The sequence below is a fragment of the Streptomyces sp. NPDC006476 genome (genome assembly GCF_040612015.1).
Classification (GTDB): Bacteria; Actinomycetota; Actinomycetes; order Streptomycetales; family Streptomycetaceae; genus Streptomyces; species Streptomyces griseorubiginosus_B.
Genome location: NZ_JBEXPK010000039.1, coordinates 1 through 89,944 on the forward strand (window position 1 = coordinate 1; position 89,944 = coordinate 89,944).

The 89,944-nt window shown below is 72.1% G+C and carries 92 protein-coding genes, 2 pseudogenes and 1 riboswitch; of the genes and pseudogenes, 40 read left to right on the top strand and 54 right to left on the bottom strand.

The window, feature by feature from the left end:
• Positions 1-88 precede the first annotated feature (88 nt).
• Positions 89-496: a CoA-binding protein gene (locus ABZZ74_RS34315; RefSeq protein ID WP_356771711.1), complete on the bottom strand. Its 408-nt coding sequence runs from the start codon at positions 494-496 to the stop codon at positions 89-91.
• A 142-nt stretch (positions 497-638) separates the two neighbouring features.
• On the opposite strand from ABZZ74_RS34315, the gene ABZZ74_RS34320 reads away from it, so the two are divergent.
• From ABZZ74_RS34320 to ABZZ74_RS34345, 6 genes are all read left to right on the top strand, one after another.
• Positions 639-1,403 (top strand): hypothetical protein, encoded by a 765-nt coding sequence (locus tag ABZZ74_RS34320; protein ID WP_356771712.1) that lies wholly within the window; start codon positions 639-641, stop codon positions 1,401-1,403.
• Positions 1,400-1,942, top strand: coding sequence for a histidine phosphatase family protein (locus tag ABZZ74_RS34325; RefSeq protein ID WP_356771714.1), 543 nt, complete (start codon positions 1,400-1,402; stop codon positions 1,940-1,942). The genes ABZZ74_RS34320 and ABZZ74_RS34325 overlap by 4 nt, the downstream gene beginning before the upstream one ends.
• An 89-nt stretch (positions 1,943-2,031) precedes the next feature.
• Complete coding sequence (locus tag ABZZ74_RS34330) at positions 2,032-2,262, top strand: hypothetical protein (protein ID WP_356771716.1); 231 nt, start codon at positions 2,032-2,034, stop codon at positions 2,260-2,262.
• Positions 2,263-2,287: 25 nt separating this feature from the next.
• Complete coding sequence (locus ABZZ74_RS34335; RefSeq protein WP_356771718.1) at positions 2,288-2,914, top strand: YigZ family protein; 627 nt, start codon at positions 2,288-2,290, stop codon at positions 2,912-2,914.
• A gap of 107 nt (positions 2,915-3,021) precedes the next feature.
• Positions 3,022-4,185 carry an exonuclease SbcCD subunit D gene (locus ABZZ74_RS34340; protein ID WP_356771720.1) on the top strand — a complete coding sequence of 388 codons (1,164 nt, stop codon included), beginning with the start codon at positions 3,022-3,024 and terminating at the stop codon, positions 4,183-4,185.
• The gene (locus ABZZ74_RS34345; RefSeq protein WP_356771722.1) at positions 4,182-7,190 is read left to right on the top strand and encodes an SMC family ATPase; all 3,009 of its coding nucleotides are present in this window, start codon (positions 4,182-4,184) and stop codon (positions 7,188-7,190) included. The genes ABZZ74_RS34340 and ABZZ74_RS34345 overlap by 4 nt, the downstream gene beginning before the upstream one ends.
• Here the strand turns inward: ABZZ74_RS34345 and ABZZ74_RS34350 are convergent.
• Positions 7,184-7,630 carry an Lrp/AsnC family transcriptional regulator gene (locus ABZZ74_RS34350; protein WP_356771724.1) on the bottom strand — a complete coding sequence of 149 codons (447 nt, stop codon included), beginning with the start codon at positions 7,628-7,630 and terminating at the stop codon, positions 7,184-7,186. The two genes, ABZZ74_RS34345 and ABZZ74_RS34350, sit on opposite strands and share 7 nt — an antisense overlap.
• Before the next feature lie 93 nt (positions 7,631-7,723).
• On the opposite strand from ABZZ74_RS34350, the gene ABZZ74_RS34355 reads away from it, so the two are divergent.
• The 3 genes from ABZZ74_RS34355 to ABZZ74_RS34365 all read left to right on the top strand — a co-directional run bounded on the left by ABZZ74_RS34355 (position 7,724) and on the right by ABZZ74_RS34365 (position 10,080).
• Positions 7,724-8,260 carry a rhodanese-like domain-containing protein gene (locus tag ABZZ74_RS34355; RefSeq protein WP_356771726.1) on the top strand — a complete coding sequence of 179 codons (537 nt, stop codon included), beginning with the start codon at positions 7,724-7,726 and terminating at the stop codon, positions 8,258-8,260.
• Between the two features lie 397 nt (positions 8,261-8,657).
• Positions 8,658-9,176, top strand: coding sequence for an immunity 21 family protein (locus ABZZ74_RS34360; RefSeq protein ID WP_356771728.1), 519 nt, complete (start codon positions 8,658-8,660; stop codon positions 9,174-9,176).
• A 58-nt stretch (positions 9,177-9,234) separates the two neighbouring features.
• Complete coding sequence (locus ABZZ74_RS34365) at positions 9,235-10,080, top strand: SDR family oxidoreductase (RefSeq protein WP_356771730.1); 846 nt, start codon at positions 9,235-9,237, stop codon at positions 10,078-10,080.
• Here the strand turns inward: ABZZ74_RS34365 and ABZZ74_RS34370 are convergent, their stop codons facing one another.
• Together ABZZ74_RS34370 and ABZZ74_RS34375 are read right to left on the bottom strand one after the other, a co-directional pair.
• Positions 10,081-11,772: a DUF885 domain-containing protein gene (locus ABZZ74_RS34370; protein ID WP_356771732.1), complete on the bottom strand. Its 1,692-nt coding sequence runs from the start codon at positions 11,770-11,772 to the stop codon at positions 10,081-10,083.
• Positions 11,773-11,804: 32 nt separating this feature from the next.
• The gene (locus tag ABZZ74_RS34375; protein WP_356771734.1) at positions 11,805-12,296 is read right to left on the bottom strand and encodes an Lrp/AsnC family transcriptional regulator; all 492 of its coding nucleotides are present in this window, start codon (positions 12,294-12,296) and stop codon (positions 11,805-11,807) included.
• A gap of 60 nt (positions 12,297-12,356) precedes the next feature.
• On the opposite strand from ABZZ74_RS34375, the gene ABZZ74_RS34380 reads away from it, so the two are divergent.
• Entirely contained in the window at positions 12,357-13,598 is a 1,242-nt protein-coding gene (locus tag ABZZ74_RS34380; RefSeq protein ID WP_356771736.1) for a PLP-dependent transferase, read from the top strand.
• Here ABZZ74_RS34380 and ABZZ74_RS34385 read toward each other — a convergent pair.
• The 3 genes from ABZZ74_RS34385 to ABZZ74_RS34395 all read right to left on the bottom strand — a co-directional run bounded on the left by ABZZ74_RS34385 (position 13,576) and on the right by ABZZ74_RS34395 (position 18,113).
• A complete protein-coding gene (locus ABZZ74_RS34385) occupies positions 13,576-14,820 on the bottom strand; it encodes a GNAT family N-acetyltransferase (protein WP_356771738.1) in 1,245 nt (414 codons plus the stop codon). The two genes, ABZZ74_RS34380 and ABZZ74_RS34385, sit on opposite strands and share 23 nt — an antisense overlap.
• A 157-nt stretch (positions 14,821-14,977) precedes the next feature.
• On the bottom strand, positions 14,978-16,561 hold the full coding sequence (locus ABZZ74_RS34390; protein WP_356771740.1) for an alkaline phosphatase D family protein: 1,584 nt from the start codon (positions 16,559-16,561) through the stop codon (positions 14,978-14,980).
• A 115-nt stretch (positions 16,562-16,676) separates the two neighbouring features.
• Positions 16,677-18,113, bottom strand: a complete 1,437-nt coding sequence (locus ABZZ74_RS34395; protein WP_356771742.1) for a PLP-dependent aminotransferase family protein — start codon at positions 18,111-18,113, stop codon at positions 16,677-16,679.
• Between the two features lie 47 nt (positions 18,114-18,160).
• Here ABZZ74_RS34395 and ABZZ74_RS34400 point away from each other — a divergent pair.
• A pseudogene (locus tag ABZZ74_RS34400) lies at positions 18,161-18,997 on the top strand (DMT family transporter); the annotation flags it as partial.
• Positions 18,998-19,042: 45 nt separating this feature from the next.
• On the opposite strand, the gene ABZZ74_RS34405 reads toward ABZZ74_RS34400, so the two are convergent.
• Positions 19,043-19,873 (bottom strand): alpha/beta fold hydrolase, encoded by an 831-nt coding sequence (locus tag ABZZ74_RS34405; protein WP_208779003.1) that lies wholly within the window; start codon positions 19,871-19,873, stop codon positions 19,043-19,045.
• Between the two features lie 122 nt (positions 19,874-19,995).
• Positions 19,996-20,649 (bottom strand): NAD(P)-binding domain-containing protein, encoded by a 654-nt coding sequence (locus tag ABZZ74_RS34410; RefSeq protein WP_356771744.1) that lies wholly within the window; start codon positions 20,647-20,649, stop codon positions 19,996-19,998.
• A 126-nt stretch (positions 20,650-20,775) separates the two neighbouring features.
• Between ABZZ74_RS34410 and ABZZ74_RS34415 the strand changes: the two genes are divergently transcribed.
• Both ABZZ74_RS34415 and ABZZ74_RS34420 read left to right on the top strand, forming a co-directional pair.
• Complete coding sequence (locus tag ABZZ74_RS34415; protein WP_356771746.1) at positions 20,776-21,660, top strand: RNA polymerase sigma-70 factor; 885 nt, start codon at positions 20,776-20,778, stop codon at positions 21,658-21,660.
• Positions 21,661-21,808: 148 nt separating this feature from the next.
• The gene (locus tag ABZZ74_RS34420; RefSeq protein WP_356771748.1) at positions 21,809-22,570 is read left to right on the top strand and encodes a GntR family transcriptional regulator; all 762 of its coding nucleotides are present in this window, start codon (positions 21,809-21,811) and stop codon (positions 22,568-22,570) included.
• A 433-nt stretch (positions 22,571-23,003) separates the two neighbouring features.
• Here the strand turns inward: ABZZ74_RS34420 and ABZZ74_RS34425 are convergent, their stop codons facing one another.
• The 3 genes from ABZZ74_RS34425 to ABZZ74_RS34435 all read right to left on the bottom strand — a co-directional run bounded on the left by ABZZ74_RS34425 (position 23,004) and on the right by ABZZ74_RS34435 (position 26,107).
• Positions 23,004-24,191 carry an ROK family transcriptional regulator gene (locus ABZZ74_RS34425; RefSeq protein WP_356771750.1) on the bottom strand — a complete coding sequence of 396 codons (1,188 nt, stop codon included), beginning with the start codon at positions 24,189-24,191 and terminating at the stop codon, positions 23,004-23,006.
• 87 nt (positions 24,192-24,278) lie between these two features.
• Positions 24,279-24,938, bottom strand: a complete 660-nt coding sequence (locus ABZZ74_RS34430) for a response regulator transcription factor (protein WP_356771752.1) — start codon at positions 24,936-24,938, stop codon at positions 24,279-24,281.
• A gap of 14 nt (positions 24,939-24,952) precedes the next feature.
• Positions 24,953-26,107: a histidine kinase gene (locus ABZZ74_RS34435; RefSeq protein WP_356771754.1), complete on the bottom strand. Its 1,155-nt coding sequence runs from the start codon at positions 26,105-26,107 to the stop codon at positions 24,953-24,955.
• A gap of 108 nt (positions 26,108-26,215) precedes the next feature.
• Here ABZZ74_RS34435 and ABZZ74_RS34440 point away from each other — a divergent pair, with 108 nt between their 5' ends.
• From ABZZ74_RS34440 to ABZZ74_RS34450, 3 genes are read left to right on the top strand one after another with little or no spacing between them, the layout of a single operon-like run.
• Entirely contained in the window at positions 26,216-27,136 is a 921-nt protein-coding gene (locus tag ABZZ74_RS34440) for an ATP-binding cassette domain-containing protein (protein ID WP_356771756.1), read from the top strand.
• A gap of 2 nt (positions 27,137-27,138) precedes the next feature.
• Positions 27,139-27,861 (top strand): ABC transporter permease, encoded by a 723-nt coding sequence (locus tag ABZZ74_RS34445; protein ID WP_356771758.1) that lies wholly within the window; start codon positions 27,139-27,141, stop codon positions 27,859-27,861.
• Between the two features lie 41 nt (positions 27,862-27,902).
• On the top strand, positions 27,903-28,316 hold the full coding sequence (locus ABZZ74_RS34450) for a hypothetical protein (protein WP_356771760.1): 414 nt from the start codon (positions 27,903-27,905) through the stop codon (positions 28,314-28,316).
• Here ABZZ74_RS34450 and mug read toward each other — a convergent pair.
• The 9 genes from mug to ABZZ74_RS34495 all read right to left on the bottom strand — a co-directional run bounded on the left by mug (position 28,294) and on the right by ABZZ74_RS34495 (position 38,000).
• Positions 28,294-28,866 carry a G/U mismatch-specific DNA glycosylase gene (mug, locus tag ABZZ74_RS34455; protein ID WP_356771873.1) on the bottom strand — a complete coding sequence of 191 codons (573 nt, stop codon included), beginning with the start codon at positions 28,864-28,866 and terminating at the stop codon, positions 28,294-28,296. The two genes, ABZZ74_RS34450 and mug, sit on opposite strands and share 23 nt — an antisense overlap.
• A complete protein-coding gene (gene purB, locus ABZZ74_RS34460) occupies positions 28,863-30,305 on the bottom strand; it encodes an adenylosuccinate lyase (protein ID WP_356771762.1) in 1,443 nt (480 codons plus the stop codon). The genes mug and purB overlap by 4 nt, the downstream gene beginning before the upstream one ends.
• A gap of 73 nt (positions 30,306-30,378) precedes the next feature.
• Positions 30,379-30,720: a DUF4326 domain-containing protein gene (locus tag ABZZ74_RS34465; protein ID WP_356771764.1), complete on the bottom strand. Its 342-nt coding sequence runs from the start codon at positions 30,718-30,720 to the stop codon at positions 30,379-30,381.
• A 6-nt stretch (positions 30,721-30,726) separates the two neighbouring features.
• Positions 30,727-31,509, bottom strand: a complete 783-nt coding sequence (locus ABZZ74_RS34470) for an SGNH/GDSL hydrolase family protein (RefSeq protein WP_356771766.1) — start codon at positions 31,507-31,509, stop codon at positions 30,727-30,729.
• A gap of 64 nt (positions 31,510-31,573) precedes the next feature.
• On the bottom strand, positions 31,574-32,587 hold the full coding sequence (locus ABZZ74_RS34475; protein WP_356771768.1) for a hemolysin family protein: 1,014 nt from the start codon (positions 32,585-32,587) through the stop codon (positions 31,574-31,576).
• Positions 32,584-33,927 carry a hemolysin family protein gene (locus ABZZ74_RS34480; RefSeq protein ID WP_356771770.1) on the bottom strand — a complete coding sequence of 448 codons (1,344 nt, stop codon included), beginning with the start codon at positions 33,925-33,927 and terminating at the stop codon, positions 32,584-32,586. Before ABZZ74_RS34480 ends, ABZZ74_RS34475 begins: the two co-directional genes overlap by 4 nt.
• 177 nt (positions 33,928-34,104) lie before the next feature.
• The gene (locus ABZZ74_RS34485; RefSeq protein WP_356771772.1) at positions 34,105-34,530 is read right to left on the bottom strand and encodes a GNAT family N-acetyltransferase; all 426 of its coding nucleotides are present in this window, start codon (positions 34,528-34,530) and stop codon (positions 34,105-34,107) included.
• A 73-nt stretch (positions 34,531-34,603) separates the two neighbouring features.
• The gene (locus ABZZ74_RS34490; protein WP_356771774.1) at positions 34,604-37,171 is read right to left on the bottom strand and encodes an FtsX-like permease family protein; all 2,568 of its coding nucleotides are present in this window, start codon (positions 37,169-37,171) and stop codon (positions 34,604-34,606) included.
• A 4-nt stretch (positions 37,172-37,175) separates the two neighbouring features.
• A complete protein-coding gene (locus ABZZ74_RS34495) occupies positions 37,176-38,000 on the bottom strand; it encodes an ABC transporter ATP-binding protein (RefSeq protein ID WP_356771776.1) in 825 nt (274 codons plus the stop codon).
• A 205-nt stretch (positions 38,001-38,205) separates the two neighbouring features.
• Between ABZZ74_RS34495 and ABZZ74_RS34500 the strand changes: the two genes are divergently transcribed.
• Positions 38,206-38,445: a toxin-antitoxin system HicB family antitoxin gene (locus tag ABZZ74_RS34500; RefSeq protein WP_356771778.1), complete on the top strand. Its 240-nt coding sequence runs from the start codon at positions 38,206-38,208 to the stop codon at positions 38,443-38,445.
• Between the two features lie 4 nt (positions 38,446-38,449).
• Positions 38,450-38,824 carry a fic family toxin-antitoxin system, toxin component gene (locus tag ABZZ74_RS34505; RefSeq protein WP_133047586.1) on the top strand — a complete coding sequence of 125 codons (375 nt, stop codon included), beginning with the start codon at positions 38,450-38,452 and terminating at the stop codon, positions 38,822-38,824.
• On the opposite strand, the gene ABZZ74_RS34510 is transcribed toward ABZZ74_RS34505, so the two are convergent.
• The 4 genes from ABZZ74_RS34510 to bioB form a co-directional block, all read right to left on the bottom strand.
• Complete coding sequence (locus ABZZ74_RS34510) at positions 38,825-39,532, bottom strand: class I SAM-dependent methyltransferase (RefSeq protein WP_356771780.1); 708 nt, start codon at positions 39,530-39,532, stop codon at positions 38,825-38,827. It abuts the gene before it with no gap.
• 103 nt (positions 39,533-39,635) lie between these two features.
• Positions 39,636-40,358 (bottom strand): dethiobiotin synthase, encoded by a 723-nt coding sequence (gene bioD, locus ABZZ74_RS34515; protein ID WP_356771782.1) that lies wholly within the window; start codon positions 40,356-40,358, stop codon positions 39,636-39,638.
• 1 nt (position 40,359) lies between these two features.
• On the bottom strand, positions 40,360-41,640 hold the full coding sequence (locus ABZZ74_RS34520; protein ID WP_356771784.1) for an adenosylmethionine--8-amino-7-oxononanoate transaminase: 1,281 nt from the start codon (positions 41,638-41,640) through the stop codon (positions 40,360-40,362).
• Positions 41,633-42,820 (bottom strand): biotin synthase BioB, encoded by a 1,188-nt coding sequence (gene bioB, locus ABZZ74_RS34525; RefSeq protein ID WP_356771786.1) that lies wholly within the window; start codon positions 42,818-42,820, stop codon positions 41,633-41,635. Before bioB ends, ABZZ74_RS34520 begins: the two co-directional genes overlap by 8 nt.
• A 147-nt stretch (positions 42,821-42,967) precedes the next feature.
• On the opposite strand from bioB, the gene ABZZ74_RS34530 reads away from it, so the two are divergent.
• Entirely contained in the window at positions 42,968-44,095 is a 1,128-nt protein-coding gene (locus tag ABZZ74_RS34530; protein ID WP_356771788.1) for an 8-amino-7-oxononanoate synthase, read from the top strand.
• Positions 44,096-44,158: 63 nt separating this feature from the next.
• Here the strand turns inward: ABZZ74_RS34530 and ABZZ74_RS34535 are convergent, their stop codons facing one another.
• Together ABZZ74_RS34535 and ABZZ74_RS34540 are read right to left on the bottom strand one after the other, a co-directional pair.
• The gene (locus ABZZ74_RS34535; protein ID WP_356771790.1) at positions 44,159-44,386 is read right to left on the bottom strand and encodes a DUF397 domain-containing protein; all 228 of its coding nucleotides are present in this window, start codon (positions 44,384-44,386) and stop codon (positions 44,159-44,161) included.
• A 10-nt stretch (positions 44,387-44,396) separates the two neighbouring features.
• Positions 44,397-45,257 carry a helix-turn-helix transcriptional regulator gene (locus ABZZ74_RS34540; RefSeq protein ID WP_356771792.1) on the bottom strand — a complete coding sequence of 287 codons (861 nt, stop codon included), beginning with the start codon at positions 45,255-45,257 and terminating at the stop codon, positions 44,397-44,399.
• 212 nt (positions 45,258-45,469) lie between these two features.
• On the opposite strand from ABZZ74_RS34540, the gene ABZZ74_RS34545 reads away from it, so the two are divergent.
• On the top strand, positions 45,470-45,925 hold the full coding sequence (locus ABZZ74_RS34545; RefSeq protein WP_356771794.1) for an ATP-binding protein: 456 nt from the start codon (positions 45,470-45,472) through the stop codon (positions 45,923-45,925).
• 49 nt (positions 45,926-45,974) lie between these two features.
• On the opposite strand, the gene ABZZ74_RS34550 is transcribed toward ABZZ74_RS34545, so the two are convergent.
• From ABZZ74_RS34550 to ABZZ74_RS34565, 4 genes are all read right to left on the bottom strand, one after another.
• Positions 45,975-46,523 carry a DUF6328 family protein gene (locus ABZZ74_RS34550; protein ID WP_356771796.1) on the bottom strand — a complete coding sequence of 183 codons (549 nt, stop codon included), beginning with the start codon at positions 46,521-46,523 and terminating at the stop codon, positions 45,975-45,977.
• A gap of 80 nt (positions 46,524-46,603) precedes the next feature.
• A complete protein-coding gene (locus tag ABZZ74_RS34555) occupies positions 46,604-47,077 on the bottom strand; it encodes a C40 family peptidase (protein ID WP_356771798.1) in 474 nt (157 codons plus the stop codon).
• 3 nt (positions 47,078-47,080) lie between these two features.
• A riboswitch (cyclic di-AMP (ydaO/yuaA leader) is annotated at positions 47,081-47,294 on the bottom strand.
• Positions 47,295-47,631: 337 nt separating this feature from the next.
• The gene (locus ABZZ74_RS34560) at positions 47,632-47,940 is read right to left on the bottom strand and encodes a hypothetical protein (RefSeq protein ID WP_240864825.1); all 309 of its coding nucleotides are present in this window, start codon (positions 47,938-47,940) and stop codon (positions 47,632-47,634) included.
• A 7-nt stretch (positions 47,941-47,947) separates the two neighbouring features.
• On the bottom strand, positions 47,948-48,583 hold the full coding sequence (locus tag ABZZ74_RS34565; RefSeq protein WP_356771800.1) for an ATP-dependent Clp protease proteolytic subunit: 636 nt from the start codon (positions 48,581-48,583) through the stop codon (positions 47,948-47,950).
• Positions 48,584-48,671: 88 nt separating this feature from the next.
• Here ABZZ74_RS34565 and ABZZ74_RS34570 point away from each other — a divergent pair, with 88 nt between their 5' ends.
• The gene (locus tag ABZZ74_RS34570) at positions 48,672-48,950 is read left to right on the top strand and encodes a type II toxin-antitoxin system Phd/YefM family antitoxin (protein WP_133047599.1); all 279 of its coding nucleotides are present in this window, start codon (positions 48,672-48,674) and stop codon (positions 48,948-48,950) included.
• Between the two features lie 86 nt (positions 48,951-49,036).
• On the opposite strand, the gene ABZZ74_RS34575 is transcribed toward ABZZ74_RS34570, so the two are convergent.
• Positions 49,037-50,038, bottom strand: coding sequence for an ABC transporter permease (locus ABZZ74_RS34575; protein ID WP_356771803.1), 1,002 nt, complete (start codon positions 50,036-50,038; stop codon positions 49,037-49,039).
• A gap of 113 nt (positions 50,039-50,151) precedes the next feature.
• Here ABZZ74_RS34575 and ABZZ74_RS34580 point away from each other — a divergent pair, with 113 nt between their 5' ends.
• The 8 genes from ABZZ74_RS34580 (at position 50,152) to ABZZ74_RS34615 (ending at position 57,149) form a co-directional block, all read left to right on the top strand.
• On the top strand, positions 50,152-50,802 hold the full coding sequence (locus ABZZ74_RS34580) for a TetR/AcrR family transcriptional regulator (protein ID WP_356771805.1): 651 nt from the start codon (positions 50,152-50,154) through the stop codon (positions 50,800-50,802).
• An 89-nt stretch (positions 50,803-50,891) separates the two neighbouring features.
• Positions 50,892-51,194, top strand: coding sequence for an urease subunit gamma (locus tag ABZZ74_RS34585; protein ID WP_010355509.1), 303 nt, complete (start codon positions 50,892-50,894; stop codon positions 51,192-51,194).
• A gap of 14 nt (positions 51,195-51,208) precedes the next feature.
• Complete coding sequence (locus ABZZ74_RS34590) at positions 51,209-51,520, top strand: urease subunit beta (RefSeq protein ID WP_356771807.1); 312 nt, start codon at positions 51,209-51,211, stop codon at positions 51,518-51,520.
• The gene (locus ABZZ74_RS34595; protein ID WP_356771809.1) at positions 51,513-53,234 is read left to right on the top strand and encodes an urease subunit alpha; all 1,722 of its coding nucleotides are present in this window, start codon (positions 51,513-51,515) and stop codon (positions 53,232-53,234) included. Before ABZZ74_RS34590 ends, ABZZ74_RS34595 begins: the two co-directional genes overlap by 8 nt.
• Positions 53,234-53,908, top strand: a complete 675-nt coding sequence (locus ABZZ74_RS34600) for an urease accessory UreF family protein (protein ID WP_356771811.1) — start codon at positions 53,234-53,236, stop codon at positions 53,906-53,908. The genes ABZZ74_RS34595 and ABZZ74_RS34600 overlap by 1 nt, the downstream gene beginning before the upstream one ends.
• 78 nt (positions 53,909-53,986) lie before the next feature.
• Entirely contained in the window at positions 53,987-54,664 is a 678-nt protein-coding gene (ureG, locus tag ABZZ74_RS34605; protein WP_356771813.1) for an urease accessory protein UreG, read from the top strand.
• Positions 54,661-55,419, top strand: coding sequence for an urease accessory protein UreD (locus ABZZ74_RS34610; protein ID WP_356771815.1), 759 nt, complete (start codon positions 54,661-54,663; stop codon positions 55,417-55,419). Before ureG ends, ABZZ74_RS34610 begins: the two co-directional genes overlap by 4 nt.
• A 131-nt stretch (positions 55,420-55,550) precedes the next feature.
• Complete coding sequence (locus tag ABZZ74_RS34615; protein ID WP_356771817.1) at positions 55,551-57,149, top strand: alpha/beta hydrolase; 1,599 nt, start codon at positions 55,551-55,553, stop codon at positions 57,147-57,149.
• A 66-nt stretch (positions 57,150-57,215) separates the two neighbouring features.
• Here ABZZ74_RS34615 and ABZZ74_RS34620 read toward each other — a convergent pair whose 3' ends face one another.
• The 7 genes from ABZZ74_RS34620 to ABZZ74_RS34650 all read right to left on the bottom strand — a co-directional run bounded on the left by ABZZ74_RS34620 (position 57,216) and on the right by ABZZ74_RS34650 (position 65,650).
• Positions 57,216-57,947, bottom strand: coding sequence for a lysophospholipid acyltransferase family protein (locus tag ABZZ74_RS34620; RefSeq protein ID WP_356771819.1), 732 nt, complete (start codon positions 57,945-57,947; stop codon positions 57,216-57,218).
• Between the two features lie 95 nt (positions 57,948-58,042).
• Positions 58,043-59,035, bottom strand: coding sequence for an alpha/beta fold hydrolase (locus ABZZ74_RS34625; protein WP_356771821.1), 993 nt, complete (start codon positions 59,033-59,035; stop codon positions 58,043-58,045).
• Between the two features lie 84 nt (positions 59,036-59,119).
• Entirely contained in the window at positions 59,120-60,349 is a 1,230-nt protein-coding gene (locus tag ABZZ74_RS34630; protein WP_356771823.1) for a SpoIIE family protein phosphatase, read from the bottom strand.
• Between the two features lie 33 nt (positions 60,350-60,382).
• Complete coding sequence (locus tag ABZZ74_RS34635) at positions 60,383-62,845, bottom strand: SpoIIE family protein phosphatase (protein WP_356771825.1); 2,463 nt, start codon at positions 62,843-62,845, stop codon at positions 60,383-60,385.
• A 111-nt stretch (positions 62,846-62,956) separates the two neighbouring features.
• Complete coding sequence (gene rocD, locus ABZZ74_RS34640) at positions 62,957-64,177, bottom strand: ornithine--oxo-acid transaminase (protein ID WP_356771827.1); 1,221 nt, start codon at positions 64,175-64,177, stop codon at positions 62,957-62,959.
• On the bottom strand, positions 64,174-65,046 hold the full coding sequence (ddaH, locus tag ABZZ74_RS34645) for a dimethylargininase (RefSeq protein WP_356771829.1): 873 nt from the start codon (positions 65,044-65,046) through the stop codon (positions 64,174-64,176). The genes rocD and ddaH overlap by 4 nt, the downstream gene beginning before the upstream one ends.
• 118 nt (positions 65,047-65,164) lie before the next feature.
• Positions 65,165-65,650, bottom strand: a complete 486-nt coding sequence (locus tag ABZZ74_RS34650) for an Lrp/AsnC family transcriptional regulator (protein ID WP_133047614.1) — start codon at positions 65,648-65,650, stop codon at positions 65,165-65,167.
• A gap of 78 nt (positions 65,651-65,728) precedes the next feature.
• Here ABZZ74_RS34650 and ABZZ74_RS34655 point away from each other — a divergent pair, with 78 nt between their 5' ends.
• The 4 genes from ABZZ74_RS34655 to ABZZ74_RS34670 all read left to right on the top strand — a co-directional run bounded on the left by ABZZ74_RS34655 (position 65,729) and on the right by ABZZ74_RS34670 (position 70,096).
• Positions 65,729-66,478 carry a LytTR family DNA-binding domain-containing protein gene (locus ABZZ74_RS34655; protein ID WP_356771831.1) on the top strand — a complete coding sequence of 250 codons (750 nt, stop codon included), beginning with the start codon at positions 65,729-65,731 and terminating at the stop codon, positions 66,476-66,478.
• A gap of 2 nt (positions 66,479-66,480) precedes the next feature.
• Positions 66,481-66,843 (top strand): hypothetical protein, encoded by a 363-nt coding sequence (locus tag ABZZ74_RS34660; protein ID WP_356771833.1) that lies wholly within the window; start codon positions 66,481-66,483, stop codon positions 66,841-66,843.
• Between the two features lie 12 nt (positions 66,844-66,855).
• The gene (locus tag ABZZ74_RS34665; RefSeq protein ID WP_356771835.1) at positions 66,856-68,568 is read left to right on the top strand and encodes a cation acetate symporter; all 1,713 of its coding nucleotides are present in this window, start codon (positions 66,856-66,858) and stop codon (positions 68,566-68,568) included.
• Between the two features lie 286 nt (positions 68,569-68,854).
• Positions 68,855-70,096, top strand: coding sequence for a histidine kinase (locus tag ABZZ74_RS34670; protein ID WP_356771837.1), 1,242 nt, complete (start codon positions 68,855-68,857; stop codon positions 70,094-70,096).
• A gap of 2 nt (positions 70,097-70,098) precedes the next feature.
• Here the strand turns inward: ABZZ74_RS34670 and ABZZ74_RS34675 are convergent, their stop codons facing one another.
• Together ABZZ74_RS34675 and ABZZ74_RS34680 are read right to left on the bottom strand one after the other, a co-directional pair.
• Positions 70,099-70,272, bottom strand: a complete 174-nt coding sequence (locus ABZZ74_RS34675) for a hypothetical protein (protein WP_133047619.1) — start codon at positions 70,270-70,272, stop codon at positions 70,099-70,101.
• Positions 70,273-70,285: 13 nt separating this feature from the next.
• Complete coding sequence (locus ABZZ74_RS34680; RefSeq protein WP_356771839.1) at positions 70,286-72,112, bottom strand: protein kinase; 1,827 nt, start codon at positions 72,110-72,112, stop codon at positions 70,286-70,288.
• A gap of 32 nt (positions 72,113-72,144) precedes the next feature.
• Between ABZZ74_RS34680 and ABZZ74_RS34685 the strand changes: the two genes are divergently transcribed.
• Positions 72,145-72,576, top strand: a complete 432-nt coding sequence (locus ABZZ74_RS34685; RefSeq protein ID WP_356771875.1) for a hypothetical protein — start codon at positions 72,145-72,147, stop codon at positions 72,574-72,576.
• Between the two features lie 101 nt (positions 72,577-72,677).
• Here ABZZ74_RS34685 and ABZZ74_RS34690 read toward each other — a convergent pair.
• The 5 genes and pseudogenes from ABZZ74_RS34690 to ABZZ74_RS34710 form a co-directional block, all read right to left on the bottom strand.
• Positions 72,678-73,616 (bottom strand): annotated as a pseudogene (locus tag ABZZ74_RS34690) (PASTA domain-containing protein); the annotation flags it as partial.
• Between the two features lie 68 nt (positions 73,617-73,684).
• Positions 73,685-74,635: a cytochrome c oxidase assembly protein gene (locus tag ABZZ74_RS34695; protein ID WP_356771841.1), complete on the bottom strand. Its 951-nt coding sequence runs from the start codon at positions 74,633-74,635 to the stop codon at positions 73,685-73,687.
• A 117-nt stretch (positions 74,636-74,752) separates the two neighbouring features.
• On the bottom strand, positions 74,753-75,778 hold the full coding sequence (locus ABZZ74_RS34700; protein ID WP_356771843.1) for a 6-phosphofructokinase: 1,026 nt from the start codon (positions 75,776-75,778) through the stop codon (positions 74,753-74,755).
• 196 nt (positions 75,779-75,974) lie between these two features.
• The gene (locus ABZZ74_RS34705) at positions 75,975-76,703 is read right to left on the bottom strand and encodes a glutamine amidotransferase (protein WP_133047624.1); all 729 of its coding nucleotides are present in this window, start codon (positions 76,701-76,703) and stop codon (positions 75,975-75,977) included.
• Between the two features lie 17 nt (positions 76,704-76,720).
• A complete protein-coding gene (locus ABZZ74_RS34710; protein WP_356771845.1) occupies positions 76,721-77,959 on the bottom strand; it encodes a MurT ligase domain-containing protein in 1,239 nt (412 codons plus the stop codon).
• 122 nt (positions 77,960-78,081) lie between these two features.
• Here ABZZ74_RS34710 and def point away from each other — a divergent pair, with 122 nt between their 5' ends.
• A complete protein-coding gene (gene def / locus ABZZ74_RS34715; protein ID WP_356771847.1) occupies positions 78,082-78,627 on the top strand; it encodes a peptide deformylase in 546 nt (181 codons plus the stop codon).
• Here the strand turns inward: def and ABZZ74_RS34720 are convergent.
• Positions 78,624-79,268, bottom strand: coding sequence for a TetR family transcriptional regulator (locus ABZZ74_RS34720; protein WP_356771849.1), 645 nt, complete (start codon positions 79,266-79,268; stop codon positions 78,624-78,626). The genes def and ABZZ74_RS34720 overlap by 4 nt on opposite strands.
• Positions 79,269-79,440: 172 nt before the next feature.
• Here ABZZ74_RS34720 and ABZZ74_RS34725 point away from each other — a divergent pair, with 172 nt between their 5' ends.
• On the top strand, positions 79,441-80,667 hold the full coding sequence (locus ABZZ74_RS34725) for an acyl-CoA dehydrogenase family protein (protein ID WP_356771851.1): 1,227 nt from the start codon (positions 79,441-79,443) through the stop codon (positions 80,665-80,667).
• A gap of 132 nt (positions 80,668-80,799) precedes the next feature.
• Positions 80,800-81,462 (top strand): transcriptional regulator, encoded by a 663-nt coding sequence (locus tag ABZZ74_RS34730; protein ID WP_356771853.1) that lies wholly within the window; start codon positions 80,800-80,802, stop codon positions 81,460-81,462.
• A 4-nt stretch (positions 81,463-81,466) separates the two neighbouring features.
• Here the strand turns inward: ABZZ74_RS34730 and ABZZ74_RS34735 are convergent, their stop codons facing one another.
• From ABZZ74_RS34735 to ABZZ74_RS34755, 5 genes are all read right to left on the bottom strand, one after another.
• On the bottom strand, positions 81,467-81,703 hold the full coding sequence (locus tag ABZZ74_RS34735; protein WP_133047630.1) for a DUF6213 family protein: 237 nt from the start codon (positions 81,701-81,703) through the stop codon (positions 81,467-81,469).
• Positions 81,704-81,728: 25 nt separating this feature from the next.
• The gene (locus tag ABZZ74_RS34740; protein ID WP_356771855.1) at positions 81,729-83,123 is read right to left on the bottom strand and encodes an NADP-dependent succinic semialdehyde dehydrogenase; all 1,395 of its coding nucleotides are present in this window, start codon (positions 83,121-83,123) and stop codon (positions 81,729-81,731) included.
• Positions 83,124-83,197: 74 nt separating this feature from the next.
• Positions 83,198-83,665: an NUDIX domain-containing protein gene (locus ABZZ74_RS34745; RefSeq protein WP_356771857.1), complete on the bottom strand. Its 468-nt coding sequence runs from the start codon at positions 83,663-83,665 to the stop codon at positions 83,198-83,200.
• Positions 83,662-85,200 carry an ATP-dependent DNA ligase gene (locus ABZZ74_RS34750; RefSeq protein WP_356771859.1) on the bottom strand — a complete coding sequence of 513 codons (1,539 nt, stop codon included), beginning with the start codon at positions 85,198-85,200 and terminating at the stop codon, positions 83,662-83,664. The genes ABZZ74_RS34745 and ABZZ74_RS34750 overlap by 4 nt, the downstream gene beginning before the upstream one ends.
• A gap of 115 nt (positions 85,201-85,315) precedes the next feature.
• A complete protein-coding gene (locus ABZZ74_RS34755; RefSeq protein ID WP_356771861.1) occupies positions 85,316-86,239 on the bottom strand; it encodes an NAD(P)/FAD-dependent oxidoreductase in 924 nt (307 codons plus the stop codon).
• A gap of 79 nt (positions 86,240-86,318) precedes the next feature.
• Between ABZZ74_RS34755 and ABZZ74_RS34760 the strand changes: the two genes are divergently transcribed.
• Entirely contained in the window at positions 86,319-86,909 is a 591-nt protein-coding gene (locus ABZZ74_RS34760) for an XRE family transcriptional regulator (protein WP_356771863.1), read from the top strand.
• 496 nt (positions 86,910-87,405) lie between these two features.
• On the opposite strand, the gene ABZZ74_RS34765 is transcribed toward ABZZ74_RS34760, so the two are convergent.
• Together ABZZ74_RS34765 and ABZZ74_RS34770 are read right to left on the bottom strand one after the other, a co-directional pair.
• A complete protein-coding gene (locus ABZZ74_RS34765) occupies positions 87,406-88,350 on the bottom strand; it encodes an NADP-dependent oxidoreductase (RefSeq protein ID WP_356771865.1) in 945 nt (314 codons plus the stop codon).
• 203 nt (positions 88,351-88,553) lie between these two features.
• On the bottom strand, positions 88,554-89,021 hold the full coding sequence (locus ABZZ74_RS34770; RefSeq protein WP_356771867.1) for a cupin domain-containing protein: 468 nt from the start codon (positions 89,019-89,021) through the stop codon (positions 88,554-88,556).
• Between the two features lie 161 nt (positions 89,022-89,182).
• On the opposite strand from ABZZ74_RS34770, the gene ABZZ74_RS34775 reads away from it, so the two are divergent.
• Entirely contained in the window at positions 89,183-89,689 is a 507-nt protein-coding gene (locus ABZZ74_RS34775; RefSeq protein ID WP_356771869.1) for a MarR family winged helix-turn-helix transcriptional regulator, read from the top strand.
• A 22-nt stretch (positions 89,690-89,711) separates the two neighbouring features.
• On the top strand, positions 89,712-89,944 hold a 233-nt coding region (locus ABZZ74_RS34780; RefSeq protein WP_356771871.1), incomplete at its 3' end, for an ATP-binding protein.

An 89,944-nucleotide genomic window follows, 5' to 3' on the forward strand; every position in this document is an offset into this window, starting at 1 on the left:
TCCACACCGAACGGGAAGGCCCTCACCCGTTCAAGATCCCTCAGCTGAGACCTGGCTCACCCGTCCACAACCTCCCGAGACAGAACAGCTAGCCGAGGCGGGGTATCTCGATCGCGGGGCAGCGGTCCATGACCATGTCCAGTCCGGCGTCGCGAGTGCGCTCGTACGCGGCCTCGTCGATGACGTCGAGCTGGAACCAGACGGCCTTGGCACCCTTGGCGACGGCCTCGTCCGCGACCGCTCCGGCGAGGTCGCTGTTGACGAAGACGTCGACGACGTCCACGTCGAAGGGAATCTCGGCGAGGGAGGCGTAGCCCTGTTCGCCATGGACCGTCTCCGCCTTGGGGTGGACCGGGACGACCCGCTTGCCGAAGCGCTGCAACACCTGGGCGACGCCGTACGCCGCGCGCCGCTGGTTCGACGAGAGGCCCACCACCGCCCAGGTGTCGCCGAGTTCGGTGAGGATCCTGCGAACCGTTGCCTCGTCGCCGTACACCCGGGCCTCCCTGAGCGTCGTGAAGTGCTGTCGGAGGCGACAACCGAAGCCCTCGCGTCGGCATTCCTGAACGCGGCACGCCCTTCCACGGCGGCGGCGAGGAGCCGTTGAATCCCCCGCGCGTGTCCGGAATCCGCGCCGGATGCCTGCGTACGCGCGTGTGCCCGCCTACGCTCACCCCGTGCTGCGCATCACCGACGCCCGAACCCGCCAGTCCGTCGAGGCCGCCCCCGCCCGCAGGGGGCTGACCCGGATCGAGGCCCATGTACCGAGCTTCGACACCGGCGCCCTGCGTGTGCTGCTCGTCGCCGATCTGCTCGTCCGCGCGCTGGAGCTGGGCGGTACCCCGGCGTGGGGGGTGCTGACCGGCGAGCGGGAGCAGTCGGAGCTGCGGGCCGGGTCCGCCGCGCTCGGTGTGCGTCCGTTCGAGGACCGCCGGGACGTTGGTTCCGGGCTCGGAGAGGGGCAGGTCGTCCATGTCGTCGCCGAGGGCGGCGCCTCCCCCGAGGGGCTCAGGGTCGTCGTCGCCCCGGTCGAGCCGGAGGAGCCCGGCGTGACCGAGGGTGCCGATCCGACGGCCCTGCGCCTCGCCCTGATCTCCCGGCGCCACGGCGAGCCCGTGCGGCTCGACCGCGCAGCCCTCGCGGACGCCCACGCCACCCTCGTACGCTGGCGGCACGCGGTCGCCGCCTGGGCGCGGCAGCCGTCACGGCCCGTCCCCGACGAGGCGCGCACCCGCCTCCGTACCGCCTGGGAGGACGATCTGGACATCCCCGCCGTGCTCCAGGCACTGACCTGGGTGGAGACCTCCGCCGACCTGCCGGAGGGCGCCCGCTTCGAGACGTACGCCTACGCCGACCGGCTCCTCGGCCTCGAACTCACCCGCGACCTGGGGTCCCCGTCGTGATCGCGCGCGCCGGAGCCGGTCCGCTGCGCCGCCTGGTGGTGCTGCGGCACGCCAAGTCGGCCTGGCCGGACGGCGTCCCCGACCACGAGCGCCCGCTCGCGCCGCGCGGCAGACGTGACGCGCCCGCGGCCGGCCGCGCACTGGTCGAGGCGGACTGCCTGCCCGACCTCGCCCTGTGCTCCACCGCCGTACGCGCCCGCCAGACCTGGGAGCTGGCCTCGGCCCAGTGGGGCACACCGCCGCCCGTACGGCGTGACCCGCGGCTGTACGCCGCCGATGTCACCGACCTGCTGGGGGTCGTGCACGAGGTGTCGCCCGAGGTGGAGACGCTGCTGCTGATCGGGCACAACCCCGGCCTGGAGGACCTGGTCCTGGAACTCGCCGGGGACAGCCTGGACGACGCGCTGGACGAGGTACGGACGAAGTTCCCCACCTCGGCGATCGCCGTACTGGCCTGGCACGGCACCAGCTGGCAGGCCCTCGCCCCCGGCACCGCGCTGCTGACCGGGGTGATCGTGGCACGCAAGAAGGACCGCTGACCACCGGCGATGACATCGGGGGCAGGGGGGGCCTGCGCGTCGGCGCCGAGGTGGCGTCACTCATCTACCGGAACGGGTGGGGTGGAACCGTGGTCGATGTCGTGCGTGTCATGGAGGCGCTGGCCGAGCAGGGCGTCACGGTGCTGTTCAAGGCGGATGCGGAGCGCATGCGTGACGGAGTGCGGCCGTGGACCTTCGTCGCGAGCGGTGCTCCTTTCCACGAGAACCTGCTCGTGCGTACCGATGCCGCCTCGGTGGAAGCGTGTCTGGAGATCTGCCTGCCGCAGCTGCGCGAGCGCGGACTGGTCGTCCCTGGGTGACGGCCCGGTTGACTAGGCTGACCGGATGCAGGACGAGTACCGCACTGTCGCGCGCGTGGGTGTGCATGAGATCGAGGTCAACCGGTCGCGCTTTCTGTGCGCGCTCGCTCCGGCGGGCAGCGAAAAGGAGGCGCAGGACTTCGTCGCCGCCGTCCGCAAGGAGCACGCGGACGCCACCCACAACTGCTGGGCCTACGTCATCGGTGCCGACGCCTCCGTCCAGAAGGCGAGCGACGACGGCGAACCGGGCGGCACCGCCGGCGTCCCCATGCTGCAGATGCTGCTGCGCCGCGAGATGCGGTACGTCGTCGCCGTCGTCACCCGCTACTACGGCGGCGTCAAACTCGGTGCCGGCGGACTCATCAGGGCGTACGGCGGCGCGGTCGGCGAGGCCCTGGACACCCTCGGCACCCTCACCCGCCGCCGCTTCCGCCTCGCCACGGTGACCGTCGACCACCAGCGCGCCGGCAAGGTCCAGAACGACCTGCGGTCCACGGGACGCGACGTGCGGGACGTGCGCTACGGCGAGGCGGTCACCATCGAGATCGGCCTCCCGGACGCCGACGTGGACGCCTTCCGCGCATGGCTGGCCGACGCCACGGCCGGGACGGCGGGCTTTGAACTCGGCGGAGAGGCCTACGGAGACGCCTGACGTACCGGATGAAACGGTCGTAACGGACGGGCGCAGTACGGCTCATGACGGGCTGATACGGGAGTAACCACCCGTGATGTCGGACCCGGCCGTTAGTCTCGGGGATCATGAGACTGCTGCACACTTCCGACTGGCATCTCGGCCGGGCGTTCCACCGGGTGAACATGCTCGGTGCCCAGGCCGAGTTCATCGGCCACCTCGTCACGGCCGTGCGCGAGCACGCCGTGGACGCCGTGGTCGTGTCGGGAGACGTGTACGACCGCGCGGTGCCGCCGCTCGCCGCGGTCGAGCTGTTCGACCACGCCCTGCACCGCCTCGCCGACCTCGGCGTGCCGACCGTGATGATCTCCGGCAACCACGACTCGGCCCGCCGCCTCGGCGTCGGCGCCGGACTCATCGGACGCGCCGGTATCCATCTGCGCACCGAGCCCGCGGCCGGCGGAACGCCGGTGGTCCTGGCGGACGAGCACGGGGACGTGGCCTTCTACGGACTGCCCTACCTCGAACCCGCCCTGGTGAAGGAGGAGTTCGGCGTCGAAAAGGCGGGGCACGAGGCGGTGCTCGCCGCCGCCATGGAGCGCGTCCGTGCCGACCTCGCCACCCGCGCGCCCGGCACGCGCTCCGTCGTCCTCGCCCACGCCTTCGTCACCGGCGGGGAGGCCAGCGACAGCGAGCGCGACATCACCGTCGGCGGGGTCGCCGCCGTACCCGCCGGTGTCTTCGACGGCGTCGACTACGCGGCACTCGGCCATCTGCATGGCTGCCAGACCATCACCGAGCGCGTCCGCTATTCCGGCTCCCCGCTGGCGTACTCCTTCTCCGAGGCCGACCACCGCAAGACGATGTGGCTCGTCGACCTCGACGCCCAGGGCGCCGTCACCGCCGAGCGCATCGACTGCCCGGTGCCGCGCCCGCTGGCCCGCATGCGCGGCCGGCTGGAGGATCTGCTCGCCGACCCGGACCTCACCCGGCACGAGGACGCCTGGGTCGAGGCCACCCTGACCGACGCGGTCCGCCCCGCCGACCCCATGGCCCGGCTCACCGAGAGCTTCCCGCACACCCTGAGCCTCGTCTTCGAACCCGAGCGGGCGCCGGACGACCCCGACGTCTCCTACGCCCGGCGCCTCGCCGGCCGCAGCGACCAGGAGATCGCCGAGGACTTCGTCGCCCATGTGCGCGGCGCCGGACCCGACGAGCGCGAACAGGCAGTGCTGCGCGACGCCTTCGACGCGGTGCGCGCCGGCGAGGCCGTGCGGGAGGTGGCCCGGTGAGGCTGCACCGGCTGGACATCACGGCCTTCGGACCCTTCGGGGCAGCCCAGTCCGTCGACTTCGACGAACTCTCGGCCGCCGGCCTGTTCCTGCTGCACGGCCCGACCGGGGCCGGCAAGACGTCGGTTCTGGACGCCGTTTGCTACGCCCTCTACGGGACGGTCCCGGGAGCCCGCCAGAGCGGCCAGGGCCTGACCCTGCGCAGTGATCACGCGGCGACGGCCACCCGCACCGAGGTCACCCTCGAACTGACCGTCGCCGGACGCCGGTTGGAGGTCACCCGGCAGCCTCCCTGGGAGCGGCCCAAGAAGCGCGGCTCCGGCACCACGCTGGAGAAGGCGCAGACCTGGCTGCGCGAGTACGACACCACGACGGCCGCCTGGAAGGACCTCAGCCGTTCCCACCAGGAGATCGGTGAGGAGATCACCCAGCTGCTCGGTATGAGCCGCGAGCAGTTCTGCCAGGTCGTGCTGTTGCCCCAGGGCGACTTCGCCCGCTTCCTGCGCGCCGACGCCGAGGCGCGCGGCAAGCTCCTCGGCCGCCTCTTCGACACCCACCGCTTCGCCGAGGTGGAGAAGCGCCTCGCCGAGAGACGGCGTGCCGCGGAGGCCCGGGTGCGCGAGGGCGACGCCGAACTGCTGGCCGACGCGCACCGCATGCAGCAGGCCGCGGGCGGTGCGATGGAACTGCCCGAACTCACGCCGGGGGAGCCGGGGTTGGCGGAAGCCGTCATCGCGGCCGCCGCCGTCGCCCGCAGCACCGCCCGCGAACAGCTCACGATCGCCCACCTCCGCCTCACCTCCGCGGAGTCCGCCCACGCGGCGGCCGAGCGGGTGCTGGACGACGCACGCGAACTGGACCGGCTCCAGCGGCGGTTCACCGAGGCACGCGAGCGTGCCGCGCGGCTGGAGGAGCGCGCCGACGCCCACCGGGAGGCCCAGGCGCGCATGGAACGCTCCCGCAAGGCCGAAGCGGTGGCACCGGCGCTGGACCTCCGGGAGGCCACGGACGCCGAGCACCGCAGGGCGGCGGAGGCGGAGGTACGCGCGCGTGCGCTGCTGCGGAACATCCTGGAGCCGGCGGAAGGACTCACCGACGCCGGTGCCGTCTCTCTCGCCGCCGCCGCTCGCCGTGCCGCCGAGGAGCTGGGTGGCCTGGAGTCCGCGCGACGGGCCGAACAGCGGCTGGCCGAGCTGCTGAAGGAGCGGGAGGGGCTGGAGCGGCAGGAGAGGGCCGACGAGGACGTCCTGCAGGAGGCCGAGGCGTGGCTCGCCGGGTGGGACCAGACACGCACGGCACTCCAGGGCGTTGTCGAGTCCGCGCAGGAAGCCGCCGCCCGGGCCGAACAGCTCGCGGTGCAGCGGGACCCCGCCCGCAGGCGCCTCGCCGCCGCCCGGCAGCGCGACCAGCTCGGCCGGGACGTCGACGACGCCCAGCGCCAGGTCCTGGCGGCCACCGAGTCCGCGCAGAAGGCGCGCGCCGAATGGCTCGACGTGAAGGAACAGCGGCTGAACGGCATCGCCGCCGAGCTGGCCGCCCAGCTCACGGACGGCGAACCCTGCGCGGTCTGCGGCGCCGTCGAACACCCCGCGCCCGCCCGCAAGGACGCCGGGCACGTCGGCCGGGAGACCGAGGAGCGTGCCCTCGCCGCCTACCAGCACGCGGACGAACAGCGCACCGAGGCCGAGCGGCGCCTGGGTGTCGTACAGCGCGCCCTGGCCGCCGCCCAGGGCGAGGCCGGTGACACACCGACCGAGCAACTGGCGCTCCAGGCAGACGAGTTGGAGCAGCAGTACATGGAGGCGCGCGCCGGAGCGTCTGCCCTGTCCGGCGCCCACGAACAGCTGCGGCAGACCGAGCAGGAACGCGACCGGCGTGTCTCCGCCCAGCAGGAGGCCGCCGTACGCGCCGCCTCCCGGGTCGCCCGCCGGGACGCTCTGGACCAGGAACGGGCCGCTCTCGATGCGGAGTTGACGCAGGCCCGCGGTGCCGCCGGGAGCGTCGCCGCCCGCGCCGCCCAGCTCGAACGCCGGGCCGCCCTGCTCACCGACGCCGCCGACACCGCCCGCGCCGCCGAGGACACCGCCCAGCGGCTCAAGGACGCGGACGCCCGGCTCGCCGACGCCGCCTTCCGGGCCGGCTTCGAGACCCCGCAGGCGGCGGCCGCCGCGCTCCTCGACGACCACGCCCACCGCGAGCTGCAACGCCGCCTGGATGCCTGGCAGTCCGAGGAGGCCGCTGTACGCGCCGTCCTCGCCGAGGCCGACACCGCGGCCGCCGCCCAGCAACCGTCGGCCGACCTCGCCTCGGCGGAACGGGCCGCCGCCGAGGCGGGCCGCCGGGTCCGCGAGGCCGCCTCTGCGCGCGACGCGGCGGCCCGCCGCTGCACCGAACTCGACCGACTCTCCGCTCGCTCGGCCGCGGGGCTGCGCCGGCTCGCCCCGCTGCGGGAGGAGTACGACCGGGTGGCCCGTCTCGCCTCCCTCACCGCCGGCACCTCCGCGGAGAACGACCGCAAGATGCGCCTGGAGTCGTATGTGCTGGCGGCCCGCCTGGAGCAGGTCGCCGCCGCGGCGACCGTGCGGCTGCAGCGCATGTCCTCCGGCCGCTACACCCTCGTCCACTCCGACGACCGCACCGGACGCGGCCGCAGCGGTCTCGGTCTGCACGTCGTCGACGCGTGGACCGGCCGGGAGCGGGACACCTCCACGCTGTCCGGCGGCGAGACGTTCTTCGCCTCGCTCGCCCTCGCCCTCGGCCTCGCGGACGTCGTCACGGACGAGGCCGGCGGGGTCCGCCTGGACACCCTCTTCATCGACGAGGGCTTCGGCAGCCTGGACGACCAGACCCTGGACGAGGTGCTGGACGTGCTCGACTCACTGCGCGAACGGGACCGCAGCGTGGGCATCGTCAGCCATGTCGCCGACCTGCGGCGGCGCATCCACGCCCAGTTGGAGGTGGTGAAGGGCAGATCCGGGTCGACGCTGCGGCAGCGCGGTCACTGACCTAGCGCGCGGCGCGGCAGCGGCGAGGAGTACACGACGCTCGTCGTCACCGAGCCCAGCGTGCCGATCTTCCCCGACACCTCCTCCAGGTGGCGCATCGAGCGGGCGGCGACCTTGATGACGAAACAGTCGTCGCCGGTGACATGGTGCGCCTCGAGGATCTCGGGCGTCACGGCGACCAGATCGTGGAACGGTTTGTAGTTGCCGTTGGGGTACCGCAGGCGCACGAACGCCAGGATCGGCAGGCCCAGCCGCTCCGGGTCCACCACGGCCGCGTAGCCCTGGATGACACCCGCCTCCTCCAGCCGCCGCACCCGCTCGGTGACGGCGCTCGGCGACATGGAGACGGCCCGCGCCAGCTCGGCGTAGCTGGCGCGTCCCTCCCGCTGCAGGACGTCCAGGATGCGCCAGTCGGTGGCGTCCGGGGAATACGTAGTCATCCCGGATAGATAGCAGGGGAATCCCCGGCAAATCAAGGGATGTTCCGGGGAACGGCACTTCAGAGAGCGGACGTCCGCTCGTAGATTTCAGGCATGACCACCGACACCGCGAACCCCGTCCTCCGGGTCGCCCCCGCGGCCCCGGCGCAGGCCGCCGCCTACTTCCGCGCGAGCCTCGCCTTCCACGCCGACGTCTCCGACGTGGCCGCCGCGCTGGCGGCCGACGGCGGTCCCGGGTTCGTCCTCGTGGACTCCCGCTCCACCGAGTCCTGGGACCAGGGCCACATCCCCGGCGCACTCCACCTGCCCACCGCGCTCATCCCCGAACGGGCCGAGCAGCTCCTCGACAGGTCCGTGCCGGTCGTCACGTACTGCTGGGGCCCGGGCTGCAACGGCGCCACTCGCGCCGCGCTCGCCCTCGCCGAACTCGGCTACCAGGTCAAGGAGATGCTCGGGGGCTTCGAGTACTGGGCACGGGAGGGCTTCGCGTACGAGACCGGAGGGGGCTCGGAGCGCCGGCCGGCGGACCCGCTGACGGCGCCGGTGCGGGGCGGGGAGCCAGTGCTATGTCACATACCACTGGCACTGTCACTGCCCGCGGCACCGACCCCGACAGACTGCGGCTGCTGATCCCCCGAACCGCCCCGGGCGACCATGACGGTTGGGGGCTCCGTGCGCGACCGCCGCCGGTGACTCCGTGCGCGACCGCCGCCGGTGACTCCGTGCGCGACCGCGGCGGGTGCCCCCGAGCGTGGCCGCTTCGAGTGACCTCAGAGCGCGACCGCTGCCTGTGCCCCCCCTGCGTGCGCGACCGCTGCCTCTGCCCCCTGCGTCCGCGACCGCCGCGGGTGACCCCGTGCGCGACTGCGGCGGGTGTCCCCGAGCATGGCCGTCGGCAGCGACCCCAGAGCGCGACCGCCGCCAGTGACCCTGCGCGCTGCCGCCGCGAGTAGCCGCTGCGGAGGCTTTGCGGACGGCGGGCACCGGCGATCTCCGCTCGCGTCCCGTCCGTGTACGGTTCTGCGCCATGGTGCGATACGCGGATCCCGGAACGCTGGAGTGGGTCGAGTCGGGCGGCGGCCCGCTCATAGCCGTGCCGGAGACGGTGCTGCCGTTCTGGGCGGGCGCCGACGGCGAGGAGGCCTCCTCCGACTACGACCGCGCCTGCGAGGTCGAAGGCGTGGTGGGACTGCTCCCGGTCGGTGACTCGGCCGCCCTCGTCCTAGGCGACGAACCGGCCTCGACCGCCTATCTGCCCGAGCACGCGGCCTTCGTGCGCTGGTGCGCCGCCAACTCCGAGGACGAACTCCTGGCCGGCGTCCCGGCCGCCCTCGCCACCGCGGACTGGAAGGACGAGGTGAGCTGGGACGTGCCGGGCACCGTCGTCCTGTTCGACTCCGCCTGGCCGGGCAGCGAGACGGAGCGGACGGAGAGCCTGAAGGTCGCACTCGAACCGGGCCGCTACGCGGTCCGCGCGGCCAACGTCCAGCCAGGGCCCGAGACCTGGCTGGGCCTCGTACAACTGCGGCGGATCGAGAAGGGCTGACAGCGGGCGCCGTAAATCCACGTGCGATCCGCGGGCAACGTCCGGATCATGGTGGCCCATGCCCCCACTTCCGCACCCCGCCCCCGAAGACCTGCGCCGTGATCCCCTGCCGCTGCGCGGACGCACCGCCCTGGTCACCGGTGCCAGCAGACGCGACGGCATCGGACATGCCGTCGCCCGGCGGCTGGCGGCGTACGGCGCGAGCGTCTATCTGCACCACCATGTGCCGCACGACGCCGCCATGCCCTGGGGCGCCGACCGCCCCGAGGACGTCATCGCCTCCGTGCGCTCCGCGCTCGGCGATCCCGACGCGCAGGTCTTCGCGGGCCCCGGCGACCTCACCGACCCTGCCGCGCCCGCCGAGTTGATCGCGACGGCCGCGTCCGCGCTCGGCGGCGGGGTCGACATCCTCGTCGCCAACCACGCCCTCAGCGGCAGCGACGGCACCCTCGACACGATCGACGCCGCGATGCTGGACGCGCACTGGGCGGTCGACACCCGTTCCGTGCTGCTCCTCGTCCAGGCGTACGCCCGTCTGCGGGCTCAACTCCCGCCGCGCACACCCGGTGGACGCGTCGTGATGATGACCTCCGGGCAGGACCTCGCGGGCGGTATGCCCGGCGAGATCGCCTACGCCCTGCAGAAGGGCGCCCTCGCCTCCATCACCCGCTCCCTGTCGACGACGCTCGCCGAGCACGCGATCACGGTCAACACCGTCAACCCCGGCCCCGTGGACACCGGTTACGCGACCGGAGAGGTGTACGAAGCCGTCGCCGCCCGCTTCCCCGCCGGCCGCTGGGGCATGCCCGACGACCCGGCCCGCCTCATCGCGTGGCTGGCCACGGACGAGGCGGACTGGATCACCGGCGAGGTCGTCAACTCGGAAGGGGGCTGGCGGCGTTGATCACAGACCGGCCAGCTCGTCCACCAGGTCGTCGAGGCCCAGCGAGCCCTGCGAGAGCGCTGCCATGTGCCAGGTCTTGAGGTCGAACGCGTCGCCCTTGCGCTCGCGCGCCTTCTCCCGGCCCAGCAGCCAGGCGCGTTCGCCCAGCTTGTAGCCGATGGCCTGGCCCGGCATGGACAGGTAGCGGGTCAGCTCGCTCTCCACGAAATCCGCGGGACGGCTGCTGTGCGAGCCGAAGAACTCCTGCGCCAGCGCGGGCGTCCAGCGCTCCCCGGGGTGGAAGGGGGAGTCGCCGGGGATCGTCAGCTCCAGGTGCATGCCGATGTCGATGATCACGCGGGCGGCCCGCATCATCTGCGCGTCCAGGTAACCGAGCCGGCGCTCCGGGTCGGTGAGGAAGCCCAGCTCGTCCATCAGCCGCTCCGCGTACAGCGCCCAGCCCTCGGCGTTGGCGCTGACCATGCCCACGCCGGCCTGGTAGCGGGAGAGGTCCGCGGCGACGTGCTTCCACTGCGCCAGCTGGAGGTGGTGACCGGGCACGCCCTCGTGGTACCAGGTGGACACCAGGTCGTAGACGGGGAAGCGGGTCTGGCCCATGGTGGGCAGCCAGGTGCAGCCGGGCCGGGTGAAGTCGTCCGAGGGGGGCGTGTAGTACGGCGCCGCCGCGCTGCCGGGAGGGGCGATCCGGGACTCGACGCGCCGTACGCGTTCGGCCAGGTCGAAGTGGGTGCCGTCGAGCTTCTCGATCGCCTCGTCCATCAGGGACTGCAGCCAGCGCTGGACCTCGTCGACGCCCTCGATGTGCGTGCCGTGCTGGTCCAGGTGGGCGAGGGCCACCCACGGGGTCTCGGCACCGGGCAGGATCTTCTCGGCCTCGGTCCGCATCTCGCCCAGCAGCCGGTGGTACTCGGACCAGCCGTACGCGTACGCCTCGTCGAGGTCGAGGTCGGTGCCGTTGAAGTAGCGGACCCAGCGGGCGTACCGCTCGCGGCCCACCACGTCCGGTGCGCCCTCGACCGCCGGGGCGTACACGTCCCGTACCCAGTCGCGCAGGGCGACGACGGCCTCGCCGGCCGAGCGGGCCGCCGCGTCCAGCTCGGACCGGAGCGCCTCCGGCCCCGAGGCCGCGTACTGCTCGAACCAGCCGTGCCCCGCGCCGTCCGCGTCGGCCCACTGGCCGAGCTGCTGGACGAAGGTGGCGGTGGCCCGGGGTCCGCCGTACAGCTTCTTCTCCAGCCCGAGGGCCAGGGACTCGCGGTAGCCCGCCAGCGCGGCCGGCACCGCGCGCAGCCGCTCGGCGATCGCCGCCCAGTCCTCCTGCGACTGCGCCGGCGTCACGGTGAACACCTGCCGGACCGCGTGCGCGGGGGAGCTGAGGTTGCTGACGGCGCGCAGGCCCTCCTCGGCCTCGTGCACGGCGAGCCCGGCGGTCAGCCGCTCGCGCAGCAGACGCGCGCACCGGCGCTCGATGTCACTGTCCGCGCCGGGCAGCCGCTCCGCCTCGGCGAGCCGGAGCAGGGTCGTGCGCGACAGCTCCGCCTGGGCCTCCTCACCCGCGGGCGACAGGTCGGGCAGCCTGCTCGAACTCTCCTTCACGCCGAGGAAGGTGCCGGTGATCGGATCGAGGGCGACGAGGTCGTCGACGTAGGCGTCGGCGACCTCACGGGGCAGCGGGCTCTTGATCTCAGACATGGGCCCATCCTCGTACGACGGCCCGCCGCACGTCACCCCGATTGAGCCGACGGCGAAGGCGGGAGCAGGGGCCCGCAGTCCCACTGCTGGAAGATCAACCGCGTCTCCACGCGCGCCACTTCACGCCGTGCCGTGAACGCGTCCAGCACCAGTCGCTGCAGATCCGCCATGTCGGCGACGGCGACATGGACCAGATAGTCGTCGGGCCCGGTCAGATGGAAGACGGTACGGGACTCCGGAAGCGCCCTGATCCGCTCCACGAACGGCCCCACCAACTCCCTCCGGTGCGGCCTGACCTGCACCGACAGCAGGGCCTCCAGCCCCCGCCCCAGCTTGGCCGGGTCGAGCCGCAGCTGATGCCCGAGGATCACGCCTGCCCGCCGCAGCCGGGTCACCCGGTCCAGACACGTCGACGGCGCCACCCCGACCTGTGCGGCGAGATCGCGGTACGTGGTCCGGGCGTCGTTCTGCAACAGCCGCAGCAGATGCAGGTCCACCGGATCCAGTACGACGGATTCACCCATCACCCGAACGTAGCACGGGTCTCACCCCGCGTCTGCCGCCCGATGTTCACCCTTCCCTGCATGGACTCCACGAGAGCACTGGCCACCGAGGCCGTCCACGCCGGCCGCGACGACCTCGCGCGGCAGGGCCTGCACGCCCCGCCCATCGACCTGTCGACCACTTACCCGTCGTACGACAGCCGTGGTGAGGCCGCTCGCATCGACGCCTTCGCCACCACCGGCGCCGAACCGGAGGGCCCGCCGGTCTACGGCCGCCTCGGCAACCCCACCGTGGCCCGCTTCGAGACCGCCCTGGCCCGTCTGGAGGGCACCGAGTCCGCGGTCGCCTTCGCCAGCGGCATGGCCGCGCTGAGCGCCGTCCTTCTCGTACGGGCGTCGATGGGCCTGCGTCACGTGGTCGCCGTACGACCCCTGTACGGCTGCAGCGACCATCTGCTGACCGCCGGCCTGCTCGGCACCGAAGTGACCTGGACCGACCCGGCCGGCATCACGGACGCCCTGCGCCCCGACACCGGACTGGTCATGGTCGAGTCGCCGGCCAACCCGACCCTCGCCGAGGTCGACCTGCGGGCCGTGGCACACTCCTGCGGCTCGGTCCCCCTCCTGGTCGACAACACCTTCGCCACCCCGGTCCTGCAGCGCCCTGCCGGACAGGGCGCCCGACTGGTCCTGCACAGCGCCACCAAGTACCTGGGCGGCCACGGCGACGTGCTGGCGGGCGTGGTGGCCTGCGACGAGGAGTTCGCCGGCCGCCTCCGCCAGATCCGCTTCGCCACCGGCGGCATCCTCCACCCCCTCGCGGGCTACCTCCTCCTCCGCGGCCTCGCCACCCTGCCGGTCCGCGTCCACGCGGCCTCCGCCACCGCCGCCGAACTGACCCGCCGCCTCACCGCCGACCCCCGCGTCACCCGCGTCCACTATCCCCGCGTCGGCGGCGCGATGATCGCCTTCGAAACCACGACCGACCCCCACGAGGTGATATCCGCGGTCCGCCTGATCACCCCCGCGGTGAGCCTCGGCAGCGTGGACACCCTGATCCAACACCCGGCTTCCATCAGCCACCGCATAGTCCACGAACAGGACAGACGGCACGCAGGCGTGAGCGACCACCTGCTGCGCATGTCAGTGGGCCTGGAGGATGTAGAGGATCTCTGGGCGGATCTGAATCAGGCGTTGGGCCCGCGCCCCTTCAGGGGCGCGGGGCTGTATCGATATGCGGCTCCGCCGCGGGGCGCGACCAGCCACAACGCACCCGCAGAGGCCACTGAAGCAGAACCCCCTACGGCGCTTCCGCCCTCGTAATCACCCGCGCGTCCACATCCAGCCGAGCCGTGATCACCAGAGTCCCCTCCTCAACCTGATAGTCGAGAGGAACCCCCAACCCCCGCATGGCAGCAACCATCCCGGTATTGGACGCCTGCGTGACGGCATACACACTCTCGCACCCCGCAGCCAACGCCATCCCCACCAGCCTGCGCAGCAACTCCGCTCCGACCCCCCGCCGCTGCCACTTGTCCTCCACCAGCAGCGCGACCTCGGTCTCGTCGCCGTCCCACAACAGGTGCCCGAGCCCGACGATGCGCCCGGACGCGCTCTGCACGGCCAGCGTCCGGCCGAACCGCGGGTTCAGCAGGTGGTTCAGATAGCGGTCCGCGTCCCCGACCGGCCCGTGGTACCGCAGCCCGAGTGTCCGCGCGGAGCACCGCTCGTGCATCTCCCTCGCGGCCTCCAGATCCCGCGTGTCCGCCCGCCGTACGGTGATGTCGTTGCCCTCCGGCAGCGTCAGCACGTCGTGGCTGTGCGGCAGGCGGGGGCCGAGCCGCGCGTCCAGTTCCACCAGCGCCCGCGCCCGCGCGAACTCGGTCGGGGTGAACGGCAGGTACGGCCGCTCCACGGTGATCACTCCGCCCTCCGGCGCCCGCAGCCGCATCACGGTGTCCTCGAGCACGCCCTCCACCGGCACGCCCTCCGCTGCCCGCCCGCCGCCGATCGGCACGGCGGGCGTCTGCCGGATGGTGCACCGACCCACCAACTGCCGGAGCGCCAGCGGCAGTTCGGCCGCGTCCAGGGCGGTGCGTGCGGCCAGGCCCAGCACCCGGGTCGGTGCGTCCACCAGGTCATGGGCGTCGGCCCGCTCGATCCACGTGTCCGCGCCGCCGGCCGCCGCGACCACCCGGGTGAGCTCGGACGCCTCCAACTCGCCGGGGGCCCGCAGCAGGAACTCGTCCACCGTGCCCTCGGCCAGCGGATGTGTCTGCAGGCTCAGGATGTCCACCTGTCGTCCGGCCAGTGCCGTGCACAGCACGGCCAGCGATCCGGGTTCGTCCTTCACGGTCGTGCGCATACGCCACAGCACACCGGCGCGGGGCCCGGCCTGCTGCGCGGGCGGCAGCGACCGGGCGTCGGTATCGCTTGTCGGGGGCGCGTGACCGTGGCGGCGTGACCACCAACTGTGGAACATCGTGGCAAGGCCGACGAGGTTCTTCCGCTTCGCACGCGTCACATCAGATATTTCTTGACTCATACAGCCACTGTGAAGGAAACGTGTTGCGTGATCACGAACGCACTGTGACTGATGGGTAAAGCGTGCTTATGTACCTTTTGGTTGAATCTTTTCCTTCGTCAGGGCCGCGCACCGAGGGATGACGCCGGAACGCGGCCCTGGGACGAGGGTACGGGAGTTACTGGCCGACCCGGCCCGGCTGCAGCGTCCGCGTGAACAGCACCGTGCCGTCGTACTCGCGCAGACGCACCGTCAACTCCCCGCTGTCGCCGTCGATGTCGACCTCGCCGAAGAACTGGTAGCCCTCGGCGGGTGACACGTTCGAGGCGGTCGGCGCCTTGACGAACACCCGGTCGGGGCCGAACGTGCCGTCGAGCGCGTTGGCCGGGAAGGCGCCGGCGTTGAGCGGGCCCGAGACGAACTCCCAGAACGGCTCGAAGTCCTTGAACGCGGCCCGCGAGGGGTCGTAGTGCTGGGCCGAGGTGTGGTGGACGTCCGCCGTCAGCCACACCGTGCCGGTGATCCCCCGGTGCTTGATGTACCGCAGCAGCTCGGCGATCTGCAGCTCGCGGCCGAGCGGCGCTCCCGGGTCGCCCTGTGCGACGGCCTCGAAGTTCGGCTTGCCCTCGACCGGGTCGGGTACGACGAGGCCGAGCGGCATGTCGTTGGCGATGACCTTCCACACCGCGCGGGACTTGGCCAGCTCGCGCTTGAGCCACTCCAGTTGCTCACGGCCGAGGATGCCGACCGGGTCGGTCGTCTGGTTGTCGGGCGAGTTGGCGTTGCGGTAGGTGCGCATGTCGAGCACGAACACGTCCAGCAGCGGACCGTGGCTGACCTTGCGGTAGATCCGGCCGTCCGGGCGGCCGCTGATGGTGGAGATGGGGAAGTACTCGGAGAACGCCTGCCGCGAGCGTACGGCCAGGTCGTCGAGCTTCGTGCCGGCCGGGTAGGGGGTGCCGGTGCCGATGACCTCGCCCGGGTACCAGTTGTTGCGGACCTCGTGGTCGTCCCACTGGATGATGTTGGGCACCTGGGCGTTGAACCGGCGCAGGGCCGCGTCCAGCAGGTTGTAGCGGAAGTTGCCCCGGTAGTCGGCGAGGGTGGTCGCGACGTGCGACTTCTCCTCGGTGGTGACGTTGTGGTAGATGCTGCCGTCGGGCAGCGCCTGCGTGGCGGAGATGACCCCGTCGGCGTAGATGTTGTCGCCGCTGCACAGGAAGAAGTCCGGGTCGACCTTGGCCATGGCGTCGAAGATGCGGTAGCCACCGATGGACTCGTTGATGCCCCAGCCCTGGCCCGCGAGGTCGCCGGACCACACGAACCTGACGCCCTTGCGGCGCTTGACGGGCGCCGTTCGGAAGGTGCCCGTGACGGGTTCGCCGGTGCGGCGCGGGTCGTCGGGGTCGGCGAGCAGCACCCGGTAGTGGATCTGCTCGCCCGCGGGGAGCCCGTGCAGCCGGGTCGTGCCGGTGAAGTCCGAACCCTCGCCCAGCAGCGGACCGTGCCATCGGCGCGGGTTGCGGAACGACTCGGTCGCCGACGTCTCGACGATCATCCGCGCGGGTCGGTCGGAACGCACCCACACCAGCCCGGAGTCGGTGGTCACGTCTCCCGCCTGCACACCCCAGCTCGCCTTCGGCCGCCCCGACAGGGCGAACGCCGGCGCCGCGCTGAGGGCGGTGGGCAGGGTCAGGGCCGCCGACGCGGCGAGCGAGCCGCGCAGCACGCTGCGGCGGGCGGGGAACGGACGGTGCGACATGGATGCGCCTCCAGGGACGGGATCCGGCCAGTGTTGCGGTCCCACACCTACTGGGGCGCCGCAGCGCACACGCAAACCACAAGTGAACAACTGACCGCCGGGGCGCGGGAATCGACTACTCGGCCATCAATCGCACGCCCGCTCGGATTCGAGCGGGGGACAGATGGGCGTATCCCAGGACGAGTCGCACGGCTGTGTCGTCGTCCTGCCCGGCACGCGCGTGCGTGTAGTCCGTCAGCGGCCGTACGGCGACACCGGCTTCGGCCACGCGCGCGAGGAAGCGTTCCTCGGGGCCGTAGCGGGGCGGCAGCGCCGCGATGACGTGCAGTCCGGCGGCGATGCCCGACACCTCCGATCCCGGGAGGTGCTCCGCCAGCGCGGCGACGAGCGCGTCCCGCCGCTCGCGGTAGGCGCGTTGGCAGCGACGCAGCTGGCGGTCGTAGTCGCCGCGCTCCACGAACCGGGCGAACAGCGCCTGGTCCAGGGTGGGATGGCCGAGGTCCATGGTGCGCTTGCGCTCGACGACCTCGTCGGCCAGCGACTCCGGCACGAGCAGCCAGCCGAGCCGCAGCCCCGGGGCGAGCGACTTGCTGACCGACCCCGTGTAGGCCACCCGCTCCGGGTCGAGCCCCTGCAGGGCGCCGACGGGGGCGCGGTCGTAGCGGAAGTCGCCGTCGTAGTCGTCCTCCAGCACGAGTCCGTCCACCGAGCGTGCCCAGTCGAGCAGTTCGGCCCGGCGGCGCGCCGCGTAGGCGATACCGGTGGGGAACTGGTGCGAGGGGGTCGTCACCACGGCCCGTACGTCCGACTCGCGCAGTGCACCGAGGCGGAGCCCTTCGTCGTCCACGGGAACGGGCACGGTGGTGACGCCGGCCGCGGTGTACAGGGCGTCGTGCTGGGGGCTTCCGGGGTTCTCGACGCCCACCGTGCGCAACCCGCGCGCGTGGAGCGCGAATCCGAGCAGCGTCGTCGCCTGCGCCACTCCGGAGACGACCACGATCCGCTCCGGGTCCGCCACCACGCCCCGCCGGCGTGCGAGCAGTTCCGCCAGCGCCGTACGCAGTCGGGGCAGCCCGCGAGGATCGGGATAGCCGAGATCCTGGTGGGGCAGCTCGGCCAGCACACCGCGCTGCGCCGCGGCCCAGGCCGCGCGCGGGAACAGCGACAGATCCGGTGTGCCGGGCACGAAGTCGGCCTCCGTGCCGGGCGACCGGGGCGCGAGGTCACGCGCGCGTGGCCGGGCCGCCCGTACCGCGCCGCTCACCCAGGTGCCGGCCCCCCGGCCGCTGCGCAGGTACCCCTCCGCCGTCAACTGCTCGTACGCCTCGGTGACCAGGCCCCGTGACACCCCGAGGTCGGCGGCGAGGTCCCGGCTCGACGGCAACCGCGTCCCGGGCGCCAGCCGCCCCGACCGCACGGCCTCTCGCAGCGCCGCCTGCAGGGAGCGGCCACGCGCGCGTGCCGGAGCGGAGGCGGTCGGCAGGAGCAGCTCCCAGGCGGGGGAGACGGCGGACTCCGCCGTGCCGTCCGGATTGGTCTCCGATGGCCTCATGGAAGTGGACCTTAAACCAGACCGCCGCGCTCCCTAGCGTCACCGCCATGAAAGCCACCACCGCCCGCGGAGCCCTCCTCGCCGCCGTCGCCTGTGTGCTCGTCGGCGGTTCCTTCACCGCCAACAGCGTCCTCGGCCACTACCCGTACGCGGGCGGGCAGTTCCTGCGCTACGGGGCGGCCTGTCTGCTCCTCGTCCCGCTGGTCGGCGTGGACGCGGCAGGGCGGCTGCGGACGCCGGCCGCCCGCCAGTGGGTGCGGCTCGCGGCACTGGCCGCCATCGGCATGGTCGGCTTCAACCTGGCCGTCATCGCCGCCGAACGCAGCGCGGAACCGGCGGTCCCCGGCGTCTTCGTGGGCTGCGCGCCGGTGATCGTCGCCGTCCTGGTGCCGCTCCTGGCGGGACGGCGGCCCCGGCGCCGGGTGCTGTACGGGGCGTCGCTGGTCGCCCTCGGTGCCTTCACCGTCCAGGGATGGGGCCGTACGGACGCGGCCGGGCTCGCCTTCTCGGGCTGCGCGCTCGCCGGCGAGGTCGGATTCGCGGTCCTGGCCGTGCCCGGGCTGCGGGTGCTGGGACCCCGGCTGCTGTCGGCCACCGTGTGCGGGCTCGCCGCGGTCGAGTCGGCGGTGGTCGGACTCCTGCTGGACGGCACGGCGTGGCTGCGCCGCCCCGACGGCGCCGAGGCCGCCGCGCTGGTGTGGCAGGCGGCGGTCGTCACGGTCGTCGGCTTCGTGTGCTGGTACATGGGCATGCAGCGCATCGGTGTCGAGCGCGCCACGCTGTTCTCCGGCCTGATCCCGGTCGCCGCCGCCTGCACCGCCCCGCTCGTCGGAACGGGTGCCTACGGGCCCGCCCAGGCCGTCGGCAGCGCCCTCGTGGGCGCCGGAGTCGCCCTCGGGTCCGGGGCGTTGACCCGGGGGCGGACGGGGTCAGCGGCTGCCGTCGAGGAGGACGCGGGCGACCAGCGCCGGATCGTCGTTCATCGGGCAGTGCCCGCAGCCGGGCAGCCGCACCAGCCGCGCCTTGGGGATGATCTGCTTGGCGCGCACGCCCTGCCGGCGCACGAGGAGCATGTCCCGCGTGCCCCAGGCCACGGTCACGGGAATCGTGGGGATGTCGTCCCTGAACAGGACAGTGGCACCGGACTTGAGCGTGGCGTCGAACCCGGTGGCGCCGGCCAGCGCGAGCGTCTCGGCGACCACGGCCTCCGGTGAACGGCGGCCGGGGCGGGCGTAGATGGTGCTCGTCAGCATCGTGCGGCCGGCCGCCGACCTCGACAGCCGCTCGACCAGCGGCAGCGGCAGACGTTGCGCGATACGGCGCATCGCGAGCAGGACCCCGAAGGCGTACCGCCGCTCGGCCTCCGACCAGAACCCCGCGGGGGAGAGGGTGGTGACGGACCGTACGAGCTGCTCGCGGCCGAGTTCCAGGGCGAGCAGGCCGCCGAGCGAGTTGCCCGCCACATGGGGCCGGTCCAGCTCCAGCGCCTCGCAGAACGCGCCGAAGACGGCCGTGGTGGTGGGCAGGTCGTAGTCCAGCCCCTCCGGCAGCCCCGGGGAGGCGCCGAAGCCGGGCAGGTCGACGGCGATCACGTCGCGCTCGGTGGCCAGGATGTCCACCACCGGGTCCCAGGCCTGCCGGTGGTGACCGATGCCGTGCAGCAGGAGCAGCGGCGCACCGCGGCCCACGCGCGTGTAGGCGACGGTCACGGGCTGCGGGCCGCGTGGGGAAGGGACCTTGAAGGAGACGGTGGCGGACATGGGTGCTCCTCGACTGGGGCTCGCTCGGTGCTCGCTGACGGACGCGCTGTAGACAGCTTGTCAGCAATTGCTACCGACGGGTAGCCCCCGACGGTCGTCCACCGGACTCGGACGCTCCCGCCTCAATGCCCCCTGCGCACCTCCAGGTTGAAGTCGGCGTGCCCGGTGTGCCGGAACAGGTCGAGCCACAGCGGCAGGAACATCTCCACGCCGCGGGCCGAGCGGATGCCGCCCAGATCGAGCACCCGGTGCGCCGGCCACCCGAACTCGCCGAGCATGCCGGTCACCTGCTCCTTGGCGCCCGCGTCGTCGCCGCACACGAAGATCTGGTGCTCACCGGGCACCAGCGAGGGCTCCACCATCACCTTGCAGTTGACCGTGTTCAGCGACTTCACCACGCGCGCGTGCGGGAACGCCCGCTGGATCTGCTCGGCCACGCTGTCCGACCCCACGGGGTCGAGCCGCACCTGCCCGTCCTCGAACGCCAGCGGGTTCGTCACGTCGACGACGACCTTGCCGTCCAGGTTCTCCGCCCCGGCCGCCTCCAGCGCGGCGAGCGCCACCCGTCCGCCCACGGCGACCACGACCACCTCGGCCGACGAGGCCGCCTCCGCGAACGTGCCGGCCCGCGCGCCCGCACCGGCGCCCCGCGCCCACTCCAGGGCGGCCTGATTGTCCTTCGTACGGGACCCCAGCGTCACCTCGTGGCCGAGCTCCGCCAGCTTGCCGCCGAGCGTCCGGCCCACGTCGCCCGTGCCCAGAACCGCGTACCGCATGGCCACCTCCGTCCGTCCGGGCCGCCGACCGCCTCGGCGGCTCGCGGCCAATTCTGCTCCGGGATCTCCTCCGGGACACGCGTAATTCTCCTGGACATGTCCGCATCCGTCGCATGGGATGGGGCCGTGACGACGGACACCGAGACCGATGTCTTCGAAGAACACCGGCCCGTCCTGCTGGGCGTCGCCTACCGCATGCTCGGCCGGGTGGCCGACGCTGAGGACGTGGTCCAGGAGGCGTGGCTGCGCTGGTCCGGCGCGGACCGCGGCGAGGTGCGCGAGCCGCGCGCGTACCTGGTGCGAATCACCACCCGCCTGGCCATCGACCGGCTCCGCCAGGTCAAGGCGCGGGGCGAGACGTACGTCGGCCCGTGGCTGCCCGAGCCGTACGTGACCGACTTCGCGGCCACCGTCCCGGACACCGCCGAGCGGGCCGTGCTCGCCGACTCCGTCTCCCTGGCCGTCCTGGTCGTCCTGGAGTCCCTGTCCCCGCTGGAGCGCGCCGTCTTCGTCCTCAGGGAGGCCTTCGGCTACCCCTACGCCGACATCGCGGCCATGCTCGACCGCGGTGAACCGGCGGTACGGCAGCTCGCCGGGCGGGCCCGCAAGCACGTGGAGGAACGGCGGCCCCGCTACGAGGTCGATCCGGAGCGGCGCCGGGAGCTCACCGAGCGGTTCCTCGCCGCCGCCGGGGAGGGTGACCTGGACGGGCTCATGGCACTGCTCGCGCCCGACGTACGGCTGGTGGGTGACAGCGGCGGCAAGGCGCGGGCGCCGCTGCGGGTGCTGGAGAGCGCGGACAAGGTGGGCCGCTTCCTCGTCGGCGCCGCGGCGAAGGGCGTACCGGACCCTTCGTTCCGCATCATGGAACTCAACGGCGGTCCCGCGATCGTGGCGCTGTCCGCCGGCAAGCCCGACAGCGTCTTCCAGCTGGACGTCTTCGAGGGCCGTGTCCAAGCGGTGTACATCATGCGCAACCCCGACAAGTTGCGGTCGCTGTCCCTCGGTTAGGTAACCGCTCTCTATCCGGGTCCTATGGGATCGAGGATTGGTCTTGACCAAGGGTTTGGGCCGCCCTATGGTCGCAGAGAAGTGCAACAACCTTTAATAAACAAGGGCGCTAAAACGCCGCCGGACCACGGCGATTGCGGAGGACAGGGTGGGGACCACGCAGCTGGAATCGGTGCCGGAACCGAAATACTGGCATCTCAAGACCGTGCTCAGTGAGGCACTGGACTCCGAGTTCACCGTCGGTGAGATCCTGCCGAACGAGCGCGACCTGGCCGCCCGCTTCGGCGTCGCGCGCGCGACGCTCCGCCAGGCCCTGGAGCAGCTCGAACTGGAGGGCAGGCTGCAGCGCCGCCGCGGGGTCGGTACGACCGTCGCCCCGCCGCGCGTGGGGGTCGCCGTGGGCACGGAGCAGCACGCCTGGCCGGGGGCCGCCGGTGACGTCTGGCAGGCCGTCGACTGCGCCCTGGCCACCGCGCCTGCCGCCGTCGCCGCCGCGCTGGAGACCGGGCCGGAGGAGGCCGTGCACACGGTGCGCCGCTCCCGGGTCTCGCACGGCCAGCCCGTCGCCGCCGAACTGCTCTACGTCCCCGCCTCCTCGGTGCCGGACCTCTCCGCCATAGACGCCCCGTCCGGACCGGCACGCGCGCGTGCGGTGCTGCGTGAGCTGCAGCGGCTGGAGCTGGAGGGGCAGGAGAGCTCGGTCGAGCTGGGCTCCGCGCGCGCGGACGACGCGAAGGAGCTGGACCGGCTGCCGGGGGCGCCCGTCCTGGTCGTCACCACCCGCTATCTCGCGGAGGGCCGCATCGCCGCGTACTCCGTCGCCACGTACCGCGCCGACACCTGCCGGCTGACGTTCGGCGACTCGGGCAACGTGGAGATCCACCAGGATCCAGAGCGTCAGGCGTCCTGACCCCGCCAGCACCGACACACGCCGTGCGCCCCGCGACTACGCCGGGGCGCACGGCGTTTCCCGGCGTGGGGCGTGGGGTTGGGTACCGAGGGCCGAGGCGTGCAGGGTGGGTCGCGCAACTCCGGGCGCGGGGCATCGGCTCGGGTTCGTCGCTCGGGGGCACGCGGGCGTTGCGCTCGCGTTCGGTGCTTGCGGGAATGGTGCTTGTGGCTCGGCGCCGGCAGTGAGCGGCAAAAGGCCGGGGCGTGGCCCCAGTCGGTGTAGGACGCGGCGTGGCCTCCTGAGCCGCATGGCCCTGCGGCTGGGCCCGCCTCCGGGTGTTACTGACGCTGTCGCTGGGATGCCTGCTGCTGGCGGTGCTGGCGGTGTTGTTGCTCTCGCTGCGGTGCCGCGTGCTGGCGGAGGCCAGTGCCTCTGGGCATCCGCAGGTCTGTCACGGGCCCAGGGCCTTGCCCGGGCCGGGGCCGCGGCGGGCTGTTGCTGTGGCCTCCACCGCGAAGAGCTGTTCCTCCACGTGGTCGAGGGCCAGACGGAGGGCTCCTGTCGCCACCGCGGCCTCGCCCAGGAGGGAGAGGGTGACCTTAGGGGGACGGAGGCAGTAGCGGGCCAGTTCGCGGCGCAGGGGATCCAGGACGCCGTCGAGGCCGGCCGCCCAGCCGCCGATGACGACGAGTTCCGGGTCGAGGGCGAGGACCAGGGCGGCGACGTCGTGGACGAGGCGCTGGATGAAGCGTTCGACGGCGGCACGGGCCCGCTGGTCGCCCTCGCGGGCCTGTGCGAAGACCTTGGCGACGGCCTGCTCGTCGAGCGGGTGGAGGGGCTCGTCGGTCGTGGACAGCAGCGTCTCCGGCGTGGCTTCACGGCCCAGCAGATGCAGCGCGCCGATCTCCCCGGCCGCCCCGCCGAACCCCCGGTGCAGCTGCCCCCCGATCAGCGAACCGGCCCCCGGGCTCAGCCCCGCCAGCACGAACACCACGTCGTCGGACTCGGTGGCCGCCCCCTTCCAGTGCTCGGCGACCGCCGCCGCGTTCGCGTCGTTCTCCACCAGCACCGGACACTTGAAGGACCGGCTCAGCCGCTCCCCGAGGTGCAGCCCCGTCCACTCGGGCAGCGCGGCACACAGCCGTACCGTGCCGTCGCCCTCGACGATCCCCGGTGAGGCGACCCCCACCGCCCGCAGCGAACTGCGCGGCACCCCCGCCCGCCGCAGCAGCTCGGCCACCGCGGTACGCAGCCGCTCCAGACGCTCGTCGGCCGGCGCCGACTCGTCGACGTCCTTCGAGACCGCGCCCAGCACCCGCCCGTCCAGGTCGGCGAGGAGTGCCGCCACGCGGTGGGAGCCGATGTCCAGGCCCAGCAGATGTCCCGCCTCCGCCCGGAAACGGTACCGGCGCGCGGGTCGCCCCTGACGCCGGACCACGCTCTCGTCCGCGGCCTTCTCGACGACGTACCCCGCCTCGATCAGCCCTTCGACGACGCCCTCGACGGTCGGCCGGGACAACCCGGTCACCCGGGTGATCTCGGTGAGCGTCGCGCAGTCCGTGGCGCGCAGCGCGTGCAGCACCACCGCGGAGTTGATCCTTCGCAGCAGCGAGGGATCCCCGCCGGTCAGCCGCCCCACGGTCCGTCCTCCCAGCTCGTGCGCGTGTTGGCCGGATCGTACTCGTCACGGCGGAACCCGGCGAGTGCCGGTGTCCCACGGGGCCCGTCAGCCCGGCGCCACGAACCCCGACTCGTACGCGGCGATCACGGCCTGGGTGCGGTCGCGTGCCCCCAACTTCGCCAGGACGCCGCTGACATGCGACTTCACCGTCTCCGTGCCGACGACCAGCCGGGCGGCGATCTCGGCGTTCGACAGCCCCCGGGCCATCAGCCGCAGCACCTCCGCCTCCCGCTCGGTCAGCCGCGCCCGCTCCAGCACCGCCCGCGCCTCCCGGTTTCCGCCGGCACCGTGGGCGGCGGCCAGCCGCCGTACCGAAGCCGGGAACAGCAGCGACTCGCCCTCGGCGACCAGCCGCACCGCGTGCACGATCTCGGCCGGCCGCGCCCGTTTCAGCAGGAACCCGTCGGCTCCGGCGCGCAGCGCCTCGTACACGTACTCGTCGTTCTCGAAGGTGGTCACGACGACGATCTTCGGCGGGTCGTCGACCGTGCGCAGCACCGCGCGCGTGGCCTCGATCCCGTCCATCAGCGGCATCCGCACGTCCATGGCGACCACGTCGGGCCGCAGCCGCCGTACCAGCGGGATCACCGCCGCGCCGTCGGCCGCCTCTCCCACCACCTCGATGTCGGGCTGCGCCTCCAGCACGGCCCGCAGACCGGCGCGGACGAGGGGTTCGTCGTCGACGAGGAGAACGGTCACCGGCATCCGGCCAGCGTAGATCAACTGAGCGGCAGCTCCGCCCGTACCTGCCAGTCGCCCGCGTCGGGCCCGGTGCGCGCACCGCCACCGAGCAGCGCCGCGCGCTCGCGTATCCCGCGCAGCCCGCTGCCCCGGCCCGGACCGGACACACCGGCGGGCAGCGGATTGCGGACCTCCAGGGCGAGCATCCCGTCCGTGACCTCGACGCGCACGCGCACGGGGACGGCGCCCGCGTGCCGCAGCACGTTGGTCAGGGCCTCCTGGAGGATGCGGTAGCCCTCGCGGGAGACGGGGCCCGGTATCGACTCCAGCGGACCGGAGACATCGGCGTCGACCTTGGCGCCGGACCCGCGCGCGGACTCCAGCAGCCGGTCCGCCTCCGCCAGCGTGGGCCTGCTGCTCACCGGCCGCTCCGCCTCCCGCAGCACCGCGAGCACCCGCTCCAGGTCCTCCAGCGCGGCGCGCCCGGTGTCCTCGATGGCGGCGAGCGCCCGGCCGGTGAACTCCGGGTCGCCCGCGGCACGGGCAGCGCCCGCCTGGACCACGGCCACCGTGAGGGCGTGCCCGATGGAGTCGTGCAGTTCGCGCGCGATGCGGTTGCGCTCCAGGAGTTGCTCGGTGCGCGCCTCCAGGGCCTCAAGACGCTCGGCCGCGGAGGGGCCGAGGAGACGGCGTGCGACGGCGGTGACGACCTCGCCCAGGCCGACGACGACCCCGTACAGGGCGATGAGCGGCACGGGCGCCAACAGGGCGTATGCCCAGTGGGGTTGGGCCTGGCTGAGGACCGGGACGTCGTCGGGGACGCGTCCGCGGGCGGTCTCGACCAGCTGGTGGGTGAGTATCGGCAGCCAGACGCAGGCGAACGCCACCGGTACTCCCAGCGCCATCCGCACCTCCAGCCACAGCACCGTACGCAGCCGGTCCCGCCATGTCGTCGCCGGTCCCACCGCGATCCCCGGGTCCTGCTCACCGGGCGTCAGCAGCAGCCGCGCCTGCACGCCCTCGCCGATGCGCACCGCCGGAACGAGACCGACCGGGACCAGCACGGCCGCCGGGACCCACCACCTCGACATGTCGACGTACAGCCACACGCTGACGACCAGCATCGGCACCCACAGGTGCAGCAGGCGTGTGTACGTCGTCCCCCGGAGCAACGGGCGCAGAAGGCGGGCCATTTCGTCATCGTGCCAGCCGCCACCGACACCGGACCTCCCCCGGGCGGGGGAGACGAAGACCACCGGCGGGGGAGGTGACCGCCCCGTCCCGGCGGCCACGCTGCTGCCATGACCAGCATCGACGTCCACGACCTCACCAAGGACCACGGCACCCGGCGCGCCGTCGACCACCTCACCTTCCGCGTCCGCCCCGGCCGGGTCACCGGCTTCCTCGGCCCCAACGGCGCCGGAAAGTCCACCACCATGCGGCTGGTCCTCGGCCTCGACCGCCCCACGTCGGGCACCGCCACCATCGGCGGCCGCCGCTACACCGAACTCGGCGAACCCCTGCGCCACGTCGGCGCCCTGCTCGACGCGCAGGCCGCGCACGGCTCCCGCACCGGACGCGACCATCTGCGCGTCCTGGCGGCCGGCAACCGCATCCCGGGGCGGCGGGCCGACGAGGTGCTGGAGGAGACGGGGCTGGCAGCGGTCGCCGGGCGCCGGGTGCGGACGTACTCGCTCGGCATGCGGCAGCGCCTCGGCATCGCGGCCGCCCTGCTCGGCGACCCCGCCGTGGTCCTGCTCGACGAACCCGCCAACGGCCTCGACCCCGAAGGCATCATCTGGATCCGCGCGTTGCTGCGCCGGCTCGCGAAGGAGGGCCGTACGGTCCTGGTCTCCAGCCATCTGATGAACGAGACCGCGTCCTTCGCCGACCACCTCGTGGTCCTCGGACGCGGACGACTGCTCGCGGACACCCCCATGCGGGAGTTCATCGACACGCGCGTGCGGCCCCGGGTGCGGATCCGCACGACCGACGCCACGGCACTCACCACCGCCCTCGCGCACCACGGCCACGCAGCCGTCGAGCAGGGGCAGGGGCACTGGACGGTGGAGCACGCGCGCGTGGACGACATCGGCCGCCTCCTCTCCGCCGTCGGCGTCCCGATCCTCGAACTTGCGGCGGAGGAGGGCACCTTGGAGCAGGCCTATCTGGACCTGACCGGGACCGAGACCGAGTTCACCGCACCAACCCAGGAGGCCTGACCATGGCGTTCACACCCGTGCTCCACTCGGAGTGGCTGAAGATCCGTACCCTCCGGTCGCTCGTCGCCGCTCTGTGCGCCGTCCTGCCGGCCACCGCCCTCTTCGCCGCGCTCGCCGCGACCGACAGCGACGGGGCCGACTTCGACCCGCTGTTCTCGGTGTTCTTCGGTGTCAACTTCGGGCAGATCGCCGCGATCGCCTTCGGTACGACGGCGGTGGCGGCCGAGTTCCGGGGCGGCGCGCTGCACGCCACGCTGGCCGCGGTGCCGTGGCGGGGGCAATGGTTCGCGGCGAAGGCGGTCGCCGTCGCCGTTCCGGTGCTGGGGGTGGGGCTGGTCACCGGTGGTGTGAGCCTGGTGGTCGGGGAGGCGGCGCTGGGGGCGGATGCGGACGGGCTCACGTGGAGCGAAGAGGTGCGTGGAGTCGTCGGCTGTGCGGTCTATCTGACGCTGATGGCTCTGCTGGCGGCGGGCCTGACCGCCGTGCTGCGCAGCGGTGTCGCGACACTGAGCGTCCTGATCCCGTTCCTGCTCATCGTCTCGTTCGTGGTCGGGGACATGTCCGGCACGGTGGCGGACGTCCTGCCGGACCGGGCGGGCCAGGCGGTTCTCCACGCGGAAGGGGGCGGTTTCCTCGGACCGTGGGGCGGGCTCGCGGTGACGGCGTCGTGGGCGGGAGCCGCGCTGGTGGCGGGAGCGTGGAGCGTTCGACGCCGGGACGCCTGACGCCTCACCAATTGTCAGTGGTGGCGGCAATACTGGATCACATGGACATCGTGAGGGACCTCGCCGTGCTCGACCTGCTGTGTGTCCAGGACTTCCCCACGGAGCACGGCAGGACGGAGATGGGCTGCGGCGGGCCCGGATACTTCATGGTCCCCTTAGGGCCGGTCACCTGGCCGAGCCCGGAGGACATGTACGCCTACGAGGTGGCGATGATCGAGCGGCTCAACGAACGCCTGGGCACGCACGACCATCGGGGGACGACGACGCTCCGGGAACGCCTCATACGCGGCGAGGAGATAGCCGAGCCCTGGGCGCGGCTCAGTGTGCTGGCGGACGACCTGCGCACCTGGCCGGCCGGCCGGACCGGGCGCTGGATCACCCTGACCGTCTCCGACCGGGAGGACGCCGACTCGGCCCGACTGCTCGCCGCGGTCACCGACGCCGAAGGGCCCTGACCGGCTGACCCTCCGCCGCCACCCGGAGCCTCGCGAACTCCTCGGCCATCGTCTGCGCCGTCCAATGCGCGTTCAGCCCGCTCGGATTCGGCAGCACCCACACGCGCGTGTCCCCGATCACCCGGTCCTGCGGCCCCACCCGGGCCTTGCGGTCGTCGAAGGCCGCCCGGTACGCGGTCACCCCCACCACCGCCAGCCAGCGGGGCCTCAGCCGCGCCACCTTCAGCGCCAACTGCCGCCCGCCCTCCCGGTACTCCTCCGCGCTCAGCTCGTCCGCCCGCGCGGTCGCCCGCGCCACGACGTTCGTGATGCCGAGACCGTGCGACAGCAACTCCCCCTGCTCCGCAGGCTTCAGCAGCCGGGGAGTGAAGCCCGACAGATGCAGCACCGGCCAGAAGCGGTTGCCGGGGCGGGCGAAGTGATGGCCCGTCGCCGCCGTCATCAGGCCGGGGTTGATGCCGCAGAACAGGACATGGAGGCCGTCGGCGACCACGTCCGGGACGAGACGGTCGCGCGCGGCCTCCAGTTCTTCCTGGGTGAAGCGGGTCAGAGGATCGCCCCCGGCGTGTAGCCCGCGGCCTCCGGGTGCTGCTTGAGGATCTCCTCGACGCGGCCGACGACCGCGGCGACCTGGGCGGCCGCGGCGCCGGTGAAGGACAGCTTGTCGGCCATCAGCGTGTCCAGCTGGGCGCGGTCGAGGGGGATGCGCTCGTCGACGGCCAGCTTGTCGAGCAGTTCGTTGCGCTCGGCGCCCTGCTCGCGCATCGCCAGCGCGGAGGCGACGGCGTTCTCCTTGATGGCCTCGTGCGCGACCTCGCGGCCCACACCGGCACGCACCGCGCCCATGAGGACCTTGGTCGTGGCGAGGAAGGGAAGGTAGCGGTCCAGCTCGCGCGCGACCACCGCGGGGAACGCGCCGAACTCGTCCAGGACCGTCAGGAACGTCTCCAGCAGGCCGTCCAGCGCGAAGAACGCGTCCGGCAGGGCCACCCGGCGCACCACCGAGCAGGAGACGTCTCCCTCGTTCCACTGGTCGCCCGCCAGCTCGCCGGTCATGGAGGCGTAGCCGCGCAGGACGACCATGAGGCCGTTGACGCGTTCGCAGGACCGCGTGTTCATCTTGTGCGGCATCGCGGAGGAGCCGACCTGGCCCGGCTTGAAGCCCTCGGTCACCAGCTCGTGCCCGGCCATCAGCCGGATCGTCTTGGCGAGCGAGGAGGGAGCGGCGGCCAGCTGGACGAGGGCGGTGACGACCTCGTAGTCCAGTGAGCGCGGGTAGACCTGGCCGACCGAGGTGAACGCCTGCGAGAAGCCGAGGTGTCCGGCGATCCGGTTCTCCAGCTCGGCGAGCTTGGCCGCATCGCCGCCCAGCAGGTCCAGCATGTCCTGCGCCGTGCCGACCGGGCCCTTGATGCCGCGCAGCGGGTAACGGCCCAGCAGCTCCTCGACCCTGCCGTACGCCACGAGCAGTTCGTCGGCGGCCGTGGCGAACCGCTTGCCCAGCGTGGTGGCCTGCGCGGCGACGTTGTGCGAGCGGCCGGCCATGACCAGCTCGCCGTACTCGCCGGCCAGCTTGCCCAGGCGGGCGAGGACGGCCACGGTACGGTCGCGCATCAGCTCCAGCGACAGCCGGATCTGCAACTGCTCCACGTTCTCCGTGAGGTCGCGCGAGGTCATGCCCTTGTGCACGTGCTCATGCCCGGCGAGGTCGTTGAACTCCTCGATCCGCGCTTTCACGTCGTGCCTCGTGACCTTCTCGCGCTCGGCGATGGAGGCCAGGTCGACGGTGTCGAGGACGCGCTCGTAGTCGGCGATCGCCGCGTCCGGCACCTCGATGCCGAGGTCCTTCTGGGCCCGCAGCACGGCGAGCCAGAGCTGCCGCTCCAGCTTCACCTTCTGCTCGGGCGACCAGAGCGTGGCGAGCTCGGCGGAGGCGTAGCGTCCGGCGAGGACGTTCGGGATGCGGGGCTTGGCGGGAGCGGAAGTCACGTGGATGGATTCTACTGGCGATTCGTGCAGGCCAGCGCCGCGGCCCATTTCGTCGGATGCTACGAGACCGGCGTCACGGTGCGGCATCGGCGAGTTCCGCCAGCACGTCCGCGTGGCACAGCTCGGGCGCGCACCAGCAGGCCAGCGTGCGGCCGTGCAGCTCCGGCACCAGGTCCAGCAGCTCGGGACGCTCCAGCAGATACGCCCGGTACATCGCCATCACCTCCGCGCGGGTGCCGTCCCGGCGGCGCTCGGAGGTGTCGTACGCGAAGGGGTTGGATAGCGGGTGCCGGGGCAGGTCCCAGCCGCCCAGGGTCCAGCGGCGGCCGACGTAGACGACGCCGTCGGGGGCGAGTTCCAGCCGGGGGCCGAAGTCGTGGATGCGGCCCCTGAGGTTGATCACTCGCGTCACCATGAGCGTCTACGCCACCGGGCCCTCGTAGGGCAGCAGGTCCGGGCGCTTGGCGGGGCGGCCGTCGCCCGAGGAGCGGCCCGTCAGGCGGCGGCCGATCCACGGCAGCAGGTGCTGCCGGGCGAACCGCGCGTCCGCGATGCGCCGGGCGAGCCAGCCGGGCGGCACGGTGGCCGGCACCGGCGTGCGCCACTCGGTGTCCTCGGGGTCGTAGCCGAGCGCCTGCCAGACCGCCTCGGCGACCCTGCGGTGCCCCTCGGCCGTCAGGTGCAGCCGGTCCACGTCCCACAGCCGCGGATCGCTGAGCGAGGGCGCCCCGTACAGGTCGACGACCAGGGCGCCGTGCCGTGCGGCCAACTCGTCGATGGTGGCGAACAGCTCCTCCATGCGCGGCCGGAACCGCTCCAGGACCGGGCCCTGCCGGCCGGGGCTGCGCATCAGCACCAACTGCTCGCAGGACGGCGCCAGCCGCTCCACCGCCTCCGTCAGCAGCCCTCGGACCCGGCCCATGTCGCACTTGGGCCGCAGGGTGTCGTTGAGGCCGCCGACCAGGGTGATCACATCGGGCCGCATGGCCGCCGCCACGTCGACCTGCTCCTCGACGATCTGCCCGATCAGCTTGCCGCGCACGGCGAGGTTGGCGTACCGGAAACCGGGGGTCACCGCGGCCATCCGGCCGGCCAGGAGATCGGCCCAGCCCCGGTAGGAGCCGTCCGGGAGGAGGTCCGACATGCCCTCGGTGAAGGAGTCGCCGACCGCGACGAGGCTGGTGTATGTGGGGTTCTTCTGCATGGCGGTTGAGATGGTAACCCGCTTGCCATACCCGTCGGTCGGTCGGCCTCCCGGTGCCCATGGGTCAAGCGGGCTGTCCGAACAGCTCCCGCAGCACGTCCTCCATGGTCACCAGCCCCTCCAGCCGCCCGTCGTCACCGAGCACGGCGGCGAGATGGGTACGGCTGCCGCGCATCGCCGTCAGGACGTCGTCCAGCGGGGTGGCCGCCCGTACGCGCGCGATGGGCCGCATGTCGCGCACCCGGAACGGCACGTCCCGGCCGACGGCGTCCAGGGCGTCCTTCACATGGAGATAGCCGGTGATCCGGCGGCTCTCGTCGACGACCGGGAAGCGGGAGAAGCCCGACTCGGCCGACAGCCGCTCCAGCTCCTCCGGAGTGACCCCCACGCGCGCGTAGACGACGCGTTCCAGCGGCAGGACGACATCGCGCACCGGACGCCGGCCCAGTTCCAGGGCGTCGTTCAGCCGCTCCAGCGCACGGTCGTCGATCAGACCCGCCGCGCCCGAGTCCCGCACGATGCGGGCCAGCTCGGCGTCCGAGAAGGTCGCCGCGACCTCGTCCCTGGCCTCCACCCGCAGCAGCCGTAGCAGGGCGTTGGCGAAGGCGTTGATCGTGAAGATCACCGGACGCAGGGCGCGGGACAGGGCGACCAGCGGCGGCCCGAGCAGCAGCGCGCTGCGCACCGGCTCGGCGAGCGCGACGTTCTTCGGCACCATCTCGCCGAGCAGCATGTGCAGATAGGTCGCCAGGGTGAGCGCGATCACGAAGGACACCGCGTGTCCCGCGCCCTTGGACACGCCCACGGCGTGGAACACCGGCTCGAGCAGATGCGCGATGGCCGGCTCGGCGACGACACCGAGGACCAGGGTGCACAGCGTGATGCCGAGCTGGGCCGCCGCCAGCAGCGCGGACACGTGCTCCAGACCCCACAGCACGCTCCTGGCCCGCCGGTCGCCCTCCTCGGCGTGCGGTTCGATCTGGCTGCGGCGCACCGAGATCAGCGCGAACTCGGCGCCGACGAAGAAGGCGTTGACGACGAGCGTCAGCAGGCCGATCAGCAGCTGTACGGCGGTCACTTCCCACCCTCCTCGACGGTTCGGTCGGCGCTGTCGTCGAACGGCGCGTGCAACAGCACCCGCGCGGCCCGGCGCCCCGAGGCGTCCACCACGTCCAGCCGCCATCCGGCGACGTCGACGGTGTCGCCGGTGGCCGGGATGCGGCCGAGCTCGCTCGCGACGAGGCCGGCCAGCGTCTCGTACGGCCCCTCGGGCGCCCGGAGTCCGACACGGGCGAGCTGGTCGACGCGGGCGGAGCCGTCGGCCGAGTACAGGGCTCGGCCGTCGTCGTCGCTGCCCGCCGGGGCGAGGTCGGGTGTCTCGTGCGGGTCGTGCTCGTCGCGCACCTCGCCGACGACCTCCTCGACGATGTCCTCCAGGGTGGCCACGCCGGCGGTGCCGCCGTACTCGTCGATCACGACGGCCATGGTCCGCTTGCCGGACAGCCGGTCGAGCAGCCGGTCGACGGTGAGTGTCTCCGGGACGAGCAGCGGCTCGCGCATGATCTCGGAGACGGGTGCGCGCAGACGACGGTCGGCGGGTATCGCCAGCACGTCCTTGATGTGCGCGATGCCGACGACCGAGTCGAGGCCGCCGCGGTGGACGGGGAAGCGGGACAGCCCGGTCGCGCGGGTCGCGTTGGCCACGTCCTCGCAGGTGGCCTGCGCGTCCAGGGCGACGACTTGCACGCGCGGGGTCATCACGTTCTCCGCCGTCAGGTCGGCGAGGTTCAGGGTCCGCACGAACAGCTCCGCGGTGTCCGCCTCCAGGGCCCCTTCCCGCGCGGAGTGCCGGGCCAGCGCGGCCAGCTCCTGGGGGCCGCGCGCCGAGGCCAGCTCCTCGGCGGGCTCCAGGCCGAAGCGGCGCACCACGCGGTTGGCCGTGTTGTTGAGGTGGGTGATGAAGGGCCGGAAGGCCGCGCTGAACCAGCGCTGGGCATTGCCCACCCGCTTGGCCATGGCCAGCGGCGAGGAGATGGCCCAGTTCTTCGGCACCAGCTCGCCGACGACCATCAGAAAGACGGTCGACAGCGCCGTACCGAGCACCAGGGCGATCGAGTCGGCCGCGGAGCGCGACAGGCCCAGCGCCTGGATCGGGCCCGCGATCAGTTTGGCGATGGACGGTTCGGCGAGCATGCCGACGACCAGGTTGGTGACGGTGATGCCGAGCTGGGCGCCGGAGAGCTGGAACGTCAGGTGCCGTACGGCCTTCAGGGCGCCCGAGGCGCCCCGCTCGCCGCGCTCCACGGCCCGCTCCAGTTCGCCCCGATCGACCGTGGTCAGGGAGAACTCGGCCGCGACGAAGGCGCCGCAGGCGAGCGAGAGCAGGATCGCCACCAGCAGCAGGAGCACTTCGGTCATCGGGTCACCTCCGTCCCATCGTCGGGCAGGGCGGGGAGGATCGCGCGATGTCGGACACTGCGCGTGCTACTGGGGGGCTCGCCCATGGGCGGACGCTCACACCTTTCATGCAGGACCGGGTGGTCCCCGATGCGAGGACCGAAGGGTCCTCCCATGGTAAAGGATGGGCAAAGCGCATCAGTCGGCGAAGGGCTTCACCCAGCGCCGCCACTGCTCCTGCGGCTCGTACCCGGCCGCGCGCCAGGCGTGGTGCGCCGTCTCGTTGCGGACCAGCACCATCGCGTCCCCGCGCCGCCCGCCGAGCCGTACGAACCGCTCCTCGGCCGCCGCCAGCAGCGCCGAGCCGATGCCCTGCCGGCGCCGCCGAGGATGCACCGCCAGCCGGTACAGATGGCAGCGCCAGCCGTCGAAGCCCGCGATGACGGTGCCGACCAGTTCGCCGTCCTGCTCGGCCAGGATCAGCGCCTCGGGGTCACGGCCGACCAGGCGCTCCACGCCGTCCCGGTCGTCGCTGATGCTGGTGCCCTCGGCGGCCGTCTTCCAGAAGGCGAGGACGGTGTCGAGGTCGTCGGATGTCGCGGCTCGTGTGCGCGGTTCAGTCATACGGCGATCCCAGCACCGGCGGCCGGCCGGGACACGGAATTCCAGCATCCGGACGCTCAGGACGGAGGCTCCTTCAGTCATGGGCGATGGCCGCCAGCACGTTCATGCGGGACGCACGCAACGCGGGCAGCAGGGCCGCCACGACACCCACCACCGCCGAGCCGATCACCACCGCGACGATCGTGCCCCAGGGGATCGCCAGCGCCTTCATGCCCTGCAGGGCCAGCACCTGCTGGGTGCACACGCCCCACACCAGACCGAGCGCGAGCCCGAGCACCGCGCCGAAGACCGCGATCACCACCGACTCCAGCCGGATCATCCGCCGCAACTGGCGCCGGGCGAGCCCGATGGCACGCAGCAGCCCGATCTCCCGGGTGCGCTCCACCACCGACAGGGCGAGCGTGTTGACCACGCCGAGCACCGCGATGATGATCGCCAGTCCGAGCAGCGCGTACACCAGGTAGAGCAGCACGGCGATCTGGTCGTGGATCAGCTTCTTGTAGTCGGCCTGGTCGCGGACCTGGACCTGCGGATAGGGCTTGAGTGTGGTCTCCAGGTTCCTGCGCAGCTGGTCGGCGCCGGTGCCGGCGGCCTTGTCGACGTAGAGCACGGTGTCCTGCCCGCCCGGCACGTACTTCTCCACTGTGGCGATGCCGAAGTACAGCCCGCCCTGGGTGCCGAATCCGCTGGAGCCCTCCTGGTTGGTCAGGGCGCCGACCCGGACCCGGGTGGTCTGCCGGCCGGGGAACTCGACGGGCAGCACGCTGCCCAGCCGTACGTGGTGGTCGTCGGCGAACTTCGCGTCCATGGCGATGCCGCCGTCGGCCAGCGCGGACGCCGTGTCGCCCCGGGTGTAGGTGATGTGCGCGACGTCGTCGAGTCTCGGGTCGAAGCCCGCGGCCGTCGTCTCGACGCGTTTGCCGTCCGGCAGCCGTACCGCGACGGCCGTGAAGCGCTCCCGGACGACGAGACGGACGCCGTCCGTCGCCCGTACCTTGTCGGTGATCTCCTGGTTGAACGGCATGAAGTTGCTGTTCTGCACCATGAAGTCGGCGCCGAGCGTCTTGTCGATCTGCCGGTCGAAGGACTTGGACATCGAGGCGCTGGCCACCGACATCCCGCCCACCAGGGCGAGGCCCACCATGAGCGCGGCCGCGGTGGCGCCGGTACGGCGGGGATTGCGCAGGGCGTTGCGCTGGCTCATCCGGCCGACCGAGCCGAACAGCGCGGGGAAGGCCCCGCCCAGCACCCGGATCATCGGCCGGACCAGAAGCGGTCCGGCGATCACGGTCGCGATGAGCGTCAGGACCACGCCGAGCCCCAGCAGGGAGGCCGCCGAGGCGGTCCTCGAGGACGCGGCGCAGCCCGCCAGCGCGGCCACGCCGAGGACCCCGACGACGGACCCGGCCATGGCACGCACCTTCAGGGGACGCCCGACGCCCGCCACCTCGGCGTCCGCCAGCGCCGCCATCGGGGACACACCGGCGGCCCGCCGTGCCGGGAGGTAGGCCGCGACGAAGGTGACGCCGACCCCGACGACGTACGCGGCGACCGGTGTCGCCCAGCCCACGACCATCTCGGCCGTCGTGAGGTTCATGCCGAAGGTGCCCATCAGCTTGATCAGCCCGGCGGCGAGCCCGATCCCGGCCGCCAGGCCCAGCGTCGAGCCGACCAGGCCCAGCAGCACCGCCTCGGTGAGCACGGAGCGGCGGACCTGCCGCCGGTCGGCGCCCAGGGCGCGCAGCAGCCCGAGTTCACGGGTGCGCTGGGCGATCAGCATGGAGAAGGTGTTGACGATCAGGAAGACGCCGACCAGGACCGCGATGCCCGCGAAGCCGAGCATCACGTACTTGATGACGTCGAGGAAACCGCCCAGTTGCGCCGCCGAGGACTTGGCCTGCTCACCCGCCGTCCGCACGTCGTAGTCGCGGGTGCCGGTCACAGCGGTGACGCGCTGCTTGAGCTGGGGGTCGGTCACGCCCTTCGCGGCGAACACGGAGATGCTCGTGGCCCGGTCGGGGGAGCCGAGCAGCTTGGCGGCGGCCACCTGGGGGTCGAGGTAGACCAGGGCGGCGCCCGGGTTGGTGGTGGTGAAGGTGGCGATCCCGACGACCCGGACGCGGAAGGTGCCCGGCTGGGCCATCACGGTGAGCGGGTCGCCGATCCGCACGTGCTTCTTGTCGGCGGTGTCCGCGTCGAGCAGCGCCTCGCCCGCGCCGTGCGGGGCGTGACCGGAGGTCAGCCGTACGGGGCTGCGGTCGGTCAGGTACCAGTCCGTGGCGATGGTGGGTGCGCCGGTGGTGGGTCCCACCGACTTGTCGTGCCGGTCGACGATCGTGACGTTCTGGACGCCCACCTCCGCGTGGGTCGACCCGACCCCGTCGACCCGCGCCAGCCGCCGCGCCAGCTCGGCGGGCACGGTCCGGGTCTCGCCCGTGGGCACGGAGGACTTCAGGTCCTCCTTGGGCGAGACGGTGACGTCGGCGGCGGTGGAGTGGAAGAGCCGGTCGAAGGTGCGGGTCACCGTGTCCGAGAAGATCAGGCTGCCCGCGACGAACGCCACGGACAGGATGATCGCGAGCGCCGAGAGCAGCAGCCGGCCCTTGTGCGCGAGGAAGCTCCGCAGCGTCGCCCTGAGCACCGGCCTACTCCCGTCCGTCCGTGTCCGCGCCCTCGTCCTTGTCGCCGACCTGGCTGCGGATGACGTCGAACCGCTTCATCCGCTCCAGTACGGCCTCCGCCGTGGGCCGCTCCATCTCGTCCACGATGCGCCCGTCGCCGAGGAACAGCACCAGGTCGGAGTGGGCGGCGGCCCCCGGGTCGTGGGTCACCATGACGACGGTCTGCCCCAGCTCGTCGACGGCCTGGCGCAGGAACGCGAGCACCTCCAGGCCGGCCCGCGAGTCCAGGTTGCCGGTCGGCTCGTCGGCGAAGATCAGCTCGGGCCGCGAGGCCAGCGCCCGTGCGCACGCCACACGCTGCTGCTGGCCGCCGGACAGCTGCGAGGGCCGGTGCTTGAGCCGGTCCCGCAGACCGAGGGTGTCGATGACCTGGTCCAGCCACTTCTCGTCCGGCTTCTTGCCGGCGATGTCCATGGGCAGGGTGATGTTCTCGGCCGCGTTGAGCGTCGGGATGAGGTTGAACGACTGGAACATGAACCCGATCCGGTCCCGCCTGAGCCGGGTCAGCTCGCGCTCCTTCAGTCCCGTGATCTCGGTGTCACCGAGCCACACCTGACCCGCCGAGACCGTGTCCAGGCCCGCGAGGCAGTGCATCAGCGTGGACTTGCCGGAGCCCGAGGGGCCCATGACGGCGGTGAAGCGGCCGCGCGCGATGTCCACGTCCACCGAGTCCAGGGCCAGCACCGTCGTCTCGCCCGAGCCGTACGCCTTGGTCAGCCCGTGGGCGCGGGCCGCGATCCCGTCGGCCGGCGCCTGGCCGGGGGCGTGCTCCGCAGCAGATGTGGACAAGGCCGCTTCCTCCTCAGGACGTGTCGACTCCCGCGTCCCGGCCGAGCGTAGTGTGATCCCGCCCACACCCGGTATCCCCCTTGCGGTCGGGCCGGTCTCCACCCCAGGTCGGGCCCCCGATACCGGTGTAAGGGGCATCCTCCACCCTGGGCAGGAGGGGCACGTGCCTCTTGCCGCGCTAGCGCCTCGGCGCTAGCTTCGAGGTATGGCGAAGACGCAACTGAACGTGAGAGTGGACGAGGGCACCGCCCGCGCCGCCCGCGAGCGCGCCCTGGCCCGCGGGATGAGCGTCAACCGCTACATAGAGGAACTGGTCAGACAGGACACCGGCGAAGTGGGGCACACCTTCGTCGAGGCCGCGGCCGACTTCATGAAGCAGTACGAGTCGGTCTTCGCGGACGAGTTCGACGGGGAGAACGAGGGCACGCGCGAAGGTCGCCGCTGATCCCTTGAGCAACCTCAGAATCGACCTTGCCTGGCTTCTCATGCTCGCCGAACAGAACACCCCGGGGGATCCCCAGGTCACCGACTGGGGCGCCCTCGTCGCGGCCGTCGCCCGCCACGAGGCGGAGATATTCGACGTGCCCGTCTACGACAGCCCGCACGCGCGCGCCGCCTCCCTGCTCCAACTCCTCATCCACGTCCCGGCGCTGGAGCGTTCCAACGCCCTGTTCGCCTCGGCCGTCGCCTACGCCTATCTCGTCGCCAGCGGCCTGAAGGTGGCCACCTCGCCCGTGCAGGTCCGCGAGCTGGCCCGGCTGGTCAAGAGCGGCGAGGCGACGGTGTACGACATCGCCGCCGAGCTGCGTCAGTGGACGGTCTGATCACGTGTCCGCGGCCGCTTCCTCGGCCGCGGGCCGCCAGGCCGTGCCCAGCACGCAGTACGAGGTGGGCAGGGTCGGTCCGGACTCCGGCATCAGCAGCCGCCGGTAGGGGCCGAGTTCGAACCCGGCGGCGCGCAGGGCGGCGACCGGGTCGCGGGCGAGGTGACAGCCGCCGTTGAGCGGCGGCCACAGTGTGCGGTCCAGGAGCCGCTGGGTGAGGGTCATCGCCGGACCGCCACCCCGGCCGTGCTCGAAGAACCGCACGACTCCACCGGGCCGCAGCACCCGCCGAACCTCGCCCAGCGCCCGCGGCACGTCCCGCACGCTGCACAGCACCAGCGAGACCACCGCCGCGTCGAAGGCCTCGCTCTTGACCGGCAGCGCCTCCGCGGCGGCCGGCACGACGTCGACCGGCACCTCGGCGCGCAGGGCGTTCTCGACCGCCAACTGCCGCAGGCTGCGCTCCGGTTCGAGCGCGACCACCTCCGACACGGTGCTCGGATAGTGCGCGAAGTTGAGCCCGTTCCCCGCGCCGATCTCGATGACGCGGCCCGACAGCCCCGCCAGCAGCCGGTCACGGATCGCGCCCATCCCCATCCGGGTCTCGGCCGAGACACTGACCCGGGCGTAGTAGCGGGCGAACAGCGGGTGGTGCACGGGATCCCGGGCCGTCTTCACGGAGCCGGAGCCGGGGGAGCGTAGCGGCATGGGGACCTCCTCCGCAGGACGGGCCTTAGGGCGATTGTCCCCCGAACGGGCCCCGTGCACCCCTCTGTGGCGGGTCACCGGACGAAGTCGCGGCCCCGATCCCCTACGGCTGGGGCGCCTCCCGCCTCCGGAACATCTCCGCGTCCCAGGTGCCGTCCAGCCGTGACGCGAGCCAACCCGGTGCCTTCGCGCGGAAGTCGGCCGGGGCGAGGGAGCCCGCGCCCATGGGGAGGGCGCCCAGCAGCGGTGCTCCGGCGACGTCCGGCAGGTCGGTGATGTTGCAGCGCATCGCCAGATCGGGCGAGTCCGGCCAGCCGCCGATGACGACGCCGAGCAACTCCACGCTCCGGCGCCGCAGTTCACGCGCCGTCAGTTCCGTCGTGTTGAGGGTGCCGAGACCGGCCGTCGCCACCACCAGCACCGGCGCCCGCAGCAGTTGCGCCGTGTCCGCCAGGGTCCCGCCCGCCTCGTCGAACCGCACGAGCAGTCCGCCGGCGCCCTCCACGAGCACCAGATCGTGCTCGGCGGCCAGCTTGGCGGCGGCCTCGGCGACGTCCTGCGGACGCACCGGCGTCATCCCGGCCCGCCGCGCGGCCGTCGCCGGCGCCAACGGCTCGGGAAAGCGGGCCAGTTCGGCCGCCGTCAGGTCGCCCGCCAGCCGGGCCACCTCGTCCGCGTCCCCGCGCTCGTCCGGCCGTACCCCCGTCTGCGCGGCCTTCAGTACCGCCACCGAGCGGCCGGCGGCGACCGCGGCGGCGGCGACCGCGGCCGTCGTGATCGTCTTGCCGACCTCGGTCCCCGTGCCCGTGATCACCAGTACCGGCATCTCAGCCCTCCCGCGCCGCCGCGCACACCGCGCGCGCGATCCGTGCCACGTCCGCGTCCCCGGTGACGTACGGCGGCATCGTGTAGACCAGATCGCGGAAGGGCCGCAGCCACACGCCCTCGCGCACGGCCGCCTCCGTGGCGGCCTTCATGTCGACGGCGTGGTCCAGCTGTACGACCCCGATGGCGCCCAGGACCCGTACGTCCCGCACACCCGGAAGCTCACGCGCCGGTTCCAGACCCTCCCGGAGCCCCGCCTCGATGCGCTTGACCTCCGCGAGCCAGTCCTGGCCGAGCAGCAGCCCGATCGAGGCGCAGGCGACGGAGGCGGCCAGCGGGTTGCCCATGAAGGTCGGCCCGTGGGCGAGCACCGGGACCTCGCCCCGCGAGATGCCGTCGGCGACCCGCGCGGTGCACAGGGTCGCCGCCATGGTCAGGTAGCCGCCGGTCAGCGCCTTGCCGACACACATCACGTCCGGAGTGACGGCCGCGTGCTCCGCCGCGAACAGGGCGCCCGTCCGGCCGAAACCGGTCGCGATCTCGTCAAAGACCAGCAGCACGTCGTGCGCGTCGCACGCCTCGCGCAGCACCCGCAGATAGGTGGGGGAGTGGAACCGCATCCCGCCCGCGCCCTGCACCACAGGCTCGACGATCACGGCGGCCAGCTCGTCGGCGTGCTCGGCGATGGAGGAGCGCAGACGCTCGGCGTACGCCTCCTCGTACTCGGCCGGAGGCGGGTCGACGAACACCTGGCGCGGCAGCACCCCGGTCCACAGCTCGTGCATCCCGCCCTCGGGATCGCACACCGACATCGGCTGCCAGGTGTCGCCGTGGTAACCGCCGCGCCAGGTCAGCAGCCGCTGTTTCGCGGGCCGACCGAGGGAACGCCAGTACTGCAGGCACATCTTGACCGCGACCTCGACCGACACCGAGCCGGAGTCGGCGAGGAAGACATGCTCCAGACCGTCAGGAGACATGTCGACAAGGAGCTTCGCGAGGCGTACGGCGGGCTCGTGGGTGAGCCCGCCAAACATCACATGGCTCATCCGGCCGAGCTGCTCGCGCGCGGCCTCGTTGAGCACCGGGTGGTTGTAGCCGTGGATCGCCGACCACCAGGACGACATGCCGTCGACCAGCTCGCCCGAGCCGTCCGCCATCCGCAGCCGTACCCCGCTCGCCGACTCCACGACGAGCGGTTCGGCCCGGCCGGGCATCGGCCCGTAGGGATGCCAGACGTGCCGCCGGTCCAGCTCCAGCAGCTCGGGGACGGGCAGGTCAGGCATTGGGCGCGAGGTCCGTCCCGGCACCGCGGCGGCGCACGGCGACCAGGTCGGTGCGGGGCTCCGCCGCGACCGCCGCCGTACCGCACACCCCGCCGGCCTCGTGCGAGCCGCACCCGGCGCCGTCGTGGGAGCCGCAGCCCGCGCTCTCGTGCGAGCCGCAGCTGCCGCCGACCGTCACCCGGTGCTCCGGCAGGGTCACCTGGTCGGTGCCCTCCACCTCGAACCCGGCGTCCGCGATCATCTCCAGGTCGGCCTGGCCGGCCTGGCCCTCGGTGGTCAGGTAGTCACCGAGGAAGATCGAGTTGGCCAGGTTCAGCGCGAGCGGCTGCTGGGTGCGCAGATGGACCTCGCGGCCGCCCGCGATGCGCACCTCGATGTCCGGGCAGACGAACCGCACCATCGCCAGGATGCGCAGACAGCGCTGCGGGGTGAGGTGCCACTCCTTGGCCAGCGGGGTGCCCTCGACCGGGATCAGGAAGTTGACCGGAACGGAGTCCGGGTCCAGCTCGCGCAGCGAGAACACGACGTCGACCAGGTCCTCGTCGCTCTCGCCCATGCCGGCGATCAGACCCGAGCAGGCCGACAGACCGGCCGCGTGTGCCTTGGTCACGGTGTCGACGCGGTCGGCGTAGGTGTGCGTGGTCGTGATGTCCCCGTACGTCGACTCCGACGTGTTGAGGTTGTGGTTGTAGGCGTCCGCGCCCGCCTCGCGCAGCCGCTCGGCCTGGCCGTCGGAGAGCAGACCCAGGCAGGCGCACACCTCGACGCCCTCGTTCTGGTCCTTGATCGCCTTGATGGTGCCCGCGACCCGGTCGATGTCCCGGTCGGTCGGACCGCGCCCGGACGCCACCAGGCACACCCGCTTGGCGCCGCCCGCCAGGCCGGCCGCCGCGGCCTTGGAGGCCTCGTCCGGCTTGAGCCAGGTGTACTTGAGGATGCCCGTGTCGGACCCGAGGCGCTGGGAGCAGTAGGAGCAGTCCTCGGGACACAAGCCGGACTTGAGGTTGACGAGGTAATTCAGTTTCACCCGCCGGCCGAACCAGTGCCGGCGCACCTTTCCGGCCGCGGCTACCACGTCGAGCAGGTCGTCGTCGGAAGTGGCGAGGACGGCCAGAGCTTCCTCGCGGGTCGGCAGCTCGCGCCGAAGCCCCTTGTCCACCAGCGTGTTCAGCAGGTCCATGAGAGCCGATCCTGTCTTACCGACCCGTCCCGGGCCAAGGAGAGATTGAACAAGAGCCGGACTTCGCCGTGTGTGGATTGCCACACCATGGGGTGCGGCCCGTGCGATTAGTGTCTGTCCACTGCCTACAAAATCCCCGGAGGAGCCATGGCGTTCGGCTGGATCGACGAGCAGGCGGAGCTGCGCCGCCGCGCCGGACTCGTACGGACCCTGCGGCCACGCCCGGCCGACTCGCCGCTGCTGGACCTCGCGAGCAACGACTACCTGGGACTGGCGCATCACCCCGAGGTCGTAGAAGGGGCGGCCGCGGCGGCGCACACCTGGGGCGGCGGCTCGACCGGTTCCCGGCTCGTCACCGGCACCACGGAACTGCACACCGAGCTGGAACGGGAGCTGGCCGGTTTCTGCGGGTTCGAGGCGGCACTGGTCTTCTCCTCCGGCTACGCGGCCAACCTGGCCGCTGTCACCGCGCTGGCCCCGCACGGCTCGCTGATCGTCTCCGACGCGGGCAACCACGCCTCGCTGATCGACGGCTGCCGACTGGCCCGGGGCGTCACCCAGGTGGTGCCGCACTCCGACCCGGAGGCGGTGCGCAAGGCGCTGCGGACGGGTGAGGGCCCCGCAGTCGTCGTGTCCGACACGGTGTTCTCCGTCGACGGCGACGCCGCTCCGCTGGACGCGTACGCCGCCGCCTGCCGGGAGCGCGGCGCCGGTCTGGTGGTCGACGACGCCCACGGACTCGGCGTCCTGGGCGACGGCGGCCGGGGTGCCGCGCAGGCGGCGGGCCTGGCGGGCGCCGAGGACGTGGTGGTCACGGTCACGCTGTCCAAGTCGCTCGGCAGCCAGGGCGGAGCGGTCCTGGGCCCGGCCCGGGTCATCGACCATCTGGTCAACGCGGCCAGGACGTTCATCTTCGACACGGGCCTCGCCCCCGCGGCGGCGGGCGCGGCACTTGCGGCGCTCAGGCTGCTGCGCCGTGAGCCGGAACGGGCGGCACGGGCCCGTGAGGTGGCCGCCGAACTGCACGCACGGCTGACCGCCGCGGGCCATGAGGCGGTACGTCCCGACGCCGCGGTCGTCTCGGTGCGCGCGCCGTCCCCGGAGGGGGCCGTGCGGTGGGCGGCCGACTGCCGTACGGCAGGCCTCGCCGTGGGCTGTTTTCGTCCTCCTTCCGTGCCCGACGGCATCTCCCGGCTCAGGCTCACCGCCCGCGCGGACCTCTCCGAGGCGCAGCTGGAACGCGCTGTGCGGGTGATCGGCGAAACGCGACCATGAGTCGGCGTGGACACGGCCGTGCCTCGTCCGATCAAAACCGATCAGAAACTGTTCGGCAGGTGGTCAGGACCGGAACGCGGCAGTGAAGTCCGTCCAGCTCTCGGGGGAGAAGAGCAGCGCGGGTCCGGCCGGGTCCTTGGAGTCGCGCACCGCGAGCAGCCCGGCCGCCGGGCCGGAGTGCGGCAGCGCCGTCTCGACGCAGTTGTTCGCTCCCGTGCTGTAACTGCTGCGCAGCCACCGCACGCCGTGCAGGTCGGTGCTGGTGGGAAGGGTCCGAGGCAGTGCGGTCATGGGTGCCTCCTCACGCGCCGTCGTCGAGACCGGCGAGGTAATCCAACGAGTCCTCGGGCGAAAGGGCGTGGATCCGAAGGGTGTTGAAGGCCTCCGTATAGGCCTGGAGGTCTTCTTTCCGCTCGAGGTAGAGGCTACTCGTCAAGTGGTCGAGAACAACCACATCCAGATCAGAAGTGCTCGAAAATGAGAAGATTACGAAAGGCCCGGTGATGCCCACATGGGCCCCGGCAGTGAACGGCAGTACCTGGAGCCGCACTTGGGGCAGCCGCGCCGCCTCCATCAGCTGCTGCCGCTGGCGGGCCATGACGTCCGGGCCGCCGATCTCCCGGTGCAGCACCGCCTCGTCGAGGATCGCGCTCAGCTCCAGCGGCGGATCCGACCGCAGCACGTCCTGCCGGGCCAGCCGCACCTCCACCAGCGCGTCCAGCCGCTCGTCGTCCAGACCGCCGACGACGGCCCGGGTCACCGCCCGCGCGTACTCGGGCGTCTGCAACAGCCCGGGCACGACCGAGGTCTCCAGGGTGCGCATCGCGCTCGCCTGGGACTCCAGGCTGATGAAGTCGCGGTAGGTCGGCGGGAGCACCCCCCGGTAGGCGTGCCACCAGTGATGCCGGCCCGCGCCCTCGTCGGTCCCCGCCAACGCCAGCAGCAACTCGCGCAGTTGGGCGTCGGCAACGCCGTAGGCGTCCAGGAGTAACCGCACGTCGGCCGGTTTGACCCCGCTTGAGCCGGTCTCGATACGGCTCACCTTCGACTGGTGCCAGCCCACCAGCCGGGCCGCCTCACCGCTGGTGAGCCCCGCGCTCGTGCGCAACGCACGCAGCTCGGTGCCCAGTTTCCGACGGCGCACCGCGGGACCGTGCAGCATGCGCTACTCCTTACTCCTTCCGGGCCACCCAAATACGGTCTCTCGTCGCAGAGTTCACCGCTTTGAGCGACAGATATATGCATATCTTGGTGGATCGGCACCGTGACCGGCGCGGTAATGGCAGTCTGGCGAAGAAGCACCAGTCCGGGACCGTACTCGAACCATCCGCTCCGTGTCGGACTCCGGTCCCGTGGGAAAGGGACGACGTCGTCATGGCAGACCATCTGGAAGCATCCGTCACTCTGCCGAGCGAGCCGGCCTCGGTCTCCGCGGCCCGCAGCTTTGTCGTCACGACCCTCGTGGAGTGGGGGCTGGGGGCCGACACGGAGATCGCCGACACCATCCGCCTGATCGTCTCCGAACTCGCCACCAACGCGGTACAGCACACCTTCGGTCAGTCCCCCACCTTCACGGTGGACATCCGCCTCGACCGTGACGAACACCTGTCCATCGGGGTCACCGACAGCCATCCGCGCTTCCCCAAGCGGCTGCCGGCCGCCGTGCAGCAGGACAACGGCCGCGGCATGGTGATCATCCGCTGGCTGGCCGCCGAGTGCGGCGGCAGACTGCTGGTCCGGCCCACCAGGGAGGGCGGCAAAACGGTCTCCATCGAGCTCCCCTGGTCCGTACCGGCGCAGCCCGTCACGGCGGGGCAGCAAGAGCCGTAGAAGCCCACGGCGGCGTCTCCACGGCCGGTCCTCACAGCCCCGGCTCTCTCTACGACCGGTGCGCCATCTCCCGGTCCTCCGCGTCCTCGGTCCGCGGCTCCACGGGCCGTGAGCCGGTCTGCGAGCGGGCGGCCCGGCTCACCAGACGCGGCAGCAGCCCCCACAGCCCCACGCACACCAGCAGGGTCGCCGCGCCCGCCGTCAGCCCGCCGGCCAGGTCCGTGGTCACGTCCACCACCAGCAGCACCGATCCGGTGAACGCGAGGACGAGCACCGCCATGCCGACGGTCGCCAGTCGTGAGGAGACCTGCACGATCAGCGGCTTCGCGCCCTTCTGGAAGAGCGAGCGGTGCAGCGCTGCCGGGGCGGTGAACAGCGCGGCGGCGAGGACCGCCAGCAGCAGGGTGGTGACGTACGTGCCGCGCTGGAAGGCGTCGAGGGAGGTGAAGCGCTGGGTGAAGGCCAGGCTGAGCAGGAAGGCGAAGAGGATCTGCACGCCGGTCTGGGTGACGCGCAGCTCCTGCAGCAGCTCGACGAAGTTGCGGTCGGCGCGCTCCAGCGGGGTCTCGTTGCGTGCGGACGGATGGTGGTGGTCCATGGGGTACGGGTAACCATTCCGGTCCCCGTCAGGCCCGTGGGGCGGCGGCGGGTCAGGTCCGACGCCGCCCCACGGGAGAGTCAGCTGACCCGGCCGTACCAGACGCTCCTGGTCCAGATCTTCTGCAGCCTCACCACGTCCCCGGTCTTGGGGGCGTGCCAGATCTTCCCCTTCCCGGCGTAGATGCCCACGTGGTAGACGTTCGACCCCGAGTGGAAGAACACGAGGTCTCCGGCCTTGCGGCTCTTCGCGGAGATGTGGTGGGTCTTGTTGTACTGCTGGGCCGCCGTACGGGGCAGCTTCTTGCCCGCCGCCTTGTACGAGTACAGCGTGAGGCCCGAGCAGTCGAAGCGGCGAGGTCCGGTGGCGCCCCACTTGTACGGGGAACCCTTTTTGGACGCCGCTACCTGAAGCGCCTTCGTCGCCGGCGTCGCGGCCGCGGCGTCGGATGCGACGCCCGGGATCACGACGGAGCCGCCCACGGCGGCCAGGGTGAGAGCCGAGGCCGTACCGGCCCGGACCATCAGCGACGGGACACGATTGAGCGCAGTCATGCGCAACCCTTCGTCAGCCGCCTGTGAAGGATGACCTGTCGGATTCGGGCTGGCGAAGTTGCCCGGCCGCTGACGCGGCTTCACCCCAAGGGCTGCTCGGGCTCGGTCATGGCGTGACCGTCCCGGCGACCCGTCGTGCTTGGGTCCTCCACTCCTGCCGATCCACTTCCTGTCGACCGGTCATCCGGGCGGCGGCAGGACTCGGCGTCCGCCCGGACCGCCCCGCCGTTGTGGCGGGGGCTTGTCGTCAGACAGGGATCTTGACTCACGGATGTCCGAAAATCCCAATGGAATCGGGGGTTTGTGTTGTTACTCACCACTCACCCGTTCGGGTGGACACCCCTGTGTTCGAGGCGGCGTAGACGACCCCGAGGAGGCTCGGACCAGGCATGGAATGTCCCATTCCGCCCTGAGGCTACGCGCGTTGCGCAACTTGAACGGTCGCGAAAAAGGATCCGCGTCTACTCCAAAGGGGGGTACGCCTTTTGGTCCGTTTCAACGCCGGTCCGGACGCCCCGCGACCCGGCCGGGGCGTCCGCACCTCTGGACGCACCTCAACTGGCGGAGTCCGGCGGCACGGTGACCCGGGCCGTGCGCCGCTCCCCGTCCAGCACCCGAAGCGCCCGCCCCAGCGTCTCGGCGTGCAGCTCCGTCTCACCGCGCTGGTGCATCAGGGCGAGCGCGTCGCGCAGTTCGGCCGCCTTGGCCACCAGCGCCTGGGCGGCGCGCAGTCCGCGGTAGGTGTCCCCGTGGTGCGCCGGGTTGATCCGGCCCAGCAGGTCGACGACGTCGAGATAACGGTCGATCAGCTCGCCCTCGGCGCGGGTGAGCGCGGGCAGCGGAGGGAGTTCGGGTGGCAGCACCGGCCGCTCACCTCCCGCTGGGCGGCGCGAGGGTGTCCTTGCGGCTGGGGATGATCCGGTCCACCAGCCCGTACTCCAGGGCACCCTGGGCGTCGAGGATCTTGTCCCGCTCGATGTCCGCGCTCACCTGTTCCGGGCTGCGCCCGGTGTGCCGCACCAGCATCTCCTCCAGCCGGGCCCGCGTCCGGGTCAACTCCGCGGCCTGGATGGCCAGATCGCTGGCCTGACCCTGCACCGGTTCGTAGAGCGCCGGCTGGTGGAGCACCACCCGGGCGCCCGGCAGCGCGGCGCGCTTGCCCGGGGTGCCGGCCGCCAGCAGCACGGCGGCGGACGAACCGGCCTGGCCCAGGCAGACCGTCTCCACGTCGCAGCCGACGTACTGGATCGTGTCGTAGATCGCCGACATCGCGGTGAACGAGCCGCCCGGGGAGTTGATGTACAGCGCGATGTCCCGGTCCGGGTCCTGGTACTCGAGGTGCATGAACTGCGCCATCACGTCGTTCGCCGAGGTGTCGTCGATCTGGGTCCCGAGAAAGACGATCCGCTCCTCCAGCAGCTTCGAGTACGGATCCATCGTCCGGTGCCCGGAGCTCGTGCGTTCGGTGAACTCGGGCAGGACGTAACGGGCGGACGGTCGGGTCATGGCATACCCCTCCTCGCGGCAGAGCGATCTCTCGCTGAGCTGTCTCTGTAAAAAATGTACAGGATGTACGTGACGTTATGATGGGGGTATGGCCTACGAGATTCCGGTGACGCAAGCCAGGGCTGAACTCGCCGACCTGATCAACCGGGTGGTGTACGGCGGTGAGCGCGTCGTCGTGACACGGCACGGCAAGCCCCTCGTCGCCCTGGTCTCCGCCGCCGACCTGGAGCGGCTCGACGCGCTCGACCAGCCCGCCGACGAGCAGGTGATCAGCGCGGTCTCCTCGGTGCGCGAGGTGACGTCCGCTCCCCGCGAACAACAGCGCTTCGGCATCGCCGCGCACCACCGGGGCCCGGGCGCCTCCTAGGGCACGCGAAAGCCTCCTGGGGCACGCGAAAGACCGTGCGCCCCGTCCGCTACGGCGGGGCGCACGGCCGGTTCCGGGGCGCGCGGTCAGCCCACCGGGGCGAGCTCCCGCCCGGTGGTGGCCTCGGTGGCGCGGGTGCGCTTCCTGAGGGCGCTGCCGAGCAGGACCGCGCCCAGGCCCAGCGCGGCCCACCACGTCAGCGTCAGCGCGGGTCCGGCCGCCGCGGCGCCGTCGAAGTACGACACCGAGCGCAGCAGGGTCGCGCTCGCGCCGGGCGGCATCCACTGGCCGATCGTGCCCACCGGCTCGGGCAGCAGCCGTGGCGCCGAGGCCGCGCCCGAGAACGGGTTGCCGAGCAGCATCACCACCCCCGTGCCCAGTGCGATGCCGGCCTGTCCGAGCAGCGCCGAGAGTCCCGCGACCGCGGCGCTCACGGCCAGCGTCGCGAGACCGAGCACACCAGCCTCCGTCCACCAGTCCCCGGTCAGCACCCCGAGCCAGCTGTGCGCGATGCCGGCCGCCACCGCGCCCACCAGGGCGGCGGCACCGACCAGCGCGGCCACGGCACGGACGCCGCGCAGGCCCAGCAGGCTCACCACCGCGCCGGCCGCGATCCCGGCCAGGGCGAGCGGCAGCACGCTGGAGTTCAGGACCGCGCCACGCGGGTCCTTCGCCGGGGTGGGAACCACGTCCACGGTCCGGATCGGGGTGTCTGCCGGTGCCTGCCGGGCCACCGCCTGCTGCAGCAGTTGCGCGGCCACCGGGCTCGCGGCCGAGGCGGTCAGCAGCTCCGGGCCCCGGGGGGTGACGGCGACCGCTCCGTATACGGTCCGGTCCTCCACCGCGCGACGGGCGGCGGCCTCGTCGGCGTAGTGGTGGATCTCGAACGCCCCCTTGTGCCGCGTCAGTTGCTGCTCGAACTGGGCCGTGGCCGTGGCCGGTCCGGCCACGCCGAGCGGCAGGTCGCGGGGCGCGGTGCGGGCGGCCGGCCAGGCGAAGGCCCACAGGGCGAGGGCGGCGAGGGCCGGGACGAGCACGACGACCGCGATCAGGCGGCGAACGGGTGGCCTGGTGCGGGTGGCGGACATGGGGCACCTTTCGGAGGTCTACAAAAAGAAGGATCGTTCGTTTTAACTGTCCCACCACCGTCCCCCCGCCGTGTTCGCTTGTCAAGAAGGAATGTTCGTTTTACTTTGGGGCCATGGCCCGCGTATCCCAGGAACACCTCGACGCCCGCCGCCGGCAGATCCTCGACGGCGCGGCGCGCTGCTTCGCGCGCAACGGCTTCCACGCCACGTCCATGCAGGACGTGCTGAAGGAGGTCGACCTGTCCGCCGGGGCCGTGTACCGCTACTTCAGCGGCAAGGAGGAGCTGATCGCCGCGATCGTGCGCGAGGTGCTCGCCCAGGTGCGCCGGGGCTTCGAGGAGGCCGCCCGCAGCAGCCCGCCCCCGCCGCCCGACCTCCTCGTGACGTCGGTCCTCAGCCGCGTCCTGGCCGCCAAGGAGGACTTGACCGTGGACGGCCGGCCCGCGCTCCCGGGACTGGTCATCCAGGTGTGGGCGGAGACGCTGCGCAACGACGACCTGGCGGTCGTGCTGCGCGAGGGCTACAGCGCAGTCCAGGAAACCTGGTCGCGGATCGTCGCCGCCTACCAGGAGGCAGGGATCATGCGGTCGGACGTTTCCCCCGACCATGTGGCCCGCACGATGATGGCCACCGCGATGGGCTTCATCGCCCAGCAGGCCCTGTTCGGCCCGGCGCCCGCCGAGATCCTGGGGGACGGTCTACGGGCGTTGACGAGCGTGCGGGATCACAGCGCGGTTAACGTGCCTGAAACGCGGTCCAACTAGCCTGCCGATCCACGCCACCAGGGACTTTGCCCCGTGGCTGCGGCGACCGGGCCCCGCACGGGCCCGGAGCGAGGACTGTGAGGTGGGACGTGCAACTGACCCCGCACGAGCAAGAGAGGCTGCTCATCCACGTGGCGGCCGACGTGGCCGAGAAGCGCCGGGCGCGCGGCCTGAAGCTCAACCACCCCGAGGCGGTCGCCCTCATCACGTCGCACATCCTCGAAGGCGCCCGCGACGGCCGCACCGTCGCCGAACTCATGGCCTCCGGGCGCAAACTCCTCACCCGCGACGACGTCATGGAGGGCATCCCCGAGATGATCCACGACGTCCAGGTCGAGGCCACCTTCCCGGACGGCACCAAGCTCGTCACCGTCCACGACCCGATCGTCTGACGGGGAGGGCCGCCATGATTCCCGGAGAGATCCTCTTCGCCGAGGACCCGATCGTCTACAACGAGGGCCGCGAGGTCACCCGGCTGACCGTCCTCAACGCCGCCGACCGCCCCGTCCAGGTCGGCTCCCACTACCACTTCGCCGAGGCCAACCCCGGCCTGGACTTCGACCGCGCCGCCGCGCACGGCAGGCGTCTGAACATCGCCGCCGGTACGGCCGTGCGCTTCGAACCCGGCATCCCCGTGGACGTCGAACTCGTCCCGATCAGCGGCGCCCGGATCGTTCCCGGCCTGCGCGGGCAGACCGGAGGTGCCCTCGATGCCTGAGATCTCCCGTGCCGCGTACGCCGACCTGTTCGGCCCCACCACCGGCGACCGCATCCGGCTCGCCGACACCGATCTGGTCGTCGAGATCGAGGAGGATCGCTCCGGCGGTCCCGGACTCGCCGGTGACGAGGCCGTGTTCGGCGGCGGCAAGGTCATCCGCGAGTCCATGGGCCAGTCCCGTGCCACGCGCGCGGAGGGCACACCGGACACCGTCATCACCGGCGCGGTGATCGTCGACCACTGGGGCATCGTCAAGGCCGACGTCGGCATCCGCGACGGCCGGATCACCGGGATCGGCAAGGCCGGCAACCCCGACACCATGGACGGGGTCCACCCGGACCTGGTCATCGGCCCGGAGACCGAGGTCATCGCGGGCAACGGGCGGATCCTGACGGCGGGCGCGGTCGACGCGCACGTCCACTTCATCTGCCCGCAGATCGCCGACGAGGCGCTGTCCGCCGGCATCACGACCCTGGTGGGCGGCGGCACGGGCCCGGCCGAGGGCTCGAAGGCGACGACGGTCACGCCCGGACCGTGGCATCTGGCGCGCATGCTGGAGGCGATGGAGCAGTACCCGCTCAACATCGGCTTCCTCGGCAAGGGCAACACCGTCTCGCACGAGGCGATGCTGTCGCAGATCCGGGGCGGCGCGCTGGGCCTGAAGCTGCACGAGGACTGGGGGTCGACCCCGGCCGTCATCGACGCCTCGCTGACGGTGGCGGACCGCACCGGCATCCAGGTCGCCATCCACACCGACACCCTCAACGAGGCCGGGTTCGTCGGCGACACGCTGGCCGCGATCAACGGCCGCGGCATTCACGCCTACCACACCGAGGGCGCGGGCGGCGGGCACGCGCCGGACATCATGACCGTGGTCTCCGAGCCGCACGTGCTGCCGAGTTCGACGAACCCGACCCGCCCCTACACCGTCAACACCGCCGAGGAACACCTCGACATGCTGATGGTGTGCCACCACCTCAACCCGGCGGTCCCGGAGGACCTGGCCTTCGCCGAGTCGCGGATCCGGCCCTCGACCATCGGCGCCGAGGACATACTGCACGACCTGGGCGCCATCTCGATCATCTCCTCCGACTCCCAGGCCATGGGCCGGGTCGGCGAGGTCGTCCTGCGCACCTGGCAGACGGCGCACGTGATGAAGCTGCGCCGGGGCGCGCTGCCCGGCGACGGACGAGCGGACAACCACCGGGTACGGCGCTATGTCGCCAAGTACACGATCAACCCCGCGCTCGCCCAGGGACTGGCCCGGGAGATCGGCTCCGTGGAGAGCGGGAAGCTCGCCGACCTGGTGCTGTGGGAGCCCGCGTTCTTCGGGGTCAAGCCGCATCTCGTCCTCAAGGGCGGACAGATCGCGTACGCGCAGATGGGCGACGCCAACGCGTCCATCCCGACGCCTCAGCCGATCCTGCCCCGGCCGATGTACGGCGCGATCGGGCGGGCTCCCGCCGCCAACTCCTTCAATTTCGTGGCGCCGTTGGCGATCGAGGACGGGCTGCCGGAGCGGCTGCAGCTGGGCAAGCGGTTCGTCGCCATCGAGTCGACGCGGGGGGTGACCAAGGCGGACATGCGGGAGAACGACGCGCGGCCGCGGGTGCGGGTGGATCCCGACAGCTTCGCCGTGCACATCGACGGCGAGCTCGTCGAGGCGACTCCGGCCGCCGAACTGCCCATGGCCCAGCGTTACTTCCTGTTCTGATGTCCAGGGCCGCACTACTGGTTCTGGCCGACGGGCGGTTCCCCGCCGGAGGGCACGCGCACTCCGGCGGGGCGGAGGCGGCCGTGAAGGCGGGGCGCGTCACCGGCGCCGCGAGCCTGGAGGACTTCTGCCGGGGGCGCCTGCACACGGCGGGGCTGGTCGCCGCCGCCCTGGCCGCCGCCGCCGTACTCGGCGTGGCCCCGGGCGAGTTGGACGCCGCCGCGGACGCGCGCACGCCTTCCCCCGCCCTGCGCGTCGCCGCGCGCAGGCTCGGCAGGCAGCTGATGCGCGCCGCCCGGGCGACCTGGCCCTCGGACGAACTCGACGCCGTCGCACGGCAGTTCCCGAAGGGCGCCCATCAGCCCGTGGTGCTGGGACTCGCCGCTCGGGCGGCCGGACTGGAGCCCGTGGACGCCGCCTACTGCGCGGCCTACGAGAGTGTGAGCGGGCCGGCGAGCGCGACGGTGCGGTTGCTGAGCCTCAACCCCTTCGACGCGACCGGAGTCCTCGCCCGACTGGCGCCCGAACTCGACCTGGTCGTCGACCGGGCGGCGGAGGCCGCTCGGCGGGCGGTCGACGACGGGGTCGACGCGCTGCCCGCGAGCTCGGCGCCCCTGCTGGAAGTCGGCGCCGAGGCGCACGCGGCCTGGGCTGTGCGCCTGTTCGCGTCGTAACCGCCGAATTCGCCTCGCGGCCCGCCATCCGTCCCCGTACCGCCTGTTTCCCCCCATATCCCCCCTGGAGCCGTACCCATGCACCTCGACCACTCCCACGACGGCCCCTCCGCCGTCAGCGCCGACGCCCGCCGGCCCGACGGATCGCGCCGTGCCCTGCGGATAGGGCTCGGCGGGCCCGTCGGATCCGGGAAGACCGCCACCGTGGCCGCCCTCTGCCGCGCGCTGCGCGACGAGCTGTCCCTCGCGGTCGTCACCAACGACATCTACACCCGCGAGGACGCCGAGTTCCTGCTCCGGGAGGCCGTGCTGCCGCCCGAGCGGATCAGCGCCGTGGAGACGGGCGCCTGCCCGCACACCGCCATCCGGGACGACATCTCCGCCAACCTGGAGGCCGTCGAGGACCTCGAGGACGAGGTGGGTCCGCTCGATCTCATCCTGGTCGAGTCCGGTGGGGACAACCTCACCGCGACCTTCTCCAAGGGGCTGGTGGACGCGCAGATCTTCGTGATCGACGTCGCGGGCGGCGACGACATCCCCCGCAAGGGCGGGCCGGGCGTCACCACCGCCGACCTGCTCGTCGTCAACAAGACCGATCTCGCGCCGTACGTGGGCTCCGATCTGGAGCGGATGGCCGCGGACGCCAAGGCGCAGCGGGCCGAACTGCCGGTGGTATTCCAGTCGTTGAGAAGCGAGGCGGGCGTCGGGGACGTCGCCGGCTGGGTGCGGGGGCAGCTCGCCGCGTGGTCGGCGTGAGCGTGAGCGGGGTACGGGCCACCGCGCGGATCCTCGCGCGGGCGGACGGCAGGGGCGGTACGTCGTTGCCGGTGCTGGAGGGGGAGGGGCCGCTGGCGTTGCGGCGGACCCGGGGCAGTGGCAGCGAGGCGCGCGTCATGCTCGTCGGGGCGATGAGCGGGCCGCTCGGGGGAGACCACTTCACCGTGGAGGCGGACGTCGAGGAAGGCGCTCGGCTTCGCGTCGGGTCGGCCGCGGCCACCATCGCCCTGCCGGGGCAGGCGAAGGGCGAGGCGCGGTACGACGTGCGGCTCAGGGTGGCCGACGGGGCTGAAGTTCAGTGGCTGCCCGAGCAGTTGATCTCCGCGGGCGGGAGCGATCTGCGGGTCGGGACACGCGTCGAGGTCGGAGCCGGGGGGCGGCTCGTGCTGCGGGAGGAGCAGGTGCTCGGGCGGGTGGGGGAGGAACCCGGGCGGTTGAGCAGCCGTCTCACGGTGCGCGTGGGGGGGCGGGTGGTACTCGATCAGGAACTCGCCTGCGGACCCGGGGCGCCGGGAGGATGGGACGGTCCGGCCGTGCTGGGCGGCCACCGGGCCGTGGGGCAACTGGTCGTCGTACGACCGGAGTTCGATGCGCGGCCGATACCGGCGCGGGTGCTGGGGGAGGGGGCCGTCGTCGCACCGCTCGCCGGGCCCGCCGTACTGGTGAGTGCCGTGGCCGGGGAAGCGCTGCGGTTGCGGCGGGTGCTGGACGAGGCGCTGGGCCTGGTGGCCTGAGTATCCGCTCAGCGGGACACCCATCCCCGGTTATCGGAATGGTAAAGAAGGTCAACGACCCCTGTTCCCAGGCAGCTCACAGCCGCGAGGATCCCCCTGTCAATCGAATAGATGTAGGGGGAGGACCTCACTTGAGGGTTATCAGACCGAACAGGCGGACGACGGTGCTCGGTTCGGCCGGAGCGCTCGTCACGGCGACGCTCATAGCCGGCGCGGTCGTGGCGCCCACCGCGAGCGCAAGCGCACAGCACGGCCAGGACCGGGAGGCCAAGGGCGCCGCCATCGCCGCCGCGCGGGCCGCCAAGGCCGGCATCGACTGGCAGGACTGCCCCGCCGACTGGGGCTTCGCCAAGCCCATCCAGTGCGGCTGGGTCAGCGTCCCGCTCGACTACGCGCACCCGTACGGCAAGCAGCTCAAGCTCGCGGTCGACCACATCGGCAACACGGGGACCAAGGAGGAGCGCCAGGGCGCCCTCGTCTACAACCCCGGCGGTCCCGGCGGCTCCGGCATGCGCTTCCCGACCCGCGTCACCAACAAGAACCCGGTGTGGGCCAACGTGGCCAAGGCCTACGACTTCGTGGGCTTCGACCCGCGCGGCGTCGGCCACTCCGCGCCCATCTCCTGCGAGGACCCGCAGGAGTTCGTCAAGGCGCCCAAGGCCGACCCGGTGCCGGACAGCGAGGCCGACAAGCTGGCCCAGCGCAAGCTGGCCGCCGAGTACGCCAAGGGCTGCGCCGAGCGCACCGGCAAGGCGGTGCTCGCGCAGATGACCACGCCGAACACCGTGCGCGACCTGGACGTCATCCGCGCCGCGCTCGGCGAGAAGAAGCTCAACTACCTGGGCGTCTCCTACGGCACCTACATCGGCGCCGTCTACGGCACGCTCTTCCCGGGCCACCTGCGCCGCATGGTCGTGGACAGCGTCGTCAACCCCTCCCGCGAGAAGATCTGGTACCAGGCCAACCTGGACCAGGACGTCGCCTTCGAGGGCCGCTGGAAGGACTGGGAGGACTGGGTCGCCGCCAACGACGCCGCCTTCCACCTCGGCACCACCCGTGCCGCGGTCCAGGAGAAGTGGCTCCAGCTGCGCACCACCGCCAAGAAGAACCCGATCGGCGGGGTCGTCGGCCCGGCCGAGCTGATCTCCTTCTTCCAGAGCGCCCCGTACTACGACTCCTCGTGGGTGCCGGTCGCGACGGTCTTCAGCAAGTACTTCGCCGGTGACACCCAGGCGCTCGTCGACGCGGCCGCCCCGGACATGTCCGACACCGCGGGCAACATCACCTCGGAGAACGGCAACGCCGTCTACACGGCCGTCGAGTGCACCGACGCCAAGTGGCCCACCAGCTGGAAGAAGTGGGACCGCGACAACACCGCGCTCAACAAGAACTACCCGTTCATGACCTGGGCCAACGCCTGGATGAACCTGCCGTGCGCCACTTGGCCGGTCAAGCAGCAGACCCCGGTGAGCGTGAAGACCCACAAGGGTCTGCCGCAGGTCATGATCGTGCAGTCCACGCGTGACGCCGCCACCCCCTACGACGGCGCCGTCGAACTGCACCAGCGGTTCAAGGGCTCCCGCCTGATCACCGAGAAGGACGCGGGCTCGCACGGTGTGACCGGCCTGGTCAACCCCTGCATCAACCAGCGGGTGGACGCCTACCTGCTGAGCGGCAAGCTGGACGCCGCGGACGTCACGTGCACCCCGCACGCGACGCCCAAGCCGTAACCGGCAGCTGTACGACGTGAGGGGCGGCCGGAACTCCGGCCGCCCCTCACCCGTGCTCGACGCGTCTCACCCCAGCGGCATGCGCGGGAACCGGTGCTCCTTGCCCGCGATCCCCTCGGCCTCGGCCTGCTGCGCCTTGACGACGGCCGCGTACTCGTCGACGTACTCCTGCTCGGAGAGCGTCAGGATCGCGTACATGATCTCGTCGGTGATGGCCCGCAGGATCGCCTTCTCGTTCTCCATGCCGGCGTAGCGGGAGAAGTCCAGGGGCTTGCCGAAGCGGATGACGACGGGGTGGAGGTTGGGGATGACCTTGCCCGGCGGCTGGGCCTCGAAGGTGCCGATCATCGCGCAGGGGATCACCGGCACCTGGGCCTTCAGAGCCATCACCGCGACCCCCACCTTGCCCTTGTAGAGGCGGCCGTCGTGCGAGCGGGTGCCCTCCGGGTAGATGCCGAGCAGCTCACCCTTGCGCAGCACCCCCAGGCCCTCGCGGATGGCCGCCTGGCCCGCCTCCTTGCCGGTGCGGTCGACCGGGATCTGGCCGGCGCTGCGGAAGAAGGCCGCCGTCAGCCGGCCCTTGATGCCGGGGCCGGTGAAGTACTCCTTCTTCGCCAGGAAGGTGATGCGGCGCTTGAGCATGGCCGGCATCAGGAAGTGGTCCGAGAAGGACAGGTGGTTGCCGGCGACGATGGCCGGGCCCGAGTCCGGGACGTGTTCGAGTCCTTCTATGCGAGGCCGGAAGACCAGTCTCAGCAGAGGTCCCAGCAACACATATTTGAGCACGTAGTAGAACAAGGGGTCGCTCCTCACTCCGGCGGATCGCCTCGGCCGCCGAGTTCTGGCAGGTCAACCGGCGTGTTGTGGGGCTGCCAGTGTAGAGGAGCGGGGGGCTACAGGGGCAGGCCGTGGAGGACGTCCGTGACGCGTGCGGGATCTTCGGGACCGAGGTGGCCGGAATCGGGGAAATCGTGCACCGTGAAACGGTTGTGCGGGGTGAGCGCGTCGGCCTCCGCGATCATGCGGTCCTGCAGGGCCGTCGCCACCGTCCTGTCCTTGCCGAAGCGCAGGTAGGTGCGCGGGATCCGCCCCCAGGCGCCCGCGCGTCCCACCGCCCGGTCGCCGTACGCCGTCATCGACTCGTCGGTCTGCATGCCGTCGAGCACCCGCAGAAACCCGGCGTCCGAGTAATTGGCGCAGATCATCTCCTTGAACACGGCGAGCTCCCGGCGGTCCGCGGTACGCCAGTTGAGACGCAGCACGCCCAACGCCCCCGGATCGCCCACCAGTCGGAGCGGGGTGATGGCCTGCTGTCCCTCGGGCGAGGAGGCGCAGTCGTTGAGGGAGGGCATGCTGCGGCTCGGGCAGAAGGCGGCCATGTAGCAGATGCGGGCGAGGAGTTGGGGCACGGTGTCGGCGACCCGGCTCACCGAGAGCCCGCCCATGCTGTGTCCGACCAGCACTACGGGCCCGCCGAGCCGCGCGGCCCGCCGTACCGCCTGGGTCACCCGGCGTTCGAAGTCGTCCAGCGAGAGCGCGGCGACCGGCGAGGGTTCCGTCGCCAGCGCCCGCAGGTCCTGGGTCTGGTAGGCCTTCGGGATGAACTTCTCGGTGCCGTGCAGGGGTTGGTCCACCGCGACGACCCGGTGACCGCGCAGCGCCAGTTCCCGTCCGATCGCGGTCCAGAAGGCGCCGGCGCTGTGCGTTCCGTGGACCAGGACGTACGTCCGCACGGCCGCCCTGCCGGCCGCCCGGGCCGTCCCGCTGCCCAGGCCCGTCGCGAGGACTCCGCCCCCGGCCGCCGCCGCCAGCCCCCGCAGCGCGCGCCGACGGGACGGCGAACTGCTGTGCGTGGCCGGTGTGTTGAGGTTCTCGTTGGCTGTCATGGCTACGACGCTACGAACGCCCGCGCCGCCCCACCATCGCCCTGTCCACCCGGTCGGGGGTGTACATGGCGACACCGTCACCCCTCACAGCCGCACGATGACCAGAGCGGTGTCGTCGGTCGCGCCCCCCGGCGGCAGCAGCTCCAGCAGCACCGAGTCCGCGAGGCGTTCCGGGTCCTCCTCACGGTGTTTGCGGAGGGAGTCGGCGAGGCGGGCCAGGCCGGTGTCGATGTCCTCGCCTCTGCGTTCGACGAGGCCGTCGGTGTACAGAACGAGGGTGGCGCCGTGGTCGTAGGTCGTGCGGGCCTCCGGCCGGGGGAACGGGTCGGGGCGGGCGTCCAGCGGCGGGTCGGTGGCCTGGTCGAGGAACTTCATGCGGCCGTCGGCGTGGACGAGCACCGGCGGCGGATGGCCCGCGCTGCTGTAGGTGATCGTGTGGGCGTCGAAGTCGATGAACGTCGTGACGACGGTCGCGGATTCGGCGCCGTCCACCACGTGCGCGTACCGGCCCAGGACGTTGAGGGCCTCGGCGGGCCCGACGGCCACCCGGGACGCCGCGCTCAGCGCGCTGCGCAGCTGGCCCATGACCCCGGCGGCCGCGAGTCCGTGCCCGACCACGTCGCCCACCGCCACGCCGATGCGGTTGCCGCCGACGAGATCGACGAGGTCGTACCAGTCCCCGCACACGTTCAGCGCGCCGACCGCGGGCCGGTAGCGCACGGCGGCGGCGTGATGGCCGACCTGCCGGTGGGCGGGCAGCATCGCCTCCTGCAGGGCGAGGGCGACCTCGCGCTCACGGGCGTGCGCCTGGCGCAGCCGCTCGTTGAGCTCCTGCAGTTCGCGGGCGCGGGTGTACAGCTCGGCCTCCATGACGCGGGCCCTGGTGCCACTGGGACTGCCGCGGGCCTTGATCAGCTCGGTGACCTCCTCGACCCGGTGCACCAGCAGCACCGCGTTGCCGCCCGGGCCGAGCACCGGCGCGTTGACCGGGCTCCAGTAGCGCTCCTCCCACTGCCCGGACTGGTCGGGATCCTCGACGTCGTAGCGCTGGAGCGCCATGGTGTCCCGTTCGCGCGTGTCGAGCACGCGCTGCAGCGAGGCGGCCAGGTTGCGCATGCCGGTCGCGCCGTCGTCGTTGGGGTTGTCCGGGAAGACGTCGAACAGATAGCGGCCGACGACCTGCGCACGGGTGCGCCCGGCGTTGCGCAGGAACTCCTCGTTGGCGTCGGCGTAGACCAGGTCGGGCGTCAGCAGCGCCACCATCCCCGGCAGGCACTGGAACACCGCCGCGTAGTCGATCTCGGCCTGGTTCATGGCGTCCGCCTCACTGCCGGGTCTGGGATATTTTCACATGTCCGGTGATGGTTGCGTCAGCGACTGCTCGGCCCAGATGACCTTCCCCTCGGGCACGAAGCGGGTGCCCCAGCGCTGGGAGAACTGGGAGACCAGCAGCAGTCCCCGGCCGCCCTCGTCGGTGGTGCGCGGATGACGCAGATGCGGGGCCGTGGCCCCGCCGTCGGAGACCTCGCAGATCAGGGCGCGCTCGCGGATCAGCCGCAGCCGGATGGGTCCCTCCGCGTGCCGGATGGCGTTGGTGACCAGCTCGCTCACCACAAGTTCGGTGGTGAAAACCAGGTCGTCCAGGCCCCACTCGGCCAGCTGCCGGGCGGCCTCCTTGCGGGCGGTGGCCACGATCGCCGGGTCGCCGGGCAGGTCCCAGTCGGCGACCTGGTCGGCACCCAGCAGACGGGTGTGCGCCATCAGCAGGGCCACGTCGTCGTGCGGCCGTACGGGGACCAGCGCGTCGACCACGGCCCGGCAGGTCAGGTCGAGCGATGCGGCGCGCCGGGCGAGCGCCAGACGCAGCCGGTCGCGGTCGGGGTCCACCGCCCAGTCGCGCTCCTCACGGGCCAGCAGCCCGTCAGTGTGCAGGGCGAGGACGCTGCCCTCGGCCAGCGCCAGCTCGACGGCCTCGAAGGGCGGGCCGCCCGCGCCGAGCGGCGATCCCTGCGGCAGGTCCACGAACGTGACCGAGCCGTCGGGCAGCACGACGGCGGGCGCGGGATGGCCCGCCGCGGCCATGGTGCACTGTCCGTCGACGGGGTCGTAGACGACGTACACGCACCCGGCGCCCACGGCCTGGAGGCCGGCCGCCCCCGGCTCATCCCCCTCCTCCCGGGCGGTGCTCGCCACCAGGTCGTCGAGGTGCGCGAGGACTTCCTCCGGCGGCAGGTCCAGCGCCGCCAGGGTCCGTACGGCGGTCCGCAGCCGTCCCATCGCGGCGGCGGCGTCGATGCCGTGGCCCGGCACCTCGCCCACGACCAGGGCGACCCGGGCGCCGGAGAGCTGGATGAGGTCGTACCAGTCGCCGCCAAGCCCCGTCAGTTCGTCGGCGGGCCGGTAGCAGGCGGCCACCTCCACCGCGTCCTGCTCGGGCAGCCGGTGTGGCAGCAGGCTGCGCTGGAGGACCAGGGCCGCGTCCCGCTCCCGGGTGTAGCGGCGGGCGTTGTCCACGCAGACGGCCGCCCGCGACACCAGATCTTCGGCCAGGCTCAGGTCGTCCTCGTCGAACGGCTCCTGCCGGCCCCGCCGGAAGAAGCTGGTGACGCCGAGGGTGACGCCCCGCGCCCGGACCGGCACGATCATCACGCTGTGCAGACCCAGATCGAGGAAGGTGGCCGCGCGGTCGCCCGCTATGTCGGTGGCCCACTCCTTGGCCAGCGGGTCCAGCCGCTCCTCGCGCCAGGACACGCCCGTGGCCAGCGAGCGGACCGGCGGCGAGCCGGCGAGGTAGGTGGCAACCTCCCCGATCGCGACGACGGCCTCCGGGACGCCCGGGTTCACGGACTGCTGGCCGGCCCTGCGCAACGGCACCCGCTGCTGGTCGCCGAGCGGCCCCGGAGCGCGTTCCGCGCCGCGCAGCACCCACTCCAACAGGTCCACGCAGACGTAGTCGGCGAGCTCCGGCACGGCCACGTCGGCCAGCTCCTGGGCGGTCCGGGTGATGTCCAGGGTGCGGCCGATGTGCTCGCCGGCCCGGTCCAGCAGGGCGAGCCGCTGCCGGGCGCGGTGTTTGTCGGTCATGTCGACGACCGTGTAGTACACGCCCATCGGATGGCCGCCGTCGTCCTCGAGACGGGTGAACGACATCATGTGCGCCGTCGCCCGGTGCGGCGCCGAGCGCACCTGACCGACGTGCTCGTACCCGACGACCGGCCGGCCGGTCTCCAGCACGCGCCGCATCTGCGCCTCGATGGCCTCGGAGTCGATGCCCGGCTGGATCTCCGCCAGCCGCCGCCCCAGCCGGTCCCGGGCCGAACCGCCGCCGAACTGCTCCAGCGCCGCGTTCGACCAGACGCAGCGCAGATTGACGTCGACGATCGCTATGCCGACGGGGGAGCCGGTCACCATCTGCTCCAGCACCGTACGGCTCATGTCCCAGCCGCGCGCCCCGGCGGCCACGTCGGAGAGCAGGACCAGCCAGCGGGCCGCGCCGCCGGGTTCCACCGCGGGAGTGATGCGCACCATGACCCGGACCGTCCGGCCGCCCTTTCGCCGGACCGTCAGCAGCCCGGCCCACCCGCCGTCCCTGCGGCACCGCTCGGCCAGCTCGGGCATCCGCTCTGCGTCCTCCGTGGCCAGCAGACCGCCGACCCCGGTGCCCACCACCTCGGCGGCCGTGTACGCCAGCAGCCGCTGGGCGTCCCGGGTCCAGCTGCGCACCACGCCGTCCGCATCGATCAGCAGCGGCGCGGCATCGGCCACGTCGAACCGCTGACCGGCGACGTCCTGTTCCTCGTGAGTGCCCACGGCCGACCTCTCTGTCGCTGAGAGTGGTCTACCACCTCTTGACCCAATCTTCACCCTTCGGGCATCAGGGACGCGCAAAGGGTGGGGGTGGCCGGACCACCCCCACCGGGGTCAGGAACCCAGCACCCTCTCCAGGGCACCCAGCGCGCCCGTCAGCTCCTCCGCCGTGATCGTCAGCGGCGGCGCCAGCCGGATCGTCGAACCGTGGGTGTCCTTGACCAGGATCCCCTCGCGCTGGAGGCGTTCGCTGATCTCACGGCCGGTGCCGATGGCCGGGTCGATGTCGACGCCCGCCCACAGGCCCCGGGCACGGAACCCGGTGACGCCCTTGCCGACGAGCCCGGTCAGCCCGCCGCGCAGGACCACGCCCAGCTCGGCCGCCCGGCGCTGGAACTCGCCGGTCTCCAGCAGCTCGACCACGGCCGTGCCGACCGCCGCCGCGAGGGGGTTGCCGCCGAACGTCGAGCCGTGTTCGCCCGGCCGCAGCACGCCGAGCACGTCCCGGCGGGCGACCACCGCGGACACCGGCACGATGCCGCCGCCCAGGGCCTTGCCCAGCAGCAGCACGTCCGGCACGACCGACTCGTGCTCCACGGCGAGGGTGCGGCCGGTGCGGCCGAGACCCGACTGGATCTCGTCCGCGACGAACAGGCAGCCCGTGCGCCGGGTCAGCTCGCGCACACCGGTGAGGTAGCCCTCGTCCGGGATGACCACGCCCGCCTCGCCCTGGATGGGCTCGATGAGCACGGCGGCCGTCGTCTCGTCGACCGCCGCCTCCAGCGCGGCCAGGTCGTTGTACGGCACGATCCGGAAGCCGGGCGTGAAGGGGCCGAAGCCCGCCCGTGCCGTCTCGTCCGTGGAGAAGCTGACGATCGTCGTCGTACGGCCGTGGAAGTTCTCCGCGGCGACCACGATCGTCGCCCGGTCGGCGGGGACGCCCTTGACGTCGTACGCCCACTTACGGGCCACCTTGATGCCGGACTCGACCGCCTCGGCGCCGGTGTTCATCGGCAGCACCATGTCCAGGCCGGTCAACTCGGCCAGCCGCTCGGCGAATTCGGCCAGCTTGTCGTTGTGGAAGGCGCGGGAGGTGAGGGTCAGACGGTCCAGCTGGCGGTGCGCGGCCTCGATCAACGCCGGGTGGCGGTGGCCGAAGTTGAGGGCCGAGTAGCCGGCCAGCATGTCCAGGTAGCGGCGGCCCTCGACGTCCTCGACCCAGGTGCCCTCGGCACGGGCGACGACCACGGGCAGCGGGTGGTAGTTGTGCGCCAGGACCGGTTCCTCGGCGCGGATCAGGTCGGCGGACGAACGCGTGGTCACGGGAGCGGTCATGAACGGATCTCCTGGGTGCAGCACTTGATGCCGCCGCCTGCCTTGCGGAACTCGGACAGGTCGACGGGCACGGGGACATAGCCGCGGTCGGCGAGGGAGGCGGCCAGGGACTCGGCCTGGGGGGCGATGAAGACGTTTCTGCCGTCGGAGACGGAGTTGAGGCCGAAGTGCAGCGCATCGTCGAGGGTGGCGTGCACCGCGTTCGGGTACAGCCGCGCCAGCACCTCGCGGCTGCCCGGGGAGAACGCCTCCGGGTAGTACGCCACGTTGTTGCCCTCGGCGGAGTCGTCCAGGACGAACAGCGCCGTGTCCAGGTGGTAGAAGCGCGGGTCCACCAGCGTCAGGCTGATCACCGGGTGGCCGAAGAACTCCTGCACCTCGCGGTGCGCCTCGCGGGTCGTGCGGAAGCCGGTGCCGGCCAGCATGTACCGGCCCGTCCACACCAGGTCGCCCTCGCCCTCGCAGACGGACTCGGGGCGGTGGACGGCGAAGCCGGCCGCCTTGAACCAGGTGTCGTAGTACGTGGACTCCGGGCGCCGCTGGGGCGCGTGGAAGAGGGAGCCGAAGACGCGGCCGTCCACGACGACCGCCGAGTTCGCGGCGAAGACCATGTCCGGCAGGCCGGGGGCCGGCTCCACGGAGTCGACGGTGTGGCCGTGGGTCCGGTAGGCGCTGATCAGCGCCTGCCACTGGGCCTGGGCCAGGTCCACGTCGACGCGGACATCGGGTTGCATCCAGGGGTTGATCGCGTACTGCACGGCGAAGTGTCTGGGTTCGCAGACGAGGTACCGCCGCCGGCGCGGCACACGGGAGTCGGACACAGAGGGGTTCCTCCGCTTCCTGGGGTGTCGAGTGAGGGTTGACACCAAGGTAGGAAGTGACGGAGCGGGGCGACAAGCAACGAGAATTGCGTGTCCGCGCAGGAATGCTGCGTCTTCGACTGGTATCACGCAGCCTTGCTGCGCACTCGGATGTTTATTCGGGGGTTTATTCGGGTGCCGGTTGCGTGGCCCCCGCCTCCGGGGATTCCGGGAGGAGATGCGACAGCACCATCACGCTGATCGTCTTGCGGATGAAGGGCTCCGTGCGGATGCGCTCCAGCACCTCCTCGAAGTGGTCCACGTCCCGGGCCCGGACATGCAGCAGGGCGTCCGCGCCGCCGGTCACCGTCATGGCGGCGGTGATCTCCGGATGGTTGCGGACCACCTCGGCCAGCCGCCGCGGCGGCGCCGCGCCCTCGCAGTAGACCTCGACGTACGCCTCCGTGCGCCAGCCCAGCGCCGCGGGCTGGACGGTGGCGGTGAACCCGGTGATCACGCCGGTCTCGCGCAGCCGGTCCACGCGCCGCTTCACCGCCGTGGACGACAGCCCGACCGCCGCGCCGATCTCGGCGAAGGACGTCCTGGCGTTCGCCATCAGGGCCGTGACGATCTTCCGGTCGGTGTCGTCGAAGGGGGCCGGACCGCTGTTCATGTCGGCACTGTATCCAGCGCGAACGTCCACTTCCCGGGACATGTCCACGCGTCGGGATTCCACCTACACTCCGGGTTCATGCTGCGTGCCCTCGCCGTCGACGACGAACGCCCCTCGCTGGAGGAACTGCTGTACCTGCTGAACGCGGATCCCCGCATCGGCAGCGCGGAGGGCGCGGGCGACGCGACCGAGGCGCTGCGCCGCATCAACCGGGCTCTCCAGTCGGGGCCGGGCGGGCCCGAGGCGATCGACGTGGTCTTCCTCGACATCCAGATGCCCGGGCTGGACGGCCTGGACCTGGCGCGGCTGCTGAGCGGGTTCGCCAAGCCGCCGCACATCGTGTTCGTCACCGCCCACGAGGACTTCGCGGTGCAGGCCTTCGACCTCGAGGCCGTCGACTACGTCCTCAAGCCCGTGCGCAAGGAGCGCCTCGCCGAGGCGGTCCGCCGGGCCGCCGAACTCACCGGCAACGCCCCGCGCATCCGCGTCCACGAGCCCGACCCCGACCACATACCGGTCGAACTCGGCGGCGTCACCCGCTTCGTGGCGGTCGACGACATCACCCATGTCGAGGCGCAGGGCGATTACGCCCGCCTGCACACCGACAAGGGCAGCCACCTCGTACGGATCCCGCTGTCCACCCTGGAGGACCGCTGGCGCACCCGCGGCTTCGTCCGCATCCACCGCCGCCATCTGGTCGCCCTGCGCCATGTCGGCGAACTCCGCCTGGACGCGGGCACGGTGAGCGTCCTGGTGGGCGGCGAGGAGCTGCAGGTGAGCCGGCGTCACGCGCGTGAGCTGCGGGACCTGCTGATGAGGAGGCCCTGAGCATGCCCCACCAGGACCCCGCCGAACGGCGCGTCGTCGTCACCGGACCGGCCCGGCGCACCCGCCGCGCCTCCGGCTACTACCGTCCGCGCACCGAGATCGACGAGCAGACCACCCTCGGCCACACCTACGTCCGCTCCCTCATGCGCTCCCAACTCCGCGCAGGCCTCGCGGTGTTCGCGGTCCTCGGCCTGCTGATCGGCCCGCTGCCGCTGGTGTTCAACGCCATGCCGGACGCCCACCGCCTCGAATGGGCCGTCCTCGGCTTCTGCCTGTACGCCCCGCTGGTCCTGCTCGCCCTCTGGTACGTCCGCCGCGCCGAACGCAACGAACGGGACTTCGTGCGGCTCGTCGAGGACCGCTGAAGCGGTAGCACCATGAACTCCAGCTACGCCGTCCCGGCCGTCGCCCTCGTCGTCGTGGCGACCGTCCTCGTCGGCGCCTTCGGCCTGCGCATCTCCCGCACCACCTCCGACTTCTACGTCGCCTCCCGCACCGTCGGCCCCCGCCTCAACGCGGCCGCCATCAGCGGCGAGTACCTCTCCGCCGCCTCCTTCCTGGGCATCGCGGGCCTGGTCCTCGTCCAGGGCCCCGACATGCTCTGGTACCCGGTCGGCTACACCGCCGGCTACCTGGTCCTGCTGCTGTTCGTCGCCGCCCCGCTGCGCCGCTCCGGCGCCTACACCCTGCCCGACTTCGCCGAGGCCCGGCTCGGCTCGCCCGGCGTGCGGCGGCTGGCCGGTGCCTTCGTCGTCGGGGTGGGCTGGCTGTATCTGCTGCCCCAACTCCAGGGAGCCGGGCTGACGTTGACGGTCCTCACCGGAGCACCCGACTCGCTCGGCGGGCTGATCGTGGCCCTCGTCGTGGTGGCCACGGTCGCCGCCGGCGGCATGCGCAGCATCACCTTCGTCCAGGCCTTCCAGTACTGGCTGAAGCTCACCGCCCTGCTCGTCCCCGCCCTCTTCCTGGCGGTTGCCTGGCAGGGCGACGGATCCCCCAGCCACGCCTTCGCGGAACCGGCGACCTTCCGCGAGCAGCGCGTCGTACACGTCGACGACAGCCTCGACCTCAAACTGGCCGCTCCCCTGACGGTCACCGTGACCGGCACGGTCGACGGCCGCGCCCATGACGGTCGGCGCCTCGAACTCCCCGCCGGAACCCACCACATCGCGAAGGGCACCAGGCTGAACTTCGCCAAGGGCACCGCCGTCCCGGCCGCCGACCCCGGCACCAACGGCGGCATGTCCACCTCCCTCGCCACGGGCCGCCAGGAACGGCCGCTGTACGCCACGTACGGACTGATCCTCGCCACCTTCCTCGGCACCATGGGCCTGCCCCATGTGGTCGTCCGCTTCTACACCAGCCCGCACGGCGTCGCCGCCCGCCGCACCACGGTGGCCGTCCTCGGCCTGATCGGCGCGTTCTACCTGCTGCCGCCCCTGTACGGCGCCCTCGGCCGGCTCTACACGCCCGAACTCGTCCTCACCGGCGACGCGGACGCGGCCGTACTGCTGCTGCCGGACCGGATGATCGGCGGCGTCGGCGGCGATCTGCTCGGCGCGCTGGTGGCGGGCGGGGCCTTCGCCGCGTTCCTGTCCACGGCGTCCGGGCTGACCATGGCCGTCGCGGGCGTCCTCACCCAGGACGTCCTGCCCTCCCGCGGGGTACGGCACTTCCGGCTCGGCACGGTGCTCGCCATGGCCGTGCCGCTCGCCGCCAGCGTCCTGGTGGGCGGGCTGCCGGTGGCGGACGCGGTGGGGCTTGCCTTCGCGGTGTCCGCCTCCTCCTTCTGCCCGCTGCTGGTGCTCGGCATCTGGTGGCGGCGGCTGACCCCGCCGGGCGCGGCGGCCGGGATGCTGACCGGGGGCGGCTCGGCGTTCGTGGCGGTCGCGGCGACGATGGCGGACGTGCCCGGCACGGGCCCCGCGCACGCTCTGCTGGCCTGGCCCGCACTCTGGTCGGTGCCGCTGGGCTTCCTCACCATGGTGCTGGTGTCCCTGGCCACCGCGGGCCGGGTACCGGCCGGGACGGAGGCGATCCTGGCGCGCTTCCATCTGCCGGAGGAACTGCGGGCGGAGGTGAAGGCGTGAGCGGTCGAACACCCCGATCGGTTGCCGTGACCGCCCCCGCGTGCGGGGGTGGAGGGTGGCGCGGGCGTGCCGGGTGGGTGGCTGCCGTGACGGTCCGCGCATGGTTCGGTGGAGGGTGGCGCGGGCGCGTCGGGCGGTCGGCTGGCGTGACGGTTCGGGCATGCGGTGGTGAACGGGCGCGCGGGCGCGGCGGGCGGGTGGTTGCCGTGACCGTTTCCGTATGTGGCGGCGAAGGCTCGCGTGGGCGGGCCGTCGACGTGCTGTCCCGGCACATGGAGGTGACGGCATGAGTGGCTTCCTGGCCGGGCTGTGTGTGGCCGTTCTCCCGCTGCTGGCCGCCGGGTTCTGGCTCGGGCGGCGTACCGCGCGGCCCGACAGCCTCGGCGATCTCGGCACCCCGGTCGAGCACGCCACCTTCCAGACCCTGCACACCGCCTCACTCGCCGCGCCGCCGCTGCGGGCCGGGCTGACCGAGGAGACGGCGCGCAAGTCGGCCCGTCGGCTGCGCACCCTGCTCGGCACGGACGCGCTGTGCCTGACCGACCGCGAGCGGGTCCTGGTCTGGGACGGTGTCGGCGCCCACCACCGCGGCGAGATCATGGAACGCCTCGCCGGCGTCCTGGAGACCGGCCGCGGGGAGGCCTTCCGCCTCAGGTGTGAGACGCCGGACTGCCCGGTGCGCTGGGCGGTCGTGGCACCCTTCACCGTCGACGACCGGGTGCACGGCGCGCTCGTCGCCTGCGCACCGCGCGAGTCCGCCGTCCTGGTCCGGGCCGCCGGCGAGGTCGCCCGCTGGGTGAGCGTCCAACTCGAGCTGGCGGACCTGGACCAGTCCCGCACCCGGCTGATCGAGGCCGAGATCAAGGCACTTCGGGCCCAGATCTCCCCACACTTCATCTTCAACTCGCTCGCGGTGATCGCCTCGTTCGTGCGCACCGACCCCGAGCACGCCCGCGAACTCCTCCTCGAATTCGCCGACTTCACCCGCTACTCGTTCCGCAGGCACGGCGACTTCACCACCCTCGCCGACGAACTCCACGCCATCGACCACTACTTGGCGCTGGTCCGGGCCCGCTTCGGCGACCGTCTCTCCGTCACCCTGCAGATCGCCCCGGAAGTCCTGCCGGTCACCCTGCCGTTCCTGTGCCTGCAGCCGCTCGTCGAGAACGCCGTCAAGCACGGCCTGGAGGGCAAGGCAGCGACCGCCGGGGGCAAGTGCCACATCAGCATCACCGCCCAGGACGCCGGCGCCGAGGCGTTGGTCGTCATCGAGGACGACGGCGTCGGCATGGACCCGGTCCTGCTGCGCCGCATCCTCGCCGGCGAGGTCAGCCCCTCGGGCGGCATCGGGCTGTCCAACGTCGACGACCGGCTCCGTCAGGTCTACGGCGACGACTACGGGCTCGTGATCGAGACCGCGGTCGGCGCGGGCATGAAGGTCACCGCCCGGCTGCCGAAGTACCAGCCGGGCGTCCACCCCGCGGGCCGGATCACCCACGAGTTCTCGGGGGAGTTCTCCGGGGACTGAGCCTAGGTCCCGCTGCGGGTGGCGATCATTCCGAGGGTGAGCAGTCCCAGCACGACCCAGCCGAACCACAGCCAGCCGTTGCTGCCGAGCGCCACCGTGTAGGCGGTCACCACGACCAGACCGCCGACGGTGAGCACCCCCATCGTCTTCGTAGAGCCGTCCGTGGAACCGGGCATCGCGACACCCTCCTCAGGATTCGTCCCCCTCCATGGTGCCCCCGTTCTGCCTGCGGACGGTGCACACGACGAAATGCGTGCCCGATTTCCAGGGCCCCTCACTGGTCCAGGACCCCGAGGCGTACACCGACGGATCGAAGCCGTAGTCGCGCGGCGGCACGTCCTTCGCGCACACCGCGTCCGACTCCGTACGCGCCTCGGCGTACGTGACGTCCTTGCCCAGCCGGGTGAAACCGAGCACCTGTTCGTCGTGCGGGTCCTTGCAGGAGACCAGCCGGGCGTCCCTGTTGGAGCGGGTCAGGAGGCAGTCCCGGCGCTGCATGTTCGACGTGTCCGCGAACGCGAGGCCCGGCCTCCGGTGTGCCCCGAGCGGCCCGTAGACCGGCCCGTGCGCGCCCAGCACCAGACAGGCGGTCCGGCGCCCCGCGGCCTCGAAACCGGCGCCGGTCGGCACGACGGCGACCGTACGGACGTCCGCCAGCCCCTGCCGGATCTCCTGCGTCCGCTCCTCGCACCGCGCCGGTCCCAGCGTGCGCGCCTCGTCCGCCGACGCGGCCGCCACGAACGCCATCACCTGACCGTCCGGCGACCTGTCCCGGCAACTGGGATCGATCGTCAGCCGGGGCGTGCCCCGGAAGCGCACCGCGCCGGGCCAGTCGGCGAGCACGCAGTCACCGTCCTTCAGGGGCCGGGTGAGCCCGACCGCCGTACCGTACGGGGCCGTCTTCCCACCCTCGTCCCGTGACTGGTGGGCCATGGCGTACCAGACGCCGCCCAGGGCCAGCACCAGCCCCAGGGACGCGGCGAGCAGGGCGCGCAGGGCGCGGGACAGTTCGCGGCGCCGGTGGGCGGGCACCCGCGCCGAGACCGGCCCGAAGCCGGCCGGGGCGGGGGCGGGCGGGGGAGCGGTGACCCCGACCCACGGCGGCTGCGAGCCGAGGTCGGTCCGGGTCCGGGCGTACGGCTCGGCCTGCGGTGTCACGATCCCCGACAGCGCCGCCTCCGCCTCGGCCGCCGCCGCCCGCCGCCCCGGGTCCTTCTCCAGCAGACCCCGCAGGACGGGCCCCAGCGCGCCTGCGCGCACGGCGGGCCGCGGCTCCTCCATGACCACCGCGGTCACCTCGGCGAGATGCGACGCGCGCTCGAAGGGAGCCCGGCCCTCGACGCCGTAGTAGAGCGTGCAGCCCAGCGAGAACAGATCGGTCGCAGGGGTCGGCGGACCGCCCGTCGCCCGCTCGGGCGCCAGATAACCCGACGTCCCCACCAGCACGGACGCCAGCGTGTACCGCGTCTCGCCGCCGTCCGGCCGCACCGAGATGCCGTAGTCCGTCAGCAGGACGCGCCCGTACGGCGCCCCGGTGCGGTCCGGCGCCAGCAGGATGTTCGCCGGTTTCACGTCCCGGTGCATCATGCCCCGCTCGTGCCCGGCGGTCAGCGCGTCGAGCACGGCGAGGCCGATCCGGGCGCACTCCGCCGGGGCGAGCGGTCCGCGCGTCTCGACCAGTTCCTTGAGGTCGACGGCGCCCGTCACGTACTCCATGACGATCCACGGCAGCCCCTCGTGCTCCAGCACGTCGTGCACGGTCACCACATGCGGGTGGCCGCGCAGTCCGGCCGCGTGCCGGGCCTCCGCCCGGGCCCGGGCCACCCGCGCCTCCCGCTCCTCACCCACGGGATCCGGATCGCGGAACACGATCTCCTTGAGCGCGACCTCACAGGCGAGTCTCTGGTCGTGGGCGAGCCACACATGGCCCATGCCGCCGCTGCCGAGCCGGTTCAGCAGCAGATAACGGCCGGCGATGACCCGGCCCACTCCCGACGTCGGTGATCCTGAATGCATCCGGTGACTCCCGGGTTCTGCGGAGGCGCTACGTGATCGCGCCCGCGGCGGACCCGGAGGACCCGGGCCCACTCGGGCCGGGCGCGCTGCTCGTCGGCCCACTGGTGGCCGGGGCACTGACGGTCGTGGGCGGCGGTGGTGCGCTGCTGGTGACCGGTTTGCCGGGCGGTGGCGGCGCGCTGGTGGTCATCGAGCCGCTGGGCGGAGGCGGCGCGACGGTCGTCGCGGGCTTGCTGCTCGATGGCCCGGCGCTGGTGGTCGCGGGCCTGCTGGTGGTCTGTCCTGCGCCGGCCGTCGATGGCGGTGCGCTCGACGGCGGCGGTGGAGAGCTCGGCGGTGGTGGTTGCGAGCTGGGCGGTGGTGGTTGCGAGCTGGGCGGTGGACTCGACGGCGGTGGTGGGGCGGAGGACGAGCCGGGCCCGCTGCTCGATCCGGACGACGGAGGCGTCGGAGGTGACGGATGAGGCCTGACCGATCCCGACGAACCGGACGGCGGTGGCACCGGGGGAGTGCTCGGTCCCACGGACGTGCTCCCCGAGGAACTCCCCCCGGCCGTGCTCAGCGTCACGTACTGCCCGAACCGCAGCTCGGTGCCCGCCGGCGGGTCGGATGCCGTGACCCGGGCGTCGTCGGCGGGCAGCGCCTCGCCGGCGTACCCGGCCGCAAGCCCCTGGGCGGCCAGCTCACGGCTCGCCCGTCCGAAGGTCGTCCCGGTGAGATCCGGCACCGCTCGACGGCGGCCCGCGTCGAATGCCGTGTCGCGCGTTCCCGTCGTGCCGACCGGCCGGTCGATGCCCCGGTTCGGATCGCCGACGTCGACCAGGGCGAGCCGCTCCATTTTCCTCGGCGCGGGCCGTACGGCCACCACGGAGGAACGCGTGAATCCCTTCCACTTCCGGTTGCCGTTCTCGAACTTGACCGAAATGCGATGCGTGTCATGGGTGAAGGGCCGCAGCGGATTTCCACACGAACATTTCACGGCGGGCGCCCCCTGCTGATCGACGAGAATGGCGATTCCGGCCTGCAGCAAGGAGTCGAAGGGAACAGCCTTTCCCTTCCTGTAGTCGTGATTCCGCACGAGTGTGTCGTGACGCAGGAGAACAGGAGTGAGCCGGTCCAGATATCCCGGAATCCGGTCCGTGGAAATACCCAGCGCCGCCGCCCACGCCTGCGCCTTCCGGTGATTCCCGGGAGCCGTGAGGAACGCCTTGAGCTTCCGGACGTCACAGATGCTCGGCCTGCGTGTGCCTCCGTACAGCCCGGGCGTGTCCCCCTGCTGCAGACTGCCGCGCACGGCCTGCGGCCGGAGCGCCTCGTCGTGCCCCAGGCCGCCGCTCTCGTCGAAGAAAGGCGCGAGAGACGGAACTCCCGCGGCCACCGCCCGTACCAGCGTCAGCGGCGTACTTCGATCACATCCACTGAGCGCCAGTACGAATACGAGCAGGACGGCGATCCGGCGAACCGCCGATTTCCCGGCCCTGTGCATAAATGCGCGAAGTGTCATCACCGCTCCCCCCGGCGGTTTTCCCCCTGCGCATCATGCTACTGAAAGGCGCCGAACCGCGAACCCTTTCAACGCCCGCGTGCGTTCAATGAGGCCAGATAGGCGTTGTAGGCCTCGAGTTCCTTGTCGCCGTCGCGGTCGGCGGCCCGGTCCTTGCGCTTGGCCTGCCGCTGCTCCGAGCTGTACCACTGGAACAGCAGGGCGAGCAGCACCAGCACCGAGGGGACCTCGCTGAACGCCCAGGCGATGCCGCCGGCCGCGGTCTGGTCGGAGAGCGCGTCGATGCCGAGGGAGGCGGGCGGGTTCTTGAACGTCTCCACCATGGGCGTCGACGCCATCATCAGCGCGATGCCGAAGAACGCGTGGAACGGCATGCCGGCGAACAGCTCCAGCATCCGCATGAGGTGGCCCGGCCGCTGCGGCCCGGGGTCCACGCCGATGATCGGCCAGAAGAACACGACGCCCACGGCCAGGAAGTGCACCATCATCGCGATGTGCCCCGCCTTCGACCCCATCAGGAAGTCGAACAGCGGTGTGAAGTACAGCCCGTACAGGCTCGCGATGAACAGCGGGATGGTGAACGCCGGGTGCGTGACGATCCGCATGTACCGGCTGTGCAGCAGCATCAGCAGCAGCTCACGCGGCCCCTTGCGGCCCTTGCCCGCGGTCGGCAGTGCGCGCAGGGCGAGGGTGACGGGGGCGCCGAGCAGGATCAGGATGGGCGACAGCATGCTGATGATCATGTGCTGCACCATGTGCACGCTGAACATGACCATGCCGTAGTCGTTCAACCGGGTGCACATCACCAGGCCGACGGTCAGCACACCGATGACGTACGACACCGTCCGTCCCGGCGACCACGTGTCGCCGCGGCGCCGCAGCCGTACGACCCCCCACCCGTACAGCGCGAGTCCCGCCAGGCAGGCGACGAGGAAGAACGGATCGGCGGACCACTCGAGCCCCCGTCCCAGCGTGAACGGCGGCAGATCCATGGTCATGCCGTGCCCGCTGTGATCCATCGGACGGCTCCTGATTCGTGGGGGTTGTGCATGTGTGTCCCCCACAGACTAGAACCGCCCCCGGCCGCGCCTGCGACCGGGGGCGACCGCCCGGGACCGTACGGGCTCAGTGGGACGTTAGAGAACGCACTCGGCCTCGTCGTAGCGCTCGGCGGGCACCGTCTTGAGCGTCTCCACCGCCTCCGCCAGCGGCACCATCACGATGTCCGTGCCGCGCAGCGCGGTCATCCTGCCGAACTCACCGCGGTGCACGGCCTCCACGGCGTGCCAGCCGAAGCGGGTGGCGAGCACGCGGTCGTACGCCGTCGGCGTGCCGCCGCGCTGGACGTGGCCCAGGATGACCGGCCGGGCCTCCTTCCCCAGCCGCTCCTCCAGCTCGATGGACAGCTGGCGGGCGATCCCGGCGAACCGCTCGTGGCCGTAGACGTCCTTGCCGCCCTCGTCGAAGTCCATCGTGCCGGCCTTGGGCTTGGCGCCCTCCGCCGCGACGACGATCGCGAAGCGCTTGCCCGCCTCGAACCGCTTGCCGACCCGCCTGGCCAGCTCCTCGATGTCGAAGGGCCGCTCGGGCACGACGATGGCGTGCGCGCCGGCCGCCATGCCGGAGTGCAGCGCGATCCAGCCGGTGTGCCGCCCCATGACCTCCACGACCAGCACCCGCTGATGCGACTCGGCGGTGGTCTTGAGCCGGTCCAGCGCCTCGGTCGCCACCCCCACGGCCGTGTCGAAGCCGAAGGTGACGTCCGTGACCGCGATGTCGTTGTCGATGGTCTTGGGCACGCCCACGATCGGCAGCCCGCTGTCGTACATCAGCCGGGCGGCCTTGAGCGTGCCCTCGCCGCCGATGGGGATGATCGCGTCGAGGCCGAGCTCCTCGACATGCCCCTTCGCCCGCTCCACGCCGTCGCGCAGGTGCGAGGGCTGGACGCGGGAGGAGCCGAGGATCGTGCCGCCGCGCGCCAGGATGCCGCCCACCGCGTCGAGGTCGAGCTTGAGGTAGTCGCACTCCAGGAGGCCCTTCCAGCCGTCCCGGAAGCCGATGACCTCGTCGCCGTGGTCGGCCACGGCACGGTGCACGACGGATCGGATGACCGCGTTCAGGCCGGGGCAGTCGCCGCCGGACGTGAGGACACCAATACGCATAGCCCGAAAGACCTTCTCACCGTGTAAACGTGGGCCGGGACCGGACCACGTCGTCCGGTTCGATCCCCGCCACCCTAGCGGCAGGAGGGGGCGGGGCCGTACCGTCCGTCCGCCTGCTGGACGACCCCGCTCACCTGTGCGGAGTCATCGTCAGACGGGCCGGTAAAGACGGGCTTGAGGACAGGTGTACGGCAGCTCAGGCGGGCTGCTGCGCCGCCGCGATGCGCTCGCCGCGCAGCGCCTCGTACCACCGGTCGTCGGTCGGCGGCAGCGCGTTGACGTCGAGCGCCAGCTTCAGCAGCAGATCGGCGATGAGCGGGTTGCGCGCCAGCACCGGCCCGTGCATGTAGGTGCCGAAGACCGTGTCGTTGTACGCGCCCTCCGTGCCGTCGCCCGTGCCGTTGCCGTTGCCCAGGCGCACGTTCGCGAAGGGGCGGGCGGTCGGGCCGAGGTGGGTGACGCCCTGGTGGTTCTCGAAGCCGGTCAGCTGAGGCAGGCCCAGGCGCGGGTCGATGTCGGCGAGCACGTCACCGACGCACCGCTCGCCCTCGCCGCGCACGGACACCACGTCCAGCAGCCCGAGGCCGGGCTCGCGCTGGCCGAGGTCGTTGATGAACTCGTGGCCGAGGATCTGGTAGCCGGCGCAGACGGAGAAGACGATCGCGCCGTTCTCCACCGCCCGGTGCAGGCCCCCGTCCCGGCGCAGCCGCTCGGCCGCGAGCCGCTGCGGACGGTCCTCGCCGCCGCCGATCAGGTAGATGTCCCCGGAGGTCGGGATCGGCTGGTCGCTGCGCACGTCGAGCCGGGCCACGTCGAGGCCGCGCTGGCGGGCCCGGCGCTCCACGACGAGGACGTTGCCCTGGTCGCCGTAGGTGCTGAGCAGGTCGGGGTAGATCCAGACGACCCGCAGGCTGTTGTCACTCACTGATGTCCCCTGAGTTGTCAGTTGCCGACGCGGCGGCGCAGGTCCTGGAAGGCGGTGTAGTTGGCGATGACTTCGATGCGGCCCGGCGGGCTCAGCTGCACGGCCTGGTCGAGGTTCTCGCAGACCTGGAAGTGCTGGTTGGCGACCTCCAGGCGCACCGCGAGGTCCAGCTTGCGGTCGCCGATCACACAGATCGGGTGGCCGGTCAGCCGGGTGTAGTCGACGTCCCAGAGCCAGGAGGTGTCGGTGCCGTCGGCGCCGCGCGCGTTCACCGAGAGGATCACCGGGGTGGGCGGAGGATCGATCAGGCTGAACGTTTCGAGCCAGCCCGCCGGGTTCTTCGCCAGCAGCAGCCGCAGGTCACGGCCCTGGAACTGGACCACGTCATAGCGGCCGGCGACGGCCTGCACCTGGTACATGCGTTCCAGGGCGACCTGCGGCGGCACACCGAAGACGGCGGCCACGGCGGCCGAGGAGGCGGCGTTGGCTTTGTTGGCGCGGCCGGGCAGCTGGAGGTGGATCGGCCAGGCGGAGCCGTGTGGGTCGAGGACGTGATCACCGGACAGGGCCCAGCTCGGCGTCGGGCGGCGGAAGCCGCACTCCCCGCAGAACCAGTCGTCGCCGGGCCGCTGCATCACACCACCGCAGGACGGGCAGGACCAGGCGTCGTCCTTCCACATCTGCCCGGCGGCGACCCAGATCACGTTGGGGGAGGAGGAGGCGGCCCACACCACCAGCGGGTCGTCCGCGTTGGCGACGACGACGGCCTTCGAACCGGCCAGCCCCTCGCGCCAGTTCTCCGCCAGCATCCGGGTCTCGGCGGCGCGGTCGAGCTGGTCGCGGGAGAGGTTCAGCAGCGCGATGCACTTGGGGGCGGTGTCCCGGGCCACGCCCGCGAGGTACTTCTCGTCGACCTCGATCACGGCGTACTTGGCGTCCGAGCCGCCCGCGAGGGCGGAGGTGATGCCGGCGGGCATGTTGGCGCCGAGGGCGTTGGAGACGACGGGGCCGGCGGCCCGCAGCGCCTCCGCGATGAGCCGGGTGGTGGTGGTCTTTCCATTGGTGGCCGAGACCAGGACGACGTCCAGGCTCTGGGCGAGCCGGGCGAGGAGGTCGGGGTCGAGCTTGAGCGCGACCCGGCCGCCGATCACCGAACCGCTGCCGCGCCCGGCGGCACGCGATGCGGCCGCGACCGCCTTGCCCGCGGTAACGGCCAGCTTGGCCCGCGGCGTGAGCGGGTCCGAGTTGCCTGCCATCAGTTCTCGATCCTCCTTGCGTACGCGCCGCGCCTGAAGCCTCTAAGCCTTACGGCAACGTGGTGTGGACCTCAGCCTATCGAGATCTGTTCACGCTCCCGAACCGCCGTACCCTTGCGGCCATGCGAAACGGCTCCATCCCGGGCACCCGCGGGCGTGTCCGGCCCCTCACTCTGCTGGGGGACCCGGTCCTGCACGCCCCGTGCGCCGAGGTCACCGACTTCGGCCCCCAACTGGCCCTGCTCGTGGAGGACTTGTTCGCGACGATGTACGCGGCGCGGGGGGTGGGCCTGGCGGCCAACCAGGTTGGTGAATCTTTGCGCGTGTTCGTGTACGACTGCCCCGACGACGAGGAGATCCGGCATGTGGGCCATGTGGTCAACCCCCGTCTCGTCGAGGCCGACGGGGTGGTGCTGCGGGGCCCCGAGGGCTGTCTGTCCCTGCCGGGCCTGGAGGCCGGTACCGAACGTCACGACCACGCGGTGGTCGAGGGGTTCACGGTGACCGGCGATCCGGTCACCGTGCACGGCACGGGTTTCTTTGCGAGGTGTTTGCAGCACGAGACGGATCACCTGGAAGGCCGCGTCTATGTGGACCGCCTCACCGGGTGGCGCAGACGCAAGGTGCTCCGCCGGGCGGCCAAGGCCTCCTGGAGCGGCCGGGGCTAGAACCCGGGGCCGCCCACCCGGTCGCCGGCCGCCGCGAGCCGTCCCCACAACAGGTCGGCCAGGCAGCGCACCAACTCGGCCCGTGAGCAGGGGCGTTCGCCCAGCCACCAGTCGCCGGCCGCGTGCATCATGCCGACGATGCCATGGCCCCACACGCGGGCGAGCTGCTGGCTCTCCGGTCCGAGGTCCAGCCGGTCCTCGATGACCTGGGCCAGTTCCTCGCCCATCCTGCGCAGCAGCGGCGCCGAGTGCTTGCCGACGTCGAAGCCCTGCTCTCCCGCCGCACCGGCGTCCGCGGGATGCATCAGGAAGCGGTACACCTGGGGCCGCGCCTCGATCGCCGCGAGGTAGGTGTCCAGCGTGGCCTCGACCCGCTCGCGCCGCTCCGCGGGGGCGTCCAGCGCCGCCCGCAGTGAATTCAGCAGCGCGTCGGTGTGCCGCTTGGCCAGTGCCGCGTACAGTCCTCCCTTGTCACCGAAGTGCCGGTAGAGAATCGGCTTCGTGATGCCCGCCTCCGCCGCGATGGCGTTCATCGAGGCCTGCGGGCCGTCGCGCAGGACCACCCGGTCCGCGGCCTCCAGCAGCTCACGCCGACGGCGGTCGGCGGACCGCTGTTGGTCGGTCCGCTGTGTGGTGTCCATGAGCTCTCCCCACCCGTGCTTAATCGGTAACGCCAGCGCAAACTAACACTCGGCATGCCCTCCGCATCGAACTGGCTGCCGAGGCGTCCTCGGGAGTTGACTTTTCCTACCCGCCGGTAACAGACTGGTGTTACCGCTAGTAACACGTATGTGCGCCGCCGCTGGAGGGGACATGGCCGAGTTCACCATGGAGCTCAACGACGAACAGAAGGAGGTCCGGGACTGGCTGCACGGCTTCGCCGCCGACGTCATCCGCCCCGCGGCCGCCGAATGGGACGAGCGTGAGGAGACTCCCTGGCCGGTCATCCAGGAGGCCGCGAAGGTCGGCATCTACTCCCTCGACTTCTATGCCCAGCAGTACTTCGACCCCACCGGCCTGGGCATTCCGATGGCCATGGAGGAGCTGTTCTGGGGCGACGCGGGCATCGCTCTGTCGATCGTAGGCACAGGTCTGGCCGCCGTGGGCGTTCTCGCCAACGGAACCGAGGAACAGATCGGCACCTGGATCCCGCAGATGTACGGCGACGCCAATGACGTCAAGGTCGCCGCGTTCTGCTCCTCCGAGCCCGACGCCGGCTCCGACGTGGCCTCCATGCGCACGCGTGCCGTCTACGACGAGGCCAAGGACGAGTGGGTGATCAACGGCACGAAGACCTGGGCGACCAACGGCGGTATCGCCAACGTCCACGTCGTCGTCGCGTCCGTCGACCCGGACCTGGGTTCCAAGGGCCATGCGTCCTTCATCATCCCGCCGAACACGCCGGGGCTGACGCAGGGCCAGAAGTTCAAGAAGCACGGCATCCGTGCCTCGCACACCGCCGAGGTCGTCCTCGACAACGTCCGGGTGCCCGGGTCCTGCCTGCTCGGCGGCAAGGAGAAGCTCGACCAGCGGCTGGCGCGGGCCCGGGAGAAGGCCAAGCAGGGCGGGGAGCGGGTGAAGAACGCGGCGATGGCCACGTTCGAAGCTTCGCGGCCGGCGGTCGGCGCGATGGCCGTCGGCACGGCCCGTGCCGCCTATGAGGTCGCCCTCGACTACGCCAAGACGCGTGAGCAGTTCGGTCGGCCGATCATCGACAACCAGGGTGTTGCCTTCCAGCTCGCCGACATGCGTACGTCCGTCGACGCGGCCCGTCTGCTGGTCTGGCGCGCCTCCTGGATGGCCATCAACGGCAAGCAGTTCACGGCGGCCGAGGGCTCGATGTCCAAGCTGTTCGCGAGCGAGACGGCGAAGAAGGTCACGGCCCAGGCGATCCAGATCCTGGGTGGCAACGGCTACACGCGGGAGTACCCGGTGGAGCGGATGCACCGGGACGCGGCCATTTACACGATCTTCGAGGGGACGAGTGAGATTCAGCGGCTGGTGATCGCGCGGACCTTGTCGGGGATGCCGATTCGGTAGCGCCGTGGGGGTGCGGTGCGTTGCCGACTGGCGGTGGCTTGTGGCTGGTCGCGCAGTTCCCCGCGCCCCTTCAGGGGCGCTTGTGCCAAGGTCTGGGGAGAAGTCCCGTATCCGGACCGACGGAGGAATGCGATGGCGCGTACGGCCTCGGAACTCCTGGCCACCACCACCGCCCAGCTGGCTCCCGACCCGCACTCCAATCCGCTGATCCCGCTGATCGCCCGAGGGGAGGCCTCCCGGGACGTCCTCGGGACTCTGGCCCTCGAACAGCACTGGGTGATCCCGGCCGACCGCGCAGCGTTCCTGCATCTGGTCGGACGGGCGCGGGAGGAACCGGAGGCCGCCGGCTTCTTCGCGATGCTGGCCGAGGGCGAGTCCCTGGCCGCGGAGCACCTGAGGTCCTTCGCGCGGGCCTGCGGCATCGACGAGAGCCGCACCCGTTCCTACGCTCCCCTGCCGGGCTGCCAGGCGTACCCCGCCTACGTCGCCTGGCTGGCTCTCAACGCCTCCCCGACGGACGTGGTCCTGGCCATCACCGCCAACTTCTCCGCGTGGGGCGGCTACTGCGCCACGATCGCCGAGTCCCTGCGCACCCGGTACGGCTTCACCGCGGACGACTGCGCCTTCTTCGACTTCTTCGCGCAGCCGGCTCCGGAGCTGGACGAGAGGGCGAGGGCGGCCGTCCAGGAGGGACTGGACACGGGGATCCTCGACGAGGAAGCGGCCCACAGGTACGGCCGCCTGCTCCAGAGCTACGAGGCGATGTTCTGGGCCACGCTGCACGGGGTGGCCTGAAGGGTCACGGGGCGCCCCCGCTGCTGTGCGCGATGCACGCCACGTCGATACGGTCGGCGAGCTTGGCCAGCTCGATGGTCAGAGCCGCCACGGTGTCCTCGTCGAGCCCGCCCTCCCCGGCCTCGACGAGATGCAGCCACCGCCCGCCCACGGTCCGCAACAACTTGCTGACGTCGGCCGCGGCCACCTGCAGGGTCCCGCGGTCGTCGACGATCAGAGGCAGAGTCACTTCGCGGTTCACACCGGGGATGTTAGCCGCGCAGGCGTCACGCTCCGTGCCAAACCGTCGTGATGTTGCAGAACTCCCGGATTCCGTGCCCGGACAGCTCACGCCCGTAGCCGGACCGCTTGACCCCGCCGAACGGGAACGCCGGATGGGAGGCGGTCATGCCGTTGAAGAACACACCGCCGGCCTCCAGGTCCCGTACGAACCGGTCGACCTCGGCCTCGTCCCGCGTCCACACGTTCGAACTCAGCCCGAACGGCGAGTCGTTGGCGATGAGCACGGCCTCGTCCAGGTCGGCGGCACGGTACAGCGTGGCGACCGGCCCGAACGCCTCCTCCCGGTGGATCCGCATCTCGCGGGTGATCCCGGCGAGCACGGTCGGCGGGTAGTACCAGCCGGGCAGCTCCGGCCTGCGCAGCCGGTGGCCGCCGCACAGCGCCTCGGCCCCGCTGTGCTTCGCGTCCTCGACCAGTTCCTCCAGGTCGGCCCGCCCCTGCTCGCTCGACAGCGGCCCGACCTCGGTGTCCTCCTCCATCGGGTCGCCGACCTTGAGCGCCTTCATGCCCTCGACGAACCGCTCGGCGAACCGGTCGTACACGTCCGTGTGCACGATGAACCGCTTGGCGGCGATGCACGACTGCCCGTTGTTCTGCACCCGCGCGGTCACCGCGATCTTCGCGGCCCGGTCGATGTCGGCCGACGGCATCACGACGTACGGGTCGCTGCCGCCCAGCTCCAGCACCGTCTTCTTGATCATCTCGCCGGACGAGGACGCGACCGCCCGCCCGGCGGGCTCACTGCCCGTGAGCGTGGCCGCCTTCACGCGGTCGTCGCGCAGGATGTCGTCGACCGCGGCGGAGCCGATGAGCAGGGTCTGGAAGCACCCCTCGGGGTAGCCCGCCTGATGGAAGAGGTCCTCCAGGAACAGCGCGGTCTGCGGGACGTTGGAGGCGTGCTTGAGCAGGCCCACGTTGCCCGCCATCAGCGCGGGCGCGGCGAACCGGACGACCTGCCAGAGCGGGAAGTTCCACGGCATGACGGCGAGGACGGGGCCGAGGGGCCGGTAGCGGACCCGCACCCGTGACGCGCCCGAGTCCTTGACGTCGGAGTCGGAGGGCTCCTCGTCGGCGAGCAGTTCCTCGGCGTGCTCGGCGTACCAGCGCATCGCCTTGGCGCACTTGGCCACCTCGGCGCGGGCCTGCTTGATCGGCTTGCCCATCTCGGTGGTCATCACACGGCCGACGTCCTGCTGCAGCCCGTCGAGCAGCTCGGCGGCCCGGTTCAGCAGACCCGCCCGCTCGGCGAAGGTCGTCGTTCGGTAGGTACGGAACGTCGCCTCCGCGAGCTGGAGCCGGCGTTCGATCTCCTCCTCGCCCATGGCCTCGTACGTCTTGAGCGTCTCGCCGTTCGCCGGGTTCACCGTCGCGATGGGCATGGCTGACCTCCCTGGGGCGGCTTGGTGTTACGACCTTCCCGCGCCACGCGGGCGACCGCAACGCGTGTGCGTCCTCAGGGCGAGTGCTCCGCCAGACGGTCGAGAAACGCGGACTGGGCCTTGACGATCACCTCGCGGGCCCGGTCCAGGGTGAGCCACTCCACGCGGTCCAGTTCGGGGAACTCCTGGGTCCTTCCGGACTTCGGGGGCCACTCCATCGTGAAGGTGCCGGGGCTGATGGTCGCCGGGTCGAGGTCGGCCTCGACCGCCCACGCCGTGACGATCTTGCCGTTGGTCTGGCGCACCTCACCGAGCGGTACGGCCTCGCCGTCCGGCGGCTCGAGGCCCAGTTCCTCGCGGAACTCCCGGCGGGCCGCGTCCCAGGCGGGCTCGTCGGGCTCGTACTCGCCCTTGGGGACGCTCCACGCCCCGGCGTCGCGCCTGGTGAAGAACGGTCCGCCCATATGGCCCAACAACACCTCCAGGCCGTGATCGGTGTGCCGGTACAACAGCAGGCCCGCGCTGCGCCTGCCCGTCGTCACGGGTGCACCTCCGGGTGGGCGGCGAGGAGTGTCTCCACGGTGTCGGCGTCCTCGGGGCGCTTGTCCTCGCGGTAGCGGACCACGCGGGCGAAGCGCAGGGTGACGCCGGCCGGGTAGCGGGTGGACCGCTGCAGACCGTCGTAGGCGATCTCGACCACGAGTTCGGGGCGTACGGTCACCACGTGGTCGTTCTCCGCCACGGCGATCTCCCGCAGCCGCTCGGTCTGCCAGGTCAGCATCGCGTCGGTCATGCCCTTGAAGGTCTTGCCGAGCATGGCGAATCCGCCGTCCGCCGTGCGGGCGCCCAGGTGCAGGTTGGAGAGCTTGCCGGTGCGGCGGCCGTGGCCCCACTCGGCGGCCAGTACGACGAGGTCCAGGGTGTGCACGGGCTTGACCTTGAGCCAGGACGCGCCGCGCCGGCCCGCGCTGTAGGGGGCGTCGAGGGCCTTGACCACCACGCCCTCGTGGCCGCGCTTGAGGGTCTCGGCGAGGAAGTCCTCGCCGGCGCCCGCGTCCTCGGGCCCGGCGACCACGACGCGCCGTACCCGCATCGGCTCGGGGACCAGCCGGGCCAGCTCGGCGTGCCGCTCGGCGAAGGGCAGGTCGAGCAGGTCGCGGTCGTCGACGGAGAGGGCGTCGAAGAAGACGGGGGAGACGGGGACGGACTTGGCGGCCGTGGCCACGTCCACGCGGGAGCCGACGCGGCCCGCGGTCTCCTGGAAGGTGCGGGGCCGCCCGGCCGCGTCGAAGGAGATGACCTCGCCGTCCAGGACGAAACGATTCCCCCGCAGCCGCAGCGCGGCGCCGGTCACCTCGGGCAGACGGTCGGTGATGTCGTCGAGGGTGCGGGTGTAGATCCGTACGCTGTCGCCGGTGCGGTGGACCTGCACGCGGATGCCGTCCAGCTTCTCCTCGACGGCGCAGGCGCCGAGCTTCTCGACCGCCTCGGTCACCGAGGAGGCGGTGTGCGCCAGCATCGGCAGCACGGGACGGCCGACGGTGAGCCGGAACTGCTCCAGGGCCCCGGGTCCGTCCGCGAGCAGCGTCCGCGCGACCGTCTGGAGCGAGCCCGCGAGCATCACCGCCCGGCGCACGTCGGCCGGCGGCGCCCCGGTCGCCTCCGCCAGTCCCTCGACGGCGACGGCGTCCAGGGCGCCCTGCCGCACCTCACCGGTGAGCAGGCCGAACAGGAAGCGCTGTTCCTCGACGGTCGCCGCACCCATCAGCTCTCCGACCAGCCGGGTCCGTTCGGCCTGTGAGCCGGAGCCGGAGACCTTGCCGAGTTCGGTGAGACGGGCGTCGACCTCGCGGACGGTGAGCGTGGGGTCGGCGGCGGGGGCGACCGGACGGCTGAGCACCTTCCAGCCGACACCGAGCCGCCCCTGGGGCAGCCGTCCCGCCAGATACGGGATCACGATCGGTACGTCGTCCGCCTCGGCGTCCCGGAACAGCTCGGCGAGCAGAGCGATCTTCCGGGACCGCGCGGAGGTGGCGGCGACCTCTTGGGACACATGGGCCAGCCGGGCAAGCAGCATGCTGCCATGGTGCAACGCGCTCGCCCGGGTTACACCCGGGCGAAGGGGGTGTACGTCGGGCGCGGGTGCGTTGGCGGCTGGTCGCGCCCGCGCGACGGAGCCGCCGGGCCGTGCTTCAGAGCGCGGCGTCCAGGTCCGTCATCAGCAGTTCCCCGTTGATGGTGGCGCCGACCCGGTAGCCGCGGCTCGCCGCGTTGACCACCTGCTCGGCGAAACCGGAGGCGTTGCCCGCCGCCCACAGACCCGGCACGCTCGTCTTGCCCCGTTCGTCGATCACGGGGTAGGCGCCGAAGGGCGTCTCGTCCATTTTGGCGCCCAGCCGCTCCAGCAGTCCGGTCTGCGGGACGGCGCGCGGCGCGACGAACAGCACCGACCGGTCGTGGACCGTCCCGTCCGCAAGCCGTACACCGGTCAGCCGGTCGTCCTCGACGACCAGACCCGCGACCTCGCCCGGGACGACCTCGACGCCGGCCGCGCCGAGGCGGCGCAGATCGTCGTCCGACAGCTCGGACCCGGCGACCGTGTGCAGGAAGAACGTCACGTCCTTCGACCACTGCGACACCATCAGCGCCTGGTGGGCGCTCATCGGGGTCGTGGCGAGCACGCCGAAGGCCTGGTCGCGGACCTCCCAGCCGTGGCAGTACGGGCAGTGCAGGACGTCCCGGCCGAAGCGCTCGGCGACCCCGGGCACGGTGGGCAGCTCGTCCTTGAGGCCGGTGGCGACGACCAGGGCCCGCGCGGCGACGGTACGGCCGCTCTCCAGGGCCACCTCGAAGCCCTCGCCCCGCGAGGCGTCCACCGCGCGGTCGCGGACCAGCTCGACGCCGTACCGGGAGATCTCCTCGCGGCCGATCGCCAGGAACTCTGCGGGCGCCATGCCGTCGCGGGAGAGATAGCCCTGCATATGGGCGGCCGGCGCGTTACGGGGTTCGCCGGCGTCGACGACCAGGGTGCGGCGCCGGGCGCGGCCCAGGACCAGTGCGGCGGAGAGCCCGGCCGCACCGCCGCCGACGACGACCACTTCGTACTTCTCGGTCATGGGTGACCACCTCCGCCCCCGACGGTCGCCCCAGCACTGCCGCATTGACAAACCTGTTTGCCGAAACTGCAATGACTGCATGAATGACTCCACGAGCGACGACACCGACGAGGTCCTGGCCGAGGTCGGGCCCCGCCTGCGGCGGATCCGCAAGGACCGCGGCGCCACGCTCGCCGGGCTCTCGGCGGCCACCGGCATCTCGGTGAGCACGTTGTCCCGGCTGGAGTCCGGGCTGCGCAGGCCGAGCCTGGAGCTGCTGCTGCCGATCGCGCGGGCGCACCAGGTGCCCCTGGACGAGCTGGTCGGTGCCCCGCCGGTCGGCGATCCACGGGTGCGGGCCAAGCCGATGGAGCGGGGCGGGCACACCTTCTGGCCGCTCAGCAGGCAGCCCGGCGGGCTCCAGGCGTACAAGATCCTCACCGCGCCCGGCAGGCGCGAGCCGGATCCGCGGACGCACGAGGGCTATGAGTGGCTGTACGTGCTCTCCGGGCGGCTGCGCCTGGTGCTGGGCGAGCACGACCTGGTGCTCGGGCCGGGCGAGGTGGCCGAGTTCGACACCCGGGTGCCGCACTGGTTCGGGTCGACGGGGGAGGGTCCGGTGGAGTGCCTGAGCCTGTTCGGTCCGCAGGGGGAGCGGATGCATGTGCGGGCGCGGCCGAAGCGGTCGTAGGTCCGCGGGTCAGTCCGCGGTGACTTGACCCCCTATGCGAGCATCCTGCCCTGCGGACGGTGTCCGGCGCGTCCGGTGGCGACGCACTGTTCGGTCTCGCCGTGGGGGGTGGTGGTCGTGGGGAGCGGTCCTCAGTCGGTGCCGGGCTGGACGAGTCGGAAGACGAGACGGGTGGCGGCCCGCCGGACGGAGTGGCCGAGGCGCGTCGGAGGAGGGGCGGCGGGGCGCGCCCAGGCGGGGGAAGAGGGCTTCGGCGTTGGCGTGATTGACGGCCCGGAGGGTGTCCGGGTCCGGTCGGGCAGACCATCATCGACAAGCTGAACCAGTTCCGCCTCGCCGCCCGCTCCGTCCTCCGCCCCGAGACCACGGTCCCCTCGCTTGCCGGAGCCGGGCAGCGGCGGACGCTCAGGACAGCGGCGACGCGGGGGTCGGGTCCGGCAGAAGTTCCTCGACGTCGATGATGTCGCCGACGTCGCCTTTCGGTGGGGGAGCGGCGTCAGGCGGTGGGCGGGACGACGATGACCTTGCCGTGCACCGCGCCTTCGGCGGCCCGGGCGTGTAGCGCACGCAGTTCGGCCAGCGGCACCCGTTCGGCTACGTCGACGTGCAGCTGTCCGCCGTCGATCAGTGCCACCAGCCGCGCCAGCTGCTCGGCGTCGCTGCGGACGAACAGGTCGACGCCGCGCACGTCGCGCTCCTCGTCGGAGGGCGCGGGCATCCACACCGTGGTGTTCACCAGTACTCCGCCGGGGCGGATCAGGCCGGGGAGCGCGGCCAGTTGCGCCGGCTCGACCGGCGCGAGGTTGAGGACGACGTCGACCGGCTCGGTCACTGCGGCGGTCACCTCCGTGGAGGTGTGGTCGACGACCTCGTCGGCGCCCGCCGTCCTGACCTGCTCGCCGCTGCGGGGGCTGGCTGTGGCGATGACGTGGGCGCCGGCATTTTTCGCCAGCTGCACGGCGTAGCCGCCGACCGCTCCGCCGGCGCCGTTGATCAGCACCCGCTGTCCCGCCGTCAGCTTGCCGTGGTCGAACAGCGCCTGCCATGCGGTGAGGCCCACCACCGGCAGTGCGGCGGCGTCGGGCAGCGGGACGCTCTTGGGGGCCGGCGTGAGGATGTCAGCCGGGGCAAGGACGTACTGGGCGGCGGCGCCGGGCTTGTCCATCGGCAGAAAGCCGATGACGTCGTCGCCGACCGCGAGGCCGTCCACGCCCTCGCCCAGCGTGTCGATGGTGCCGGAGACGTCGATGCCGGGAGTGTGCGGCAGGACCACCGGGATGGGGCCCCGCATGAAGCCGCCGCGGATGTTGCCGTCGACGGAGTTGAACGACGTCGCGGCCACCCGGACGCGGACCTGACCGGCCCCGGGGACGGGCAGGTCCACGTCCTCGTAGCGCAGGACACCGGGGTCGCCGTACTCGTGGAAACGCACAGCCTTCATTTCGGTTCTCACCTTCACTGCGATCCGATGTGCTTCGAATTCGAAGCAGCTGCTGACGACGATACATCTGCTTCGAATTCGAAGCAAGTGGTGTGCCGGCAACCACGACCGTGGGCACGGGATGGGCACGGGCGCCGGTCAGGCGCCTGCGCATGACCTCGGTGCCGGTGCAGCTCCGCCATCTCCACCTCGGCGGGCCACCCTCACCGGGGAGGACCGAGGACGATGTTGCCGGACAGTTCCGCGGCCTCGGCCAGCAGCTGTGGGGAGATCTCGAACCCGTCCGGGCGTGGTTCGCGAAGGTCACGGCCGGCGTGGCGGAACATCTTCTCCAGCCCTCCGGGCGTCGAGATGAGCAGGAGATCCGCCTTCTCGGAAGTGATGCGGTAACCGTGCGGAATGCGCCGGGGCAGGAAGACGATGCCGCCCTCCCGCAACTCGTGCTGCACGTCGTCGGCCCACACCAGCGCCGAACCGGACAGGAGCAGGAAGACCTCGTCCTCGTTGTTGTGGACGTGGTACGGCGGCGCCTCACCCTTGCTGACGTCGAAGCGGCCGACGGTCAGCTGCCCGCCGGTCGCCTCGGCGTCGAGCAGGACACTGAAGACGCTTCCGGCGATCCACTCGAGCTGCTGCTGGTCCTCGCGTTGGGCAAGGTAGGGGATGCTCATGGCCGGTCCTCGGGTTCCATGGGCGGCGGCGCCGTCCTCCTGTTCGCAACCCTGTGTCGCACCGCTGCCCGATCTGAAGGGGCAGCGGTGCTCAGTGGGGTCCACCGCTGCCCACACCGGACGCTCCACTCTCTTCGAATTCGAAGCAGTACACTCCGGTCATGCCTGAATCGCCGCCGTCGCTCGACCCCGAACAGCTGGGCGCCTACTTCTCCCTCATCGAGGTGGCCAGCCTGCTCCGGCACGCGGTCGATCAGCAGCTGCGCGAGAGCGGCGATCTCAGTTATGTGCAGTTCCAGCTGCTGGCCCGCCTCGGCGACTCACCCATGGGCAGCCACCGCATGACCGATCTGGCCGACGGCGTCGTCTACAGCCGCAGCGGCCTGACCTACCAGGTGGGTCTGCTGGAGAAGGACGGCCTGGTCGTCCGGGCTCCTTCGCCGGACGACGAGCGCGGCGTCACCGTCACCATCACCGACGCCGGGCGCGCGCTGCTCGGCAAGGTGCTGCCGGGACACATCGAGGTGGTCAACGGCCTTCTCTTCGAGCCGCTTTCGCGCGACGACGTCAAGGCGCTCGCCGGCCTGCTGGCGCCGGTGCGCGACCACATGCGCTCGACACCGCCCCGCTCGGCCACACCTCGCCGCCGCAAAGATCTCCGAAGCTGACACAACCAGGAAGGAGCCCGGATTGGGAGCGGCGGGACTGGCGGGGCGGCTGGCCGCGGCACGAGCCGGAGCGCTGGTGGGGAGGGAGCCGGAGCGGGCACTGCTCGACCGGATGCTGTCGGGCGCGGCGGACGCCCCGCTCGTGGCCTACCTCCACGGTCCCGGCGGCATCGGCAAGTCCTCGCTGGTGCGCTACGCCGCCCGGCAGGCCGAACGGGCCGGCCGTCGCGTGGTGCACGTGGACGGACGGTTCCT

What these genes read in the sequence shown, in the direction of transcription:
- ABZZ74_RS34320 (WP_356771712.1), top strand. Translation starts at nt 639, where the DNA reads ATGCCTGCGTACGCGCGTGTGCCCGCCTACGCTCACCCCGTGCTGCGC.
- ABZZ74_RS34335 (WP_356771718.1), top strand. Translation starts at nt 2,288, where the DNA reads ATGCAGGACGAGTACCGCACTGTCGCGCGCGTGGGTGTGCATGAGATC.
- ABZZ74_RS34340 (WP_356771720.1), top strand. Translation starts at nt 3,022, where the DNA reads ATGAGACTGCTGCACACTTCCGACTGGCATCTCGGCCGGGCGTTCCAC.
- ABZZ74_RS34350 (WP_356771724.1), bottom strand. Translation starts at nt 7,630, where the DNA reads ATGACTACGTATTCCCCGGACGCCACCGACTGGCGCATCCTGGACGTC.
- ABZZ74_RS34355 (WP_356771726.1), top strand. Translation starts at nt 7,724, where the DNA reads ATGACCACCGACACCGCGAACCCCGTCCTCCGGGTCGCCCCCGCGGCC.
- ABZZ74_RS34360 (WP_356771728.1), top strand. Translation starts at nt 8,658, where the DNA reads ATGGTGCGATACGCGGATCCCGGAACGCTGGAGTGGGTCGAGTCGGGC.
- ABZZ74_RS34365 (WP_356771730.1), top strand. Translation starts at nt 9,235, where the DNA reads ATGCCCCCACTTCCGCACCCCGCCCCCGAAGACCTGCGCCGTGATCCC.
- ABZZ74_RS34370 (WP_356771732.1), bottom strand. Translation starts at nt 11,772, where the DNA reads ATGTCTGAGATCAAGAGCCCGCTGCCCCGTGAGGTCGCCGACGCCTAC.
- ABZZ74_RS34375 (WP_356771734.1), bottom strand. Translation starts at nt 12,296, where the DNA reads ATGGGTGAATCCGTCGTACTGGATCCGGTGGACCTGCATCTGCTGCGG.
- ABZZ74_RS34380 (WP_356771736.1), top strand. Translation starts at nt 12,357, where the DNA reads ATGGACTCCACGAGAGCACTGGCCACCGAGGCCGTCCACGCCGGCCGC.
- ABZZ74_RS34385 (WP_356771738.1), bottom strand. Translation starts at nt 14,820, where the DNA reads ATGAGTCAAGAAATATCTGATGTGACGCGTGCGAAGCGGAAGAACCTC.
- ABZZ74_RS34390 (WP_356771740.1), bottom strand. Translation starts at nt 16,561, where the DNA reads ATGTCGCACCGTCCGTTCCCCGCCCGCCGCAGCGTGCTGCGCGGCTCG.
- ABZZ74_RS34395 (WP_356771742.1), bottom strand. Translation starts at nt 18,113, where the DNA reads ATGAGGCCATCGGAGACCAATCCGGACGGCACGGCGGAGTCCGCCGTC.
- ABZZ74_RS34405 (WP_208779003.1), bottom strand. Translation starts at nt 19,873, where the DNA reads ATGTCCGCCACCGTCTCCTTCAAGGTCCCTTCCCCACGCGGCCCGCAG.
- ABZZ74_RS34410 (WP_356771744.1), bottom strand. Translation starts at nt 20,649, where the DNA reads ATGCGGTACGCGGTTCTGGGCACGGGCGACGTGGGCCGGACGCTCGGC.
- ABZZ74_RS34430 (WP_356771752.1), bottom strand. Translation starts at nt 24,938, where the DNA reads ATGCCGGTGACCGTTCTCCTCGTCGACGACGAACCCCTCGTCCGCGCC.
- ABZZ74_RS34435 (WP_356771754.1), bottom strand. Translation starts at nt 26,107, where the DNA reads ATGGCCCGCCTTCTGCGCCCGTTGCTCCGGGGGACGACGTACACACGC.
- ABZZ74_RS34440 (WP_356771756.1), top strand. Translation starts at nt 26,216, where the DNA reads ATGACCAGCATCGACGTCCACGACCTCACCAAGGACCACGGCACCCGG.
- ABZZ74_RS34445 (WP_356771758.1), top strand. Translation starts at nt 27,139, where the DNA reads ATGGCGTTCACACCCGTGCTCCACTCGGAGTGGCTGAAGATCCGTACC.
- ABZZ74_RS34450 (WP_356771760.1), top strand. Translation starts at nt 27,903, where the DNA reads ATGGACATCGTGAGGGACCTCGCCGTGCTCGACCTGCTGTGTGTCCAG.
- ABZZ74_RS34465 (WP_356771764.1), bottom strand. Translation starts at nt 30,720, where the DNA reads ATGGTGACGCGAGTGATCAACCTCAGGGGCCGCATCCACGACTTCGGC.
- ABZZ74_RS34470 (WP_356771766.1), bottom strand. Translation starts at nt 31,509, where the DNA reads ATGCAGAAGAACCCCACATACACCAGCCTCGTCGCGGTCGGCGACTCC.
- ABZZ74_RS34480 (WP_356771770.1), bottom strand. Translation starts at nt 33,927, where the DNA reads ATGACCGAAGTGCTCCTGCTGCTGGTGGCGATCCTGCTCTCGCTCGCC.
- ABZZ74_RS34485 (WP_356771772.1), bottom strand. Translation starts at nt 34,530, where the DNA reads ATGACTGAACCGCGCACACGAGCCGCGACATCCGACGACCTCGACACC.
- ABZZ74_RS34500 (WP_356771778.1), top strand. Translation starts at nt 38,206, where the DNA reads ATGGCGAAGACGCAACTGAACGTGAGAGTGGACGAGGGCACCGCCCGC.
- ABZZ74_RS34510 (WP_356771780.1), bottom strand. Translation starts at nt 39,532, where the DNA reads ATGCCGCTACGCTCCCCCGGCTCCGGCTCCGTGAAGACGGCCCGGGAT.
- bioD (WP_356771782.1), bottom strand. Translation starts at nt 40,358, where the DNA reads ATGCCGGTACTGGTGATCACGGGCACGGGGACCGAGGTCGGCAAGACG.
- ABZZ74_RS34520 (WP_356771784.1), bottom strand. Translation starts at nt 41,640, where the DNA reads ATGCCTGACCTGCCCGTCCCCGAGCTGCTGGAGCTGGACCGGCGGCAC.
- bioB (WP_356771786.1), bottom strand. Translation starts at nt 42,820, where the DNA reads ATGGACCTGCTGAACACGCTGGTGGACAAGGGGCTTCGGCGCGAGCTG.
- ABZZ74_RS34530 (WP_356771788.1), top strand. Translation starts at nt 42,968, where the DNA reads ATGGCGTTCGGCTGGATCGACGAGCAGGCGGAGCTGCGCCGCCGCGCC.
- ABZZ74_RS34535 (WP_356771790.1), bottom strand. Translation starts at nt 44,386, where the DNA reads ATGACCGCACTGCCTCGGACCCTTCCCACCAGCACCGACCTGCACGGC.
- ABZZ74_RS34540 (WP_356771792.1), bottom strand. Translation starts at nt 45,257, where the DNA reads ATGCTGCACGGTCCCGCGGTGCGCCGTCGGAAACTGGGCACCGAGCTG.
- ABZZ74_RS34545 (WP_356771794.1), top strand. Translation starts at nt 45,470, where the DNA reads ATGGCAGACCATCTGGAAGCATCCGTCACTCTGCCGAGCGAGCCGGCC.
- ABZZ74_RS34550 (WP_356771796.1), bottom strand. Translation starts at nt 46,523, where the DNA reads ATGGACCACCACCATCCGTCCGCACGCAACGAGACCCCGCTGGAGCGC.
- ABZZ74_RS34555 (WP_356771798.1), bottom strand. Translation starts at nt 47,077, where the DNA reads ATGACTGCGCTCAATCGTGTCCCGTCGCTGATGGTCCGGGCCGGTACG.
- ABZZ74_RS34565 (WP_356771800.1), bottom strand. Translation starts at nt 48,583, where the DNA reads ATGACCCGACCGTCCGCCCGTTACGTCCTGCCCGAGTTCACCGAACGC.
- ABZZ74_RS34570 (WP_133047599.1), top strand. Translation starts at nt 48,672, where the DNA reads ATGGCCTACGAGATTCCGGTGACGCAAGCCAGGGCTGAACTCGCCGAC.
- ABZZ74_RS34575 (WP_356771803.1), bottom strand. Translation starts at nt 50,038, where the DNA reads ATGTCCGCCACCCGCACCAGGCCACCCGTTCGCCGCCTGATCGCGGTC.
- ABZZ74_RS34580 (WP_356771805.1), top strand. Translation starts at nt 50,152, where the DNA reads ATGGCCCGCGTATCCCAGGAACACCTCGACGCCCGCCGCCGGCAGATC.
- ABZZ74_RS34590 (WP_356771807.1), top strand. Translation starts at nt 51,209, where the DNA reads ATGATTCCCGGAGAGATCCTCTTCGCCGAGGACCCGATCGTCTACAAC.
- ABZZ74_RS34595 (WP_356771809.1), top strand. Translation starts at nt 51,513, where the DNA reads ATGCCTGAGATCTCCCGTGCCGCGTACGCCGACCTGTTCGGCCCCACC.
- ABZZ74_RS34600 (WP_356771811.1), top strand. Translation starts at nt 53,234, where the DNA reads ATGTCCAGGGCCGCACTACTGGTTCTGGCCGACGGGCGGTTCCCCGCC.
- ureG (WP_356771813.1), top strand. Translation starts at nt 53,987, where the DNA reads ATGCACCTCGACCACTCCCACGACGGCCCCTCCGCCGTCAGCGCCGAC.
- ABZZ74_RS34625 (WP_356771821.1), bottom strand. Translation starts at nt 59,035, where the DNA reads ATGACAGCCAACGAGAACCTCAACACACCGGCCACGCACAGCAGTTCG.
- ABZZ74_RS34630 (WP_356771823.1), bottom strand. Translation starts at nt 60,349, where the DNA reads ATGAACCAGGCCGAGATCGACTACGCGGCGGTGTTCCAGTGCCTGCCG.
- rocD (WP_356771827.1), bottom strand. Translation starts at nt 64,177, where the DNA reads ATGACCGCTCCCGTGACCACGCGTTCGTCCGCCGACCTGATCCGCGCC.
- ABZZ74_RS34650 (WP_133047614.1), bottom strand. Translation starts at nt 65,650, where the DNA reads ATGAACAGCGGTCCGGCCCCCTTCGACGACACCGACCGGAAGATCGTC.
- ABZZ74_RS34655 (WP_356771831.1), top strand. Translation starts at nt 65,729, where the DNA reads ATGCTGCGTGCCCTCGCCGTCGACGACGAACGCCCCTCGCTGGAGGAA.
- ABZZ74_RS34660 (WP_356771833.1), top strand. Translation starts at nt 66,481, where the DNA reads ATGCCCCACCAGGACCCCGCCGAACGGCGCGTCGTCGTCACCGGACCG.
- ABZZ74_RS34665 (WP_356771835.1), top strand. Translation starts at nt 66,856, where the DNA reads ATGAACTCCAGCTACGCCGTCCCGGCCGTCGCCCTCGTCGTCGTGGCG.
- ABZZ74_RS34670 (WP_356771837.1), top strand. Translation starts at nt 68,855, where the DNA reads ATGAGTGGCTTCCTGGCCGGGCTGTGTGTGGCCGTTCTCCCGCTGCTG.
- ABZZ74_RS34675 (WP_133047619.1), bottom strand. Translation starts at nt 70,272, where the DNA reads ATGCCCGGTTCCACGGACGGCTCTACGAAGACGATGGGGGTGCTCACC.
- ABZZ74_RS34680 (WP_356771839.1), bottom strand. Translation starts at nt 72,112, where the DNA reads ATGCATTCAGGATCACCGACGTCGGGAGTGGGCCGGGTCATCGCCGGC.
- ABZZ74_RS34695 (WP_356771841.1), bottom strand. Translation starts at nt 74,635, where the DNA reads ATGGATCACAGCGGGCACGGCATGACCATGGATCTGCCGCCGTTCACG.
- ABZZ74_RS34700 (WP_356771843.1), bottom strand. Translation starts at nt 75,778, where the DNA reads ATGCGTATTGGTGTCCTCACGTCCGGCGGCGACTGCCCCGGCCTGAAC.
- ABZZ74_RS34710 (WP_356771845.1), bottom strand. Translation starts at nt 77,959, where the DNA reads ATGGCAGGCAACTCGGACCCGCTCACGCCGCGGGCCAAGCTGGCCGTT.
- def (WP_356771847.1), top strand. Translation starts at nt 78,082, where the DNA reads ATGCGAAACGGCTCCATCCCGGGCACCCGCGGGCGTGTCCGGCCCCTC.
- ABZZ74_RS34720 (WP_356771849.1), bottom strand. Translation starts at nt 79,268, where the DNA reads ATGGACACCACACAGCGGACCGACCAACAGCGGTCCGCCGACCGCCGT.
- ABZZ74_RS34725 (WP_356771851.1), top strand. Translation starts at nt 79,441, where the DNA reads ATGGCCGAGTTCACCATGGAGCTCAACGACGAACAGAAGGAGGTCCGG.
- ABZZ74_RS34730 (WP_356771853.1), top strand. Translation starts at nt 80,800, where the DNA reads ATGGCGCGTACGGCCTCGGAACTCCTGGCCACCACCACCGCCCAGCTG.
- ABZZ74_RS34740 (WP_356771855.1), bottom strand. Translation starts at nt 83,123, where the DNA reads ATGCCCATCGCGACGGTGAACCCGGCGAACGGCGAGACGCTCAAGACG.
- ABZZ74_RS34750 (WP_356771859.1), bottom strand. Translation starts at nt 85,200, where the DNA reads ATGCTGCTTGCCCGGCTGGCCCATGTGTCCCAAGAGGTCGCCGCCACC.
- ABZZ74_RS34755 (WP_356771861.1), bottom strand. Translation starts at nt 86,239, where the DNA reads ATGACCGAGAAGTACGAAGTGGTCGTCGTCGGCGGCGGTGCGGCCGGG.
- ABZZ74_RS34760 (WP_356771863.1), top strand. Translation starts at nt 86,319, where the DNA reads ATGAATGACTCCACGAGCGACGACACCGACGAGGTCCTGGCCGAGGTC.
- ABZZ74_RS34765 (WP_356771865.1), bottom strand. Translation starts at nt 88,350, where the DNA reads ATGAAGGCTGTGCGTTTCCACGAGTACGGCGACCCCGGTGTCCTGCGC.
- ABZZ74_RS34770 (WP_356771867.1), bottom strand. Translation starts at nt 89,021, where the DNA reads ATGAGCATCCCCTACCTTGCCCAACGCGAGGACCAGCAGCAGCTCGAG.
- ABZZ74_RS34775 (WP_356771869.1), top strand. Translation starts at nt 89,183, where the DNA reads ATGCCTGAATCGCCGCCGTCGCTCGACCCCGAACAGCTGGGCGCCTAC.